The organism is Cupriavidus sp. YR651, from assembly GCF_900101625.1.
GTDB lineage: Bacteria > Pseudomonadota > Gammaproteobacteria > Burkholderiales > Burkholderiaceae > Cupriavidus.
Map to the genome: position 1 here is coordinate 115,343 of NZ_FMYZ01000003.1, position 113,998 is coordinate 229,340.

A 113,998-nucleotide genomic window follows, 5' to 3' on the forward strand; every position below is an offset into this window, starting at 1 on the left:
GTGCTGCTGGCCGCCGGACTGGCCGCGCGCGTCCTGTGCCGTGGCGGCAGCGGCCGGCGCCTGCGTGGTGACGGCAGCGGCGATCTTGTCGGCGGTCGTCGGCGTGGTGTTCTGCAGCGCGGCGCGTTGCTGGGCGATGGTGGCCAGCGTGTCGGCGGGGCTCGGCGTGGTGGCCTTGGCCGCGGTGTCGACCGTCGCGGCGGGAGCCAGCGTCTGCGTCTGCGCGTCGGCTTGCGCGAGCGCGGCGGCCGCGTCGGCGGTGGTGCCGGTCGTCGTTGCAGCGGCTTGCGTGGCCGGCGCCGTCGGCAGCCCATTCAACCCGTTCTGCCCATTCGAACCATTCAGACCGGCCAGCCCGTTCATACCGTTCAAGCTGGCAGCGGCGGCAGCCTCGGCGGCGTTGCCCGATGCCACGGCCGCGGCGTTGGCCGGCTGGGCCAGCATCGCGGCGGCCAGCGCCGCTGCAGCGGCTGCGGCATCGGCCGATACGGTGGTGGTGTCCTCGCCGTCCTTGGCGTCGGAATTAGCGTCCTTGGCGTCCGCACTGCTGCCCGCGTCCTTCTGCGGATTGGCCTGCGCGGCTTGCGTGGTCTGGGCCGGCTGGTTCTTGCCCTGATCCTGGCCCTTCGACGCGTCGGCCTGTTTCGGCTGGGACGTGGTGGCCGGCTTTGCCGCGGGCTTTGGCGACGGCGCGGCCACGCGGGCTTCCTGCTGGCCGTTATCGCGTGCACGCGACAGCGCGTCATGGAAGGCGCTGGCATCCGCGCCGTTGCGCGCGGCGTCCGCCGGCTTGAGGTTCTTCAGGGCATTTCCGACAAGCTGGCTGATATCGATCATGTTGTTCTTCTGGTCCGATTAGTTCTGGCGGCTCGCCGGCTGGCGGGCGATCCGGGCCGCGTATTCATCATTGGCGCGTTGTTCGCGCCGCGCACTGACTTGCTGCTCGCGCACTTCCGCGCGCGTGATCAGGGTGTCGAAGGAGTTCTGGCGGCGCTTCTGCTGCTGCCAGTTGGCGCGACCGGCCAGCAAGTCCGCCTCGGCCTTGTCCAGCGCGCTGGTTTGCTGGCGGATGGCGTGGTCGAGCGAATCGAGAAAGCGCGAGAAATCGTGCCAGCGGCTGGATGTCATGCCCTCCGCCGCGATGGCCTGCATGCGCGTCCGGTACTCCAGCCGGTACTGCGTCAACGCGTTGAGCTGCTGCTCCGCCTGTGTGCGCAGGCCCTGCAGCCGGCCGAGCTCGCGCGCGGCCTTCTCCGTGTTGTCCTGGGCCAGGTCGGCCAGCGTGTTGAGCGGCGAGTGCTTAACCATGTTGCGTCCTCTCGAAGAGATCGTGCAGATGGGCGATGGAGCCCGCGTAATCCGCGCGCTCGTGGATGTCCTGCTGCAGGAAGGCCTCCATGCGCGAATGCAGGCGAATCGCCAGATCCAGTTCCGGATCGTTCCCCGGCACATACGCCCCCACGCTGATGAGATCGCGGTTGCGCTGGTAGCGCGACATCAACTGCTTGAAGCGCCGTACGGAGGCAAACTGCGGCGCATCGATCAGCGCCGTCATGGCGCGGCTGATAGAGGCCTCCACGTCGATGGCCGGATAGTGGCCAGCTTCGGCGAGGCTACGGGACAGCACGATGTGGCCGTCCAGGATCGCGCGCGCGGAGTCGGCGATCGGGTCTTGCTGGTCATCGCCCTCGGTCAGCACCGTGTAGAACGCGGTGATGGAACCGCCGCCTTCCGGGCCGTTGCCGGCGCGTTCCACCAGCGTCGGCAGCTTGGCGAAGACGGAGGGCGGATAGCCCTTGGTGGCGGGCGGCTCGCCGATCGCCAGGGCGATTTCCCGCTGGGCCATGGCGTAGCGCGTGAGCGAATCCATGATCAGCAGCACGTGCTGGCCCTTGTCGCGGAAGTACTCGGCCAGGCGCGTCGCGTAGGCGGCGCCTTGCATGCGCAGCAGCGGCGAGGTATCGGCCGGGGCGGCCACGACGACGGAACGCTTGCGGCCTTCCTCGCCCAGGATGTTCTCGATGAAGTCCTTCACTTCGCGGCCGCGCTCGCCGATCAGGCCGACCACGATCACGTCCGCGCTGGTGTAGCGCGCCATCATGCCGAGCAGCACGCTCTTGCCGACGCCGGAGCCTGCGAACAGGCCCATGCGCTGGCCGCGTCCCACGGTCAGCATGCCGTTGATCGCGCGCACGCCGGTGTCCAGCACGGTTTCGATCGGGGCGCGCATCAGCGGATTGATCTGCGATCCGGCGAGCGGTACTTCGCTGGCGGCGGTAATCGGGCCCAGCCCGTCGAGCGGGCGGCCGGCGGCATCGAGCACGCGGCCCAGCAGGCCGTCGCCCACGGGCAGGCGCTTGGAACCGGGCTCGCGCGGGGCGGTGACGCCTGCGGGCAGCGGCGTCGGTTCCAGCGGATAGACGCGGGCGCCGGGCACCAGGCCCACGACGTCCGACTGTGGCATCAGGTAGAGGCGATCGGCGCCAAAGCCGACCACTTCGGCCTCGGCCGTGCGCGGGCCGCCGTGGCTGTGCTGGCCGGCGGGCAGCTCGATCAGGCAGTCGCTGCCCACGGGCAGGCGCAGGCCCACGGCTTCCAGCACCAGGCCGGCGGCGCGCGTCAGGCGGCCGCAGGTGCGTTTGCTGTCGATCTCGGCAATGCCGGTCGACGCGGCAGTCAGCGCCTCGCGCCAGCGCGCGGTGTGCGCGACCGGTGCGGCAGGCGTGGACACCTGGGCCTGGGCCTCATGCATGCGGGGGCTCCCACGGATCGTTGCGGCCCAGCGCGCGCACCACACGGCTCCAGCGCGTGGCCAGGCTGGCATCGAGTTCGCCGCTGGCGGCACTGGCGATGCAGCCGCCGCGTGCCACGGTGGGGTCGGCACGCACGGTCCAGCCGGCGGCTTCCAGTTCGCCGCGCAGGTGGGTCTCCACCAGCGCCACGTCTTCCGGGTTCAGCAACAGGCAGGGCGATCCGGACAGCGGCGGCTCGGCGGCCAGCAGTTCGCGCGCGGCGGGCAGCAGGGCGGCCGGGTCGATTTCCATGGTCTTGCGTACGAGCTGGCGTGCCACGTCGAGGGCGAGCGAAATCAGCGCGTCGGAGATTTCCGCATCCACATGGCCCAGCGCATCGCGGAAGTTGCCGGCCAGTTCCTGCAGGCGGGCGGCCTCATTGCGCGCAGCTTCCAGGCCGCGCGCATAGCCTTCACGATGGCCGTCGCCGTAGCCTTGTGTCTGGCCCTGGCTGTAGCCCTGTGCGTAGCCTTCCTTCCGGGCGCCGTCGCGCATGGCATCCAGCGCTTCGAAGTCGATCGGCGGCGGCGGGGGCGGCTCCACGGGCAACTGGGCCTCAAGCGCCTTCTTCAGGGCATCGCGCGGATCGAGCGAGACCATCTGCCAGCGCTGCCAGTCGTCGCCACGGCCACGGCCGCGCGCGGGGGGCTGGAAGGCCGCAAAGCCGTCGTCGCTCCCCATGCCGGCGCCACTGCTGGTGCCGTTGCCAGCGCCGGACGGTGCGCTGCTTCCGCCGAAGAAGCCGGGGTCGCCGCGGCCCGGGCCGCGACCAGCGGCAAAGCCGCGTTCAAACGTAGGCATCGTCGCCTCCGCCAATCTGGATCTCGCCCGCTTCCGCCAGGCGTCTCACCACCTGCAGGATGGCCTTCTGCTCGGCTTCCACCTGCGACACGCGCACCGGACCCAGGGCATCCAGGTCTTCGCGCAGCATTTCGCCGGCACGGGTCGACATGTTGCGGATGAACTTGTCGCGCAGTTCCTGCTGCGCGCCCTTGAGCGCAACGATGAGGGACTCGGTGGCGATTTCCTTGAGCACGCGCTGGATGCCGCGTTCGTCCACTTCCAGCAGGTTCTCGAACAGGAACATCTCGTCGATGATCTTCTGGGCCAGGTCGCCGTCGTGCGAGCGCACGCCGTCGATGACCGCTTCCTCGTGGGCCGTGCTCATCAGGTTGATGATCTCGGCCGCCGTGCGTACGCCGCCCATGCGGCTGCGCTTCAGGCTCTGGCCGGCCAGCAGCTTGGTCAGCACGTCCGTCAGCTCCTGCAGCGCGCCCGGCTGTACGCCGCCGAAGGTGGCGATACGCAGGATCACGTCGTTGCGCAGGCGGTCCGTGAAGAAGCCCAGCACTTCCGAGGACTTCTGGCGGTCCAGGTGGATCAGGATCGTGGCGATGATCTGCGGGTGCTCGTCCTTGATGAGTTCGGCCACCGAGGTCGCGTCCATCCAGTTCAGCGAATCGATGCCGCCGCCCGGATCGCGCGACTCGAGGATGTCCTCGATCACGGACAGCGCGCGCTCTTCGCCCAGCGCCTTGTTCAGCACGCTCTTGATGAACGAGCTGGAATCCACGTTCAGCGCCAGGTACTGCTCGGTTTCCGAACGGAACTCGGACAGCACCTCGGCCATTTCCTCGCGCGTCACCGCCGACAGGCTGGCCATCGCCGAACCCAGGCCCTGCACTTCGCGGGGCGACAGGTGCTTGAACACTTCGGCCGCTGCGTCCTCGCCGATCGCCATCATCAGGATGGCGCTCTTCTGCAGGCCCTTCTCGGGCATTCCCTTGTTAGTGTTCGTCATTGGCCATCCAGTTCTTGATTACGCTGGCGACCAGGCGCGGGTCGCGTTGCGCGGCGTCGCGCACCAGGGCGAGATCGCTTTCGTATTTCGCGGCCAGGCGCAGCACTTCCGGATTGACGATCTCTTCCGTCGGCAGCAGCACGGCTTCGGTGGCCAGCGGGGTGTCCGTCGGGGCGGGCAGCGGCGGCGCGGTGTACTTGCGCAGCACCGGACGGGCCACCTTGAACCACAGGAACACGGCCAGCAGGGCCAGCAGCAGGTAGCCGACGCCGGTCTTGGCCAGGTCGATCATCTGCGGTTGCTTCCACAGCGGCAGTTCCGGTTCCTTGTCCACGTCGGCGGTGAACGGGCTGTTGACCACGTTGAGCGAGTCGCCGCGCTCGGTGGAGTAGCCCATCGCTTCCTTGGTCAGGTTCTCGATCTGCGCCAGTTCCTTGGCGGACAGCGCCTCGGTCACGGGCTTGCCCTTGGCATCCACCTTCTGGCGATAGTTCACGACCACGGCGACCGACAGGCGCTTCACGCCGCCGGGAGCCTGCTGCACGTGGCGTACCACGCGGTCCAGCTCGAAGTTGGTGGTGGAGTCGCGGCGGTTGCTGCTCGGGCCGGTCTTCTCGGCCGTCTGCGTGGCCTGGCCGGCCTGGCCGGCCTGGCCGGCCGGGGCCTGCGGGTTGGGCTGGCCGGGCTGGCGCGGCGGCTGCGGCGTGGTGACCGGTGCCACGGCGGCGGCGGGCGGCTGGTTGGACAGCGCGCCGGGCACGCCGCCTACCGGGGACGCGCCTTGCGTGTTCGATTCGCTGGTCTGCTGGCTGCGGATCGCGGCCTTGGTCGGGTCCTGGTTCGGCTTGTAGCTTTCGTCGGTATGTTCGACGGAGGCGAAGTCCACGTCGGCGGTGACCTGCGCGTGGACGTTGTCCTTGCCGAGGATCGGCGCGAGGATGGCTTCCACGCGCTTCACATAGTTCTGCTCGACCTGCTGGACGTACTTGAGCTGGCTGGCATCGAGCGAGCGGTCGCTGGTGCCGGACAACAGGTTGCCGTGCTGGTCGACGATGGAGATCGACTTCGGCGTCAGTTCCGGCACGCTGGACGACACCAGGTGGCTGATCGCGGCGACCTGGCCCTCATCGATGGCGCGGCCGGGGTAGAGCTGCAGCACGATCGAGGCGGTGGGCTTCTGGCGTTCGCGCACGAACAGCGTCGGCTTGGGGATGGCCAGGTGGACGCGGGCGGACTGCACGGCGCCGATCGATTCGATCGAACGCGCCAGCTCGCCTTCCAGGCCGCGCTGGTAGTTGACCTGTTCGGCGAACTGGCTGATGCCGAACTTCTGGGTGTCCATCAGCTCCATGCCCGTGGTGCCGCTCTTGGGCAGCCCCTGGGACGCCAGGCGCAGGCGCGTTTCGTGGACCTTTTCCGAGGGCACCATCACCGCACCGCCGCCTTCGGCGAACTTGTACGGCACGTTCATCTGCTGGAGGGAGGCGATCACGGCGCCGCCATCGCGCTCGGACAGGTTGCTGTACAGCACCTTGTAGTCCGGCGCGCGGGACCACATCACGCCGACGGCGATGGCCGCGACCAGCGCCGCGCCGCCCAGCATCAGGGGCAGGCGCGGGTTGGCCTTGATTTTCTCGACCAGGGCCGCGCCGTTCGGCAGGGTGGCTGCCGCGTTCATGCGCGCGTCTCCGGCTTGGCAGGGGAAACCCTGCTCTTGCCACTCTGGCCTTTGCTGCCGTTATTCATTTCGGCACGGCTCACACTACGCTGCTGAAAAAACACGCGCACTCCCCGCGATGGTTGATATTCACTGCCGGGGGCGGGCTGCAAAAAGCGCGGCGAACCGCCAGATCCGGCACGGTAGCGATGATCGGCCAGATGGGCGATGGACAATTGGCGGAATAGGCGAGGTTTTCCAGCCGAATTCATCCTTTGGCTGTGGAGGCGGGCTGGGTACAGTGCGAGGGCTGAAACTGGACGACGTGTGATCTATGGCGCGCTTCGTCCGTTCTCCTCTGACTTAGGGACCCTGAAGCGACATGACCATTTCTTCCATCGAGGGCATGCTCCAGCAACTGCGCGGCCTGGCGCAGGTAGCGGGAGGCGGTGCCGCCACCCAGGCGCCTTCGGCCGCCACCGAAGGCTTCGCCGGCGAACTCCAGCGCTCCATGCAGCGGCTGAATGCCGTGCAGGAACACGCCTACGGCCAGGCCGAGGCGTTTGAACTCGGCAAGCCGGGCGTGGCGCTGAACGACGTGATGATCGACATGCAGAAGGCCAACGTGTCGTTCCAGACCGCCGTGCAGGTACGTAACCGCCTGGCGGCCGCGTACCAGGAAATGATGAACATGCCGGTGTGACGGCGTGCGGCCGGCCGCGGCCCCGTGCAGGGCCGGCCGCGGCCCCGTGCAGGGCCGGGGCGGCCGCCGCGAGACAAGCTGGCAAATCAGGCTGGTAAATCAGGCTGGTAAATCAGGCTGACAAACGACAGAAAGCCATGTCGCGATCCCGGAATCCGGGGGCGACGTGGCTTTTTTGTGTTCATCGCCGATTTTCGAGGCAGGCCGCTTGAATTCTGAGGAAGGGGCCGGGTGAGGGCGGGGCCAGTATCGGACGAGGCGCCGGCAACCCGCATCCCTGCTATCCGGGGGCGCTCATGGCATCGGCAGCCCCTTGTCCTCTGCCCTGTGGCTGGGCAACGTGCAGCACTGGTGCGGGCAGGCCGGCAGGAAATCAATGGCAACAGCGCGGGCCGGCTGCCCGGGAATCGGCACGTTGTAGGAAGCGCCCGGCTGCTCGGCATAGACGCGATCCGCCCTGAAGCCGCGATCGGTAAGGAATCGGCGAACGGCAGCGGCTCGCTCCTCCGCCAATCGCTTGCCTCCTCGCTCGGATGCGGCGACGTGGCCGAAAACGGAAAAATTCTCGTAGTTCGGAAATGCGGCCTTCAGGTCGGCCACCCAGTCACCCAGGCGCAAAGCCGCTGCGGAATCCAATGCCGCGGACTCATTGGCAAAGGTCAGATCCAGGCCGCGCACCGGACTGCACCCAAACGCGGCCTGCTGAGCCAGGTACCCAAGGAGGAAGACGGCCCAGGTCTTACTCCGAACAAACGACATAGCCCGCGATGTTGTCGGCATTCTCAGTTGCCCTTGCATCCTTGGCTCCTGCACGATCCTTGGCGTTATGGGTGGAATACCAATGGTCACGAGAGCCGAGAACGTCGGCAAAGTGGGAAACCTCATGCACCAGCGTCAGCAACTGCGAGTCGAACCGGGGGTGGCGGGTACGCAGCGTACAGAAGTCGAGGCGAATCGCAATCGTGTGTGTGGCCGTATCCGGCGCGCATACCTCTGCGACGGCCCCCGGACTGTGGTCGCGGGAGACACACCCGACTACGCGCATTGCATCGGCGGAATAGCGGATGAAATTGGCTGGAGTGAGTGCCGCCAGTACGGTTTTCATCCGCGCCAGGCCAGCAGCCATCTCAAGGCGCGCCGTGTGCTCGGTCGTGCCAAACCAGAGCAGGAACCACCTGGCGTCAGCGGGTGACCAGCGATTGAGCTCGGCTAGCCGGTTTGCCACGAGAGATGTCCATTTGTCCCCAGAGAGCAACCGGAATCAATCGGCCCGTTCCGAATGCGGGCGAGAACTTTCGTTATCTGTGCGGTATGTTTCCTAATTCCCGCGGCATTTGATTTGCGACAGTTTGGGGCTGTGCCACTTCGGGAAAAAGCCCTCGATACGGTGCTCGTGTTCAGGTCCTGCCTGAGCGGCCGTCCGCGTCGAATGCGGACGTATCAGATCCGGAAGTATTCCGCCGCCGCGCGTTCGTAGGCGGGCTTGAACACCAGGTCGCCGCCCTCGCCCGCATACGTCAGGCAGTCGCCCGGTGTTTCGCGGTTCAGCACGCTGACCCCCTGGGAGATCACGGAGCCGTTGCGCACATGGCTGCGGCCGATGATCGCCGAATTGGGATACATCACCACGCCTTCGCCGATGACCGGCGCCACGCCGTGGTTCTTGCCGACCGTGGAGTTCTGGTACAGCACCAGGTAGTTGCCGTACGTCGCCTTGGCCAGCACGATGCCGACCGAATGGCCGATGAAAAACACCTCGGGCATGTCGATCTCGTAGAACAGATCGATCGCGTTCAGCGTCTTGTTGAGCAGGAACAGCTTCGTGCAAACCTCGGCGTTGCGCTCGTTGCGCCAGATCGTATTGGCCAGGTAGTACAGGAACTGGCAGTACTGCGACGAGTGGAGGTAGTTGAACTGGCCGGGCCGCCACATCCGCACGGCGTCGATGCAGCGCCCCACGCGTGCGAGCGATTCGTCGAGGTGCCGCAACACCACCGGCAGCAGCGCATCGGCGCGGCCGTCCGGCACGAGGTTGGCCACCTGCGCGCAGGTGTAGGCCGCCAGAGACTCGCGGGTATGGCCGATCAGTTCCATGTCTTGATCCCCTCCAGGTAGGTCGATACCACCTCCAGCACGCCGCGCGGCGCGACGTCCAGCGCCCGCAGCGCCGTGGTGCTGCAGATCGCCGCGCGCTGCTCGGGAGACGCGCGCGTCAGCGAAATATCCCAGCCTTGCCGGTTGAAGGCTTCCGCCAGCGCGGCATTGGAGACGTTCTCGCCGCTGGCGACGTTGAAAATGCCCTCGGCCTTGCGCGTCGAGATGGCGGTCAGGGCATGCACCACATCGTCCAGATGGATGTAGTCGCGCACGAAGCCGCCATCGCTGTCGAGCCGGAAGGCCCGTTCCGTGGCGGCGCGGATCAGCCATTCGGACAGGAAGCCCGGCGATTCGGGCTCCCAGTCGAACACGCACGACAGCCGCGCGACGGCGGCACGGCCCGCGGCCACGGTCAGGCAGAGGTTTTCGCCCAGCCCCTTGGACAGGTCGTACAGCGCACGCGGATTGGCCGGCTGCAGCGTCAGCGCGGCACCCTCGTCGCCCACGGGCAGGTTCGACGAGTCGTAGAGCCGCGTGGATGACAGATACACCAGGTGCGAATAGCGGCCGGCGCGCAGCACGTCCGCCAGCAGCGTGACGTGCGCGGTCACCGTGTCGAACGGCCTTGCCGCGTAATCGGCGGTCAGGCCCGCGCAGTAGTACACATGGCCGAGCTCGCGCGTGAACAACGCACGATCGCCCCGCGCGGGCACCCACACCTCATGGCCGGCGCGCCGCAGCGCTTCCGCCAGGCGGCGGCCGACAAAGCCGGCCCCGCCGATCACCGTACAGCGCATGACTGGCCTCAGTTGACGGGGTGGTGCAGGGCCGGATCACGGTGCCACAGCAGCTTGGGGCTCACGCCCGGCACCACGGCGAAGTCCTTGCCTTGCAGCAGCGACGGATCCTTGACGGCGACCATGTTGAAGCCGTGTGCCGGGCCTTCGAGGAAGACGTCGGTCACCGGCACCAGTTCCACCGGGCGGCCTTGCATGTCGACATTCGAGTTGAAGTCGCGCACGGCGTACACGTGGTAGCCAAAGCCCTTCAGCAGGCGAATGATCTCGGCGTTCTCCAGTCCGGCGCTCCAGTCGACGTAGTGGCGATGCACCTCGAACACCAGGTTCGGGGCCTCGCCGGCCGGCCGGGCCAGCTGCTTCGCGGCGCCCTTGAACACGTTGAGCTCGGCGCCCTCGATGTCCAGCATGATCAGGCTCAGCTTGTCCAGCTTCTGCTGCGCGCAATAGTCGTCGATCGTCACCGTGGCAAAGCTGTCGTCGCCGGCGGGGCCGTCGCTGTGCTCGGCGTGGGCGAACGAGTCGTGGCCGACCAGGCGCAGTTGCGTGGTGCTGTCCGACCACAGGCCCAGGCGCCAGCTGCGGATGTTCTCCACCTTGTTCAGTTCCGCGTTGTTGCGCAGCATGCCGAGCTGGTCGGCATTGGGCTCGAACGCGTGGCAGGTGCCGCCGGCCTGTGCCAGGCGGCGCGCCATCAGGATCACCTGGTCGCCGAAGTAGGCGCCGCCCACCACGGCGTTGCCGCCTTTTTCGCACAGCTTCAGCAGCAGCTTGGTGGTCTGCGGTTCCCAGACGTGGTCCGGCTGTGCCGGGGTGCTCATCAGGAAGTCGCGCGCGATCTTGGTGCGGTACAGGAATTCGAACACCGTACCGTCCGCCAGCGTCTTGCGCAGGCGCGACTGCTCGTTGTACAGGGCATCGATGATCGGACCGGTAATGTCGTCACGCACGCTGCCTTCATAGGCGTCCAGGTCCTGCTCGATGCTCTTGCACAGCGCGATGACCTTGTCGCGGGCGGCAGCACTGCCGCCCACCGTGCGCAATGCGTCGGACAGCTTCTGCAATTGTTCAGTACTCATGGGTGGCTCCGCTTGGTGTCAGGGGGTGGTTATCGGATGGAAATCGATCAACGCTCGCGGAGATCCGCCAGCGTGGGAAGGGCCAGGTCTTTCGCGGAAATCATGCGGTCCGCGCAGGCCGGCCAGGCAATGCCGATGTCGGGGTCATTCCAGCGCACGCCGGCACTGCTGCCGGGCGCGAAGGGCACCGTCATCTGGTAGAAGACTTCGGACAGGTCCGTCAGGGTCTGGAAGCCATGCGCCACGCCACGGGGAATGTAGAGTGCGCGCTGACTTTCGGCGGACAGCTCCACCGCCTGCCATTGCAGGTACGTGGCGGAGTTGGGGCGCAGGTCCAGGATGACGTCATGCACCGCGCCGGTGGTCACGCGGACGAGCTTGTCCTCGGCGTGCGCCCCGGTCTGGAAATGCATCCCGCGCAGGATGCCGGCACGCGTATTGCGCGACACGCTCTGCTGCACGAAGCGCGCGTCCAGCCCGTGTTCGGCAAATGCCTCCACACAGACCGTGCGCGCGAAGAAGCCGCGTTCGTCGGCGAGCGGTTCGGGATCGACCAGCCAGGCGCCGGCGATGCGGGACGGGGTGAAGATCACGGCAGGACCACGGTCTCGGGGATCGCCACCACGAAGCGGCCGCCCCAGGCGCGGATGCCGGCCATCTGCGACATCACTTCATCCTTGATGTTCCAGGGCAGGATCAGCAGGTAGTGGGGGCGGCTGGCATAGATGGCGTCCGGCGACAGCACGGGAATCCGCGTGCCCGGCAGCAGCTTGCCTTGCTTGGCGGGATTGCGGTCCACCACGTACTCCACCAGGTCCGTATCCACGCCGCAGTAGTTCAGCAGCGTGTTGCCCTTGGCGGCGGCACCGTAGGCGGCCACGCGCTTGCCGGCGCGGCGCGCCTCGATCAGGAAGGCCAGCAGGTCGCGCCTGGCCTGGCGCGCGCGCTCGGCAAACAGGGCATAGCGTGCCGGCGATGTGAGTCCGCCCTTCGCTTCTTCGTCAAGGCAGGCTTGCACGGCCGGCGTGCTCGCGTGACCGGACCCGGCGTGGCAGGCAAACAGGCGCAGGCTGCCGCCGTGAGTGGGCAGGTGCTCGATGTCGAAGACGCGCAGGCCGGCGCGCGCCAGGATCGGCACCAGCGCGGTCAGGGACAGGTAGGAGTAGTGCTCGTGATAGAGCGTGTCGAACTGGTTCTGCTCCAGCAGGCGCAGCAGGTGCGGAAATTCCAGCGTCACCACGCCCTGGGGCTTGAGCACGACGGGCATGCCGGCGACGAAGTCATTGATGTCCGGCACGTGCGCCAGCACGTTGTTGCCGAGCAGCAGGTCCACCTGCCAGCCTTCCTCGCACAGGGCGCGGGCGGTCTTCTCGCCGAAGAACAGCTCGCGGCTGTCGATGCCCTTGGCGCGCGCGGCGTCGCCCGTATTGGCGGACGGCTCGATCCCCAGGCACGGCACACCGTTCTGGTGGAAATACTGCAGCAGGTAGCCGTCGTTGCTGGCGATCTCCATCACGCGGCTGGCCGGGGTCAGGCCAAAGCGGTCGGTCATCGCCGAGACATAGCGGCGGGCATGGTCGAGCCACGAGGTCGAGAACGACGAGAAGTAGACATAGTCGTCGTGGAAATGCGTCTCGGCCGGCGTGGCGTCACGGAGCTGCACGAGCCAGCACTGGTGGCACACCATCGCGTGCAGCGGGTAGAACATCTCGCCCTGGTCGATATGCTCCGGCTTGATGAAGGCGTTGGAGACCGGCGACAGGCCGAGATCGACGACGGTCTGCGTCATCGGTGCGCCGCAGGCGCGGCAGGTTGGGGTAGGAGCGGTGGCGGCAGCGTTCATGCGCAGAATTGCTCGATTTGTTGTTCGGTGATGTCCCGCGCGTGGGCCGGGTCCAGCTGGACGGTGCGATACCAGTGCGCGGTGGCGGCCAGCGCCTCGTCCAGCGTCCAGCGCGATTGCCAGCCCAGCACGGTGCGGGCTTGCGCGGAGTCGAGATACAGGTTGCGGGCCTCGTGCGGCGCGGCGCCCGGCGGCGGGCAGTGCGCCCATTGCAGCGCGGGCCAGTGTTGCTGCAGACCGGCCAGCACGCTGGCGACGGGCAGGTTGTCGCGCGCATCGGGGCCGAAATTGAAGGCGGTGGCGAGCGCCGTGTCGCCGGCCAGCAGGCGGGTGCCCAGCAGTAGGTAGCCGTGCAGTGCCTCCAGCACGTGTTGCCACGGACGCGTGGCCTGCGGGCTGCGGATCTCGAGGGTCCGGCCAGCCGCGGCCGCGCGTGCGGCGTCGGGGATCAGGCGGTCCTCGGACCAGTCGCCGCCGCCGATCACATTGCCGGCGCGCGCGGTGGCCAGCAGCACGCCGCGCTCCGCGAGGAACGACTTGCGATAGCTGGCCGCCACGAGCTCCGTGCCGGCCTTGCTGGCGCTGTACGGGTCATGGCCGCCGAGCGGATCGGTTTCCCGATAGCCCCACAGCCATTCCTTGTTGTCATAGCACTTGTCGGTGGTCACCACGATCACCGCGCGCACGGACGGGCATGCGCGCACGGCGTCCAGCAGGTTCACCGTGCCCATCACGTTGGTCGACCACGTGTCGGCCGGATCGCGGTAGCTCGCGCGCACCAGCGGCTGGGCGGCAAGGTGGAACACGATCTCGGGCTGCGCGTCCTGCATCGCGCGGGCAAGGGCCGCCGCGTCGCGGATATCGCCCACCGTATGGCGCACGAGTGCCGGCGCCACGCGGGCGGCCTCGAACAGGCTCGGCGTGGTGTTGGGCGCCAGTGCGTAACCACTTACCCGCGCGTCCAGGCGCGCCAGCAGCATCGCGAGCCACGCGCCCTTGAAGCCGGTATGGCCGGTGACGAAAACCCGGCGGCCCGCATAGGCCGCCAGGGTGGAAGCCACGGGATTCATTACCATGTCTTCCAGGGGGCCTTGCCGGATTGCCAGAGGTCTTCCAGCAGGTTCTTTTCGCGCAGCGTGTCCATCGGCTGCCAGAAGCCGGTGTGTTCGAACGCGCCCATCTGGCCGCTGTTGGCCAGATGGCGCATCGGCGCTTCTTCCCAGCTGGTGAGGTCATCGGGAATCAGGTCGATGACTTCCGGCTGCAGGATAAAGAAGCCGCCATTGATCCAGGCGCCATCGCCGCGCGGCTTTTCCGTGAAGCCGCACACCTTCTCGTTGTCGCGTTCGAGCGCGCCGTAGCGGCCCGGCGGCTGCACGGCGGCCACGGTGGCGCGCCTGCCGTGCGAACGGTGGAAGGCAATCTCGGCGGTGATGTCGATGTCCGACACGCCGTCGCCGTAGGTGAAGCAGAACGCCTCGCCCGGCGTCAGGTAGTCGCGCACGCGGCGCAGGCGGCCGCCGGTCATCGAGTCCTCGCCGGTATCCACCAGCGTGACGCTCCACGGCTCGGCCTTGCGTTGATGCACGGCCATGCGGTTCTCGCGCATGTCGAACGTCACGTCGGACATGTGCAGGAAGTAGTTGGCGAAGTATTCCTTGATGACGTAGCCCTTGTAGCCCAGGCAGATCACGAACTCGTTGACGCCATGCGCCGAGTACATCTTCATGATGTGCCACAGGATCGGCTTGCCGCCAATCTCGATCATCGGCTTGGGCCGCAGGTGCGATTCCTCGGAGATCCGGGTGCCCAGACCGCCGGCCAGGATGACGGCCTTCATGCTGCCACCTCTTCCGCGCTGGTGTTGGCATCCGATCCCGTGGTCTGCAACTCGATGCCGAGGATCTCGAACGCCGTGGGCGGCGGGGAGGATTCCAGCATCTCCAGGCTCAGGCCGAACTGGTCGTCCAGCAGTTGCGCCAGCGCGGACTTGTCCAGGCCTTGCTCGTCGAGCCACAGTGCCAGCTTGCGATACAGCGGCAGCGAGTACGGACGCATGCCGATCGCCTCGACCAGCAGCTCGATCGCTTCTTCCTGCTGGAAGTTGTTGTACTTGATCTCGGCCAGGCCGAACGCGACCATCCAGTGGCGATACCACGTGGAGGTGAGGTTCTCCAGCACGTTCTGCAGCGGCACATATTCGCGCAGATGCATGTGCGCGGCCACGGACATCACCAGGTCCTCCACCGGATACCACTGGCCGCCGAAGAACACGCCTTCCCGGCGTGACTCGCGCGGCTGGGTCAGCGGCTTGTACTCCTTGCACATCTCGATGACCTGATCCTCGAACCAGGCGGTGAAGCGCGGCGCGTCGAACATGTCGCTCTGCTCGGCGCGCTGGCGCTGCGACATGCGGATGGCGTTGAGCTGTTCGGCGTCGCTGGCCAGCGCGCAGGCCATGTCGACATACTGCTCTTCGGTCTCGCAGATCAGCTCGCCCAGGCCGGCGGCTTGCATGAACGGCGCGGATACGCGCTGGTGGAACGTGTTGCCGGAGAACGTGACGATCGGCACGCCCATCCAGATGCCGTCGCAGGTCGTCGTACCGCCGGTGACGGGCGCCGTATCCAGCACGATGTCGATCCGGTTGTACGTCAGGTACTGCATGCTGCTGTCACGCGGGATCATTTCCACGCGGCTGGTGTCGATGCCGTATTGCTCCATGCGCTCGCGCAGCATGTCGCGCACGCTCTCGCGCTCGCAGCCCGCGGCTTCCACCAGCAGGCGGGCGTCCGGGCAGCGCTTGAGCACCGCGCTCCACAGGCGCATGGTCTTCGGGCCGAGCTTGGCGATGTGGTTGCACGAGCCGAACGTGATGTAGCCGTTCTGCAGCGCGGGCGTCTGCTGCACGCGATACTTGCGCTCGTAGATCTGCAGCGGGCTGGTGACGATGGGGTGATAGGCCGCGAAGACCGGGGCGCGCAGCAACTGCTCGTTGTAGTTGCCGTCGTAGCCCGCGGGGTCACCCGTCCAGTCCGTGATGCGGTACTCGATTTCCTTCATGCCGGTGGTGCTGGGGTAGCCGAGCCAGGTCAGCTGCTTGGGGGCCAGGCGATGCACCATGTACTGCAGCGGCGATGCGCCCGTATAGCCGCCAAGGTCGACCATCACGTCGCAGTTCTGCGCGCGTACGGCCTTGACGACATCCGCCTCCGACATCTTCGAGACATCGTGGAAGCCTTCCGCATACATGCGGATCTTCATGGTGACCTGATCATTCACGCCGGAGAGCGAGAACAGATGCACCTCGAAGTGGGTTCGGTCGATGTTCGCGATCAGCGGAATCAGGAAGTATGCGCAGGCGTGGCGGCGCAAGTCGTTCGACAGGATGCCGATACGGATTCGTTCGCCGCTGCTCGGCTGGAGCGGTGCGCCGGCCGCGATCGGCGTGCGGCGCAGCGTTTCCGCCCAGTCGGTGGCCTCGCGGCGCAGTTCGTCGGCGCCGATCTGCTCGTCGTAGAGCAGCGCGAACAGCATGTTCGAGCGGTTGATGCGATGCAGCGGGTCCAGCGCGCAGGCGCGGCGGAACACGGGGATGGCCTCGACGGAACTGCCGGATTCGCGCAGCGACGAGGCGTAGTTGCCAACCGCGATCGGATCGTTCGGCGTCAGGGCGACGGCCTTCTCGCCGGCCAGGCGGGCGCCGTAGTAGTCGCCGGAGAGGTAGTAGGCGGTGCCCAGCATGCCCCACAGGTGCGACGCGTTCGGCTGCAGCTTCAGGCTTTTTTCCACCAGGGCGGCGCCCGTGGCGTAGTTTTCCAGGGAGATCTCCAGCGAGCCCAGCAGCCCCAGCAAGCCCGGGTGGCCGGGATATCGCTTCAGGCTGGTTTCGGTGAGCTGCTTGGCCTCGGCATTGCGGCCGAGCGCCGCCACCGCCAGGGACTCCATGTAGCAGGCATCCGGCATGCTGCCGCCGCTGCGTTTGGCCGTTAGCGCAAGCTTGTGCGCATCCGCGTACCTGCCGGCGTTGTAGGCGTTCCAGGCCTGCTGGAGCGTACGCTGCGCGGGACTCACCGAGACGTTCTTGTTCATGGCGTTTGCTTTGAAAAGGCGCTACGTCAGCCGTGGAAATCCAGGGGCTGACCGATGCGAGCACATTAGCAAAGCGCGGATTAGGCCATCCGCCGGAAAACGGGTCTAAATTGGCGCTATTTCGCTTGGGGTGGCGATTTCGCCGCCTGCCCGGGATGCCGCGCGGGGCAACGGATGCAGGCGCAAGGCACCAGGAGAGGTCAGGTCAGCGCGGGGAGCTGGGGCGCGTCGGACTCGATCTGATGGAGCCACGTCAGCAGCTCGGCCACGGCCACATACAACTGCGGGGGGATCTGGCTGTCGAGGTCCACCTGCATCAGCAGGTTCACCAGTGCAGGGGAGCCATGCACGTAGACACCCGCCTCGCGTGCGCGCGCGATAATGGCTTCGGCGGAGAGCCCATAGCCTTTAGCGACGATGCGGGGCGCCTTGTCGACGGCCTGATAGGACAGCGCGACGGCGACGCCGCGATCGGGATCGTTCGCGCTCATGTCGGCAATTCCATGGCAACGCCGGCGGCCACCGACGCTTCGTCGGCGGTGCTGACATTGAGGTTCAGCAGCGCGATGCCGCGTGCATCGAGCTGGCTGCGGAAGTCGGCCTGGCCCCGGGCGAGCTGCGCGGCGGCGGTGGCGTCGGCGGCTACCAGCCGCGCTTCCAGCCCGTGCGCGCCGAGCGTCAGCACGGCGTCGACATTGCCAAGCCGCGGCAGCGACAGGCGCAACCGGGTGCTCCAGTTGACGGCATCCGCCGCACCGGCCGATCCTTCACGCTGCTGTTCCCGCGTGACTTCCCAGTCCACGGGCAGGCCCGGCCAGGCGTCGACCGTGCAGCGGAACTGCTGCGTGGCGAGCAGTTCCAGCTGCTGACGGACCACGCCTTCGCTGCCCGGATGAACCGGCGGACCGACATCGGCCTGCGGCCGCGCCGAAGGCGCATCGGGCGAATTCCAGCTGGCGATGATGGCTGCGCGTTGGGCCTGTGCGATGTGGTGGCCGTCGTGGGAAACCTCGGCGGTCACCTGATACGCGTGTGCCGCGGCGCTGGCGTGCGCGGCGCGGCGCTGTTCGGCGGCCGGCGTCTGGGCCGCGCCTTGCTGGCCTGCCGCGCTGCCCTGCTGGGCGCTTGGCTGCGCTTCGCGCTGCGGGTGCGCAGGCTGGGCGGGTACGCCGGTGGTCAGCGGGAAGATGGTCGGGCGGGTCAGTTCGGCCAGGATTGTCGCGCTCGGCGGTGGCGTGGCCGATGCAGCCGGTCCGCCATAGGGCAGCAGCGCCACGGGGGCGCCAACGCTCGCGCCCGGCTGCGCAGGCGCGCCGGAGGCGGGCGGCGATGCCTGTGCCGGCACGCGCAGCGTGGCCTGTGGTTCCTGCAGCAGCGTCGACAGCGGACGCTGGCCCGTGGCCCACTGCAGCAGGTGCGATTCGTAGAACATGCCGCTTTGGTCGACCAGCGTGGCCAGTGCGGCGGACAGGGTCGCCGCCGCGCCATTGGCGCCATTTGCGGCGTTCGCGCCGGATGCGGGCGGGGCCGAAAGCAGTGGGGCGCTGGTGCGCAGCGGCTGGGCGTCGCCGCCTTCGAACAGGTCCAGGATGGCGCGCGCCGCGAAGCTCAGCGTCTCGCGCGTGGAGCCGTTCTGCGCTGCCGCGCGCGGATCGCCCGCGCCGGGGGTGACCGTGACAGGCTGGCGCGCCTGGACGGTTTCGCCGGTGGATGACTGTACGTCGCCTTGCGTGACCTCGGGCACCGGCATCAATGCCGCGAGCTTGTCGATGGCCAGCGCGGGGCGGGTCAGCTGTGCGTCCGGCAGTTGGTTCGGAACCAGGCCGGGAGGAATTTGAATGCCGGTCATGGGCGCGCGTCAGCGGATGTCGATAAGCGTGATACGCGTCAATACCGGCCCTTCATCGGGGAAGGGCCGTGATCAGACGGCCGCGCCGTAGGCCGCGGACAGCTCCAGCTTGCGGCGCGAGTTGTTGATCAGTTCACCGAGGTGAGCCAGGCGGGGCATGGTCAGGTCGCGGATCCGGGCATCGTACGCAAGGATGCGCTCCAGCAACTGGAAGCGGCGCAGGCGTTCGTTATCCGAAAACGGCACGCTGTGGTCGAGCTGGCGCAGGCGATCCACCTCGGCCATATAGATCCGCTGCAGGTCCGTCAGCGCATCCCAGTTGGACGCGCGCGCGGCGTCGAGCATCTGCTCCGAGAGCACCAGCAGCTCTTCGTAGCTTCTCACGATGGGGGACGTGGCAAACATTTCAGGTTTCCTGCAGGATGGGCTGCGCGTCGGACGCCAGGGACGTCTGCGCGGTATCGGCGGCCGCTGCCGGATCGATGGCGGACCAGGCCGAGGACAGGTTCTCGAGCAGGGTATCCACTTCGGACAGCAGGGTGGCGTCGCTGCGCAGGTTGGCCAGCATCAGGCGGCGCGTCATGTATTCGTACAGCGATTCGAGGTTGGCGGAGATCTCGCCGCCAGCCTCGTGGTCCAGCACCGCGCGCAGGCCATTGTCGATGATGTTGATGGCCTTGGAGATCGCGTTGCCGCGCGCTTCCACCTCGCCGGCTTCCAGATGGAACTTGGCCCGGGCGATGGCCGACCGCGCGCCGTCGTACAGCATGACGATCAGCTTGTGCGGGCTGGCACTCATGGCCCCGGTCTGGACGCCGACCTGGGCATAGGCATTGATGGCTTGGCGCGCGAACATGGCAAATCTCCGGGCTTACTTGCTGCTACTGCTGCTCAGCGACGCGAACTGCTGCGTGAGGTAGCTCTTGGTCTGGTTCATCTGCGAAACCAGCAGGTCAAGCTGCGTGAACTGGTCACGGTAGCGATCCATCGTCGCCGTGATCCGGTCATTGGTTTCGTTGTACTGGTCGTTCAGCTGCTTGAGCGTGGAGGTAATGCCGTCCGTGGCCACCGTCAGCGCGCCGGACGTGGCGTTCAGCGAATCGACGTAGTCCGACACCTGCTTGCCGATGCCGCTAGCGCCGTTGTCGCCGGAGAACAGCGACGTCAGGCCCTGCAGGTTGTTGGAGATGGCCGACTTGAGCTTGTCCGTGTCCACGGTCATCTTGCCGTAGTTCACGTTGGTGGTGCCGGTGTTCATGTTGAACGAGACACCGATGTCGGACAGGGTGATCGTGCCGCCCTTGCCGTCGCTCAGCGGGGCGGTCAGCATCGAGCGCAGGCGGGACTGGATCGAGCTCAGCGTGTTGTCGCCATTGAGCGCCGCGCCGGACGACGGATCGCCCGGCTTGTTGGATGAGGTGTCGAACGCGGTCAGCTGCGCGGCGGTGGTCAGGACGTTGTTGTACGCGGTGACGAAGGCCTGCACGCTGTTGATGATCGAGTCGCTGTCGCGGTTGACCGTCAGCGAGGTCGTGCCGGTCTTGGTGAGGCTCAGCGTCACGCCCTGGGCGGCGTCGGCCACCGAGTTGCTCTGGCTGACGATATCGATGCCGTTGATGGTCAGCGCGGCGTTCTGCGGAGCAACCTTCTGCTGCACGCCGCTGGCCTGCACGGCGCTGGCCGGGTCGAACGCCACCAGGGCGTTGACGTTGCTATCGCTGGCGCTCACGCGCATGGTGCCCTGCGTGCCGGTGTTGTTCGAGGTCAGCACCAGGCGATAGGGCGTGCCGCTGCCGTCGTTGATGATGCTGGCGGTCACGCCGATGTTGGCCTTGTTGATCGAATCGCGGATACCTTGCATCGAGGTATCGGAGCCGATCGTCACGGTCTTGGTGCTGGTGGCCGCGCCGCCCGTGGCGAGCTGGTCGCCGAAGTCGAAGGTCAGCGTGCCGCCACCGATCGCCGCCGTCTGGCTGGCCTGCTGGGTGGTGACCAGCGTCTGGGCAGCGGCCAGGCTGGTGACGTTGATGGTGTAGCTGCCCGGCACGGCGGTGCTGCTGGCCGTCGCCGACAGGACGGTGCTGTCGCCCACGGCAGGCTTGGTCGCGTTGAAGGTCTTGGCATCCGCCAGGGCCTGGGCGGCCGACTGGTACGCGGCGAGCACGCTCTTCACCTGGCCGTACGCGGATAGCTTGGACTGGAAGCTCGTGGCCTGGTCGTTGATGGGCTGCAGGGCCAGTTCTTCGTTGGTCTGCAGGCTGGTGAGCAGCGTTTGCAGATCCAGGCCGGAGCCAACACCAATATTCGAGATGCTTGCCATGGTTAGATACCTTGTGACTTCTTCAACGGGAGGCCGCGCTCAGACGGCGTGGCTGATGAACAAACCTTGCAGCTTGTCGATCGCCTGGGCGAAGCGCATCACTTCCGCGCTCGGCATCTGGCGGATCAGTTCGCCGGTTTCCTTGTCGATCACCTTGGTGATGACGCGGTGGGTGTTTTCGTCGATTTCGAAGCGCAGGCCGATGGACGTGGTCTTGAGCACGTCGACCAGTTCCTGGACCGCTGCCGCCGTCCTGGCCGGAGAGTCATCGGGCGCGGAGCGGCCATCGGCGTCCGTGGTGGCGTGCGCCGGACGAACGGCGTCCGCCGTGGCGGCCGGCGCGGCGGGTGCCGGGGCGGCGGTCACGGAATCGGCGGAAATGCGGGCCGCCGGAAAGGAAACGAGGGTAGGGGATGCCATGGTCTGCTCCGTCCGGTAAGGCTGTGATTCTTGTCCGGTTGAAACGCTTTGCAGGCAGCGGTCTGCCTGCAAAACATTCCGGCAAAAAAGCCGGGCCTTGCGGCCCGGCCTTTTGCAGCGCGGTGATTAACGCAGCAGCGACAGCACGCCTTGCGTGGTCTGGTTCGCTTGCGACAGCACCGAGGTACCAGCTTGTTGCAGGATCTGCGCGCGGGTCATGTTCGACACTTCCGTTGCGTAGTCAGCGTCTTCGATGCGCGAACGCGAAGCCGACAGGTTGTTCACCGTCGTGCTCAGGTTGTTGATCGTCGACTCGAACCGGTTCTGTACAGCACCCAGCGACGAGCGCAGGTTGTCAACCGAAGCCAGGGCCGTGTCCAGCGTCTTCAGCGGGTTGGCCGTAGCGGCGTTCTGGAAGTCCGAAGCGGTCAGCGAAGCGCCGGTGATCGTGAAGCCAGCGGTGGTACCACCGGTGGAGATCACGGCGTCGGACGGCTTGACGGCGATGTACAGGTTCATCGAGGTGGCCGTGCCGTTGCCAGCGAAGCCCTTCGAGGACAGCGTGGCGTCGTCGGCGGCGGTCATGCCGGTGATGTTCACTTGCACGAACCAGTTGCCGTTGGCGTCAGCCACGACGTTCTGCGAGCCCACGCCAGCGCCGGTGCCCAGGCCCAGTGCGCTTTGCAGGTTGGCGGCGGCGATACCGGTTGCGGTAGCGTTGGTCACGGTCGAAGCCGTACCGAAAGCAGCTTGAGCAGCGGCGGTACCGATGGAAGCCGTGGCGCCTTGCGGGCCGGCAACGCTGAAGCCCGAAACGCCCAGGGTCTTCGAGGTGATTTCCTTCAGGCCGATCGAGATGGTTTCGCTGTCGTTAGCGCCAACCTGGATCGTCATGTTTTGGTTCTTGGCCAGAACCTTCACGCCGTTGAACTGGGTCTGGGCCGACACGCGGTCGATTTCAGCCAGACGTTGCTTGATTTCGTCCTGGATCGACTTCAGGTCCGAACCCGAGTTCGTGCCGTTGGCGGCTTGCACCGACAGTTCACGGACACGTTGCAGGTTGTTGTTGACTTCGGTCAGCGCGCCTTCAGTCGTCTGCGAGATCGAGATACCGTCGTTGGCGTTACGCGAAGCTTGCGTCAGGCCGCGGATGTTGGCGGTGAAGCGGTTGGCGATGGCCTGGCCGGCTGCATCGTCCTTTGCGCTGTTGATACGCAGACCCGACGACAGACGCTGGATCGCGGTGTTCAGCGACGATTGCGACGTGTTCAGGTTGCTCTGAGTCATCAGAGACAGCGTGTTCGTGTTAATGACTTGCGCCATGGTACGACTCCTATTTGCAATGTTGTAGGCATTCCGGCGGGTGCCGTAACGTTGGCTGCCTGCTTTGCAGGGCGTAGAGTGCCTCCGTTGCAAGGGTTATCGACAGGGCGGTAGGAGACTTTAGAGTGATCTTTGCTAGAGTTTCGAGGGGTGCGGCATCGTCCCCCGAGCGGTTGCGGCATGCGGCCGGTTGCCTGGCTGCCATGCCGTGGCGGGTCAGCGGCGCTTGCGGGTGCGCGGTATATATAGACGCACGAAATCCGGTGACGCTTCCGCTTCCAGCAAGGTTGCGGCGGCTTCCGGCGCGTGCGCGGGCGTGACCACCGTGATGGCGCGCTTGTATACCAGTGTGGGGGTGGGGTCCTCGGCATCCCTGCCAAGCAGGAGCATGTAATTGTCCGAGGCGACGACGATCCCGGTCAGCCGCGTGCCATTCGACAGGTGGACGATGACCGAATTGCGACTGGCGCTGTGGGCCGCGAATTGCAGATGCTGCAGTTTTCGGCTGGGTCTGGGGGCCTTGATTTCCTTCTTCACAACTTCTCCGGAAGAGCCCGCAAGGGTTCTGGCGGCTGACAACGGTCCGATGACCAGGCGCACAGATCGGCGTCGCACTAAAAGTGACGTACAACGCGGCCTGATCTTGGCGAGACATGAAACATTCGCTCTCGGAACCGGCGCAGAGGCTGGCCGTCTTGACTGCCGCGGACAGGAATCCCGGGAAATGGGATGGCGCTGCCCCGTTGGCGATCTCGCGCGGCGCTGCCAGGAGAGAAGGGGAATACTTCAGGCGGAAGAGTAACAAAGTTTTACAAGCGTTGACGAAGCCATGGCTTGTCCGGGCGTAGAGGATTTGCTCTATTTAATTTGTTGCTTACTACAAAGTGATTGATGTAGCGCCTGGTCGCAAATGACCATGAAGACGGGTGCCCGAATCACCAGAAGCCGCGCCAGCTAAAGGTTTGCGGGAAGCGGTCGTTATTTGCCGACAAGGCTAAAAGTGATTCCGACCATCATTTTTAGCATTCGTGTGCTGTATCGTTTACACCCGCCATGAGGGCATTCCCTGATAGAAGCGCGATTTACACCTCATGTAAGCGGGTTTATATTCGGTGTTCGGACCGGCCACAACCGGTCTTTTTCAAAGCAGTCCTGAAAGCCTACGAGCACCCCGCGCGTGGGCTTCTTTTTTTTGAGCCCGCGTCATTTCGGTTGCGGTTTGTCACCGCAGAGGCCGTTACCGGCACAGCCGGAGCGCACGGGACAGATTAGAAGCCATCCGTTACTCCAGCAATTCGCCGAACTGCCGGCACTTTTCCCCTCAATTCGTTTTCCGCCTAAAGAAGCGTCTCCATCACGCCGATAGGGGGCCGTGCGACGCCCGGACCCGGGTGATGCCGCCGGCGCTTTACGAATACATAGAACGAGGGAAGGTGCGCAGTGATGGGCTTGCGAAACATGAGTATCGGGACGCGATTGTCCCTGGCATTTTGCCTGGTGGTCTTTCTGCTGGCAGCCGTTGCGGCCGTGGGCGTGTCAGCGTTGCGGGGCATGAACGACGCCATGCATCAGGCCGTGGAGCAGCGGCTGCTGCGCGTCATCGATCTCAATCGCGCCAAGGAACGCGTGCTGACGATCGGCGTCATGGTGCGTGACGCCGCGCTGACCGAAGATCCGGCGCTTGCCGCGCAGAACGCCGAAAATATCGTCAAGATCCGCGAGGAAGTCAGCGGCATCCTCGATCAACTCGCCAAGATCATCCAGGCATCGGGCAGGCCGGAGCTGAAGACGATGTTCGACCAGCTCACGCAGGTGCGCGGCGCGTACAACGGCCAGCTCGACCTGGTTCTCCAGCAACTGCGTAACGGGGAGTTCGATGGCGCCCGCGCCGGCCTGATCGTGACCCTGCCCGCCGCGCAGGCCGCGTACTTCGACAAGCTCGACGAGACCGCCCAGTCTGGCCGCAACCTGGCCGTGGCCGCCGTGCAGGAAGCCTCCGAGCAATACGTCTTCACCCGCAATCTGCTGATCGGCCTGTCGGTGCTGGCCGCGTTCATCGCCGCCGTGCTGGGCATCGGCATGACCCGTTCCGTGACGCGTCCGGCCACGCAGGCGCTGGATGCCGCCGAGGCGCTGGCGCAGGGCCACCTGGCCCACGCCATCCGCGTGCGCAGCCAGGACGAGATGGGCCGCGTGCTGGGCGCGCTGGAACGCGCCTTCGGCCAGCTCGGCACGCTGGTGCGCGGTATCCAGCAGGCAGCGGGTTCGATCGACACGGCCGCGCGCGAGATTGCCAGCGGCAATTCGGACCTGTCGCAGCGCACGGAAGAGCAGGCCGCCTCGCTGGAACAGACCGCGGCCTCGATGGAGCAGCTGACGTCCACGGTGCGCCAGAACGCCGAGAACGCGCGTCAGGCCAACCAATTGGCCGCCAACGCGTCGGACGTGGCGACGGAGGGCGGCCGCGTGGTGCGCAGCGTCGTGGAAACGATGGAAGGCATCTCGAACTCGTCCGCACGCGTGGCCGAGATCATCGGCGTCATCGAAGGCATCGCCTTCCAGACCAATATCCTGGCCCTGAATGCCGCCGTCGAAGCGGCGCGCGCGGGCGAGCAGGGCCGCGGTTTCAGCGTGGTGGCCGCGGAAGTGCGCAGCCTGGCACAGCGCTCGTCGTCAGCGGCCAAGGAAATCGGCGATCTGATTAACGGATCGGTGCGGCAGGTGAAGGACGGCGCGAAGCAGGTGGAAGTGGCGGGCAAGACGATGGACGACATCGTCAGCGCCGTGCGCCGCGTGACGGACATCATGGGCGAGATCACTGCCGCCAGCGAAGAGCAATCAGCCGGCATCGAGCAGGTCAGCCTGGCGATCACGCAGATGGAAGGCGTGACGCAGCAGAACGCGGCGCTGGTGGAAGAGGCCAGCGCGGCGGCGGAAAGCTTGTTGCAGCAGGCGGGGGGGCTGGTGGCGGAAGTGGCCCAGTTCGACCTGGGCGACAGCCGCCCAGCGCAGACGGCCGTGGCCTCGGCCATGGTATCGGCCCGCCCGGCCCGCCCGGTAGCATCGATCCCGGCATCGCCGCCGGTCCGGCGGATCGCGGGCCCCGCGGCGACTGCTGCGACCGTGGCGCCGACGCGCGTACGCGCGATCTCCCGCGCCGTGACCCCGTCCGCGCCGGCATTGCCGGCAGCGGCGCCGGCGCCACGCACTGCGCGTGCGCCAGCCGTGCCGGCCGCCGTGCGTCCGCCGGTGGAGCGCAAGACGCAGCCGACCACGGTGTTGTCGTCGCGCCAGCCGGCCGCGCCCGCCAAGCCCCGGCCGCCCGTGACGCGCCAGCGCAAGGAGCCAGTGCTGGCCACGCCAGCGCGCCGCCGTCCGGCCGCCGCGCCGTCGCCGGCCCGGGCCGATGGTGGCGATTGGGAAACCTTCTGATCTTCTGATCGCCCGGAACGGCATCGCGCGGCAGGGCCATACGGCCCGACGCCGCAATGACGATGGCATGGCGGCATGGCAGGCGGCACCCGGAGGCTGGACGGCCGCCGTGGAGAGTCGCGCATCCACTAAAAGTCGGGTGGGCGTGGGCCCGCTGAAAGACCGAGCGGGTCGAGCGGGGCTCGCCTACAATATCGGCTCTCCTTGACCACAAGAGCAGACAAGGCCCGCCGGGCACCGATGTGTCCCCTGCGGCGCGTCGATTCCGGCACGCATTGCCGCCGTCTGCCACGCAGGCCCTCTCATGTCCGCCCTCCAAGCGTCCGCCGTCGAGTCCACACCCCAGCCTCACCCCACGCCTGCTTCGTCATCCGCCGATCGCAAATCCGATGGATCGCCGCCCGATGTGCCGGTCATGCAGGTCATCTTCGGCCTGATGCTGGCCATCCTGCTCGGGGCGCTGGAGCAGTCGATCGTCGCCGTGGTGCTGCCGGACATCGCACTGCAGCTCAATGGCTTCGAGGACATGGCGTGGGTGATCTCCGCCTATCTGGTGGCGTCCACGGTGGTCACGCCGATCTACGGCAAGCTTTCCGACGTGCTCGGGCGCCGATCCGTGCTGACGTTCGCCATCGTGCTGTTTCTGCTGGCATCCGTCGCTTGCGCGTTGGCGACCACCATGCCGATGCTGATCCTCGCGCGCATCCTGCAGGGGCTGGGTGGCGGCGGGCTGATCTCGGTCTCGCAGGCGACCATCGCCGACGTGGTGCCGCTGCGTGAACGGGGCCGCTACCAGGGCTACGTGAGCGGCGTGTGGGCCGTGGCCAGCATGGCCGGCCCGGTGATCGGCGGCTATCTGGCGCACTTCCTGTCGTGGCGCTGGATTTTCTGGATCAACATTCCGCTCGCGCTGATTGCGCTGGCGGTCGTGCGCCGCGCGCTGCGGCACCTGCCGGTGGGTGGCCGCAAGCATCGGATCGACTATCTGGGGGCGCTGCTGTTCGGGGGCGGCCTGTCTGGCGTGCTGGTGTTCCTGACCCGGCTGGGGCAGGGGCATTCGCCGCTGGAGCCGCAGACCATCGGCCTGCTGATCGCGGGCCTGGCGGGTCTGGCCCTGTTCATCTGGCAGGAGCGCCGCGCGACGGATCCGGTGATCCCGCTGGCGATGCTCGGCGTGCCGACGGTCGCCATCTGCTGCGTGACGCTGTTCCTGTGCTTCTTCCAGCTGATCGCGATGTCGGTGCTGCTGCCGCTGCGCTTTCAGGTGGTGGGCGGCGCCCATGCCGATACGGCGGCGCTGCGGCTGGTGCCGCTGACGCTGGCGATTCCCTTCGGCGCCTATATCTCCGGCCGGTTGATGTCATGGAGCGGCCGCTACAAGCCGATGCAGTTGACCGGATCGATCGTCGCGCCGCTTGCGATCGTGGCGCTGGCGTTTGTGCCGCCGCATGCGGTGATTCCGGCGGCGCTGGTGATGATCATGCTGGGGCTGTCAATCGGCCTGCAACTGCCCAGCGGGCTGGTGGCAACGCAGAACGCCGTGCCCCATCAGCAGGTGGGCATTGCCACGGCGCTGACCGCGTTCTCGCGCCTGTTGGGCGGGGCGGTCGGCGTGGCCGTGCTGACGACGGTGCTGATCGCGCTGCTGCGCCACAGTGGCGTGGCGGTGACCGGGGTGCAAGGCGGCGAGGACGTGCTGATGAGCATGTTCCGTCGCGCCATCGGCGCGGGCGACCAGGGCGACGCGATGGCGGTACGCATGGCCGCCGAGCATGCGTTCCGGATCCTGTTCCTGATGAGCGCGGGGGTGTCGGCGATCGCACCGTTCCTGGTGATGCGGCTCAAGGAGAAAACGCTGCGCGGCAGCCCGGCACCCGCGGCAGCCGCTGCAACCGCCGCTGAGTAATTACGGACGTTCGCGCGGAGGTTCGCACGGTAATTCGCGCGGAATCGGGCAAGCAGGCGCCCGTCTGCCGACGCTCAGGCGGTGCGGGCCACGCGCCGCCGGGCGCGTGCCGCCAGTCCGGGGCCCAGCGCCCAGCGCAAGGTCGGCGCCAGCGCGCGCATGCCGGCAACCGACAACGATCGCCGTACTGACGGGCGATGCAAGCCTAGGGCCTGTTGTGCCCACGCTGGCAGCAGCGCCACGCCGGCATCGGCCATCGTGCGGACCGCGGGAACCAGCAGCGGATTGGCCACCGGCATCGTCATCACCAGCCGCACCACTTCACGTGTGCGATCGCTGTTCACCAGGTGGGGCCGTTGCGCTTCCAGATAGGCGTGGATCGCCGCGCGCGAGCGTGGCACGTCCGGTGCACCCAGCAGCGCCGCCACCCTGGCTTCTTCCTCGAAATACCGGTCCTGATCCGCTGCCGACAGCGGTCCCACATAGCGCAGGTAGCCGGCCAGAAAACTCGATACCTCGGCCACGTGCACCCAGGTCAGCAGCGCGGGATCGTCGGCCGCATAGGGCTGGCCATCCGGCGCCGTGCCCTTGACGCCTGCGTGGATGCGGCGCACGCGTTCGATCAGCCGCATGGCATCGGCGTGGCTGCCGTACGTGGTGCCGGCGACGAATTGCGCGGTGCGGCCCAGCCGGCCCTGCATGTCCGTGCGGAACGAGGAGTGGTCCCACACCCCGGCGAGCGCCAGCGGATGGAGTGCCTGCAGGAGCAGCGCGCCGACGCCGCCGGCCAGCATGGCGGGGAAATCCGCGTGCACGCGCCAGCAGACCGCGTCGGGGCCAAACAGCCCGGGGTCGCCGGGCGGGTTGTCGTAGTCGAGCGTGAGTCCTGAATTGCTGCGCGTCAGCGCGCGTACCTGCGCGCCGGCCCGGTTGCGCAGGCGCTTGAGCAGCGGGCCGGTGGCAGGGTCTGTGGGGCTGGGTGATCCTGGTGCCATGAGCGCTTGGGCGCCGTCAGGGCGCCGGAGACCGTGGGGTGTGGGTGAATCGGAGCGGCTCGGGGTGCATCAGTAGTAATGCAGGTCCGTGGCCTTGCCCCAGAATACACGGTACGCGTAGACCGTGTAGCCGAGGATCGTCGGCAGCACGATCGCCGCGCCGACCAGGATCGCCATCAGCGATTCCGGCGCGCTGGCCGCCTGCCAGATGTCGATCTGGTCGACCACCAGGTACGGAAACAGGCTGTACGCCAGTCCATTGAACGCCATCAGGAAGATCACCGCCGTGCCGACGAACGGCACCCAGCACCAGCGGTCATTGCCGCGTGCGTGCAGGTCGCGCATCCTGCGCAGCACCCGCTCGATCACCACGAACAGGCCCATCGTGATCAGCGGGATCGGCGCCAGCAGGATGATGTTGGGCAGCGCGAACCATTTTTCGAAGATGCGCGCGCTGACCAGCGGCGTGACGATCGAGATGGCCGCCACGCCCAGCGCCGTCAGCCACAGGCTGCGCCGCGCCCAGTAGATCGCGCGCAGTTGCAGGGTGCCCGTGGTCTTCATGATCAGCCAGCTGGCGCCCAGCAGGCAGTAGCCGGCCACCAGGCACAGGCCGACCGCCACCGCGAACAGCAGGTTGGGCAGGTCATAGCGGAAGCCGGTGATATAGAGACCCAGCATCAGGCCCTGGGAGAAGCTGGCGAGCAGCGATCCCGCATAGAACGCGAAATTCCACCACGGCTTGTGCGGGTCCCGTGCCTTGACGCGGAAGTCGAACGCCACGCCGCGGATGATCAGCCCGGCCAGCATCAGCGCCACGGGCAGGTACAGATGCGTCAGGATCACGCCGTGCGCCAGCGGGAAGGCCGTCAGCAGCAGCCCCACGCCGAGTACGAGCCACGTTTCGTTGGCGTCCCAGAACGGGCCGATGGACGCGATCATGGTGTCCTTGTCGGCATCGTCGGCGCGGCGCAGCAGGACGCCCACGCCCAGGTCGTAGCCGTCCAGGATCACGTAGATCAGCATCGACAGCCCCATTAGGGCCAGGAAGACCAGCGGCATCCAGCCGGCCGGCTGGGTGAGGTCGGGAATCGTGGTCGGGTTCATTGCGCGCTCCGGGTGTGGCCGGCGATGACGGGTTGCGGGGTTTCGATCCCGCGCTCGTTGTCCTGTGGGTGGAGCGGATGGTGGTCCGGTCCGCTGTCGGCGGCGCCAGCCTTGCGGGCCAGGTGGTAGACCACGGAGATATAGGCGGCGATCAGCACGGCGTAGAGCGTCAGGTACATGGCCAGCGTGCTGCCGATCATCATGGCGGGCACCTTGGACGCCGCCTGCGCGGTGGTCAGCACACCATAGACCAGGTAGGGCTGGCGACCGATCTCGGTCACATACCAGCCTGCCACCAGCGCGATCCAGCCGGAGAACGTCATCGCCACCAGCACACGGGCCATCCACGGCGCGGGCGCGCCGCGCGTGCGGAACTGCCACGCGGCCAGCCAGGAGACCGCCAGCATCAGCAGACCCACGCCCACCATGATGCGGAAGGCGAAGAACAGCGGGGCCACGGGGGGATGGCGATCGCCAAAGGCGTCGATGCCGTGGATCTCGCCGTCGACGTCATGGGCCAGGTAGAGCGATGCCAGCTTCGGGATGGCGATCTCGTAGTCATTGGTCCGCGTGGTGGCATTGGGCAGGCCGAACAGCACGGCCGGCGCACCCTTCGTGGTCGTCCAGATGCCTTCCATCGCGGCGATCTTGGCGGGCTGATGATGCAGCGTGTTCAGGCCGTGCAGGTCACCGGCGACGATCTGCAGCGGGATCAGCATCGCCGCCAGCACCACGCCGGTGCGCATCGACTGGATGACCTCGCGGGCGCGATCGCCCCGCAGCCAGCGGTAGGCCGAGATGCCGGCCAGCAGGAAGGCCACCGTCAGGCCGGATGCCAGCAGCATGTGGGTGAAGCGATAGGGGAAAGAGGGGTTGAAGACGACTTCGATCCAGCTGGTGACATGCGCGCGGCCATCGATCATCTGGAACCCGGCGGGGGTTTGCATCCACGAGTTCAGCGCCAGAATCCAGAACGCCGACAGCGTGGTGCCGCCCGCCACCAGCAGCGTGGCGATGGTGTGCGTGCGGTTGCTGACGCGGCGCATGCCGAACAGCATGATGCCGAGGAAAGTGGCTTCCAGGAAGAACGCCGTCAGCACCTCATAGGCCAGCAGCGGGCCCGCGATATTGCCGACGGTTTCCATGTAGCCGGGCCAGTTGGTGCCGAACTGGAAGCTCATGGTGATGCCGCTGACCACGCCCAGTGCAAAGGTCAGCGCGAAGATCTTGACCCAGAAGCGGTAGGCGGCCATCCAGCTCTCGTCGCCGGTCTTGCCGTAGCGCAGCTTGAAGAACAGCAGGACCCAGGTGAGGGCGATGCTGATGGTCGGAAACAGAATATGGAACGTGATGTTGGCGGCAAACTGGATGCGCGCCAGCACTACGGGGTCGAGACTGGCAAACACGGATCACTCCTTGCGGGGGCGGGCGGTCTTGGCGGGGGTCTTGGTCGCGGGTTTGGCGGCGGGTTTGGCGGCATGGGCGCCGGCTTTCTCGCCGCCCATGCCGATGGCGCTTGCCAGACGGTCCTTCACGTCCAGCAGCTTGGTGACGCGCGACCCCAGGCGCATGAGCTTTTCCAGCGTGGCGACGTCGAGCTTCTGCATGTCGCCGAACCACGTGGTGACCAGCAGGATCAGGCCGTACATCTCCTTCATGCGTGCCTGCGCGTGGCGGTCCTCGGCGGACGATGGCGCCTCCAGCTGGACTTCGCGCAGCATCGACAAGGTGGGGTCGATCTCGCGCCTGCGCCGTTCCTCGGCCAGGGTACGAAAGATCGCCCAGACGTCATCGGGGGCGGAGAAATACTCGCGGCGGTCGCCGGGCTGGTGCGACAGCTTCACCAGGTTCCAGGATTCGAGTTCCTTGAGGCCGATGCTGACATTCGAGCGCGAAAAGCCGAGAGATTCGGCGATCTCATCGGCATTGAGCGGGCGGGAGGCGGTGAAGAGCAGGGCGTAGATCTGCCCCACCGTCCGGTTGATACCCCAGCGGCTGCCCATCTCACCGAAATGGAGCACAAACCGCTGAACCAGGGGCGATAGCTGCATGCTTGTCCGTTTCGAATTTTCAGAAAGTTCTGAAAGTTTAATACGGATCAATGTGATCTGCTTGAGTTTTTGCGGTGCGTCAAAGTGGTGGGGGCGGTGCTCTCTATGTGTCCCTGTCACGTCTCAAAATTAGTGGGTTTTGTCTCACAGTTAGTGGGTTAAATTCTCAAAGTTAATGGGTACACTGGATGTCCCGTCTCAAAGTTAGTGGGTTGGATTCTCAAAGTTAATGGGCAAAGAGAACGCGCGGAAGGGGGCGCAAAGCGCCGGGAGCTGTGGGCACGTCTATTGGCAAACCGGCGATCGACGGTAGGGGACTATCCGGAACCGAGTGGCTACGCATTCACCACCGAGAAAGGTGGAGCGGTATTGGTCCGGGCGAGGCAGGTAGTGCCGGGGTCTGATCGGACAACCGGAGGGCGGGTCTGGACTGCAGCGCAAGCCGGGCTTTCGCTTCGCGGGGCGCGGCTAGCGGGCGAATGCTTGGAGTATGTCTAATGCCGGCGGCTCTAAGTTGCGTATCGGTGCGCGGTCCATACCTGGGTGTACTGGCGTATGTCGACGCTTGGGGATAGGTAGCTAGAGGGTAGGCCGGAAGGCCGAGGCTACGCGGCCAACTCGATTCGAGTAGTGCGACGGACCTTTGGCATCTCGTCGTAGGTGCGCCCATTCAATTGACGGCCGGTGCGGTCTTTCCGAACCCCCCCATTGTTTGAAGAAAACCGCAACCCTTGCGGCACGACACTGCTTGCGGATGGACTGTGCAGTGTGCCGCTGGGAACCCCATCGTCCTGAGCCGCCGTGCGCGCTTCGGCCATCAGCTTGCCAATGCGCGCCACAAACGGAAGGATCCGCTGGCCGGCGGGTGTGGGACGCACGCCGCGCGCATGGCGCTCGAACAGCTGCGTGCCCAGTTCTTCCTCCAGCCCGCGGATGCGTGCCGTGATGTTCGACTGCACGGTGTGCAGTTCGGTATTGGCCCGGTTCATGATGCCCAGCTGCGCCACCACCTCGAAATTCTTCAAATCCGCCAGTTCCATACGAACCGTGTCCCCGTCTGCCATGGAATGCTCATGCGCAACTGTAGCCCGTTGCGCAAGAACGCGTTGACCTCTCTGAATCAAAGATAGGTCATATCTCGATATTTCAGTTCTCGGCATCCGTTATTGCACATAGCCTTGAGCCATCTGCAATAGCGATGGGCGCATGACGCGCGCGGGTCAGTTATCCCCTGTAGTACAGCCATAACAATCCACTTGGAGAAGACACCATGAAACATTCGACACGATCGCTGGCCGTTGCTGCTGCCGGAGTCGTTCTGCTGGGCGCAGGTACCAACGCGTTGGCCCAGCAACGAACCCCGCTGCAGACCATCGATTATCCGCCCGGTTACGAGACGGTCAGCGTGATTGCCGAACTCGAACCGGGGCAGTGCACGACCAGACATGCCCACCCGGGGATCGAAAGCGCCTACGTGCTTGAAGGCGAGGCGGTCGCCAAGTTCGACAGCAAGCCGGACCAGAGGCTTGTGGCGGGACGACCGCTGCAGTTCGGCCAGGAAGAAATGCATAACGTCTGCAACACCGGCACGGTGCGGTTCAAGGCAATTGCTCACTATATTGTCGAGAAGAACAAGCCACTGGTGCTGCGTGCGCCCTGATATCCCATTTGATTATCCTCACTAGGAGAATAGGTAATGCTGAGGCAAACAAAAGTGGCGCTGACATCTGCGCTGGTGTCTCTGCTGTTCATGCTGGAAGGTGCGCCGGTTGCGCATGCGGCGTCTGCGCTGCCGGACGCCACCCGTGCCGGTTTGGCCGACAGGCTGTACCGCGTGGATTGCGGCCGCTCTCTGGCCAATGACGAATCGGTGTGGACACCGGGCGAAAATGTCGGCAAGAGCGTCGAGTTCTCGTCGACCTGCTGGCTGGTCAAGCACGGAAAGGATTGGCTGCTCTGGGATACCGGCGTGCCCGAATCGTCGTACAAGGATCCCAAGGGGTGGTCCACGCTGCCGAAACTGATCGTCTATCACCTCGACAAGACGCTGACGGGCCAACTGGCGGAACTCGGACTTAAGCCGGATGACGTAGGCCGCGTGGCAATTTCGCATACCCACGGCGATCATATCGGCAATGTGGGCCTGTTCCCGAACTCGACGATTCTCATGCAGAAGGCCGAGTATGACTGGATTCATTCGCCCAATGGATCGAACGAGAACGTCAATCAGTTAATGGCGCTAGCGCGCAAGCTGATGGGAAAACCGAAGGATCTCAAGCTGGTTGAAGGGGATACCGACGTTTTCGGCGATGGCAGCGTGACGCTGGTGGCCACGCCAGGCCACACGCCGGGCAGCCAGTCGCTAATGGTCCACCTGAGGAATTCAGGATTTGTGATCCTGTCTGGCGACGTGGTGCATCTGGAAGGCAACTTCGAGCGAAGCATCGTGCCGTCGCTGAATACCAGTAATGCGGATTCGCTCGCGTCGATGGAAAAGGTCAGGAAACTGATGGCAACCTACAAGGCGAGGCTGTTCATCAATCATGACAAGCACCAGGCCGAACAGCTCAAGCTGCTTCCCGCCTATTACGACTGAGACGACCAAGGCCCGATGATTCGCGGCGCCGACGCTCAACCCGTGTCGGCGCCGTCTTGCTTCAAACTTCCTGAAACTCGCCTTGCGTCTGCAATACCTTCACTAGACGCTCGCCATGCATCTGCGCATAGTCATGGGCCAGTTTCTCGGATTCGGCCGTATCGCCCTGCAGGATCGCCGACGCCATATGCTCGTGCTCGGCATAAATGGCTTCTGAATACTCCATCAGCTTCGTCGTCATGAGGATATAGAGCATCACGGGGTCGCTGATCAAACCATACTGGACGATCAGGCGGCGATGCCCGGATAGCGCAACAACCGTCTTATGGAAAGCCAGGTCTGCCTCGGCGATGCGCCGGCGATCCATGTCGGCGATGGCGAATTTCAGTGCGGCCAGCGCCTCGTGCAGTTTCTTGCGGCCGGCGTCATCGATATTCGCGGCGGCCAGTCTCGAGGCCATACCTTCCAGGTTGCTGCGAAGCGTATAGAGCTCCCAGGCGTCTTCCGCCGATAGCGACACGACTTCCCACCCGGTATAGGCATGCTGGATCAGCAGACCTTCGCTGGCGAGGCGCTGCATGCCGGCGCGGACCGTCGAGCGCGAGAGGCCGATCTGTTTGGCAAGCGCGATTTCGGTAAGCCGGGAACCGGGCGCGAGGTCACCAGAGAAAATGGCGTCGCGAATCCAGTCGGCGGCCTGCCGATCGAGGCTGCGTTTGTCGATTTCAATGCGAGTACTCATAGATGCTTGACCGGAAACGGAAAACGCACCCGAACCACCATGGAGCGGGTGCGAGGCGCAAGCCTGGGCTGCCAGACACGGGCGGATGACTAGCATCTTACCGCCCAACAAAGACGATTGTTAATTGTGGGCAGTTAACCCTAGGCGGCCAAGTGAAGCGAATGTGCCTTCTAGGCACCATGTAGAGCGGAATTAGAGTCTTCCTGCCGCCCGCCGTACTTCATAGGCCTGCAGGTTCAGCAAGCATATCCGGTGCACGGACTCGTCAAGCCCATGCGCCCGAATGCGGGAGAGCATGTATCCGACAATGTGGTCGCCTTCGATGGCCGACTTCTTTTCCAGATCGCGCAGGATTGACGGGACGTACGCCGAATCCTTGTTGGCGAACAACTGCCGGTATTCCGCCAGGAATGCATCGGTCATCGGATATCCCTCTCGCGCGGCGACCTCGGCATGGACGGAAAGCACCTGATAGAAGAGCTCGGTGCCTCCCGGCACGCGTGCGATGTCACCGACACTCGCACGCAGCAGCGTCGTCACCGTGGCCACTGTGGCGAGATGGACAAACTTCTCCCAGAGGTGATGCATGATGTCGGGTACGGCGGTAGCGACGACGCTATCTTTTGGAAACGCCCGTTGCAGGGCCTGTACCCGGTCGCTCATGACACCCGACTGCTCGCCAAACTTGATATAGCACCAGTCGTTCAAATGCTGGATCGTGCCTTCCTTGTCCAGCGTGACGATGATTTTCGCTAGCCCGCCGAGCACGCGCTCTGCACCGAACGCCTTGTTGAGCTTGTCGAGATGCGCCATGCCATTCAACAACGGCAGCACAGCGGAATTCGGACCCACGGCCGGGCGAATGGCCTCGATGGCGGAAGCGAGGTCATAGGCCTTGCTGGTCAGCAGTACGATGTCCCAGTGTCCGTCCAGTTCCTCCTGGGTGACCGTTCTGACCGCAGCATGGTAATCGCCATACTGGCTGCGAATATTCAGGCCATCACGTTCGAGGATAGTGCGCCGCGCGGGGCGCACGAGAAAGGTGACGTCCGCACCTTGCTGGACCAGTCGGCCGCCATAGTAGCCGCCGATCGCGCCGGCACCCAGAGCCAGAATTCGCATGATGTCTCCATGAAGTCAAATAAGGGGATGGCCCGTGCGCCGGGCCTTGCGCCAACCTGTTCAGCGCCGCGCGTCGCCCTTCAGCAACCGCTGCGGCATGGCCGTGAGCAGCAGAATGGCGCCCAGTACCAACGTGACAGCGAACATGTACAGGCCGTAACTCAGAGACCCGGTCGTAATCTTGACCCAGCCAAGCACGGATGGGCTGGCGAAACCACCGATCAAACCAATACTGTTAATGACCGCGATGCCACCCGCCGCACCGGATGCGGACAGGTATGAGGTAGGGATGGTCCAGAACAGCGGCATGGCGGTCAGAATACCGAGCGTGGTGATGGACAACACGACCAGCGCCACAAGCAGGCTGCTATGGACGAAGGTTACGGCGACCAAGCCAATGGCGGCAACGATCATGCCCAGCGCCACGTGCCAACGGCGTTCGCCGGTCTTGTCGGAATGCTTGCCCACAATCACCATGCCTACGCACGTCACCACATAAGGAATCGCCGTCAGGATGCCGATCTGCAGGGGATTGGTCACGTGATAGCTGCGCACCATCTCCGGCAGCCAGAAACTGATGATGTATAGCCCAGCAGCAATCGTGAAGTAAATCATCGACAGCGCATAGAGACGCGGGTCACGCAGGGTCTTCACGAAGGAATGATCATGGCCGTGCGTGCGAGTTTCGCCCACTTCGTGGATCAGGATGTCTTTCTCCCGGGCCGTGAGCCAACGGGCGTCCGCCGGCTTGTCGGACAGCACGAACATGACCAGCACGCCGAGGATAATCGACGGCACCGCCTCGATTATGAACAGCCACTGCCAGCCGCCCAGCCCCGACGCACCGGTCATATTGACCATGATCCAGCCGGACAGCGGGCCGCCGATCACACCCGATACCGCAATGGCCGACATGAAGAGCGTAATGATCTTTCCACGCATGGCGGGCGGATACCAGAACGTCAGATACAGCACGATGCCGGGGAAAAACCCGGCTTCGAACGCGCCGAGCAGGAAGCGCGCGACGTAGAACTGCGTAGGCGTGGCGATAAACGCAAAGCTCGCCGAAATGCATCCCCATACGACCATGATCCGCATCAGCGTCTTGCGTGCGCCGATTTTTTCGAGCAACAGGTTGCTGGGCACCTCGAACAGGAAATAGCCCAGGAAGAAAATGCCGGCTCCCAGCCCGTAGACGGCGTCGGAGAACGCCAGGTCCTGTTTCATCTGCAGCGCGGCAAAGCCAATATTGACGCGGTCCAGATAGGCAAAGACGTAGCAGACAAAAAGGAACGGAATAATGCGCAACGTGACCTTGGCAAAGGTACGTCGCACCTCATCGCTCGTGTGCGACGGCGCCGTGTGCTGCCGCGCGGCGGGGGTGGAAACTGTCATCATGATCCTGCTCCAGCCATTGGAATGGTGGTGATATGGGCGGCTCCCGAGGCGAGGTCGCTCGCGCCAGGGCGCGACGGTCTCCACCTCCTCCCCGGAAGTGATCGGAATAAATGATTAGAGGACTACGCTTCAGCCCCGGCGATTACAGGCCCAGATGGCTGCGACGGACTTGCGGCGGATGGGCGCGCAGCGCTTCCTCGATGGGATCGCAACCCCAGCCCGGCGCGTCCGGCACCAGAATCCCGCCGCGCTCGATTTGAGGCGTGCTGGTAAAGAGCTCGTCGTCCCAGGACAGCCGATCCACATCCACTTCCATCACGCGCAGATTCGGCACCGCCGCCGCAAAATGCACGTTCATCATCGTGGAGAGGTGGCTGTAGAAATTATGCGGTGCGATATTGACGTCGAACGCATCGGCGACATTGGCAATCTTCATCGCCTGCCAGACACCGTTCCACACCGCATCGACAATGGCCACGTCCATCGACTGCGCCTGGAAATAGGGCAGGAACTGGCGCACGCCAAACAGCGTCTCGCACGCCGCGATTGGCGCGTGGCTGCGTTGGCGGATATACGCCATGGCGTCCGGATTGTAGATGTCGAGCTCGACCCAGAACAGATCGAAGTCCTTGATCGCATTTATCAGCGCAAGATAACCCTCGGTGCGCGCGTTGAAATTCAAATCAACCAGAATATCGACGTCCGGGCCAGCCCCATCGCGCAGCGCTTCCAGGTGCGCACGCAAATTCCGGATCAATGCCTTGTCGACGTTGAGCGATGGCGCATAAGGCGAACCGAAACCAGCCATCCACTGGCGCGGCTTGCCATGCTCATCGACAAACAGATTGGTCTTCAGCGCCGAAATGCCGGATTTGCGCGCATCTTCACCCGCCTTCTTGACCCCGTCCAGGTCGACGATGGCCGGTTGGTAGAGCTTGGGATGGCTGATCCGCCAGGTCGCGCAGTGAGACCAGTAAATCGGCACGCTGTCCCGATGCTTGCCGCCCAGCAACTGATAAACCGGCAACCCCAGCGACTTGGCCTTCGCATCGAGCAGCGCATTCTCTATAGCACCGATTGCCTCGGCACTGAGCCCATAGGGAGCAGGACGCAACGATGCCGCCAGCCGCCCATAGGCCTCTTCGTGGTCGTACACCGACTTGCCGATCAAACGAGCGGCCAACTGTTCGATCACAGCGGTCAGCCCTGGCGGGCCAAAGGACTCGTCGTACTCGCTCCAGCCAACCGTGCCGTCAGAGGTCACAACCTTCAAGAAGTAATAATTTCGCCACCCCGCATCGCAGGCAATGGTCTCAAAGTGCTCAATACGCATGTTTCCTCGCTTGTTAGTTGCCAACAATTGATTGTTAACAATTAACTGTGAATTTAGGTCGTCGCGTGAGGCTGGGCAACTAACGTAAACCCGGGGAAGAGGGTTCGCCGGCAAAGGGTTCTGTCATGGGGCGTGAAATGGCATCCGCCAGCCTCTGGCTCAGCCTACGGACAGCCCCTGCCGCGCTGGGGGCAACGCGCTGGCTGGTGGGTGGCGTTCCTCGAGGATCAGGCCCGCCCCGGCGAAGATACGCCGGCCGGCCTGCGGACGTTCGCCATCGCGGCTCTGAGCGGCGCAGTCGCGGCGTTGTTGCCGGTCCCACTACTGTTGCCCGCACTGACCCTGGCCACCGCGGCGCTAACGGTAGCGGCCTATCGTCGCGGGTCGATGGCCGACCCCGGCCTGACCAGCGAATTCGCGCTGATCCTGACCGTGCTACTTGGGGCGCTGACGGTGAGCGCGGCAGAGCTGGCAGCAGGCATAGCCGCTGTCGTCGTGGGGTTACTGCACGCCAAAGCGCATATGCATCGGTTGGTACGCGAGACCCTGAGCCAGGACGACGCCAATGATGCTTTGCTGCTGGGCATCGCCGCGCTGGTCATCTGGCCGCTTTTGCCGGACCGCTATCTCGGTCCTTTCAAAGCCTGGAATCCACACCGACTCTGGCTCGTGGTGCTGCTGGTGATGGCAACCGGAGCCGTCGGGCGCGCGTGTTCGCGCTGGCTGGGTGAGCGCGTGAGCTTGCCACTGGTCGCCTTTTTTGGCGGCTTTGCGTCGAGCTTGGCCACCATTGGTGCCATGGCCGCAATGGCAGGGAATACACCGCAGCGAGCAAGGGCATCGCTGGCCGCCGCACTCTTCTCCAGCGTGGCCACGTTCGTGCAAATGATGCTCGTGCTGGCGGCGACCAGTCTTGTCACATGGCGAGCGCTGATCTTGCCTCTGACGGCCGGGCCTGCTGGTCACGCTGGCATTTGCGAGTTTCTGGCTCTGGCGTTGCTCGAGGGAGCCCGCCCCGGAGACACCGGCATCCCACGCGTCAAAGCTGTTCGACTGGCGCGCAGCGGGCATATTCGCGATGCTCGTCGCTGCGCTGCAGCTCGTCGGCGCGGCGGTCGAGGTATGGCTCGGCGAGGCCGGGCTGATCGCCATTAGCGCGGGCGCCGGACTCGCCGATGCACATGCGGTGGCGACATCGGTCGGCGCACTCGTGGCCACCGGAAAGCTCGACGCCGGCGCGGCGGCCATGCCCGTGCTGGCGGGCTTGTCCACCAATACGGTGGCCAAGATCGCGGCGGCCCGCGCAGGCGGCTCTCAGTGGTTCGCTGGCCAGGTTGGCATGGGCTTGTTGGCGGCGATGGCTGCGGCGTGGCTTACGGCGCTTGGTGTGCCTGGCATTCCCTGATGCGCCCGCGGTCAGGACTGACCGGTCAACTCGCGCTGGAATGCCGGGCCACATTGGTGGGGCTACTTCGCAAGCCGAGGCGCACCTCGCGGACTTGGTTGTGATCGGACCGGAGAACCACCGCAGCAACAGCGGGGAGCATTGGCTAGGTCATTGCGACAGAAGAAACAAGACGCGTCAGTACCGATATCTCTTGGGCGATTTCGGGCAGACTTCGTCGTTGCCGTACATCACAAATCCCCCTGCCTATCCGAAGCGGCCCATTGGTTTCGGATATATGTGGACCGCAGTCTCCAGTCCGCGGCCATCGTCGAAGCCCGCAGTGCCTGGCTCACGTCTCCTGCGGAGCCCTGACAAGCATGACTGGTACCTTGCATTGACGCACAAGCGACTCAGCCACGCTGCCCATTAGCAGTCTGGTCACGCCACGACGTCCGTGGGTGCCAATCACAACAAGTTGAGCGTGACTGCCTTCCGCCGCTTGCGAGATCTGGTTGGCAATGTCGCCAAGCGCCGCGATGTCGTCGACGATGACGACATCGCAGCTCACGTTCCTCGATTTGGCAGACGCCTGTGCCGCCGCGAGCAGTTCTCCGTGCACCCGTCACCTAACCGCGAACCGGCTACGCGTTCGATGTCCTCGCGGTACTTGAGGAGTGCCGACAACAGCTCTTCGCAGCGTGTTTGTCGTCCAACTCCGCAGGAACTGGACGATTCAGGGTATCTCCTGTGACGAAGTCAGGCGGATGCTATGCGCCAGACGCGCGGACCGCTGGCATGAATACTGTCGCCGCCGGAGTCGACGGCAACGACAACGGGCAGGTTCTCCACGTCGAACTCGTAGATCGCCTCCATGCCAAGATCGGCAAAGGCAAGCACGCGTGACGATCGCACGGCCTTGGAGATCAGGTAGGCGGCGCCACCGGTCGCGGCCAGATACACGCAGCCGTTTCCCACGATCGCGTCGATCGCAGTGGGGCCTCGCTCTGCCTTACCGACCATGCCGAGCAGGCCGGTGGCCGGGAGCATGCGCGCGGCAAACTTGTCCATGCGCGTCGACGTCGTGGGTCCGCACGGGCCGACCACTTCGTCGCGCACTGGATCGACCGGACCGACGTAGTAAATCATGCGATTGCGGAAATCCACGGGCAGGGGCTCTCCACGCGCCAGCATATCGTCGATGCGCTTGTGGGCGGCGTCACGTCCAGTCAGCATACGCCCCGAAAGCAGTAGCGTCTCGCCGGCGCGCCAGGTCGAGATGTCCTTCCGCGTCAGCGTATCGAGGTTGACCTTGCGGCTTTCTATCCCATCGGGCATCGGCAGGTCCGGCCAGAGGTCCGGCGACGCAGTGCTCAGCATGGCGGGGCCGTCGCCGTCGAGAGTGAAGCTCGCATGTCGAGTCGCCGCGCAGTTCGGCACCACCGCGACCGGCATGCTCGCCGCGTGCGTGGGATAGGTCGCGATCTTCACGTCAAGTACGGTGGTCAGGCCACCGAGGCCTTGCGCGCCGATACCGAGCGCATTGATGCGGTCATGGATCGCGATGCGCAATGCTTCCAGGTCGTTGCGGGGGCCGCGCGCCTTGAGTTCGAGCATATCCAGCGGCTCGGTCAGGCTCTGCTTGGCCAGCAGCATTGCTTTCTCCGCAGTGCCGCCTATGCCGATACCAAGCATGCCAGGCGGACACCAGCCGGCGCCCATCGCGGGCACCATGTCCACGATCCAGTCCGCCACCGAATCACTCGGCATCAGCACGGCGAACTTGCTCTTGTTCTCGCTGCCACCACCCTTGGCCATGACGTCGACGGTAACGACACTGCCGGGCACCAGTTCGACGTGCACTATCGCAGGCGTGTTGTCCCCGGTATTGCGCCGCGAAAATAGCGGATCCTCGACGATGCTTGCCCGCAATCTGTTATCGGGGTCCAGGTAGGCGCGGCGCACACCGGCATTGGCCGCATCGACCACGCTTGCCGGAAAGCCGGCGAGCCGTACGTCCATGCCGACGCGCACGAAGATGTTGACGATGCCGGTGTCCTGACAGATCGGTCTTCGGCCTTCGGCACACATCCGGGAGTTGATCAGGATCTGAGCGATTGCCTGCTTCGCGGGCGGGCTGGCTTCGCGCGAGTACGCGTGAGACAGGTGCCGGATGTAGTCGGGCGGGTGATGGTGGCTGATGAACTGCAGCGCCGCGGCGATGCTGTCGACGAAATCCACGTACGTGATAGTGGTGGTCATATATCCGCGGGTTCCGGCTCAGAAACGCTGCTCGCGGAACAGGCCGAGTTTCTCCTGTGCGACGCGATCCGAATACGAGAACAGCACCAGGTCATCGCCCGCGTGCAGTGTGTAGCGTGCCCATCCGGGGACGACGACAATATCGTGTGGCTGGATTTCGAGTCGCTGATCGCCGACCATGACGTGTCCGCTGCCTTCCACGCAAATAAAGACCGTGCTGTCAGTGGAGCGGTACGGCGACGTCGAAAAGCCCGCCGGCAGCAGGCGGATCATCGTGGCGATGGTCGGCATTGCCCAGCCCCCATCCACGGGGTTGGTGTAGCGCATCAGGTAGCCGGCATGCCGATCAGGGTCGCCAGCGCGCAGGAGCGCGTACAGCGCATCGCGCGTGCGCGCGTACGGATAGTTGAAGACGGGAGAGTTCAGTGTGGGAGCTTTGTACCCGACGGGCATCAGGCCAGTGCCATAGCGTGCAAGGGCGTCGCCAGCCGGGCGCGTGACTGGCGCTTCATCGGCTGCGAACTCCTCGCGAAAGCCACCGTTGAAGAAGGAGACAATTGGAATGTCGAGGCCATCGACCCATATCATCGGCGCGTCGCCTTCATGGCCGTGATGATGCCAGGTCCACGCGGGCGTGATGACAAAGTCGCCGGGTTCCATGTAGGTCTTTTCACCGTCCACTGCGGTGTAGGCGCCAGAACCCTCGATGATGAACCGCAACGCCGATTGGGTGTGGCGATGCGCCGGTGCCACTTCCCCCGGCTGAATCAACTGCAGGCCCGCATACATGGTATTGGTGACGCGCGATGTGCCAGGCAGGCCCGGGTTTTCCATCAGCAGTACTCGGCGCTCTGCTTCCTCGGCGGAGATCAACGTGGCCGACTCCATCAGGTAGGGTCGCGCCGTAGCGTAGGCCCAGCGGTGCGCAAGACCAGTCGGAGTCGGCTCGGTCGGAATCAGCCTGCGCAGCCGGGTCCAGAGCGCTGCCATCGCGTGCGGCTCCAGTTCGCGGTAGAACGACTCGCGCCGGTTCAGAAGATCGGGGGAAGGGTTGGTCGTCATGGTCAGGCTTTCGGTTCGTGATCAGTGGGCGGCTACATAGTCGGGCTGAGCGCTCGGCGCGGACACGCGGAAGGCCTCATGGCGCATGCAGTGCTCATAGGTGCGGCGCACGCGCGGGAACGGCTCGAGGCTGAACGAAGCACGCAGCGCATTGGCGACCTGCGGTACCAGGCAGCAGTCCGCAAGCGTTGGGTTGTCTCCGACACACCAGCTGCCGTCCTCGGGAAGCCATCGCTCCAACGCGCTGAATCCCGCCGTCAGCCAGTGCGCAACCCATTCGGATTTGCGCGCATCGTCCACGCCAAGTGGGCCGGCGAGGTACTTCTGGATGCGCATGTTGTTCAGCGGGTGGATGTCGCATGCAATAGTCAGCGCGATCTCGAGCACGCGCGTACGCAGTGGCCCCTCGGCGGGCACCATGCGCGGCTCGGGCCATTCTCGATCAAGGTGGTCGATGATCGCGAGCGACTGCGTAATCATGTGCGGGCCGTCATGCAGTGTCGGTACGAGGCGGTTTGGATTGAGCCCACAGTACTGAGGGCCGTGCTGCTCGCCCGCACGCAGGTTCACCCCAATATGGTTCCAGGGGATTCCCTTCAGCGCCATGGCGATACGTACACGATAGGCCGCCGAGCTATTGAAGAAGTTGTACAGATCCATCGTTGGGGCTCGCACTCAGGCTACGCGGACTTCAATTTCAGTCAGACCCGCGACACCGCCACGCATGAGCTCGCCGCTTCGTACCGGGCCCACGCCTTCAGGGGTGCCCGTGAACACGAGATCGCCCGGTTGCAGTTCGAAGTACGTCGACAGGTTTGCAATGATCTCTGGCACGGACCAGATCAGCTTGTCCAGGTCGCTGCGCTGGCGATCCTCGCCATTGACCTGTAGCCAGATCTCGCCGTCGGTGGGATGTCCGACATCGTTGGCCGGATGCAGCAACGACACCGGGGCGGATTGGTCGAAGCTCTTGCCGAGTTCCCAGGGACGGCCACGGTCGCGCGCGGAGATCTGCAGGTCACGCCGGGTCATGTCGATACCAACCGCGTATCCCAGGATGTGCGCATTGGCGCGTTCGATTGGGATATTGCGGCCTCCCATGCCGATGGCAGCGACAAGTTCAATCTCGAAGTGGAACTGTTCGGTGCCCGGCGGATAGGCGATCCGCGCGCCACCGCCGATTGGCGCGACAACGATCGCATCGGTCGGCTTGCAGAAGAAGAACGGGGCTTCCCGGCTCGGGTCCATGCCCATCTCACGTACATGGGCCGCGTAGTTGCGACCGACGCAGTAGATGCGACGGACGGGAAACTCGCCGCCACCGGCTACGGGAATCGTGGTTGCGGAGGCGGGCGGGATGACGAAGGTCATGGGGAACTCCTGGTGCTTGGGAAGATTGTCGGAATAGGGGGTTACGCGGCGAGGCAGGTCTCTGCCTTCCAGCCGTAGAGCCATTCGAGCGCGTCATAGAAGCGTTCGGGCGTGCGGTTCTTCCACAACGCATTGCGCACGAGCCGCTCCATGCCGGAGGCGTGGCACAGTCGGCCAAACTCGCGCGTCGACAGGACGACGCGCGCAGTGCGCGTAGCACGGGCATCCTGGTAGACCGAGAACGCGCGTGGGAGGTCGCCATCGCATGCGCGTACGGCGGCGCCTAACGTGACGGCATCTTCCATCGCCATGCATGCGCCCTGCGCAAGGTATTGCAGCAATGGATGGGCGGCATCGCCGAGCAGCGTGATTCGGCCGTACGTCCACTGCGCGATGGGCTCGCGGTCGGCCGTCGCCCAACGCCGCCATGTCGTGGGTAGTGAGAGCAGACGTTGGGGGCGGGTATCGATGTTCTCGAAGTATGAGAGCACCTCGGCCTGGCTGCCGTCGCTGACGCCCCAGGTTTCCTGCTGGCGGCTGTGGAACGTGACCACGAGGTTGTACTGTTCGCCCGCGCGGACCGGGTAGTGCACGACGTGGCAATTCGATCCGACCCAAAGCACTGGCGCGTTCCATTGCATGTCCCGCGGGAAGTGCTCGGCATCGATCACGGCACGATAGACCACGTGCCCCGACACGCGCGGCGGATCCCCCACTAGTTGCTGGCGAATCGCGGACTTCACGCCGTCGGCGCCAATTAGCGCACAGCCATGAAAACGGTTCCCCTGCTCGTCCATCGCGATGACACCGTCGGCCGTCTGCGTGACTTCGGCAATGCGCGTCGCCGTGACGAACTCGATGCGATCGGTTTCGCGCACGCCCTCAAGCAGGGAGTTGTGGACGTCGGCGCGATGCGTGACCGCATAAGGATTGCCAAAGCGCCTGCGGAATGCGTCACCAACGGGAATATCGGCTACGGTCTTGCCGTCGATCGCATCGATCATCATCATGTGATCGGTGTAGACCGCATGCGCGCGGGCGCGCTCACCAACGCCGAGCGCATCGAGCGCGGCGAATGCGTTGGGGCCAAACTGCACGCCGGCACCAATCTCGCCGATGACGCTTGCTTGCTCGAGCACTTTCACATGGCATCCTTCCCGCGCCAAGGCGAGCGCCGCCGCAAGGCCTCCGATGCCGCCGCCAACGACAAGGACCGGCGCTGATTGAGTGGTAATACGCATGAGATTCCTTATTGAACGAAACGAGGGGCTATTGGCCGTCCAACGCCGCAGGTAGCGCAGTGTCCTGCGAACGCGTCTCGCGATGGGTGGATGGCTCCACATGCACCAGACGCAGGAAGAGGATCGCCGCAGCAGCAATCGCGGCCGGAACGGCACTGCACAGGAAAATGGTCTTGATGCTGAAACCGCTGGCAAGCAGGGCGCCTACGATCAGCGGTCCCGTGACCTGGCCCATGCGGCCGAGCGCCATGGCCCAACCCACGCCCGTAGCGCGCATCCCGCTCGGGTAGCTCTGCACAGCGAGGCTCAGCAACCCCGAGCTGCCAGCGCCAAAGAGGAATCCGGACAGGGTGGCCGCGATGGCCAGTGAGCTCAGCGATTGGGTGATATAGCCGAGCGGTGACACGCTGAGCGCGCCGAGCACGAACAGTAGCGGCAGCGTGCGGTATGGACCGAAACGGTCGACGAGACGGCCGCCTGTAGCCGTGCCGGCGACGCTCCCGAGATTGATCAACGCGACCACGAGCGCGGCATCCTGTTCGCCAACGCCTTCGCCGCGCAGCAGCGCGGGCGTCCACAGCACCAGGACGATCAACAGCACGAAGCACATGAAAAAGCCGGCCCAGAGCAGCAACGTGGGTGCTAGTCGGTCCCGTGACAACAACTGCCGGAATGGCAGGCCGCGTACGCGCTCTTCGGTATCGACATAGATGACGTCGCCAGCGGCAGGACGACCGGTCATTCGCGCAACGATTGCGCGCACTGCATGCTGACTGTCTCCGCGCCGGAGCAGGAAGGGCAAGGACTCGGGCAGTGCGGCAATGACCAGCAGCGCCAGCGCGAAGGGCAGCACGCCGCCCAGATAGAACAATGCGGGCCAGCCGTAGTGAGGCACGATGTACGAACTGGCGAGCGCGCCTAAGGCGCCGCCGAGCGGAAATCCTGCATAGAGCACACCGGTCATCATGCCGCGCATGGGCCGTGGGGTGTACTCGGCCGATAGCGCAAGCAAGTTTGGAATAGCGCCACCGAGACCCAGACCGGCGAGAAATCGCACGAGCAGCAGGTCCGGCAGCGTGGGCGCATGCGGTGTCAACAGCGAGAACAGCGCAAAGATCACAATAGCGCCCGCAAGCAGCCAACGCCGGCCAATGCGATCGGCCAACGGACCGAGGAGGAACGCGCCGAGCATGGCGCCGAGCAGCCCCGCGGAGAAAACCTGGCCGAACAGCGCGATGGGAATGTCGAGCGAGGAGGACATCGCCTTGGCCGCAAAGCCGATCGCCTGCGTATCAAAGCCGTCCATCAGCACGATCAGGAAGCAAACGAAAAAGATGCGAAGCCGGTAGCCGCCAAGTGGCCGTGCATCGATGACCGACGCAATGCTGGCAGGGGGTGAGTGCATGGGTCTCCTTGGATGCGCGGTCTGGTTATGTGCACAGCATCGGATTGGGTTGTTGCCGCGCTTCGGGCCAATCCGGATGCCCGAAGTCTGGTTCCTTACCTATCATTCGGCAATCAAATGACGGTAATGACGCTCATGAACGAAATGGATAACTTCGATATGAACCTGCTCCGCGTGTTCGATGCGCTATGGCGGCACGGACATCTCGGCAGGGCGGCCGAGGAGGTCGGCGTTAGCCAGCCAGCGATGTCACATGCACTGCAACGCATGCGCGAGCAGCTTGGGGACCCGCTATTCCTGAAGGTGCGCACGGGGATGCAGCCGTCTCCACGCGCTGTCGTGCTGGCGCCTGTCGTACAGGGCGTGCTGTCGCAGGTGCGTGAGCATCTGCTGACAGCGCCGCGATTCGATCCGTCGCAGGCGCGCCGAACGTTCACGCTGGCCCTGTCGGACGTAGGTGAGGCGGCGTTCTTGCCGCGGCTGCTTGCGCGGCTCATGAAAGATGCGCCGCATGTGGATGTGCATACCGTTTCGCCGCGGCACACGGATATCATGGATCAGCTCGAACGCGGCAGGATTGACCTGGCTATCGGCTTCTATCCAGATCTTGGCGGAACGGACGTGTTTCAGCAGCGGCTATTCCGGCATGGCTTCGTCTGCCTGGCGCGCAAGAATCATCCGGTTGCCAAGGGGCGCATAACCGGAGAACAGTTCCGCACGCTGTCTCACGCGGTCATCCAGAGCGAAAGCCGCAGTCAGGAGCTCGTCGAGGAATATTTGCGCCAGCACGGCGTCGTCCGCCGGGAGCTTTTGCGATCCCCCCATTTTCTGAGCATTCCGCTCGTGGTCGCGTCGACCGATCTCGTCGTGACCGTGCCCTTGCCGGTCGGCGAACTGTTCGCGCGTATTGCGGATGTGCAGGTACTCAAGCCGCCGTTCCCCATTCCGTCGTTCGACCTCAGGCAACATTGGCATCGTTGTCAGCATGACGATCCGGGTAATCGCTGGCTGCGCGCCATCACGCAGGAATTGTTCGGAGAGTCGCGTTGACATTCGTCGAGTCGATCATCTTCGGTCGTCTCATGCCGTCCCTGACTAAGACGGCCGCGTCGAGACGCTGGCACGGCGATCGTAACGGCGGGAATGCGAGGAACAACGTAGGTCATATGGAATTCCAGATTGGAGGTCTCGCGGTACCGATACCCTATGCGAGACCTCGGAGCAGCCCCCGGCCGCGATCAAAAGACATGCTTGACGCCGACCATCGCCCCCAGTTGCGACGCGCCCGGCACAGGATTGGACCCGGCCGACCCGCTGCTGACGGAAAGCGCCAGTTGGCCATGGTTGTTGATGTAGCCTGCCGTGCCGTAGATGGAAGTGCGCTTGGAGAAGCTGTAGACGCCGCGCAACGCATACAGCATCGCGCTGTTGCCATTGCCGTGATAGTGCAGGTAATAGATCTGGCCGGCCACATTGAAGGTCGGCGTCAGATCATGGGACGCGCCCGCGTACCAAAGATCGCTCAACCCCGTGGGACTTCCTTCATTGTCGCGGCGCAACCAGCCCACACCTACCTTCGTGCGCTCCAATAGCGCATACGCGCTGAGCGACAAGCGCTCGTCGGACTTCCCACTTGCGTTTAACCCGGCAAACGCGCCTGGCCCGCCGCGGATCGCATCATAGGCCGCTGCCAGGCCGAATTGCCCGGTCTCGTACTGCACCATTGCCGACCACTCGCGGCAGGCAGAGTGATCTGCCGGGTTCTCGCCCGCACAGTTTGTACCGGCCGGACTCGGTCCCGCATTCACTGCGTCGCGGCCAAGGCTATAGGTCGCCCCAAGTGTTAGCCCTCCGAACTTGCCCTTGTAGGCAATGGTATTGTCAGCACGCGCGTTGGGAATGTAGCTATCCAGCGAGCCGGAACCAAACGAATTCGGTCCGAGAATGTCCGGGTCGAGCATTGCCCAGAACAGCATCGTGTATTGACGCCCCAGCGATACCTGCCCCCAGTTGCCAGACAGTCCGACCCAGGCCTGGCGTCCGAACAGGCGACCGCCCTGGTTACCGACGCCCGAGTCTGGCGAGAAGCCAGATTCCAGCGCGAAGTTTGCCTTTGTTCCGCCGCCAATATCTTCGCTCCCACGCAGACCCCAACGGGATGGCACGGTGCCAGATAGCGAGTTCATGCGGACGACGCTGTTGTTGGCGGAGCCAACGTGATTGACGTATTCGACACTGCTGTCTACCACGCCATAGAGCGTGACAGATTGGGCGCAGGCGAGCGCCGGCATGGCGGCGGCACATGCCAGCGCCAGTTCATTGAATTTCATGTATCTCCTCCTCGAGATTCTGTTTTTCTTATGACACCATCGGACCGCGTTGATCCCGCGGTACGGGAAGCCGTATGGGTGAAGTCACCACCGCAATAGCGGCACCTGCCATGGGCAGAAGAAAGAGGAAATACAGGTTGGGAACGGTCCACCCGGTGTCGAGCAACACCCCAACCGCGATTGGAGAAAGCATCCCGCCTACACGGCCGATACCGGCCGCGAATCCGATTCCCGTCGTTCGGATCTGAGACGGATAGACCGTCAAAGACAAGGCATAAAGACCCGCGACGGACGCGGTAAGCGTTGCGCCAAGCAACACGGCGATCGCCATGCCGATCTTGAGAGACGCGATGCTGGCGCCGAAGCCAACCATGAGCACGGCAGCACCCAGCAGCGTCACAACGAGCAGTGGACGCAGACCGAGCCTGGTCGCTAGCAGGCCAAACAGCGCAGAGCCGGCAATACCTCCAAGATTCAGCAGCACACCCCCCGTAATGCCTTGCGCGGCCGACAGGCCTGCCTCCACCAGAAGCTTGGGTGTCCAGCTAGCAACGAAGTAATAGCTGCCGATGACGAAGAAGAATGCCGACCACAGTGCCAGCGTCCGCGGTAGGAGCGGTCTCTTCAGTAGCGCGGGCCAACCCTCCAGGGCGTTGGCGGCAATGGTATTGGTGGTCGCCGCGGGCAACGCGGAAATCGGCGCGCGCTTCATCCTGGCAAGCGTTTGATTGACCCTGGCGAGCGCATCGGCAGGACGCGTGGTCAGCAGGAAGTCGATCGACTCTGGCAGCGCTGCATACGCCATCGGAATGGCCAGAAGCGTGGCAATGCCGCCAAAGGCAAAGACGCTACGCCACCCCAGTACCGATAGCAGATAAGCCGAAATCACCCCACCAATGGCAGCCCCGACTGCATATCCGGTGTGCTGCATGACAATCGAAGTACTACGCCATTTCTTCGACGCATACTCGCCGGCGATCACTGTGATGCTTGCGACCATCCCGCCAATACCAAGGCCGGTATAGAGGCGCGCAATTGCTAGCTGCGTCGCGTCTTGCGTGACGGCGCTTAGCAGCATGCCGCTGCCGATAATGCAGAGACAGAGCAATATCAGCTTGCGGCGGCCAAATCGATCTCCAAGCGGAGCGATCAGAATTGATCCGGCACCCATGCCGATCAGCCCCGCGCTGAGCAACAAGCCAAGCTCCTTGCCATTCAGTTGCCACTCTTGCGCCAGACGTGCGGCCGTGAATGCCATGGCCAACACATCGAACCCGTCAAGCATGTTCAGCACGATGCAGGCAATCACGGCAATCGTCTGAAGAGTGCTCATCGGCGACTCATCGATCGTACTTCGAATATCTGTACTCACTTAGCCATCCTCCGGAAGGTTCACGAACCCGATTGAAATCCGACGTTCTGTGCCCTGCGTCGCGTCGTGGACCGCACGATCAACGAAGTGCGGCCATGCGGCAATAGCATGGAGGAAAAGACCGTTATTCAAAAGTCGAATGATCTCCTGCGAGTCAGGCGTGACGCCGGAATCGAGCTTGAGGACGCGCCGCGGGATCGGCGCACGCGTGGTTTTCACGGGCTCTCGAATTGACCAGGCGATAAACGTCGACGTACGCTGCGGCCACCTCAACCGAACACGGAGACTCGCATGCTGACGCTGTATCACGATTGGCGCTCATTCTGCTCGATCAAGGTTCGTCTGTGCCTTGCCGAGAAGGGGCTACCCTGGGAAAGCAAGTTTGTGGACCTGATGAAGCTTGAGCACACCAGGCCGGAGTATCTCGCCCTCAACCCAAACGGCGTGGTGCCTACGCTTGTTCATGATGGCGTCCCCATCCATGAGAGCACACTCATCAACGAATATCTGGAAGAGATCTTTCCGGAAGTTCGCCTGATGCCCGTCAATCCGGTTGAACGTGCTCGCGCACGCTTCTGGGTGAAGTATGAAGACGACGTGCTCCACCCGGCTATCCGCCCGGCCACCTTCGCGATGATGATGAGTCCTGATCTGGCACGGCGTTCGGACGCGGAGCTCGCTGCCATGGTCGAAGCCCACCCCAACAAGGCACGCGCGGAAGAACTCGTCAAGGCGGCGCGCGCTCCGATCGACGAAACCAAGGTCGAAGCCGCGCGCCAGACTATGGGTCGCGCCCTGGAACGCATGGAGGCTCGGCTCAGCGAGGCCAGATGGCTCGGTGGCCGCGAATACTCATTGGCTGACATTGCGGCAGCGCCGTTCATCGACCGGCTCGAGGAGTTGAACCTCTCAGGGCTCTGGTCTACCAAGCCAGCGTTGAAGGACTGGATTGCACGAACGAAGGAGCGACCGGCCTACCGCGAGGCCATCCCGGACAACTCCCAGCGGTTCGCGGCCGCCTACCATCCCTTGTAAGCCTGAGTCATACACCCCGCGGGACGGCTCGGGGATGGCGTCCCGCAGGGTGGTCCCGGACAGGTAGATTGTTTTGAGGTGGAGGAGGTTCTAATGAACAAATCGAGCAGGAATGATTTGCCGATCATCGTCTCAGGCGGTGGCATCGGCGGACTTGCATGCGCATTGGCGCTGGCGCAGAAGCAGTTTCGGGTACTCGTATGCGAACAGGCGCCCCGCTTCGGCCAGGTAGGGGCGGGGCTCCAGGTCGCACCAAATGCTCTCTCGGTGCTCGACGCGCTGGGTGTCGGCGGCGAGATCAAACGACAGGCGCTACTGATCGAGCAGATGCTGATGATGGACGGCATCAGCGGCGAGCCTGTCGGCGCCATTCCGTGTGGCGGTGAGTTCCAGCAGCGTTTTGGCAATCCCTATGCCGTTGCACATCGCGCGGATGTGCACAATGCCTTGCTGGAGGCTTGCGGCGGACACCCCCTTGTCGAGCTGAAGACGGACACCCGGATCGTCGGATACGAGCAGCAGCGCGAGAATGTCGTAACGGCTACCACGGATTCCGGTGCAACGCTTCGCGGCACCGCTCTTGTCGGCGCCGACGGCGTCCACTCCCGGATCCGCCAGCAACTCATCGGTGATGGCGGTCCGGTTCCGATCGGTGCAGTGATCTATCGTGCGCTGATACCGGCATCCCGCATGCCGCGTGAACTGCAGCAGCCCTACCCCACGTTGTGGACAGGGCCCGATGCCCATTTGATCTATTACCCGGTGAGCGACTGGACCCAGTTCAATATCGGCGCGACGGTCAGATGCGGCGCGCGGGAAATGACTGAGGGTGAGGCGTCGGCCGAGGAAGCTGCCGCCGCTTTCGCGGATTGGGCCGAAGTGCCTAGGCGGGTGTTGTCGCTGGCTCCGATGTTCCAGCGCTACGTGCTCCGTCAACGAACACCCGCCGCAAACTGGACCGCCGGGCGGGTCACTCTGCTGGGGGACGCGGCACACCCTATGGTGCAGTACATTGCGCAGGGCGCTGCCATGGCGCTCGAAGACGCGCTCTCGCTCGCCACGGAGTTGGACGCTGCCGACGGTGACTTCGAGGAGGCATTTCCGAGGTATCAGGATGTGCGTATCGTTCGGTCGGCACGCGTCCAGATTTCGTCGCTGATGCTGGACAGGATCTACCATGCCGGGGGGGTCGAGCGCCTGGTGCGCAATTCCGTCTTCGCCGGCCGCACGCCATCCGAGTACTACGATCGACTCGCATGGCTGTTCACCGCGCCGGCGTATGTGCGCCAATGGAACGCGTCGCCCGGTTGCGTCGGTACCGCGGATGGCGTGCACATCGCCGCCAACGCCGAGATACAACACGTCGCCACTCAGCCGCCGAGCGTATGCTAAGCTCCGCGCGCATTCCCGATGGCATCGCTACACGTGGCTTTCACGGTGGCGAGCCTGTCGGAAACTACATTTCCGCGCGCTCCGGCGCGCTTCGACTCAGCGCCAGATCGCTGCACTCTGCGGATGGATCAGTTCGACCTCAATCTGATGCGCATCTTCGACGCCTTATGGCGTCACCGCCATCTGGGAAAGGCTGCGGAGGAACTCCGACTCAGCCAGCCCGCGTTGTCACACGCGCTCAAGCGCTTGCGCGAGCAGGTAGGAGACGCACTCTTCGTCAAGGCACACGCCGGCATGCAGCCGTCGGCCAGGGCCGTCGACATTGCACCCGTCATACAAGGCATGCTCGCCGAAGTACGGGAGCGTATTCTCGTCACCCCCCAGTTCGACCCGCCCTCGAGCAAGCGGACCTTCACCGTAGCCATGTCGGATATTGGTGAGCTAACGTTCCTGCCTCGGCTGCTACGCCATCTTGCTGGCGTGGCCCCCCGTGTCAGCGTCGTGACCGTATCGTTGAGCCCGCGCGAACTCGGTGAGAGTCTACAGCGCGGAGAGGTAGACCTTGCCATGGGACACTTGCCCGATCTCGCCGGCACAGACATGTACCAGCAGCGGCTGTTCACTCACGGGTTCGTCTGCCTGACCGGAAGGCATAACCCTCTCGCTGCCAGGCGACTGACTCGCGAACGGTATTGTCGAGCCGCCCACGCTGTCGTGCAATCCGAGAGCCGCACACATGATCTTGTAGAGCGATATCTGCGGGAGAACGGCATCCAGAGGAATGCGCAGCTACGCTGCCCCCATTTCCTCAGTATTCCCCAGGTCGTCGGCGCGACGGACCTGATTGCCACCGTAAGCCAATCGATCGGCGAGGCTTATGCCGACCACAGCGAATTGCGCCTGCTCGCCCCTCCCTTCGACTTCCCTCGCTACGACGTGAAACAGCATTGGCATCGCAGCCAGCATGGTGATCCAGGCAACCAGTGGCTGCGCGGCGTCAACATGGCGTTGTTCGGCAAATAGCCACGGTGCGGCGGCCGTCATTCAAAACACTAATCAGCGTCTTTTCCTGCACGGCATTGCCGGATGGTTCCGCGATCACCGATAGTCGGTATCCCGCGTACTCATTCGCTGCGATTGCCGGTTTGGCCGGCTCACGGAGTTTCCTATGCTGACCCGAGTCAAGCAAGACTTGCAGGCCTTCGACTTTGACATGCTGGTGATTGGTGGTGGCAGTGGCGGCGTGCGTGCCGCGCGTCTGGCCACGGGGCACGGAGCACGCGTTGCCCTGGTGGAGCAAAGCGCCATGGGGGGCACATGTGTCAATGTGGGTTGTATTCCAAAAAAGCTTTACAGCTATGCGGCGAGCTACGCGCATGCCTTCGAAGAGGCGGCTGGCTTTGGCTGGACAATGTCATCGGATCAGCATCTCGATTGGGCGACACTCAAGCATAGACGCGCGGCAGAGATTGCTCGCCTCAATGGGGTCTATGAACATATGCTTGCATCCGGTGGAGTCCATATCCTGCGCGGTCGGGCCCGGCTGGCTGACGCGCATACGGTCGTCATCGGGGACCGGCGGGTAACGGCTGCGCACGTGCTGGTGGCGACTGGCGCAAGCGCGAGCCTTCCCGATATCCCCGGGCGGGAACTGGTCCTGACGTCAGATGCCATGTTCGATCTTCCGCAAGTGCCAGGACGTTTGCTCATAGTTGGCGGAGGCTATATAGCCTGTGAATTTGCCTCGATCTTTCGGGCGCTTGGTGCCGAGGTAGTCTTGGTTCACCGTGGTACAGGACTGCTCAGCGGCTTCGACGAGGATGTCCGGAAATTCCTGCACGCAGAATTGGCATCTGAAGGTGTCGGGTTTCGGTTCAACGCTACCGTGCGGCAGGTACGGAGCGAAGCTGGACACCGCGTAGTCAGACTGTCTGACGGGCACGAGATCGTGGCAGATGCCGTCCTTTGCGCAACTGGCCGCAGGCCAAACATCAGTGGACTTGGACTCGAAGAGATCGGCGTCGATCTGACACCCGACGGTGCCATTGCGGTCAACGCCTGGTTTCAGACGAGCGTGCCGTCGGTCTATGCCGTGGGCGACGTGATCGACCGCGTACAGCTCACGCCAGTCGCGCTGCGGGAAGCGACCGTTCTCATGGACAAATTATTCGGTAGCGGCACGCTTCACATGGACTACGCCAGCATTCCGACAGCGGTGTTCACCCATCCGAATATCGCGACCGCGGGCCTGAGCGAGATACAGGCACGCACGCGCTTCAGTCGGGTGGCAATCTACCGTAGTACATTTCGTGCCTTGAAACATACCTTGAGTGGAAGAGCGACTCGTACGTTGATGAAACTGGTCGTCGACGCCGAGACCGATCGCGTGGTGGGAATACATATGGTTGGCGAGGACGCAGGTGAGGTGGTGCAGGGCTTCGCCGTGGCAATGCGGGCGGGCGCCACGAAGGCTCAGTTTGATAGTACCGTGGGCATCCACCCCACAGCAGCCGAAGAGTTCGTCACAATGAGATCGGCCATCACCGAGCCGCATTACGCCGATCCCGTCGTTGCCGAATGAGGCCTGACGAACGACCGGGATCCCTATGGCCGATCTCGCTGCGTAGCAGCTCGACCACTTCGTGCGCGGCTTCCACCAGGTCCCCCGAGATGTCTCGATGCATCAAACGATGGTCCAAAAATGTCAAATGGCCAGCCGCATTTTCACCAATACTAGTGCAGGTACCCAGGAGAATTCCGTTGTTACCGGAACTGCACTCTGGGACGATGCGATTGCGAACTACAAAGCGATCTCACTCTGCCGATGCGCCGTCACAAATCAATAGTCGAGGAGAAAAATGGTCCAACTGAAATTCGTTGTCACTGCCTTGGCCTTGTCGATTGGCCTCGCCAACAGTGCTGCTATCGCGCAGCCTTCACAGCAAATGACACCATCGACTTCGTCGGCTACCACGGATGTCAACGAAGTACCGCAGCCGCCAAAGGGAATGACGCCGGCCGAAAGAAAGAAGTGGTTCACCGAACGCTTCAAGGAGGCCGATGCCGATCATGACGGCAAACTGACCCGTGAAGAAGCGCGCGCTGGCATGCCTGAAGTCTATAAGCGGTTCGACCAGCTTGATACCAGGAAACGCGGTTACGTGACCGAGCGGCAAGTGGGCGCAGCCTGGTCAAAAATGATCCAGGACGATATGCAGAAGAAGAATCCGATCATTAACTAGGAAGCTGCATCGATTGGTTGAGTCCGCAGCCATGAGTGGCCGGTCGCGGCATCATCATTCGATCAGCCCACGGGCGGCGCGCCTGACGTCGGGCGAGGAAAACCGGAAGACAGCGCGATCCAGCAAGTAGTGGATGAAGCCAGTCGCGAAGCCCAGTGCCAGCAGCATCGGCACGTAGGGCGAGGAGCGCAGCCAGCGCGCCGCATCGCCGAAGATGCGATCGGCGTAAGCGTATTCGTCGGTCACGGCCTCCACCTCCAGCACCGGTAGCAGCAAGGTGGAGACGACGGCGAGGACGAGCAGCACTGCCCAGCCGCGTCGATTGATGGGCGCCAGCAGTTGCTGCCAGTGTCTGCCAGGCGCCTGATCCCCACCGGAAGCCGCCAGCGAGGCGAGTCCCATTGCCGCGCTCCAATGCTGCACGCTCCACAGCACGATGAACAGGAAGGGGTCGCGCGCGAGGAAGGCCAGGAGCACCATGGACGAGACGCTAAGCACGTAGGCCACGCGCGGCAGCGATGCACGCTGCGAGCGCAGTTCGACGTATAGCATCAGGCCGGTCAGGATCACGACGAAGGCAATGCCGCCATCGTGCAGCGTGCGCGCGAACACGTCCGACCAGCCCACCCCCAGCAGCGGGTCGATCCAGCGATCCTGGAAGGCAATCGATCCAGCCAGGGCGTCTGCCAGTACGACGAAGCCGCCGCCCACGACGAGCGCGAACCACCGGTCAAGCCGTCGCGTGACCGCGTCGGATGCTCGTCCCGCACGCGAGCGGTAGAGGCTAAGTAGCCCAAAATGCTGCGCGGCGAAATGGTGACTCACCAGCAGGTAGTCCAGGACGGCCAGCCAGACCACGCGCTCAGTCACCGGCATCGGCAGCACGCTCTCGGGCGCCAGAATCAGGGCGAAGCAGGCCACGGCGATGGTCAACGGGGCCACTACGAAGCGTAGCCGCTGCGTCGCGAGCAGCGGACGGTAGGCCGGGGTAGCGTAGGCCAACCAGGCCGACGAGACGCGGTGGCCGAACCATAGAGGTACCGCAAAGGCAAAGAACAGCCCGTCCACCGGGCTGGCGCGCACGTCGTCATGACCCCAGGCCAGCAGAAGGACCAGAGGGGCTAACCACAGGGCATTCAACACCCAAACGAGGTCCCAGGCCGGGTTCTTGATCCAGCACATGGTGGGTTTTCTGGCTTCGCGGTTGCCGCGCAACTGACCATTGGCCATGGTGGAACTCCTGGAAGTTGCTTGCCGGGTGGTGCTTTCAGCATACGTGCATAGGGATCGCGGGGGGAAGTCCTTTCCTGTCTTCGGGCGACGCTCGCGGGCCGACTCCGAAATGGCGGTTCTGCCCATGGGGCTTCTAAGTACGCGTTCCAGGCTAGTTACGCAGGTTCTACTGGAAACTTGATCGCGCCTAGAGCGCGCGCGCTGCCGACGCCAACGTGAGAGTGACTGGCGGATCCCTGTCAGAAAAGGGAAAGCGCAAGACGCCAACGGGAAAGCGGAAAGCCGAGCCAGGCCTGATGATCGCCACACAGGTTGTCCCTCCGGCGAACTCAACTGGCAGGCCGCAGGTGCACTTTCATATTCGATAGAAAACAGGAGACGACATGGCGAAAATCGTTAGGATCCACGAAACGGGCGGGCCCGAGGTCCTTCGTTTTGAGAACGCCGCTGTCGGCGAGCCGGGGCCGGGAGAGGTCCGCGTCCGTCACGTGGCCGCGGGACTGAATTTTGCGGACACCTACTTCCGCAGCGGTACTTATCAGATTCCGCTGCCCAGCGGCATCGGCAATGAAGCCGCCGGCGTGATCGAGGCCGTCGGGGCCGGCGTCACCCATCTGGCGGTCGGTGACAGAGTGACCTATACGGGCTTCACCAACACGCTGGGCGCGTACAGCACGGAGCGGTTGATCTCTGCCGCACCGCTGATCAAGCTGCCGGAGGCAATCAGTTGCGAAATCGCCGCGGCGATGACCATGCGGGGCTTGTCGGCCTCCTATCTGATGCGCCGGATTTACCCGTTCAAGGCGGGCGACACCATTCTGCTGCATGCCGCGGCGGGTGGTGTCGGTCTGATCATTTCGCAATGGGCCAAGCTGCTGGGGCTGACCGTGATCGGAACGGTTTCCACCGATGCCAAGGCCGAAGTGGCGCGCGCCCATGGCTGTGATCACACGATCAACTACAGCCATGAGGACGTGGCCAAACGCGTGCGGGAACTGACGGATGGCGTGGGCGTGTCGGTGGTTTTCGACAGCGTGGGCAAGGACACCTTCATGGCCTCGCTGGACTCCCTCAAGCGTCGCGGCCTGCTGGTATGCGTGGGGTTCGCCTCCGGCCCAGTCGCCGGGTTCGATCCGGCAATTCTGGCCCGCAAAGGTTCGGCTTACCTGACGCGCCCGGGCCTTGCCGACTATATCGCCGATCCAGCCGAAAAAGCGGAACTGGTCGATGAGCTGTTCGGCCATGTCGCGGCAGGCCGCATCCGTATCGAGATCAATCAGCGCTATGGCCTGGAAGATGCCGTCCAGGCACACCGGGACCTCGAGGCTCGAAAGACCACGGGCTCGTCCATCTTTGTGATCTGACAGTGCCCCGCCCGGGAAACTCTCTCATCTGATTCGACCTTCTCAATATTCACAATTCATCCTGGACATCCATCACCATGAACTTCCTTGACGGCCACCTGTATCCCGAGAACCAGCAACCGCTGATCATTACAGCCGCTCCGTATGCGCCGGGCTGGATTCCCGCGGACTTCCCCGAGGATATCCCTGTCACCATGGAAGAGCAGATCCAGAAGGCGGTGGATTGCTACGAAGCCGGTGCCAGGGTGCTGCATCTGCATGTCCGCGAAGCCGATGGCAAGGGCAGCAAGCGTTTGTCCATGTTCAACGAGCTGATCGCCGGGGTGCGCGCCGCCGTGCCCGACATGGTGATCCAGGTTGGGGGCTCCATCAGCTTCGCGCCCGAAGAGGGCCAGGCCGCCAAATGGCTGAGCGACGACACGCGGCATATGCTGGCCGACCTCGATCCGAAGCCCGATCAGGTGACGGTGACAGTCAACACGACGCAGATGAACGTGACGGAGCATGCCGGACTGGATGACTTCAAGGGCGTGTCACGCGGATTTTCGCATCTCTACGACACGTACAAGGACATGATCGTGCCCTCGAATCCAAGCTGGGCCGAGGAACACATCCGACGCCTGTCGGCCGCCGGCATCCAGAGCGAGTTTCAGGTCTACAACATCAACAGCTTTGAAACGATCGAGCGGATGATCCGCCGCGGCGTCTACAAGGGCCCACTGGTGATGAACTGGGTGGCTATCAGCGGCGGCATGGATCAGGCGAATATCTTCAACCTGGCAAACATGCTGCGTGCCGTGCCGGACGGCGCCGTGGTAACGGTGGAGAGCTCGGTGCTGAACGTGCTGCCCATCAACATGATCGGCCTTGCCTTGGGCCTGCACGTCCGGTGCGGCATCGAGGATGTCCTCTGGAACCAGACCCGGACGGGCAAGATGAGCTCTGTCGAGCAGATCAAGCAACTGGTGCGCATCTCCGGCGAGTTCGGTCGCCCCATCGCGACTGCGCAGCAGACGCGAGAGATCCTGAAGCTTGGCGTGTTCTACGACACCGTGGAAGAGACGCTTCAGGCCAATGGCTTCTCGCCCAATCGAAACGGTGGCCACCAGGGATTCCTTCGCAAGCAGGAAAATCTGCCGGCCTGAGGTCAGGCGACGAATCCCGGCGCTTGCAGCAGCCGTAGGCCGGGTCTCGTCATCGAGTCACGCAGGCAGAGCGATCGCTGACAGAAAAATTATATGGAGGGTGACAATGGCATTTCAAATGCAAAAGCTGTTTGCGGTCACGCTGGGCACGGCAGCGCTTGTGGCGTTGAGCGCTTCGGCGCCGGTGCGGGCGGAGGATACCTGGCCCGCACGCCCGATTCAGATGATCGTAGCGTCATCGGCAGGATCAGGAACCGATTCCCTGGCACGCCTGATGGCGCAACGCCTGTCGGTAGCCCTGAAGCAACCGGTCATCATTGACAACCGGCCAGGCGGCAGCGGAATCGTTGGGACAAACGCCGTTGTCAAGGCACCGTCCGACGGGTACACGCTGCTTTACACCACGGCGTCGAACATGGTCATTTCCCCGGCCGTACTGAAGACCATCCCCTACGATCCGAAGAAGAGCCTCGTGCCGATCGCCGAGACAGCCGAGGGTGGGGTGGTGCTGCTGGTGAGCAACGATCTGCCGGTTCACAACCTGCCGGAGCTGATCCAGTTCGTGAAGGCGAATCCGGACAAGTACGGCTACGCCACCTGGTCCACGGGATCGTCCGCGCAGCTGATGATGGAGTGGCTCAAGAAGCAAACCGGCATGAAGACCGATCACGTGCCATATCGGACTTCGAATCAGTTGTTGACGGACCTCGCTTCAGGGGTCGTGAAAATCGGCTGGACCGATCCGGGCGCGCCAGTTCCCTTCCTGCGCTCGGGCAAGGTCCGCGCCATTGCCATTGCAGGCAATGCGCGCGCACCGCAACTGCCCGATGTCAAGACCATGGGTGAACAGGGCTACAAGTTCGATGCAGTGGGGTGGTTCGGCGTTTTCGCGCCGGCGGGAACCAACCCGGCGATCTTGAAGAGGCTGGCCGATGAAATCAACAAGGTCCAGAAATCTCCAGATGTTGCAGCCACAATGAAAACCATGAACTTTGGGCCGCCACCTGCAAAGACTCCGGAGCAATTCCGCGAGATGGTCAGCCACGATCTGCAGCTCTGGTCGAAGATCGCTGCCGATGCAGGGATCCAGATCGACTAGTGAACTGTGCTGTTTGACGGGGTGCTGACAGCGCGCCCTCAACTAGCGGGGAGCGAGGCGTAAGAGACCAGACGTGATCTGACAGCGTTGAGCTCCGTACCTGGAGCAATCGCCCCTGTCAGGGACTCTCTGCAATCAGACTGCGATTCGGATGCTCTTGACGCGCGCTGTGTGATGTGAACGCGAAAGCGAGTCGAGACTGGCGCCGTAGTTGAATCCGCGACTCGAAGCGGTGCAAACATTGGCCTTACTTCCCCCGTAGACCTTCAGAAAATTCAAGCTTTAAGACAGGACGAAGCGCAATCGCTCGCCCGAAGGGCCGCGCTCGCCCATGAATACGCGCGGCTGCTTTGCGCAAAGGGCATGAATCGAATCTCAATTCGTCTCGTGGCAACGCTTTGACCTCGTGGCAACCGCGCGTCACAAGGTTGGAGACTACAAAAATTAACGTGGAGGAGCTCTGGTGAAAAGAAAGATTCTTGCACTGACCGCTGTCAGTGCATGTGGGGCAGCGAGTGCGCAATCCGGCGTGACCCTGTACGGTGTCACAGACGTCAACGTGGAATACGTCAACCGCGTCGGCACCGCCGTGCCATCGGCCACCAACGGCTTCAAGTCCGGCGCCGGCCATGGCGTTGTCCGCGAGAACTCCGGTGGGTATTCCGGATCGCGCTGGGGTCTTCGCGGCACGGAAGATCTGGGCGGCGGGATGAAATCCATCTTCGTTCTGGAAAGCGGCTTCAATCTCGATACTGGCACGTCGCAACAAGGCAGCCGCCTGTTTGGTCGCCAGGCCTTTGTTGGTCTTGGCTCGGAATATGGGCAGATCACCTTCGGTCGGCAATATCAGTCGCTGTTCTCTACGCTGGCCAACTTCATCCCGGCCCGGTATGCCACCCAGTATGAACCGATCGGTGTGGTCGCCGGCGCCAACTTCCGCGAGGACAATGCGGTGAAGTATGTTGGTGTGTTCGGTGGCCTCACGGCGCAGGCCAATATGTCGTTCGGCGTAGGGACGACGCTTCCGCAGGTTGCCGCCAACGTTCCGGTTGCCGGTGGCAATGGTGAAGTTCCCGGGCAGTTCCGCCGCGACTCCGCCTATGGCGCAGGATTGAGCTATATCTCCGGGCCTTTCGGAGTAGGCGTTGGCTATGACCAGTGGAATCCGACGATCGGTACTGGCAGCGGTACCTTCAGGAAGGCCGCAGTCATGGGCAGCTACGCTTTCAATGGCACGGCGAAGGTAATGGGCGGCTATCGCTGGGGCAAGAACAAGGACCAGAACGGTGCCGTGACCCTGCGTGACGATTTCTATTGGATAGGCGGTCAGTACCGCCTGTCTTCAGCACTCGACTTCACGCTCGAGTATGACTATCAGAACGTGAAAAGCCTTGGCGGTAACACGCAAGTTGCCAATCCCTGGCAAATTGCCCTGATTGCCGACTACTCGTTCTCGAAGCGTACGGATATCTATCTGACCATGGCCTACGCAAAGAACGCCGGGCTGGCCATGGAATCGGCGGCGAGCCATTTCGCTACCAGTCTTACGGTCAACAACTACACGCTGTCCAATGGACAGAGCTCGATGTTTGGCGCCGCCGTGGGTATCCGCCACGTGTTCTGAGGGCGACTCTGGGCTGGGCCAACGTCCGTGAGCGGGAGCTCGTGATTCCAGTCGAGCATTTCGGACGACTGCTCCAGGCCTCGGCTCGGCGCAGTTGCGGGATCGAGGTAAATGGCTTTTGCTGGAGTCACGGCATTCCCCTTGCCCCACCGGAGCGATTCCGCCCCGGTGGGGCTTCCGTGGCGGATCAGACTAGACAACAACGGAACTGTTCACGTCAGCGAGAGTGTTCGCCCCAAGCATGGCCATGTTTCGATCGACCTCGTCGCGCAAGAGAGTGATGGCGTGGCGAACGCCCTCGGCTCCTCCAACGGACGCAGCGTAGATAAAGGGCCGCCCCAGGAAGACAAAGCGGGCTCCCAGTGCCAGCGCTTTCAGAACATCACCACCTCGCCGGATACCACTGTCCATCATGACGGTCGTCTTGTGCGCAACGCTTTCACAAATTTCCGGCAATACGGCAAGCGGTTCCACGGCACCGTCCAATTGCCGGCCGCCGTGATTCGAGACGATGATGCCGTCGGCCCCCAGGGCGACAGCACGTTCTGCATCGGACCTGTGCAAGATGCCTTTGATGACGAGGTTGCCGCGCCACCTTTGCCGGATGCGTTCGATGTCCGTCCAGTTCAGGTGATCGCGTCCTGTCGTGTCGCGAATCGCCGAGGCCGACAGGATCGGAGCGCCCCGATTGGCAAAGGAATTCTCAAAGTGCGGCATTCCGCTCGAGAGGAGCGTTCTGGCGAACGTCCCCGCCAGCCAGCGCGGCCGGGACAAGCCGTCGAATGTCAGGCGGACAGATGGCCGCAAGGGCAGTGAGAAGCCAGTGCGGACGTTATTCTCCCGGTTGGCCCAGACGGGAATGTCCACCGTCAGGACCAGCGTAGCGAACCCGGCCGCGCAAATCCGCTCGATCAGGGCGTCCCGTCGCCTGGCATCGCCCGGCAGATAGGCCTGAAACCACGTACCTGGCGCGGCGGCGTGAACGACCTCCATCGGAATCAGGGACGTGCCGCTCATGATTGCAGGTATCTGCTCTTCGCGCGCTGTCTGCGCCAGGACAACATCGCCACGGTATGCGGCAATCGCACTGATTCCGACAGGCGCTATCCCAAAGGGAGACGCATAACGTTGCCCGAAAATCTCGGTCCCTTGCGATCGTCCTGAGACGTCGACCAGGACTTTGGGGCGAAACCTGACCTCGTCGAATGCCGTCCGGTTGGCGGCGAGCGATTTTTCATCCTCAGCGGCTCCGGCAATATAGCCAAAGATGGGACGCGGAAGCACCCGCTTTGCGGCGACTTCAAAATCGGCGAGCGAAAGGATGCGGCGTAGTCGTCGATGAACCTGACGGTTGGCGCCATAGGCGGCATCGGCAGCCCTGGCAGGCAATCCAGCGCTCGGAGCGAGTTGGTTTGCTACAACTTCTGTTCGAGTTGTCATCTTGTTTGAAGCCTTTATCAGGCCCGGCTGCCGTCACGGCCAGCCGGGCCGAATCTCATTGCACACTCATGCGAGTGTCCCGCGCTGGCGCATCAGTTCCCGGAACAGCGAAGCGTTCTTTTCGAACGGCGCGCGCCCGTGGACGTAGAAGTAGTTGTTCAGGACAACCAGATCGCCAACGGGCAGCGACACTTCCCTGGTTCCCGGCGAGGCCTCCATGGAAGTCGACAGGTCGTTCAGGAACGCTGCTTCCTCACGATTGCGAGGCTGTACAAACTGGTCGATGAAGGAAATGGACAACCCGAACTCGCTCTGAAAGAAGAGCGGGCGTTCGACGCTATCGCTGACATTCTTGGACCCTGGAGCCTTGTAGAGGAAAGGCTTTGTCCCGAGGCGGTGGCAGACAAAGCGGTGGATGTCCTCCCAGTCGTCCAGATGCAGGAATCGGGACTCGCCGCCAACGGCATTCCGTTCCGCAAACTTCATCATCAACAGCCAGTCGGTCGCTTCGCTAACGAAGGTGCCGTCGGTGTGCATGGTGAAGAGCCGATAGGCCTGGCGCAGGTAGGAGTCGCTATTGTCCGTATGCTTGACCACGAAGCGGGCATAGTAGGTGCCCGACATCGCGTCGTGGTTGCCGGGACCCAGCAGGTGCCCGATGGCCGTGCCGAAGCGCACGAAATCGTCGGCGTCCGCCGTCAGTTCCTGGAGTCCTACCGTAAAGCCGCCGTGCTGCCGGTCTTTCACGATGCCGTTGACGGTTGCCGCGAAGTCATCGCCGACATGCCTGGCGAGTGTGCTGGCGAGTTCGTAGCGCATGAACGGAACGTACTCGAGATTCTGTACATCGACTTTGCGCACCTCATGCAGAAACGCAAGCAGGGCATCGCGATCAATGGTCACATGCACGATGCGATCGTGGTCCGGGTGCGCGGATAGCTGGAAGCGGGGCTCGTCATTGCCGGCAAGCCATGCCGCGGGAAGGGGGGCGTTCATCGATGGGTCTCCGAGATGTGGGATGGCGCTATTTCATCCGGATTCTTTGATATGTTCCAGACGGAAAACTATAATATTTGTTCCACAATCAAGATTAAAACGATGATCGACGTACGCCAGTTGCAGTGCTTCCTCGCCGTGGCGGAAGAGCTTCACTTTGCGAAGGCAGCAGATCGATTGGGCGTGGCGCAATCGGGGCTCAGCACCCAGATCCAGCGTCTGGAACAAGGCCTTGGGGTTACGCTCCTGAATCGGAACAAAAGGAAGCCGGTGTCGCTGACCGATGCGGGGCACTTGTTCCATGCCGAGGCTGTCGCTGCGTTGCGGCACATCGAGCGTGCCGACGAGGTCGGACGCCTGGCTGCCAGAGGGCTGGCTGGCGTGATCCGTGTTGGTTATGTGGCGTCTGGCGTGAGCAGCGGCCTGTTGTCGGTGTTGCTGAGCGAGTTCCGGAAATCACGCGAGATGGTCCGGATCGAGATCGTGCCAATGGAAACGCCAAGGCAGCTCGAAGCGCTTAGCGATGGGCAGATTGACGTAGGAATCGTCAGGCCGAGACGGCTCTATCCGGCTGGTGTAATAAGTAAAGTCTTGCAGACTGAACGTCTGCTGGCCGCCATGGCAGAAAGCCATCCCCTCGCAAGACGAGCGACTGTTTCCGCGCGCGCACTGGCCGATCAATCATTCATCGTCCCGCAGTTTGCGGAGGAGGAAGGATTCGGGGCCGCGTTATCCGCCCTGGGCGAGGCCGGAGGGTTTACGCCTCACCTGGAATATCGCGTCCAGGATTTCATCTCTGCAATTTGCCTGGCCTCTGCGGGATACGGCATGGCCATCGTGCCGGAATCCATGCAGAACTTCTCCCAGCCGGGTGTCACCTACAAGCAGATCAGCGACTTCCGGCTCTCGGTGAACCTGGCGCTGGCTTACAGACGCCGGGAAGTATCGCCAGCGGTACGCGCATTTGTGAAACTCGGTACCGAGACGTTCAAGGGCAGCGCATCCTAGGCCTGCCAGCGGATCGCCACGGCAGCGCCCGTGAAGGATATCCGTCAGACCAAAGTCGTCGCCGGAAAATCCGGCCTGCAATATCTCTGCAGGGTTTTCCCTCTGTTTGCGCGAATCGGCAAAAACTTGTCGCGCTCGGTCAAGCCGGTTGAGCAGTGCGATCCGAGAATAGCTCGTCATCGACAAGGCTTTCCAGACGCGCAAGCGCATTAATCAAGAGGTACGGACATGAAGCAGCATAACAATGACTTCTGGCGGAGCGGATACGCCCTGGCGATCGGTGTTGGTGTCGCCGGCTGGATGGCCACGGCTCAGGCCCAGGAAGATTGGCCAACGAAGCCGATCCGCCTTGTGGTGGGCGGGCCGGCCGGCGGCAGCGCTGACGCACTGGCGCGGCTGCTGGCGGAAGGCCTGCAGAAGACATGGGGCAAGCCGGTCATCGTGGAAAACAAGGCTGGTGCCGCCGGTGCGTTGGCGATCAGCGATCTGCAGTCCACGGGCAAGGATGGTCATACCCTTCTGGTCATCCAGGGCGGTATCGTGAGCGAAGCGCCGTTGGCCAACAAGGTCCATTACAAGCCATTTAGCGACCTGAAGCCCCTGGCCCAGGTCAGCAGAACGGGGTTGGTGCTGGTTGCCAACAAGGATGTACCGGTCTCCAACCTGAAGCAGTTGGTGGACTACGGAAAATCGCAAAAGGACGGCCTCGTTTTTGCGTCTTACGCTCCGGGGTTGAAGGGCCACACCTCGGGCATGCTGCTCGGGCAACTCACCCACATGCAAATGCGGCATGTGGGCTACAAGGGCTCTCCTCCGGCATTGAATGACCTCATGGGCGGCCATGTACCGCTGATGTTCGATGGGGTGACGACCTCATTGCCGCTGATCAGGGCGGGAAAGATCAAGGCGATTGCGGTGGCCTATCCGACCCGGATTTCCGGATTGGCGGATGTGCCTACGTTCCAGGAGCTCGGCTACCCGCAGCTGTCGCAAGCAGGCTGGTTCGCCGTGTGGTCGCGCCCGGATGTCGCACCGGCAGTCCAGCAGAAAGTTCGCGAGGCAACGCTGGCGTACTTCAAGCAATCCGTGGTGCAGAACCGCATCAAGGAAATGGGCATGGAGCAGGGCGATGCCGCCACCTCGGACGAGATGATGGCGGACCTGAAGCAGGCATACCAGCAACAGGCCGCGCTGCTGAGGTCCATTAACTACCAGCCGGAATAGTACGAAGAGACTTCGACTGAACTCGCCACCGTGCCTTGGAAGCGGTTTGCGCAACCATGAGCCGGCGCCGATCGGGCGTGTTCATCTTGCGGAGGGAGGGCGGGTTTTCGTCCCGCCTGGTTTCTGGTGGAACCTGGCTTCTGGTGGAAATCAGGCGCGACGGCTTTCGTTGCGCCTGATCCGGGTCTGCACAGCCACGTGCCGTAATCAGATGTCCGAGGGCCGTGGGCCAATCACGAGAGCTCGCGAATGAACGCTTCCGCCTGCGGCCACTCGCCATAGCCCGAAACCGGATTCAGATGCCCGACCTCGCCGAGTTCGACAAAGCGGCTTCCCCACGCCTGCGCCAGTTCACGCGCGCGATCGAGGCGCGTCAGAGGATCGTTGCTGCTCGCCGCGACGATGCTCGGAAACGGCAATTTGCCCCGAGGGATGGGCAACCAGCCGTGGTCGCGCAGTATGTCGGTCGTCGGATAGCCTGCCGGCATGGGCGTTTCGAGATCCGCGGGTGCAGCAAGCAGTGCGCCGCGGATGTTGTGTGCGGCGCCTCGGGCCGCCCAATGGGCGATCATCATCGCGCCTGCGCTGTGCGCCACGATGATGACCTGCCCGTCGATGGTGGCCAGCGCGCGATCGATCGCGTCGACACGGGCAGCGCAACTCAGCTTGTCTTGCTCAAGCGGAGCGACGGAGGCGACGCGAGGCAGCTTCGTCGCAAGCAGGGTCTGCCAGTGTTCCGGAACATGGTCGCGCAAGCCGGGAACGATGAGAACGGTGGGGATCGTAGAAACCATGTCTGACTTTCAGTGCCAATTTTTAATAAGGCGTATCACCGATGATGGCGGTGCGCTCCATCTTCCGGTGACTTGGCGGGTAATCCATCACCGCGTAATGCTGCGTTGAACGGTTGTCCCAGAACGCGACACTGTTCTTCTTCCAGCGAAAACGCACTTGGTATTCGGGGATCATGGCCTGGCTGACCAGGTAGTTCAGTAGATTGCTGGCGCCCGGTGCCTTGTCCAGCCCAAAACGCACGTTGGCTGGCACGTTGTAGTTGGTGAAGTGCGTCGTAAAACTTCCGTTGACGAACAACACTTTCTCTCCGGTTTCGGGATGAATCCGCACCACCGGGTGCTCGGCGTCGGGATACTGAGCCTTCAGTGCAAGACGCTTCTCGATCGGCATCGCGGCACCGAAGCTGGCCTCGATGCTATGGCGCGCGCGCAATGAAGCGATCTTCGTCTTGATCTCCTCGGGCAACTGGTTATAAGCCTCGACCATGTTGACCCACATCGTGTCGCCGCCCACAGGCGGGCATTCGATACAGCGCAGCACGCAGCCCAGCGGCGGTTGTTCGCGCCAGGTGGCATCGGTATGCCAGGAATTCTCGTTACGCTCGGGAGGACTGTCCGGAGTCTTGTAGATCTGAACCAGTCCCGGGTAGTCGGGGTGACTCCCCACCACGGGATGGTCTTCCAGCTGGCCGAAGCGGCTCGCAAACGCCACGTGCTGCGCGCGCGTGATGTCCTGGTCGCGGAAGAAAAGCACACGATGCTTGAGGAGCAATGCCCGGATCTCCGCCATCTGCTGGTCATCCTCGGCGGCCGCGCCCAGATTGACGTTGCTGAGTTCCGCACCGATCGTGCAAGTGACGGGTTCGACCCGGATCGAGCTGCTCAGGGATGTTGCGCGGACCACGGCGGGTGCCGCCTCCAGGGGCTGATTCATGACGTTGTCTCCTGTGATCGATTGTGCCGATCGATTCAGAGCAGTGTGGATGCTGCCGGCGCTTCTTGCTTGACACAACGCGACTGGCTTTTATCATTAAGTGACAAAACCCACCCTACACGCCCCAATGTCGTCACTAGTCCGCGCCGCAGCCCTCACGAACTTTAACGAGGTCGCTCGCGCCGCCGGCCTGGATCCGGTACGAATGCTCCTCGATGCGGGATTAAGTCCGAGCGTGCTGCGCGAGCCGGACGTCATGATTCCTGTGGAGCGTCTCGGACGCCTGCTTCAGGCGTCCGCAACCTTGTCAGGCAACGAGAGTTTCGGCCTATGCATGGCCGAGTCGCGCCTGTTGTCCAATCTTGGGCCGGTAGGGCTGCTGATCCGCGATCAGCCGACGTTGCGTGACTCGCTTCGGATGCTGATGCGCTATCAGGCGTTGCTCAACGGTTCGTTGTCACTGGCGATCGAGGAGTGCGGCGATCTGGTCATCATCCGCGAAGTGGTTATGGCCGGCAATGCGCACGAGCCCACGCGTCAGCGGGTCGAGCTGGCGCTGGGGGTGATGGTGCGGTTGATACGCCAGCTCCACAAGCCCGACTGGGAGCCGGCACGCGTATGCTTCGAGCACCCGGCGCCGCGCGACCTCAGCGTGCATCAGCATTTCTTTGGCCCGAACGTCGAGTTCAACTACGACTTCAACTGCGTTATCTGCTCGAAGGCCGATCTAGACGCCCGTAACCCGTATGCCGATCCGGCCATGGCGCGCTACGTGCAGCAGTTGATAGACGCCTCTGCCGTGTCACAGCAGGCAACAATGCTTGAGGACGTTCGGCGCATTGTCCTGCTGCTGCTGCCCAGCGGGCGCTGCAGCATCGAGCAGGTGGCCGAGCACTTGGGTACCGGGTGCCGCACGGTCCAACGCCGCCTGGCGGAAGAGGGACAGCCCTTTTCGTCGATCGTCAACGACATCCGCATGGAACTCGCGGCGCGCCATGTCATGGAGACCGACCGTCCGCTGACCGAGGTGGCGACCCTGCTCGGATTCTCCGCGCCGAGCGGATTCTCGCGCTGGTATCACGCGCAATTTGGTTGCAGCCCCAAGGAAAGCCGCACCGCACGCGGCGCTGTGCGCCGCCAGACGGTTCCTTCGCGGGTGAACAGGCCGTAACCCTGGCCGAAGCCATTGCAAACGCTCCAACCGGGTTTTCACGCTCGGCTGTCTGCTGAATAGCGCTGAAATCTGACCCGGGGCAGGTGCGGACGGCAAAGGCTAATACCGCAGCTCGCGGCAGAAAGGCTGACATGGGCCGGGCGCCATCCTGAAGACGCCGTTGGGGACGTCGGTGGCTTGTGGCCTGTCCGAGCCGTGGGACGATTAGTCAAGTCACTGACCCGATTCGTCAAACGGGACTTTGTGCCAGTTGCTAACATCGCGAGCCCTATGCAGGCTGTTCCCCGGCTGGTGCGTTACCGCTCCGTTCAATCGTTGTCCCACTGAACGAGCAAAGGTATTTCTCGCGTCAAGGCCGGACCATCCGTTGCAGGCTGTAGAAGCAGATAGCATCCCGGAGCCGATTCGGGGTGTGGAGAATTAACGCGCATGTCCCGACGTACCATTTCCGCCGTGATCGCCGACGATCACCCGGTGATTCAGCTCGCCGTCAAGACCACCCTGAGCGAGATCCCGAATGTCCAGGTTGCCGCAATGTGCTCTTCCGGTAGGGAGCTTTGCGCTGCGCTGAAGGTGCACCGGCCTGATCTCATTGTCACGGATTTCGCAATGGGCCATTCCGAACAGAGCGATGACGGGCTTCGCCTGATCCAGCGACTCAAGCACTACAGCCCCGATACGCCGATTGTCGTCTTCACGATGCTCACCAACGGCGGCTTGCTTACGCGCCTCCAGGAGTCGGGTATCGCCGGCATCGTGGGGAAGAACGAGGCCCCAGCCATTCTGCGGCAGATTTGCCTGGATGCGATCTCTGGTCGGGGCCTGCGCCTTTCGCCGGGAATAGCGGCCAGGATGTCGAGGGCTGGCGCGCTGGCGGGCGGAAGCGCCAGCCGGCTGTCTCCGAAGGAGATCGAAGTCGTGCGGATGTTCGCCGTGGGAAGCACCGTCACCGAAATCGCCGCATACCTCAAACGCACCCTGGGAACCGTGGCGACGCAGAAGCGCTCGGCCATGCGCAAGTTGAACATCACCAGCAACGCAGACCTCGTCGCATACGCGCGCGACAACGGTCTGTCCTGATGCAGGGCACGTTCGAGCCGTCGCCCGACCTCCGCGCAGTGGAACGCAATCTGCAGCGCGAACGCCGGGTCTTCTCGATGGTGATTGTGTTGCTGGGATTGCTTGCCGTCGCCATCGCTTCCACGAGCGTGCTCGTTCGGCTCAATGGCACGCTGCGCGCCCAGGAGCAGGTGGCCCGTCTCTATGAGCAGGGCGTCGTCGATGCCGTCCTTGAGCGCCGGAGCACACTGGCCGCGAGCAATCTGATCCTGGAGCTGCGAGCCAATCGCACGCTTCCGCTCTCACCTCGCGGACAGGACGGCCTTTGCGTGCAGGTTTTGCCGTCCGCGCCGGCCGACGACGTCCTGCAGCGGAGCTGCGACCAGTCAGTCCGAACGCTGATTGCCGCCAGCCAGAGGCCGTCGATCGAAATGATCTCGATCGCCAGCGGTGCAACGTATCGTTATGAATCGCCCGACGCATCGGGCGCGGCGGCGCGGCGGGTGCTGCCGCCCATGCCGCCGGCACGCATCGTCAAGACAATCCTCGATCGCTTCCGGAGTCGCGATATCGACGTCCTGCAGGCCGCGCGGGAAAAGCGCGTCGAATGGCTGGGCGTCCCGGGCAGTGCGGCAGGCATCGATCCGGAGATGGTTGGTGCCTCGCTGGTCGCAAAGGGCGATGTGCTTTACGCCGTCGTGCTGACGCGCATCCCGCTGCACGAACTGTTGCGGCCCGCCGGGCCAAGCTTGTCGATCCCTGAACCGATCGTATTCGACAGCGTTGGCACGCCGCTGGTCGTGCCCGGCGCACGTGCCAACGCGCAACGCGTGGATGCCAGGCTGGAAGCCCGGCAGGACGGCATGTTTCACTGGGTCCCGGACTATGGCTGGGCGTTGCGCCGTCCGCCACTCGTGGCCGATTTCGGGCATCTGATCTTTGCGCTCCCGATCGGCCATCAGATTCGGGTGATGACGGAGGAACTGACTGTCATCGGTGCGATTGTCATCGTGCTGCTTGCATTGCTGTTCGCGCTGCACCGCTACTGGAACCATCGCTTCCTGACCGGGACCTATGCGGAAGCGGCGCGTGCGCAGCAGCTCCTGCACGACGCCCGACTCGCGACGGAAGCGGCTGCCAGCGCCAGGGTGGCCTTCTTCGCGTCGATGAGCCACGAGATTCGCACGCCGCTTGCGTCGCTGCTGGGGAACATGGAACTCGTCACGATGGGGCCGCTGGAGCCGGAGCAGCGATTGAGGGTCGGTGCGATGCAGGTGTCGGCCGAGGGGCTGCAGCAGATCGTCAACGACGTACTCGATTTCTCGAAGATCGACGTGGGTGCTTTGCGCATCGAGGCGCAACCCGTCTCCGTCACCGAGCTTCTCGGCCGTATCGCGATCGCCCATGCCCCGCTTGCCGCGCAGCGCGGACTGAGCTTCCTGGCGGTGTACAGCAGCGGCATTCCGTCGCGGCTCGATCTCGATCCGGTGCGCCTGAGCCAGATCGTCAACAACCTGCTTGGCAACGCGTTCAAGTTCACGCAGTCGGGCAAGGTCGTTCTGCGTGCGCGATGGCAGGAAGGGAATCTGGAGATCGTCGTTGCCGATACGGGCATTGGCATACCGGAAGACTTCAAGGACCAGCTTTTCCGGCCGTTTTCCCAGGTCGCCGACAACCGGATCGCCCAGGCGCGCGGCACCGGGCTGGGCCTGTCGATCTGCATGCGACTCGCGGAACGGATGGGTGGCCACATCATGCTGGATAGCACGCTGGGCGAGGGAACACGCGTCACGGTTCGTCTGCCGCTTGGTGTGTCCGATACGGCGCCGCCCCGTGTGCGCCCGGGCTTGCCGCCGAACCGGACACTGGTGCTGTCGCGCGAAGCCGAGTGCATTGAGGGATTGCTGAACCATTTCGATTGGGGCGCGTGCCAGCCGTCGGAGCGCTCAAACCTGGATGATCTCGTGGATGCAGACAGATATGACTGTCTGCTGGTGACAGAAGCCTTTGATCCCGGACACGTCCTGGCCTGGTGGCCGAAACCGGCCTCGATTGTCTGGCTAAAGCAGTTGGGGCCGCTGGTTGCAACGACACGGCCGGATGGCGGTCGCGAGGTGTCCAGCTACAGCCTCGCGGGCATCCACGCAGCAACGCTGGCGGTCATCACCGGCGCACACCCGCTGCAGCGGAGCGACGAAGGCCTTATCGCGCGACCCACCTCGCCGCTTGCGGGCCACTGCGTGTTGATCGCGGAAGACAATTTGCTGAACCGGAATCTGCTGCGCGACCAGCTTCGTGCCCTGGGCGCGCGAGTCATCGTCGCGGGCAATGGCAGCGAGGCGATGGCGGCACTGGCGGGGCAGCACATGGACATGGTCCTGACCGATATCGACATGCCCGTCATGAACGGCTTCGACCTGCTTCGGGAAATGCAGCACGCCGCCATCGACATCCCCCTCTATGCGGTGAGCGCAAACGCACGACCGGAGGACATCGCGGAAGCGCGGGCGAGGGGTTTCACGGGCTATCTGACCAAACCGGTGTCTCTCGCCGGACTGGCGTCGGTGCTTGCACGCGGTGAGGATGGCGTGGGCCATACGGACGTGGCGCAGACAGCGGCATCGTCTGCTGACGATGATCTCCCCGAACTGCCGCAGATACCTGCCAGATATGCCGACGCATTCCTCGCGCAGACCGGGGCGGACCTCGATGAGTACGATGCGATTCGGACGGAGCAGAACGTGATCGGGCTGGCGCGACTTCTGCACCGCATCGCGGGCAGCCTTGCGGTCGTCGGGCCATCGGCACTGGCGGAGTTGTGCGAAGACCTGCGCGACTACGCTGCGGAAGCCGATGGTTGGGACGATGAGATCGAGATCCAGTCCGCGCATATTGCGGGGAGTCTGCGGCAGTTGTGCGAGCACCTGTCTGCGTATCGCCAGCGCAATGCCGGTACGGCCGGTACGCGATCTATCGCTTTCTAATTCCTGTGATTGCGAGCGCTCCGCTGCACGGTCAGCATTGAGGCGACGGGTGACCGACCCTTTTGCGGATGTGCCTCGGGTATCTCCACAAAGGCAAGGCCGCTCAGATTGCCCGTCTCCCCGGCGGGCATTTTTCTTTGGCCAGGGATGGTCGGCGCGGAGTTGGCGACGATCGGATGGTCGTCACGCCTGTGCGTGAACCGACTACCACGTGGGCATGGCAGTCCGATGCCCCGTGGGCGCCCCAAACCTGGCACCTCATCAGGAGAGTTCATGAGCAATCGTCCAGACTTAACGCTTGTCGCGTGTACGGCATTCGTTCTGATGTCGGGCGCGGTACCCGGAACGGCCGGAACGGCGCGGGCTCAGACCATGCTGCAGAAGCCCATCGCCTATCCGGCGCGAGGGCAATCGGTGTATCAGCAGAACAATGACGATGGCGCCTGCTACGGCTGGGCCCGACAGCAGACCGGCATCGATCCGTACCGCGTGGCAAGCACGCCGGCTCCGGTCATTCTGCCCGGTGGCGAGCGTGTTCGCGGCGCTGCGGGCGGCGCTGCTGCGGGCGCTGTTGTGGGCGCGATCGGTGGCGACGCGGGCAAGGGCGCCGCGGCGGGTGCGGCAGTCGGAACTATCGCGGGTGGCGTGGCGCATCGTCAGCAACGGCGCCAGGCCGTTGCCGCCAGTGCACAGATGCAAGCCAGCAATGACTGGGCCATGACGTCGTACTGGCAAGCCTGGCGGGCCTGCATGGCGGGCCGGGGCTACTCGGTGCAGTAAGCGCAGTTGTCAGGTGGACCGTGCTGAAATAGCCGGTCCACAGTGGCTCGACGCGCCAACCTGAGGCGCCCTGCAACCCCGCGATCGCGATCCTCTACAGAACCGCGCAGGCTTCCGCGGTGGCGGTGATGGTCAGGCTCGCTCGCGCATCGTTGCGCAACAGCACGCACAGGTAGCCGCCCGGCAAGTCCTCGGGGCGGGGATCTTCCGGCCACAGGGGCGGAAGCGGCACCGTGGCGGTGTGTTGCGCACCGGCGCCGGCATCGTTCCAGGTGATTGCCATGGGTCGCTCGGGCTTCTTGCCGAGGAAACAATAGGAAGGGACGGATTGCGACTGCCGCGACACGGGCCCGGTTTCGCAAAGGCCGGCGTGCACCGCCAGCACATCATGATCGGTACGATTGACGGCGACGATCTTCGTCCATGGCCACGGTTCCTGGAACGGGTTCAAGGTTTCGGGAGTTGGTATTGCGCACCCGGACAGGGTGCTTGCGCTTGCGACGACAACGATGCTCGCGGCGATCGAGGAAACACTATTCATTGAACTATGCAGGTCGGGCAAGCTTGGACTACGCCCGAGGGATGTGCGACTGCGCACAGGATAGGTCGGCCATGCCGCGAGTTCTATCTAAGAACTTAGAAAGTGCCGGCATTCGGCATTGGTCCGTCCCGGAGTACGAGGCGCATTTTTCTAATTCCTTTGATAGGCACGACTGACGCGTTGCCATAACGTGTGGGCTCTATCGGGATGTCGCGACAGTGCCAACGCATATCGACGACATCCGATGTCAATCGAAGGAACCTGCAGACATGATCAAGAACTGCCCCTCGGCCGTCCGGGCCTTTGGCGTTGCGCTGCTGATCGCGGGCATTGGGCAAGCGTATGCGCAGCACTCACGCGGACTGGAGTCACAAGCGCTGCGAATCCAGTCCGATGCGTGCACAGGAGTCGGACTACCCACCACACCTGCGGTCTGTCGCGCTGCCGGCGAGCCGGCCAGCAGCAAGTACAACCTTCTGTACGCCGACGATGCCCCCGCGGATGAAGGCACGGATGAAGGCGCGGATGAACCACCATTGCGCCGGCAAGCGCGAAGCGCGTGCAATGACGCCTACCGTGGCGACCCGCGCGACGAAGCAACCGGGTCCTGATCGGCCGGTGCATTGTGCAATCGCGCGCCAACACTCCATCTCAAGACAACTCGATGAAACTGCGCCCCTATCTGCTGGCAGGCATCGGCCTGCTGGCATCGAGCGAACCTGCTTTCGCATCCGCACTCAGTGGCAAGGCCCTGGAGACCGCGGCCAATGCCATCTCCTGGGTGGTCCTGGTCTTCGTCCCGGTGGCAGGGCTCTACCTGTTCTGGATGCTGCATATCTGGCCCGAGAAGATCGCGCATCGCAAGCGCCATCCGCAAAAGGAAGCCATCCATTCGCTGTGCCTGCTGTCGCTCTTCTTTGGAGGATTGCTGTGGCCGCTGGCCTGGCTCTGGGCGCACACGAAGCCCGTGTTCTACCGGGCCGCGTATGGCACCGACAAGGCGCCGGAAGACGATGACGAGCATGGCCACGGCACGGTACCGTCGACGCACGTGCCGGCACAAGAGGGGGCTTACGGGCCGAGGCAGATGGTCAGCCTGCAGGCATCCACGACGATGGGCATCACCAGCGGCATGCACGCCGGAAAGGTGCGGATCTGAATGGATGCGCTGCTGCTTGGCGTCTACGCCCTGGCCGTATGGCTGATCTTCTTCAAGTTCAAATGGCTGCCCTGGAACACGACGTCCATGGTCATCGTGGTCACGATTCCCGTGGTGGCGATGACGATGCTGGTTCTTACGCTCAACGTGGTGGCCCCGTCATCCCATGACGTGCGGGTGGTGGGCAAGGTACTGCAGGTCGTGCCGCAGGTCCGCGGCCGCATCGTCGAACTGCCGGCCGAAGGCAACCGGCGCTACAGGAGGGGCGATGTCCTGCTGCGGATCGATCCGACCCCCTACCAGGCCTCGATCAGACAACTCGAAGGCAGGCTGATGGCCGATGATGCCGCGCTGGCTGAAGCCGAGGCATCGGCGCGCCAGCTTGGCGAATCGGTGCGCGGCGCGGCCGGACGGGTCAGCACCGTGCAGGCCAGGCTGACGCTTGCCCGTCAGCGGGTCAAGGAGCATGACGCGCTGCTTGCGGCGGGGGCCGGGTCGAAGTTCGACCGGGAAGATGCACTGACCCGCCAGCGTGAACTGGAAGGCGAGGTGGTCAGCGCGCAGGCCGCGGAGGATGAGGCCCGTCAGAAGCTGTCGGCCAGAAGCCAGGGGGAGTTTGCCGCCATTGCGACGGCGCGCGCGAAGCGGGCGGAAACCGAGGTCATGCTCGAGAACGCCCGATGGGAGCTCGAGCAGACCGTCTACCGGGCGCCCTCCGATGGCAAGGTCGTGAACCTGCAGGTACGCGTGGGCACCATGCTCGTGCCGTTCCCGTTCTCGCCCGCGTTCAGTTTTGTGGAGGACCAGCAGGAGGTCGTTGCCTTCTACAAGCAGAACGAGCTTTACAACGTCAAGGAGGGCGATCTTGCCGAGATCTATCTGCCGACGAGTCCTGGCGAGATCATCAAGGCGAAAGTCGATTCGATTGTCTGGGCGCAATCGCAAGGCCAGTTTGCTCAGGGCGGCATGATCCCGAACACCGGCGCCACCGACGCGGTGCCGAACCGATTCGCGGTCAAGCTCGACCTGCGTGACGAATCCAGCGGGCTGATGCTTCCGGTTGGGGCAATCGGAGCGGGTGCGATCTATACGGAGCATATGGAGATGTTCCACATCATTCGCATGGTCTTCCTGCGCGTCAGTTCCAAGCTGAACTACCTGGTGTTCAAGCTTCACTAGGTCCACTCGATTTGAGATTTGCCAGAGATTTGGAAGAGGGAAGTCCGTGTTGTCGTTTCTACTGAAAAAGACCTTGCTGCTGACGTTTCCGGTCGCCATGCTTTGCGGCTGCGCCTTGCAGACACCGCCAGAGGGCGCGGACCTTCGACGCCAGGCCGTGCCGGCGCTCGAAGGACAGGCCACGTGGGCGAACGCGGCCACGGCCGGCACCTCCGCCAATGGCTGGCTCGCCACCTTCGACGATGGCGAGCTGCAGCGACTGGTGCGGGAAGCCATTGCGCACAACGGCGATCTCCGGCTGGCCGCGGTGCGCGTTCAGCAGGCGCAGGCGTTGGTCGCCATCCAGCGCAGCGGCCTGCTCCCGAGCGCAGGCGTGAAGGGCAGGGCGGGCAATTCGGAAACGCAGATCCTGTCGATCGGCGCGAGCTGGGAAATCGACCTCTGGGGACGCATCCGCGCCCAGTCGCGCGCTGCGGAGTCACAGTATGCGGCTACAAGGGATGATTATCTCTGGGCCCAGCGCGTGGTCGCGGCAACTACCGCCAGGGCATGGTTCACGCTGATCCAGGGCGCGAAGCTGGAGGATCGACTGCGGCAGACCGCCGCGATGCAGGAAGACCTGGTGCGGATCACCGGCCAGCGCGTCGAGATCGGGATAGCGCCGGAGACCGAGCTGCTGGAAGCGCGGAATGCGCTTCGCGCGCAACGCGATGCAATCGGGAAAGCCGAGCTGGTCAGAAGCCAGGCCGCGCAAGCGCTGGAATTGCTGCTGGGCCGCTATCCCGCGGGGGAAATCGCGACCGGGCCAGAACTGCCGGCCATGCCCCCGGCCCCTGCCGCGGGCTTGCCGGCAAACCTGGTCGAGCGTCGGCCGGATCTGACTGCGTCGGCGCACCGTGTTGCGGCGGCCTTCGACATGCGGCAGTCGGCGGAGGCGGCGCGCCTGCCTCAGATCTCCATCAGCGCGGCCATCACCGGTATCCGGAGCGATGTGTTCCTGCTCAACCAGGCCGGTAGCCCAATCAAGGGACTCAATGGTTCGTTCTTCGCGCCGATCTTCACCGGCGGAGAGCTCAAGGCCAGGGCGGACTACTACAGCGCCGAAGAGAAAGCCGCCTTGATTGCCTATGGCAACACCGCGCTGCAGGCACTGGGCGAGGTGGAAGCGGGACTGCAGGCCGAATCCGTCTATGCCGAGCGCGCCAAGCAACTGCGCGAGCGGGTGGATGACAGCCGTGTACTGGTGCAGCGAGAGGTGGCGCGCGCGGGCATCGGCGCTTCGGATACGCGGGGCCTGCTGAAGCAGCGGCAGGCCCTCGTGGCCGCCGAGATGGATCTCATCAACGTCCAGGCCGATCATCTCAACCAGCGCATCGCACTATTGCTGGCGTTGGGTGGTGATTGGAAGGGCGAGGCAGGCGATGGTGCGTGAAAGGCTGGTGCTCGCCTTCGTTCCTTCGTATCGTCAAGTCTGATGCCCACGGGGCGTCGTGCGTACAACGTCGAGCGGGCGCCATCGTTCAGGCTTCGGACCTTGCGGGCTCGATGACAGATCCTCTGCATTACCTGTCTGGTGTCTTTTGCGGCCTGACGCTGATGCCGTGCCCCATGCCAAGGACGATCTGCAGAACCGTTTCGTCGGCGAGCATCGGCCGCGCTAGTACTTGATGTCCCGTTTTTGCTGGCGGCCCTCCTGCTTCGTGTCGCGCTTGTCTTGCCGGCACTGGGAGTTGCTCTTCTGGTTTGCAGCCCGGCAGTCGACCTTACCTGCGCGCGCTTCCTGTTTGGCAGCCTGGTTTACGTCCCTGCCTTGTTGGCGCTGTTGCGACTGGTTGGTGGCCAGGGCAGCCCCCGATATCGCCAGGAGTCCGGCTGCGGCCAGCAATGTGACCTTCCGCCTCCAAAGTCCGTTTCTTGATTCGACCATTTTCACCTCCTCCGTGCTGGGTAGAAACGGCGTTCAGGCGCGACTTACCTTTTGAGCCCAATGCCAACTGAATCCGTGGCTTTGTCTGCTGTTCACCACGTTGATCCAATTGTAGTGTTTGCCTATCCGACTGCAATGGCCCTTAGGCCAAAGGCGAAACTGAGTTGCGCGCACCTAAGGCAGGCCTTCCATCAGTTGAAGGTTCAGATAAGACGTAGCCTTTTCGACACCTGGAGACTCGCACATTTGTTCGCGGGACGCAGTGCATGGGCCAAATTCGCAAGTGTCGCCGGCATCTACTAACAGCGCCGGTAAGCCAGGGTTTTATCGCGATGCATCGAAAAAGCTAACTATTGGATTGCCGAGGTGTTTGGGCGCAAGGACATGAAGCAGGTCATCGCTATGTCGAAACGGCAGGAATGTCCCTGCCGAGAACAATACGCGTGGCAGGGACCGACCCCGAATCCTTCTGGACTCGCAGTGGCCTGATTCCTATCATGACTTGCGTGCCCGCAGCGGCGCCAAGATGGCATGTTGCTCCGCACAACCCCGGCGTGACATGCAGCCGTCGTCGAAAAGGAGCTCCTATGTCAGCCATGATGAAAGCCGCGGTCGTGCATGCGTTTGGCGCACCACTGTCCATCGAGGAAGTCCCTGTGCCGCAGCCCGGCCCAGGCCAGATTCAGGTCAAGATCGAAGCATCCGGCGTCTGCCATACCGATCTGCACGCTGCCCAGGGTGACTGGCCGGTCAAGCCCTCGTTGCCGTTCATCCCCGGCCATGAAGGCGTAGGGTTCGTGTCCGGGGTAGGGGCGGGCGTGACACGCGTGAAGGAAGGCGACCGCGTCGGCGTTCCCTGGCTCTACAGCGCCTGCGGCTACTGCGAGCACTGCCTGCAAGGCTGGGAAACCCTTTGCGAGCAACAGAAGAATACCGGCTACTCCGTCAACGGCGGCTACGGCGAATTCGTGGTGGCCGATCCGAACTACGTCGGCCTGCTACCGGATAGCGTCGGCTTTGTTGAGATTGCGCCGATTCTGTGTGCGGGGGTGACGGTCTACAAGGGGCTCAAGGTCACCGACACGCGCCCCGGCCAGTGGGTGGTGATCTCCGGCATCGGCGGGCTCGGCCACGTGGCCGTGCAGTACGCGCGCGCCATGGGCCTGCGCGTGGCGGCCGTTGACATTGACGACGAAAAGCTCGCGCTTGCCCGCAAGCTCGGCGCCGAAGTCGGCGTCAACGCCAGCACCACCGATCCTGCTGCCTTCCTGCAAAAGGAAATCGGCGGTGCCCATGCTGTGCTGGTCACGGCGGTCTCGCCGCAGGCATTCTCCCAGGCCATCGGCATGGTACGTCGGGGCGGCACGATTTCGCTCAACGGACTGCCGCCGGGCAACTTCCCCACGCCGATCTTCGACGTGGTGCTGAAGGCCATCACGATCCGCGGCTCGATCGTTGGCACTCGCAGCGATTTGCAGGAAGCGCTCGAGTTCGCCGCCAACGGCGCGGTGAAGGCGACGGTCTCCACCGAGAAGCTGGAGAACATCAACGGCATCCTCGATCGCATGAAGGCCGGCCAGATCGAGGGCCGCATCGTGATGGACTTCAGTCAGTAGCAGCAGCGCTTCGGGACGCTGCCGGCCGAACGCGCCGGCAGCAAATCAGGAGGCTGAGCCCCAGAGTTTTCTCCGAATAGCATTGCCAGCTTCTTGCACGAAGAAGCCGGACCGGCATGTTGGCAATTGATCTGGTTGATGGCGGGGATGCCGAATCTAGCTATGGCCGGACACACTCGCCTCGCTTTCGATTTGCTTGCGCAGCATCGCGAAACGTTCCTGGAAGCTCTCCCCAAAGAGCGGGTCGTCGCTCGCCGGAACGGCAGTGTCAACTGCCGCCCAATCCTCGCGCGTCAGTAGCTGAGCAGCGCGCGGCATGACGTGTCGCTCCTCTGTCGAAAGATGATTTCGATAGTACACAAGGTACATTGCTCCGGCGGCCTCCAAAGCCGCGCGCGAACTTATCACATCTCCTTCAGCCTCAGCGAGGCGGTCTGATAACGCCTCGCCAACCGTGGCAATCACACGATGTTCCTGCTGCAATCGGCTAACCACAATTTGCATGCCGGGATCTCGCTCAACGAGCCGCGCGTATGCAACATCTTCACGGGGATGGTGAACGCGATCGCCGAAACTGCGCATGTAATAGATGATGGAACTCATCAAGTTGTAGTTCGGCTGCTCTCCGCGATCGAAAAGAATTACCTGCTCTTCCAGAAGGTCTAGCAGTCGAGCGAAATGAATGTGATCTTCGTGCCAAATCGAAAGTGGGGTAGTCACCGCGCGCTCCTTGGAAACGGATGATGTTCACGTCGCCTTCGACGCCAGATCAAATCGAAGCAACTTACTTACTACAGTATTTCTCGATCCAGAGACTGCCATGACATGGATCAATGGATCGAGGCGTGACTCGCGAGTGCCGCCCCAGGGCGAGCTCGGAAGCAGTCGGCGGTTACCGTCCTTCTGGGTCAACGGTCTGATGAGTACCGCTGGCGCTGCCTTCTTGGCGAGGCTTGCGATCGCCCCCATTTTCTCGACCAATGACATAGCTGAACCGCCCCGGCCAGTCGGGGCGCTTTCTTTTGTTTGATTTTCATCAAATCGCTCCGGTCCGGCGACCCTTCCTGTCGCCAAACGCTATGCGTCTGGCGCGAGATGCAAAGTCCGGTCCCCGTGCGAGGCCTAACTTGGTGTCAACGCAACACGCGTTGAACTACGGCATCGAGACCACAGGAGACAGAAATTGGCCACACCCCGCTTTTTCCATTGCACGACCTGCTGCGCATGCATGGCCCGTGAGGAGGCTCAATGATGCGCATAGAACAACTGACCGCCAGCATCGGCGCCGAACTCGTCGGCGTGAAGCTTTCCGATGCCATTCATGACGATGGACTCTTCGACGAGATCCGTGCCGCGTTGCTGAGGCACAAGGTCCTGTTCCTGCGAGACCAGGACATTTCCCGCGCCGAACATGTCGCGTTCGCCGAACGCTTCGGCAGGCTGGAAGACCACCCGGTTGCCGGCAGCCATCCGGAGCACCCGGGGCTCGTGCAGATCTATAAGCGGCCCGACCAGCCGATGGACCGCTATGAAAACGCCTGGCATACCGATGCGACCTGGCGCGAGGCGCCGCCCATGGGCTGCGTGCTGCGCTGTGTGGATACGCCTCCGGTCGGTGGGGACACGATGTGGGCGAACATGGCTCTTGCCTACGAGAAGCTGCCCGCCCACGTCAAGGTGGAAATTGCCAGCCTGCGGGCACGGCACAGCATCGAGGCGAGCTTCGGCGCGGCCATGCCGGTCGAGAAGCGCCTGGCGTTGAAGGCGCAGTACCCGGATGCCGAGCATCCGGTTGTACGGCTTCATCCGGAAACTGGCGAAGAGATTCTCTTCGTCAACGCGTTCACCACCCACTTCACCAATTTTCATACGCCCGCATACGTGCGTTACGGACAGGACTTCAACCCGGGAGCGGCCGATTTGCTGCGTTATCTGGTCACCCAGGCCTTCATTCCGGAATACCAGGTGCGCTGGCGCTGGAAGCCCAACAGCATGGCGATCTGGGACAACCGCAGCACCCAGCACTATGCAGTGATGGACTACGCACCCTGCCATCGCAAGATGGAGCGCGCCGGCATCATCGGCGACAAGCCCTTCGGCATTGGCGAAGGAGAAATCAAGGCGCATATGGCCAAGCCGGTCATGGCCTGAACGATCTATCCCTAGGAGAGAGACATGGATTTCATTGACGGTTCGCTGTTCCCTGAAAATCAGCAGAAGCTTGTCATCACTGCTGCGCCTTATGGCCCGGAATGGATGCCATCCGATTTTCCGGAAGACATCCCGGTGACGATGGAGGAGCAGATCCAGAAGGCTGTGGACTGCTACAACGCCGGCGCTACCGTGCTGCACGTTCACGTGCGCGAAGCCGACGGAAAGGGCTCCAAGCGCCTGTCCAAGTTCAATGAACTGCTTGCCGGCATCCGGGCCCGGTGCCCGGACATGGTCCTGCAGGTTGGCGGGTCGATCTCGTTCGCGCCGGAGAGCGAAGGCGATGCGGCCAAGTGGCTGTCGGACGACACCCGCCACATGCTGGCGGAACTGAAGCCGACGCCGGACCAGGTGACAATCGCCATAAACACCAACCAGATGAACGTGGTCGAGCAGATGTGCGCAGCCGATGTCGCTGGCACATCCCTGGCCGAGCCCGCGAGTTACCGCGCCTACCGCGAGATGACTATCCCCGCCGGGCCGGAATGGGTGGAGGAGCATATCCGCCGGCTCAGCAGCAATGGCGTCCAGACACACTTCCAGCTTGCCAACATCGCGCAACTGGAAACCGTGGAGCGGATGATGCGACGGGGCACTTGCAACGTGCCGCTGATCCTGACTTGGGTAGCGATCGGCGGCGGCTTCGAGGCGCCCAACATCTACAACCTCGCAAACTTCGTGCGAGCGTGCCCGAACGGCTCGGTGCTGACGCTGGAGACCTCGATGCTCAACGTGCTGCCGCTCAACATGATGGCCATTGCCATGGGTCTGCATGTGCGTTGCGGGATCGAAGACAACATCTGGACGCAGCGGCGGGACCGCAAGATGGGCACGGTCGAACAGATCGAGCAACTCGTACGAATCTCGCGCGAATTCGGTCGGGACGTCGCCAGCGCGAAGGAAGCAAGGGAAATCTACAAGATCGGTACGTTCTACGACAGCATCGACGAGACTCTGGCGGAGAATGGCTTCGCGCCAAACCGCAAGCCTGGCCAAGTCGGATTTACTCGGCACGCGCGTCGTTGATTTGCAGGGCTGGGCTTGCGCGGTTGTGGATCGCCTCGACATCGGGTCTCTCATCCGGTCCGGGGCGCTCCCAAAGAGAAGTCGGAACTGTCACCTCCGCAATGGCCGATTCGAAGGTGAAGGTCCGTTGTTTAAGTGAGGCCGCCGCCGGAATGGCTAGGTGATGCCGTGCCTTATCTCGGATTGCCCGCCTGCTGTCAGGCCATTTCACTGGCAGGTTCGCCAGCCACCTCGCCTTCCGTCTCGTCGGTCGGCGTGCTTTCCGCTATCGCGTTGTCGACTTCGGAAACCATGTCGCCCAGGCCGATGGCGACCGTGATATTCGGCGTCCAGTTCTTGCGGTCGGTGCTGACCTCGGCAAACGTGGTCACCGTTGCGGTGTAGCCCTGCGCTCTGAGGTCGTCGGCTAGCCGTTGCGCGCGCGATTCCAGCGCTGCTTGCGGATTGTCTTCGTTGATGTCGAGTACCAGGCTGGTCTCGAATTCTTCCTTGCCCCTCTGGATTGCCGTTTGCATTGCCTTGAGTTGCTTGTTCGCGAGCGCGACGAGCCTGCTGTACCTGGATTCTTCCTGGCTGGCGCGCAGTGCCTTGGCGGCGTTGATGATTTCGGTGCGGTCCACGAACATGATTGCCTTTCGAGGTGAGGGAGAGAAAGCGCAGGCGACGCACGGGCTTGACGACTGGAGCCAGCTTTTTCGGGATGCGGCGACTACTGTATAAATATACAGTAGTCGCCAGCTAACCGGCAAGGGGTAAAGGGTGAAAGTCCCTGACAGAGGATAGACCCACCTGACATGCCCTGTGCTCCCTCACGAGAGAGGAGCCTTTAGAAAGCGGCGCTTGCCTCGATTTCGGATGTGCCGCGCTCGCGCTCTGAACGCTCCTCATCTAGCGTCTTTCGATATCGCCCCGGTGCTGTCCCAGTCACGCGCTTGAATGCGTGACTGAACGCACTTTCAGACGTATATCCGATCGATTCTGCGACTTCCGCAACAGGTGCGCCTGCGCGCAGTTCTCGCTTCGCGAGATGCATCCGCCAGTTCGTCAGGTAGGTGAGCGGAGGCACGCCCATCACTTCGCGAAAGTGCACGACGAAGGAAGTGCGCGACATGCCGGCTTCCTGCGCGAGATCTTCCAGGTTCCAGGCGCGCCTGGGGTCCGCGTGCATCGCCGCGAGGGTGGGAGCCAGACGTCTGTCACCCAGGGCCCTGAGCCAGCCACCGCCGCTTTTCGATGACTGCATGACAAAAGCCCTGAGCGTCTGCACAAAAAGAAGCTGAGCCAGTTCTGCAAGCACAATGGGCCATCCGGGACGCGTCGGGGGCTTCATTTCACGGACGATTTGTTCGAGCAGCCAACCAAGGCTTTCTGCTTCGCGATGAGCGCCGCTGACGTGAATGAGTGGCGGGAGGCCACCAAGGAGCAGAGGCTGATGCCGGTCGTCGATCTCAACCATGCCGCCCAGCATCACGAAATCTTCACCGTGCCCCAGGCGGTAATCGCCATTGTCGTCCTGAGCAAGCGGTGTCGTGATGGCGTCTGCAATGAGATGTGGTGCGCTGGCCAGAACCAGGGGACGGGAGCCGTTCGTGATCAGAATGTCTCCGCGCTCGAACTGCGCAGGGCTCGTCATCCCCTCCATGAAATACCAGCAAGTCCCCTCGACACCTGCGCAGAATTTCACCGCATCGAGATTGGCAAAGCGGCGCCCCCAGCTTCCGCCGGCGACAAGCCGCCCGGAGAGACGGCATCGGGCACGTACGAGGTTGAGCAGATCCGAGAGAAGGTCGGTGGTCATTTTCGAACTATCACGCATAAAGCGCGGCCTTTCAAGCATTCTAAGTACGGGAAGGGCAGGCTAAAGTGCCTCCATCCTTCAAATGGAGAGATTCCATGCCCACTTTGCAAGCACCCATCGGTTCGGGATTCGGCCCAGCATCCACGGCTGCGGAAGTCATCACAGGTATCGACCTCACCGGCAAGAATGTCGTCGTGACAGGCGGGTATTCCGGAATCGGCGTTGAAACCGTCCGGGCTTTCCGCTCGGCCGGCGCAACGGTTGTCGTGCCCGTTCGCGACATGGCCAAGGCTCAGGAAGCGCTTCGCGACATTCCCGGCGTGGTTCTGGAGGATATGGACCTGCTCGATCCGGCGTCGATCGACAGGCTTGCAGAACGTGTTCTCGCAGCGACGGATTCGCTCGACATCCTGGTCAACAATGCGGGCGTCATGGCGCCGCCGCTCTCGCGCGACGCGCGTGGTTACGAATCGCAATTCGCCGCCAACCATCTTGGCCATTTTCAGCTCACCTGCCGGCTTTGGCCTGCCTTGCGGCGCGCCAGCGGGGCCCGCGTCATTGCACTGAGCTCCTACGGGCACCGGCGCGCGGGGATCGACTTCCATGATCCCAATTTCGAGACCCGCGAGTACGACCCGTGGATTGCCTACGGCCAATCAAAGACCGCGAATGCGCTGTTCGCGGTCGCGCTGGATTCGATCGGGCAGCACCACGGCGTGCGAGCGTTCTCCGTGCATCCGGGAGGCATCGTGACGGGACTCGTCCGGCACATGTCGCAAGCGCAGATCGATGCGAGCGAGATCCTCGACAAGGAGGGCAGGCCGATCATTGATCCGCAGAACAACAAGAAGACGCCGCAACAAGGTGCTGCCACGACCGTATGGTGTGCGACGAGCCCGAAGCTTGACGGCATGGGTGGCGTTTACTGCGCCGACTGCGAGATTGCGCGCGCACTGCCTTCTGACGATTCAACGGAGATGCACGGCGTACGTCCGCGAGCGACGGACCCGGTGGCCGCCGGGCGCCTTTGGCAACTCAGCGAGCAACTGACCGGCGCTCGCATCGATTGAGGAGGTCGGATATGCGATACGGCCGGCTCGGGAGCGCCTACTTGCTGGACTGGCGGTCCGCGGATCGTTTGGAGAGCCGCGCGGCGCGTGCAGCGGTGGTGGGCACCGGATTGAGGGGCCAACGCGTGCCGCCTGCCGACAGCGGCACGCAGCATGCAGCACGCTGATAGCGCGATCAGTCGAGCGAGATCTTTGCTGACTTGATCACGTCGGCCCACATCTTCCGGTCCTGCGCCAGGAAGCTGCTGAAGTGCTCGGGCGTGTCGCCCACTGGTTCGGAGCCGAACTCGGCCATCTTCTTCCGTACTTCCGGATTGGCCATCGCCTTGACCAGCGCCTGGTTGTAGCGGGTCACGATGGCTTTGGGCAGGTCCTTCGGTCCGAAGATGCCTTGCCAGGTCGGCATGTTGAAATCCTTCAGGCCGCTCTCGGCAAGCGTCGGCACGTCAGGCAACAGCGGCGATCGCCTGGTGCTGGTGACCGCCAGCGCCTTGACCTTGCCCGTCTTGGCCAGTGCGGCTGCCGTGGTGATGTTGTCCACGGTCATGGCGATATGGCCACCCATCAGGTCCGTGATGACCGGCGTGGCACCCTTGTACGGGGCGTGAACCATATCGATGCCGAGCCGGTGCAGCATGGTTTCGGCAATCAGGTGGTTGGAGGTGCCGACGCCGGCGGTGCCATAGGTGACCTGAGGCGTCTTTTTCACATAGGCGACGAAGTCGGCCATGGTCTTCACCGGCAGGGAGGGGGTCACGATGATCACATTGGGCTGCGTGGCCAGCATGGCGATGGGCGTGAAGTCATCGGCCTTGTACGGCGTGCCCTTGGGATTGAGCAGATGGGTCACCGCCATCGCGCCGGCAGCGCCCATGCCGATCGTGTAGCCGTCGGCCGGGGCCTTGGCCAGCTTGTCGGCGGAGATGTTGCCACCCGCGCCGGGCACGTTTTCCACCACCACCGGCACCCCCAGACTTTCCGAAAGCGGCGCTTGCACCAATCGCGCCAGCAGATCAGCCGAGCCACCGGGAGCAAAGCCCACCAGCAGCCGTACCGGCTTTGTCGGCTTCCACTCCTCGGCCTGTGCGGCCGCCGTGGTTGCCATGCTGACGCCTGCCCCCACGCCAATGACCATTGCACCGCGCGCCAGCGGTACCATCCGCTTCGCCACCCATTTCGCTACGCCTATTGTCGTTACCATCTTCACTTCCACTCCAGCGTTGTCGCGGGCAATCTGTCAGCGGGCTTGCCCTTACCCGATAAAAGGATTCGTTCTCGCCTTGATTCAGGCTTCAGGCGGCCGTGCCGGCCAGGACCTGCCCCAGCAACTTCGCCACCATGCGGTTGGAGAGCAGCACCGGCGCGCCCGCATGGGCAGCCACTTCAGCGCGCATGGCTTCGGTAAAGCCCATGCAGTGCATCACGATCAGGTCACAACCGCGCAGCGCCTCGCCGGCCTGCGCGAACCGGCCGCTGGTGGCATCGGTGTAGGGTGAGGCATGCGTGACGCGCAACGCGCATGGCACGGATTGGATCAGGTGGAAGTCCTTCACCTGGGCCTCGAGTGGCAGCACGATCCCCATTTGCTTGCAACCCTGCGCAAGCGCCACGGTCAGGTGGTCGACCACCTGTTGCGGCTCGATCACCAGCGTGCGCAGGGGGGGAAGGGCGGTACCGGTGCACAGCGGCACCAGGACGTCGAAGCGGCCGTCATCGAGCGAGGTCATCAGCCGCGCCAGCATCGCTTCGGCCGCCGGCTTGCCCATCACCACCTGGCCGCCGTCGCGCAGGCGGCTGGCAAAGCGGTACTCGCCCGGCGCTGGCGCAAGGTCCGCGATCTCTTCCGCGGTCAGCGTATCCAGAATGCCGAATTCCTCCACGGCCACGGGCAGGTCAAGGTCGGCGGTCATCTGAGGCACCACGTCCACCCGCGGCGCCTGGCCGATGGTCACAAACGCCACGCGCGGCTGGCGAGCCGTTGCCGTGCTCATGCCTCGTGCCCCACGGTCTGCAGATGAGCCAGCGAGCCGTAGCGCTGCTGCAGCGCCGCCCACTCGGCCTCGTCATGGAACGCACATTCGCCGGCGCCAAACTGCTTGGCCACCTCGATGCAGAATCGCGTGGCCACGTCCAGGTCGAATGCATTGGTCGCGCCGGTGGCGCAGCCCGGCACCGTGGTTTGCGCGGTCAGTGCCACGCCGACGACGGGGGCAGTGGTCACGATCGTTGGCTGCATGATCGAGTTGACGTGCCACAGCCCGTTCTCGTACGGCGTGATGTCCTGCGTAGTCAGCGGCAGCACGACCGGAAGTTCTCCGCTGACCCAGCCCATCAGGTCCAGCATTCGCTCCGGCAGGCGTAACAGCCAGCCTTCCTTGGCCACCGGTGTCAGCGCCACGCCGCGCCGGTTGACGAAGCGGTTGCCGCGCGATGTGTCCACCGACAGGATGGCCGCCATCTTCGGATGTACCTCGTGCGTCATCATCTTGCGCATCGCGAACGGCGACTTCATCATCGGCACCGGCTGATGCGGCCGCGTGGCGGCATGTGGACAGATATGCGTGTGGATGCGCACCGGGCCAGCCAGCACATCGCCCGAGGCGGCCATATCGGCCAGTTTCAGCGCCGTGGCTACCGCGACGATCGCGCCGTCGGCGTCGGAAACCAGGCCGGTCACCGCCGGACGCGCCCCGACCCCGCCCAGCCGGCCCACCACGCCCAGGGCGGGGGCCTCGGGGTTTCGGCCGGGCAGCGTGCAGGCGAGGAAATCGGTGTGAAGACCGTTTTCCTCCACGCGGGTGACCGTCACATCGGCGACGCCGCGCGAACGCAACAGCGTGGCAACCGTCTCGCCATCGACATGGGCCGCAGACAGCAACTCGATCGATTCAATGACCTGCTTGATGGACATCTTGCTTCAATTCCTGTGAGGCGTTTAGCGAGGCAGCGGCGATTCTGGCGGCAGATCCAGCGTCTGCGTGCCCTTGAACCAGCGTGCGGCATGCGGGCCGCCCAATTTCATGTGGTCGCCGGATACACGCAGCCAGGTGCCTTCCGGCAGTCCCAGGACGGGTACGTCGGGCTTCAGCGTCGTGAACTCGGCCAGCCGCTGGTCACGCGTCTCGCCACGGAAGCCCGGCACCATGAGATTGAGGTAATGCGGATTGATCTGGAAGGGCAGCAGCGCCAGGGCGTCCAGCCCGCCTGGATCTACCACCGGCATATCGTTGGTGGTGCAGATCGTCGGGCAGGCCAGATTGGTGCCGGCACTCCAACCCACGAAGCGCGCGCCGCCCGACCGCACGCGCCGCGCGATGGGCGCCAGCAGCTTGCGGTCACGCAGGCACTGCAGCAACCTGAAGGTATTGCCACCCCCGACGACGATCAGTTCCGCGGCTTCTACCGCCGCGACCGGATCGGTTGCGCGATGCAGCGATTGCACGGCGAGGCCAGCGGGCTGCAATGCATCGCTGACCATGGCCTCGTACGCGTCCCAGTCGCGCGTCACGCCCGCGAACGGTACGAAGCAGGCCGTCTTGCAGCCCGCGGCGAGTTCCGCAATGGCGCCCCGGGCGTGGGCCAGGTAGCCCGCCTCGCTGGTGGAATTGCTCAGTAACAGAAGTTCCATGAAGAGTTCGCTGAGGAATCGATGAAAGTTGCTAGTGGCTGGCCGCCGCGTCGGCAGGCCGGATCCACAATGGATCGCCGATGCGCTGTCCCACCGGCGCCACGGCCCGCACCAGCGTGTCGCGCAGTGCGTGCGCCTGCGCCTGGCCCACCTGCATCGCGGTAAACGAGAGGCACAGGCCCCGCACGTCACCGGAAACCGGGTCAGCCAGCGTGGTCGCCACGGCGCCAATGCCGGGCATGCCCTCGTTGATGGCCATGGCGCTGCGCTCGCGATGCGCCGTCGCCACGCGCTCCCGCAGCTCACCGACGGTGGCGGGGCAGTTGGCCGGGGGCTCCGGCAGCTTGCGGGCATCCGAGCTGCCATACCGTGCGCCGAGTTCCGCCTCTGGAAGACGCGAAAGCAACACCCGGCCCATCGCGGTGGTAAATGCCGGGCGACGTGTACCCGGCGGCGACAGTACCTGCACCGGGTTGCTGCCGTTCAAGCGCTGCAGCACCACGGTGTCGGTACCGTCGAGCATCGACAAATAAGCGGTAAAACCGGTGGAATCCGACAGCGCAACCAGGATCTCCCGGCACTGCTCGTCAAACGGATGCGCCTGCGTTGCCGCCTGTGCCGCGCGAATCAGCAGCGCGCCGGGCCGGTAACGCCGCGTGGCCGGCTGCAACTCCAGCAGCCGGTAGCGCACCATCTGCGCGAGCAGGCGCGATGCCGAGCTCTTGGCCAGGCCAAGCTCGCCGATGACGTCGTTGAAGGTGATCTCGTGCCGGCCGTGATCGAACAGGTTCAGCACGCTTTCCACGCCTTCCAGAATGCTCAAGCCAACTCCTTTGCTTTCTTGCTGCAGCCTCACAAGGTTCCGTTTTTCGGAACCATGGTTCTGAAAAATGATTTGCAAATGGTAGCGCCAGGGAAGGAAGATTTCAAGGAGGGGATCGTTCGGCGTGCCCGGAGTGAATGAACGACCACGCCTGGATAAGCCGGATAACAAGTGGAGCTTGTCGCGACTTTGCGGCCATCCCGAAGGACTACGACCTGGTACTGGATACGCAGGGCGGACATGCTCTCGAGAAGTCGCCGCGAGAGCTCAAGCCGGGCGGGCAGACTCATCGAGATTGCTGGTCCGCCTGATCCCGATTTTGCGAAGGAGATGGGTGCCTCCTGGTTCCTGAAAACGGCGATGCGCCTTCTGAGCTATCGCATCAGAAGAGCGGCGCAACGTCGTTCGAATCAACCAGCGAGGCCCTGGCTTACGTCGGAACTGGACGTGCAAAGGGTAGGGTTGTCATCAAGACCCGATGGAAGGAGACAGGTCGATGCGGCGATGGAGGCGCTCGCCGCGCACCGTACTCAGGCGTCGATCACGCGCCGCGCGAAGCGTTCCAGATAATCCATCAGCAAATCCGCCCCGTTGGCGGCTTCGCTTTCATTGCCGCTGGCAATGGCCTGCGCCATGGCGAGATGGGCCTGGGCGCCTTCGGCGATCTCGCCTTCGTGCTGGTATGCGTACCAGAAGCGCCGGCACTGCACGATCAGCGGGATCACGGCCTTGACGGCAGAGCGGTTGCGGCAGGCGGCGTGGTTGACGTGGTCGAGCGCCTGGTCGGCGGCCATGTAGTCGTCGAGGTTGCCGCGCTGGGCGGCCTTGACCATCTTCTGCGCGCTGACGATCAGCGCCTTGCGCTGGGCGTCGGTCGCGCGGCGCGCGGCGTTGGCGGCGATGAGCCGTTCCAGCACGCGGCGCGTGGCAATGACGTCCAGATGGTCCATCACATCGATCGTCGACACGATCAGGCCGCGCCGGGGCTGCTGGATCACGAGTCCCATCGACACCATGCGCACCAGCGCCTCGCGCACGGGCGTGCGGCCAAGCTCCGTCATCTCGGCGAGATCGGCTTCCACCACGGGGCTGCCGGGCGCGATCTCAAGCTTGGAGATCAGCGTCTCGATCTTGTCGTAGGCGATATCGGTGGCGCGCCGCTTCTCGCGTTTGTCGTCTTCGGGGCGACGCGCCGCAGCGCTCTGGTTCTTGGGAAGCGTAGGCATCTCGGTCGGATTGGCAACGTGGCGTGCGCGTGCGGGCAGGGGCGGGCACGCGCCGCCAGCGAAGGCGGCGGACGACATTATGCCGTGACCGCCGTCGGCTGGCACCTTCGCGCGCTCAGAGCGTGGCGCCGATTTTTCGCAGTTCGGGGATTGCCGGGGCCTTGGCCAGCCACATGGCGTCGAACTTCTGGATAGCCGGTTGCGGATCGTAGCTGGAGGCGCTCTTGAAGCTCACCGACGACTGCTTGAGCTTCTCGATCAGCCCCGCTTCCGTGGTGACGATGTCGTTGATCTGCGCGGTCAGCGATTGCGTGACCAGCGCGCGAACGAGGTCCTTGTCCTTCGGGTCCAGGCCTTGCCAGATGCGGCCCGAGACCAGCGGGGCGAACGGCATGAACAGCGCGTTCATCGGCAGCAGCGACTTCGAGATCTTGTCGTAACGCTGATTCCAGGACAGCTCGATGTCGGCCTCCAGTCCATCCACCTGACCGTTGGTCATCGCATCGAAAACGGCAGGAGTGGGGATCGGCGTCGGCGCGGCACCCAGCATCGAGTAGAAGTCGCGATACACCGGCGTGGGGTTGATGCGCAGCTTCATGCCCTTGAGGTCGTCGGGCGAGTTGATGTCGCGCGTGGCGAAGACCACGCGCATACCCGTGATGCCCCAGCCCAGCCCGATGGTGCCGGTCTCGCGCGGCAGGGCATCGAGCAGCTTCAGCGCCGCCGGCGTGCGCACGAGCCTGGCCACGCTGCTCGTGGAACGCACCAGGTAGGGGGCATTGATGGCCGCAACGCTCGACACGCGGGAGCCGAGTTCGGCGGCCTGAATCCACCCCATGTCCAGCGCACCGGACTGGAGCTGCTGCATCATCGCGGATTCGTTGCCGAGCTGGCCAGAGTGGAACACGGTGACGGTCAGGCGACCGTCGGTTTCCTTCTTGAGCGACTCGCCGAACGCCACGGCCGCACGGTTCCACGAATGGCCGGCCGGCGTGATCAGGCCCAGCCGGAATTCCTTGGTGGTGGCGGCGCGCGTCGTGGACGTGATCACCATTGGCGCGGCGACGGTGGCCAGCGCGGTGGTCTTGAGAAAGCGGCGGCGGGAAATGAGGGACATGGCGGCTCCTGTGCGTTCGGGTGGATGACGGTGAAGCGAGTGGGGTGGAATGGTTCCGGGCTAGTCCAGCAATCCGATGGACAGGCTTGGGTACAGCGAAAGCAGCACCAGGCCGACGCAGCTGACCAGGAAGAACGGCAAGGTGATCATGAACATCTTGCCCGGCTTGGCGCCCGTGACGGCCGATGCCACGAAGAAGCTCAGCCCCACCGGCGGCGACATCAGGCCGAGCACGAGGTTGATGACGATGACCACGCCGAAGTGACGCGGATCGATGTGATAGACCTCGGTGGCCACCGGCAGCAGAATTGGCACGGTCATGATCAGCCCCGGAATGCCATCGATCACGGTGCCGATGATCAGCAGGATCACGTTGGCCAGCAGCAGGAACGCGATGGGGCTGTGCGCGACGGTCTGGATCCATGTCGCCACCATCTGCGGGATCTTCCCGTAGATCAGCAGCCACGAGAACACGGCGGCCGCGGCCACGAGGAACAGCACGATGCCCGAATAGATGGCGGAGCGCAGCAGGATCGCCGGCAGCGTGCGCAGGTCGAACTCCTTCGTGACGTAGCGCCCGACGAGCGCCGCAGCCAGCGCGCCGACGGCGGCCGCCTCGGTGGGGTTGGCCACGCCGCCGAGGATCGAGCCGACGATGACCATCGGGATCAGCAGCGTCGGACTCGCCTGAATCACGGTCAGCACGCGCTCGCGCAACGACTTGCGCTCGCTGCGGGGGTAGTTGTAGAACAGCCCCATGATCGCGATGATGATGAAGAACAGCACCGTCAGCAGCAGGCCCGGCAGGATGCCCGCGATCAGCATGTCGCCCACGGCGACCTGCGCGAGCACGCTGTACACCACGAACATCACGGAAGGCGGGATGATCGGCCCCAACATCCCGCCGTAGACGGTCAGCCCGGCCGCAAAGGTCTTGTCGTAGCCCTGCTTCTCCATTTCGGGGACCATGACTTGCGCCATGATGGCCACCTGGGCGGTGGCCGAGCCGATGATCGATGACACCAGCATGTTGGCAAGAATGTTGACGTAGGCAAGGCCACCCTTGATCGATCCGACGAACGCCATCGACAGGTCCACGAGCCGGCGCGTGATGCCGCCGCTGTTCATGATCTCGCCGATCAGGATAAACAGGGGAATGGCGATCAGGCCGTAGCTGTCCACGCCCGCGAACATCTGCGTGGGGAACGACTGCAACAGCACCGTGTTGCCGGTGCTGAAGATGAACGCCAGGCCCGAGAGGCACAGGCAGATGCCGATCGGCACGCCGACCAGCATGACGCCGCAGAAGAAGAACGTTGTCGCCATGTCAGTTCACCGTCTCGGAGTTGCCCACATGGAATTCGGGGAACGTGCGGCGCGGCACGAATTCAAGATCCTCAAGCAGGTTGGCCAGCGCGTGAAGGCTCAGGGTGAACGAGAACAGCGGCATGATGAGCTGGAGCACCCAGACCGGCCATTCCAGCGTCTGCGTGTGTTCGGTGTAGAGGAAGTTGAACGTTTCGGCCGCGTATTCCCGGGCGTCGAAGTGGTGGCGCGCGATGCCGACCGGATCCATCCAGCTCCAGCACATGGCCAGCATCGACAGGCCGAACACGAGCACGCCCGCGGTGGAGAGGACCTTGGCTATCCTGGCGGCCTTCGGCGACAGGTGCTCGGTGAGCAGGCCGACCGCGAAGTCCAGCCGCAGCCGCGTCATGATCGAGGCGCCGACGAACGTCAGCCAGACCACGGCGTAGACGGATGCTTCGTCCACCCAGTAGAGCGGCAGGCCCGCGTAGCGCGTCACGACGTTGAGCAGGATCAGCAATACGAGCAGCGTCATGAATCCGCCGAGCACATGGCGCTCGGCGGCGAGCACGGCGTCCGAGGATCGAAGCACCCAGCGTACCGGCCGGGCAACCGTGGCCGAGGCGGGCGCATCGGCCGCTGTGAGGGAAGGAAGGTCAGGCATTGCTGAAAGGCTCCAGGACGAAGGTGCGATCGGGGCGCGGATGTCCCGCGCGTTGTCGCGACGGCGCGAGCAATTTGGATGCCAGTCGGGAGGATGGTGGCCTGCGGCGGCGCCGGACTGCACGAGCGAGGCCGCCGCAGGCGCGCGTCATGCCACCGACTGGTATTGCACGGGCCGGGTGGCCAGCGCCTGGCGTACCACACGCTCGACGAACGCGCGCTCCTCGCCTACCAGCGGCAGACGCGGGCGGCGCATGAACTCGGTGCCCACGCCAACGATGGTGTCGATCAGCTTCAGGTTCTGCACCAGCTTGTTCGACACATCGAGATGCAGCATCGGCGTCATCCATTGATAGAGCTTGAGCGCCTCGGCGAAGTTGCCGGCCTTCATCAGCTCGAACAGGGCGACGGTTTCACGCGGGAATGCGCAGCCCACGCCGGCGAGCAAGCCGTCGCAACCAAGCGCCAGCCCTTCGTAGGCGAGGTCGTCAACGCCCATGAAGATCTGATAGCGGTCCCCCAGTGTGTTGCGCAAGTCCGTCACGCGACGGATGTCGCCGGTGCTTTCCTTGATCGCCGCCACCCATTTGCAGTCGGCGAGTTCGACCATGTGCTCGGGCTTGAGGTCCACGCGGTACGCGACCGGGTTGTTGTAGACCATGAGGGGCTTCTGCGCGGCCTCCGCCATGGCGCGGACGTTCTGCATCGCCTCGCGGGCGTCGGCAACGTAGATGACCGACGGCATCACCATGAAGCCGGCCACGCCGAGCTTGTTCGCGCCGTCGATATAGCGCAGCGCTTCGCGCGTGCTGGTCTCCGAAACGTTGGCCAGCACCGGGATGCGGCCGTCAGCCGCTTCCAGCGCGATGCGCGCGACATCGAGCTTCTCCTCGAGCGTCAGCGTGCTGGCTTCGCCCAGCGAGCCGCACGTTACCAGGCCGCTGATGCCGTTGCGGATCTGGAAGTCGATATGCCGGATCGTGCCTTCCGCGTCGATCCGCTCGTCAGCGTGGAATTTGGTCGTGACGGCCGGGAAAATGCCGGTCCAGCGGGGATTGCTCATGAGAACTCCTCGGTTTGGAAAGGAGCGCCCGATGGTCCTCGCAGCGAGGCACCGGGCGCATAGATATCTGCTTAATATATTTAGGATATCTTCCAGCATTGGTCTAGCAAGAGCAATGCCAGTGGAAACCCCGATTGGCGAAAAGCCCGGAATCCGGCTTGCGGGGCGGATTGGGAGGCCGGCTGGAGGAGGTTGCGCGGAACCTGCGCGGACGGCGGGGAGGGGTCTTGGCCCCGTGGCGGGGCATGGCGTGCACCGGAGGCGCGTCTGGTGCACCGGTGCTGCGAACCTATGCAACGACCATCTGCACAAGAACGTGGATGAAGTTCTGCACTACTTCCGCACTACGTTTGGGACGCTATTTGAGTTGTGTAAAGTCCTCCGACGCGCGACGAGCACCAAGCGTATCCGCCCAAGGTGTATGTCATGGCAGGGCGGGCGAGCGCATCGTCTGTCGTGGCATACCTGGGCGTCGCTGCGATTGGGGGCCTGGAAGCAAGTCCACGATCCAACCGCGTTGCGGAGTTGCTCGTCGACTGGAGAAGCAGAGATTCACCAGTATCCCGAAAAGAAGGGCAAACAAACGGCCGAGGCCTATTTGCCTGCGGTACAGAATCTCATCGGAAAAGTCGTAAAGTCACCAGAGTTCAAGTCACTCGTCGTGGCAGAGTAGGAGTCCACGCCGGTCGCGTAGACCGGCCCCCTCATTTGTCTCAACTGACCGCTGACGCCGGCAGCCAGTTCGTGGACGACTGCTTCTGGCCGAACACGAAAGTTCGCTGGTCGCCAGGCTCGGCGCGATCACGGAGTTCCGTTTACGACCCAAACCAGCCGACGGGCTGGTGGCTACTGAGCGACCGGTCTTTGGTCGCACCAACGTTGATGTCCGTATAAACACTGTTAGACTGCGGACGCCTTCCCCGCACATGTACTCATCCATTCATTCAGAATAGTGACATGACCGAATGCGCTCTAACATTTATCAGTCAGACCGAATGGGAAAGCTGGTTAGGGCAAAACGGCAGCACTTCGACCGGTGCATGGCTCCGGCTAGCGAAAAAAGGCACCGAGCAGCGAACCGTAACCTACGAACAGGCGTTGGAAAGCGCCCTCTGCTATGGCTGGATTGATGGGCAGAAGCAGGCTGATAGCGAGGAATACTGGTTACAACGCTTCACCCCACGCTCCGCAAAAAGCATCTGGTCCAAACTCAACAAAGACAGGGCTGAAGCGCTGATCGCCGCAGGCAGAATGCGCCCACCCGGTATGTGCGAAATCGAGAAGGCTAGGAAGGACGGCCGCTGGAAGGCTGCTTATACGTCGGCCAGTAACTCGGTAGTGCCGGATGACCTACAGGCGGCTTTGGACGCAAATCCGACAGCCAAGAAGTTTTTTGCGACACTGAACAGCCGTAACCGCTACGCCATCCTGTTTCGCGTACAGAATGCCAAAAAGCCAGAAACAAGGGCGCGTAAAATCGAAGAATTCGTCAACATGCTGAATCGTGGCGAAACCTTCTATCCATAGATCTTGCGCTTCTGACGGAGTTTTTGCCAAACGGGGGCAATATCCCCTTATGGCCGCTTCGGCTCAGCAGCCGTCATGCGTGGTACACGCCCGAAGGGCTGTTACTGGCCGGCCCCGGCCGATTACCCGCGGCTAGGCCACGGTCGTGTTTGACCTGCCCTGAGCCGGCCTTCGATCCGTACGGCAGCAACGTTCCGGCCAACGTTTGCGCTCGTCTGCAATGGCCACATCAATCACAGTTGCTTGCAGTAAAAGGTCGTTCCACAGAACTCGCCGTTGGGCATTAGTGCGTATTTCGGGACCACCCCAACGCGTTGCCATCCGGCACGCTCATATAGTCGTTCGGCGTCGCCGCCGGTCACTGTGTCCAGTACGAGCACCTTCTTCCCTTCCGCCCGCGCTGCCTCCTCCACAGCCACCATAAGACGTTGCGCGATTCCCCGTCGCCGAGCCTTGCGGTGTACCAACATCTTCGCGACATCCGCGCGATGGGGCTGATTTTCAGGCTGCGCGGTGATGATCTGAACAGTACCGACAATCTGTCCGTCCCCATCCTCGGCGACGAGAAGCACACGCTCGCCGCGCGCGACTCCATCTGCGACCTTGTGCCAAAACTCTACAGCTTTCTCTCGCGATATCGGCAACATGAAGCTCACCGAGGCTCCGCCTTCGACACAATCGATAAGTACGTCCGCCAATGCATCGACATGGGCAGCAGCTTCGTTGGCGCCGACGCGGCGCACACTCACATTGGCAATCATCCGTGTCCCCTACGATCAGTGATAGCAACAGTTGTCAGAGCAACGAGGTAACGCGCGGGTTTCCGTGTGGCATTGAAGTACGAGATAGGACAGTCCAGCCGCATCGCGAGGCAGTCGCCGGTTTCAAGCCGCCAGGTCTTTTCCCCAACAGTCATCTGCATCGCGCCTTCGATTACCCAGACCTGCTGATGAATCTCGGCGTCGCGCACACCCGTGTCGTAGGTGACTCGCTGGCCTGCCGGGAAGTTGACCTCGACTAACTGAATTGGCGAGGGAGCAACAGGTGACAGGTTGCGGCGGACATAACCGGACGCCGGATCTGTCCATATCGATTGCTCCCCGGCACGCGACATGGGCGAAGCCTCAATGAGGGGGGCACTTGATTGCTCGAACAGCGATGCGAGTGTGACATTGAGCGCCGTAGCGAGCTTATCGAGGACTACGGCGGTGGGACTGCTTTGTCCCCGCTCGATGAGCGATATGTTGGAGCGGCTCACCTTGCTGCGCTCAGCCAAGGCGTCAAGAGACCACCCCTGCGAGTCGCGGAGTTCTCGGACGCGGCGAGCAATGATCGTGTTGATGTCCATGCCATCTAGTATTCTGGAATTTACATCCAGAATACTAGATGGGCGATGTTGAGCTTGTCAACGAGGCCAAATATTCTCAATGAGACGCGCACTCAATGTCCGATTTCACGGGCGAGCCACGAGGTTTCTTCATGGCCGGAGGCAGCCGTCGGGCAGGCAGGTTACTTCCGTCCGTCGGAACCTTCGGTGCCGAGCGCTTCAAGCAGCGGCCGCAGGGCATCGAGTTCCGTGCCAAAGCCGCTCCAGTCTCCCGCCTTCAATCGCTCGATGGCACGGTTGTAATGGGCCAGTGCGTCGCGTGCGCGCTGGCCGCCGGCGCCACCGGGCGGGATCCCCGCCGGAGACGCCTCCCTGAAGAGCGCCGCCAGGGCCGCGCCCAGCGTTTCCTCCATGACGACGCGGTCTCCATAGGCGACGATCACTCGCTTCAATTCAGGCAGTTGTCCGGATTCCGCGCGTAGGTAGAGCGGCGAGACGTAAAGAATCGAGCCTTCGATGGGCACGACCTGGAGGTGGCCGCGGATGACGCGCGAACCCATCTGGTTCCACAGCGAGATCTGCTGGGAAATGTCCGTGTTTTGCTGGATGCGTGCCTCGATCTGGAATGGGCCGTAGACCAGCTTGTCCTTGGGGAACGTGTAGACAACAAGCTTGCCGTACTCGGGCCCATCGCAACGCGCCGCCAGCCAGGCAATCATGTTCTCGCGCCGGCTGGGGACCATCGGCAGCATGAGAACAAACTCGGTACGCGGCTCCGCGGGAAGCCGCACGATCATGTAGTAGGGCATCATCGGCGTGGCGGGAGCCTTCGCCGCGTCGATGTCGGCCAGCTTGCGCGGGAATTGCCAGAGATCCTCGCGGTTGTAGAAGACTTCTGGCGCTTCCATGTGGTACGCGCGATAGACCTGCGCCTGGATCAGGAACAGATCTTCAGGGTAGCGGATATGCTGCCGCAGCGTCTCTGGCATCTTGCCCAGAGGCTTGAACAGGCCCGGAAAGATGCGCTGGTAAGTCTGCACGAGCGGATCGGCAGGATCGCTGACGTAGAAGTCGACCGTGCCATGGTAGGCATCGATCACCACCTTGACCGCGTTGCGGATGTAGTTGTCGCCATCCGCGGAACCCGGCGGCGAGTACGGGAACCACCGGCTGGTGGTGTAGGCATCCTGGATCCAGAAGAGGCGCCCGTCGCTGACGACGATATAGGGATCATGGTCGAGGGTGAGGAATGGCGCGATCGTGCGCACCCGATCCTGAATATTGCGATGGAGCAGGATCCGGCTCGCCGACGCGACATACTCGCTTACGAGGATATTGGGATCGACGAATTGCCAGGCGAAGAGCGCCTGTAGCGCCAGGTTGCCAATGGCAATGCCGTCGCGCCCGTGATACGTCGTGTAGACATTTTCCTCGGCCTTGGGATAGTCGAATTCTGGCGTGCTGCCATTGACGATGACGTAGTCCTTGCCCCCTTCGCCGAAATACAGTCGCGGCTCCTGGATGATCGGCCCGCCGGTGGAAACAGGCGGAATATTCTGCAGGTAGAGGGTCGGCAGGCCTTCCGCGGATTTCTCCTTGACCGGTGACATGACGACGCCATTGCCGTGGGTGAACAGGAGATGCAGGTTCACCCAGGTCTGGGCGTTGGCCGGAAGCAGCGATGGCTCCAGTTCCCGCGCCGACAGCATTACCTGCTGGTAGCCGGCACTGAGCCAGTATCGGTCGATGTCCGTCGCAAGGAAGCGGTAATAGGTTCTGATCTCCTGCAACTGCGCGTAGGTGTCCCGCAGCGGCTGCAGGTCCCACAAACGGATGTTGTCGACGGTTGCCCGATTGGCGTCGAGCGCGGCGAGATTCAGGTTTTGTTCGGCCGGAAACGGCTTTACCGCGATCCGCGCCAGCCCATAGGCCTCCCGTGTCAGCGCAATACTGTTCCTGATATACGGCGTCTCAAGCTGCAGTTCGTTCGGCTTGACGTAGAACCGTTGGAACAGCGCCGGGTAGATCAGGGTGAGTACGATTGCGCTGCCGAATATCGTCAGTATCGACACAGCGGGAACCCGATAATCCCGCCAACGCAAACTGGCCCATGTCGCGACCGCGGCTGCGGTGGCGAGGCCCGCAAGTAACCACAGCACGGGCAGTTGGACGTGGGCATCGGTATAGCTGGCGCCCACCACGACACCATTGTCGCCGTAAAGCAGCAGAAAGCGATCGAGCCAGTAAGACCACGCCTGCAGCAGGAAGAACAAGCCCAGCAGTATCGAACCGTGCGTGGCGGCGGCTGGAGACAACCTGCGCGGTGGCAGCATGATCGCAATGTCGCCGCGCAACCCATACACCACGGCGGCGATGCCCGCGCAGCCGCCGAGCAGCAGTTGCAGCCAGTTCCTGAGCGCGACATAGGCAGGCAGCGAGAACAGGTAGAAGCCAATATCCTTGCCGAAGATTGGATCGACCTTCCCGAACGGCACCTGCTTGACGAAACGAAGCGCGATGTCCCAGCTAGTGATATCGCCCGTGGCGACGAGCAGGCCGAGCACGACGGCCACGCTGGCGATGGCGGTGCGCCAGCGAAGATGCTGCGCGACTTCGCCGATCAGTTCACTCAGGACTTCCGGCGCCCCCGGCGGAAGTACCGTGTCCGCGCCCCGCGTGCCCAGGCGCCTCGCATGGCGGTGCGCCAACCATCCGGACGTCCATAGTGCGTACGCCGAAACAGCGAAGACGGCGCCGAACAGAAGCGCCCGGGTGACAAAGATCGTCCAGAAAACGTCGCCGTAGCCGACGGAGGAAAACCACAGCCAGTCAATCAGCAAGCCGATGACGCGCCCGACCAAGATCAGGCCAGCAATGACGACCCCAGCCGCGATGGCAATGCCTGGCAGTCGCGTGCCAGGCCTCCCGGGCGAGCGCATCGATCATGCTCCTTTCTGGACCGCCATCCATGGCCTGCCGCGGTCGGATGTCGGCGCATTGCTGATCTGCCAGCGGCATGGGGCAATGCCTGTGGGGTAGCCGCGATGACGCGATCCGGCATCAGTCAAACGTCCGCGTGAAGTCGCCCACGTGAACCATTGTAGGTTTGGAGGCGAAGGGTATTGCGTTCGTCACCGGACAATCGCCGCCAGCCAGCACATGTTTGCAGATGGCAATGTGCGCCATACATCGCTAGTGCGCTGGCCATGACGCGGCAGGGTGGCCTGGCCAGCGGTTGATTCCTAAATGAGGGGGGTGTCTCGGTACGACCGTGGATTCAACTGGCCGATGCAACAGCCTATCCCTCCGCCGTCTCAGCCAAGAGTGCGTACGGAACTGCTGATGGCCCGTGCGCATTGCAGTAACGGTGGCCCGAGCCGCCGCTCCATGTCTTCGATGGTCCAGCGGGCCGTGGGCGCTACGACATGGATGGCACCCAGCGGCCTGCCTTTGCCACCCATCACTGGCGAAGCAATCGTCATGTCGCCCAGGAAGAGCTCTTCAGAGTTCATCGCATAGCCGCGCAGCCGCGCTTTCTGAAGCTCGGCCATGACATCGTCTACCGATGTCAGCGTGAACGGCGTGTGCGCGATTCTCGATGATTGCTCAATGAGCGTTCGTGCCTCGCCTTCCGGCAGGGCACTCAAGTAGGCCCGGCCAGACGCGGTGCAGTACACGGGGATACGACTGCCGATCGGCATGTGTACGGGGACGAAGTGCGCGCTGACAAAGCGCGCCAGGTAGACCATCTCGTCGCCGTCGGGCTCCGTAAGGCACGTGGTTTCGGAGGTGACCTTGGTCAACTCGGAAAGGAAAGGGTTGGCCACGTCGATCAGCGGATCGGCTGCCAGATAGTTGTAGCCCACCTTCATCACTTGCAGCGTGAGCTGATACCGGCGCGTCTGCGGATGCTTGCGCAGATACCCGAGTTGTTCGAGCGTGAAAACCATTCGCTGGGCCGAACTCTTGTTGATGCCCGCCACCTCCGCGATTTCCGCAATCGTCATCGTGCGCCGCGATGCACTGAACGCGGCCAGTACCGCCAGCCCTTTTTCCAGCGACTGATTGAAGAGCTGGTTCGTCTGCGCTTCCGTCTCGGTCGCTGCCTCGTTTTGAGTTTTAGGCATCACTTTCCCTGCGATTCAAGCCTCACTGAATGGCTTTAAGAATCGCATATCGATTCGTGTGGTGCAACTACTGGTTTCTATGGATTAAAAAATGATGGATATTCATCGAATATTGGCATGCAGGTTGCGTAGGTACGAAGCCGCGCAACAAGGCGCGCCTCTCAAGACCCCTTGCCAAGGAGTGTTCGTATGTCCGTCGTCAATCGTTTCCGCCGCACGGCACTGGTTCTGTGCCTGGCTGGCACAGTTTCGTTCGCATGGGCCCAAGGCAGTGCACCGACTACCTACAACGTCGGCGCGACCGCAACGGGAGTCCCGTTCACCTTTCTCGACGTCAAGACGAACAGCATCCAGGGGATGATGGTCGATACGGTCACCGCGGTGGGCAAGGCGGGAGGCTTCCAGGTCAACGTGCAGCAGACCGCGTTCGCGGCCCTGATTCCGTCGCTGACATCGAGCAAGATCGACATCATCTCGGCGGCCATGCTCAAGACGCCGGCACGCCAGCAGGTGGTTGCGTTCAGCGAACCGGTCTATTCGTATGGCGAGGGGCTGATGGTCAAGTCCGATGATGCCAAGTCGTACACGACGCTCGACGAACTCAAGGGTGAGGTCGTCGGCGCGCAAGTCGGGACGGTGTTCCTGGACATGCTCAACAAGAAGGGCATCTTCAAGGAAGTCCGCAGCTATGACTCGATTGCCGATATGTCGCGGGACCTGTCGCTGGGCCGCATCAAGGCGGGGCTGGGCGATCAGCCGCTCATCGCCTATCAGATTCGCCAGAACGCGTTCCCCGGCGTGAAGCTTGTGGACAGCTACAAGCCTGTCAACGTCGGCGATGTCTGCCTCGTGGTGCGCAAGGGCGATACCGAGACCCTGGCCCGCGTGAACAAGGCCATCGCGACCATCAAGGCCGACGGCACGCTGGCGAAGATCGTCCAGAAGTGGGGCATGTAAGGGCGATGGAAGCTGCGACTTTCCTCGAGAACGCCCGCGAATTCCTGCCCATTCTGCTCAAGGGAGCGGTGGTCACGGTGGAAGTTACCGTGCTGTCGTTCCTGTTGAGCAGTGTGCTGGGGCTGGGGCTGGCGTTGATGAAGCTCTCCCCGGTACGCGTGCTATCGACTGCCGGTTCGACCATCGTCAACGTGATTCGCGGCCTGCCGATCATCGTGCAGCTTTTCTACATCTACTTTGTGTTGCCCGATGTTGGCATTCATCTGACGGCGTTCCAGGCCGGCGTCATCGGGCTCGGCATCGCCTATTCGGCGTACCAGGCCGAGAACTTCCGCGCCGGCATTGAAGCCGTCGACCCCGGCCAGCGTGAAGCCGCACAGGCCATGGGCATGCGCGGTTCGCTGATTCTGCGTCGGGTCATTCTTCCGCAGGCATTCCGCATCGCGCTGCCGCCGTATGGCAATACGCTCGTCATGATGTTGAAGGACTCGTCGCTGGTGTCGACGATTACCGTGGCCGAGATGACCCGCGCCGGCCAACTGATTGCATCGTCGACGTTCCAGAACATGACCGTCTACACGCTGGTGGCGCTGCTGTACCTGCTGATGAGCCTGCCGCTCGTGTACATGTTGCGTCGCGTGGAATTCCGCTTTGGAGCCGGAAGGAGGCGACCATGATCGATATCGAGAACCTTCAGAAGCGGTTTGGCGACCATCAGGTTTTGCACGGTGTGGACCTGCACGTTGACGCCGGCGAAGTGGTTTGCCTGATTGGTCCGTCGGGGTCGGGAAAATCCACGGTCCTTCGCTGCATCAATGGGTTGGAATCCTACGACGGCGGAGAGATCCGCGCGTTTGGTGAGCGTGTGGATTGCAACAGCCGCGATATCCACCGCCTGCGCAGCCGCATGGGCATGGTCTTCCAGCGCTTCAATCTGTTTCCCCATCGCACGGCGCTGGAGAACGTCATGGAGGGGCCCATCTACGTGCGCGGCGAAGACCGGGGCGCAGCGCGCGAACGGGCGATGGCATTGCTCGACAAGGTGGGCCTGGCAGCCAAGGCGTCGGCCCACCCGGCACAGTTGTCGGGCGGCCAGCAGCAGCGCGTTGCGATTGCGCGCGCGCTCGCGATGCAGCCCGAAGCGATGTTGTTCGATGAACCGACGTCGGCATTGGACCCCGAGTTGGTCGGCGATGTACTCGAAGTCATGCGCAGCCTGGCGCGTGAAGGAATGACCATGATCGTCGTTACGCACGAGATGGGCTTCGCGCGCGAAGTGGCGGACCGGGTTTGCTTCCTGCACGGCGGAAAGATCGTCGAGGAGGGCGCCGCCGCGCAGGTACTTGGCTCCCCCCGGCACGCACGGACGCAGGACTTCCTGCGCCGCGTTCTGCACAAGCCCGCGGAAGCGGCGGGAGGGTTTGCGTGATGACGACGAACTCCGCGTCAGGCACGTTTCCCCCATCGCTCTGGGCGGCGACCGCGATCGAGGCGTCGCCCACCCCGGCGCTGATGGAATCCACCAGCGTCGATGTGCTTGTGATCGGTGCCGGTTTCACCGGGCTTTCCACGGCGCTGCACCTCGCCGAACGTGGCACATCCGTCTGCGTCGTCGACAGTCACGAGCCTGGTTGGGGCGCATCAGGCCGCAATGGCGGCCAGGTCAACCCCACCCTCAAGCACGATCCTGACGACCTGGTTCGATTGCTCGGCGAGCAACGTGCCGAGCCGCTGATCGATGCGATCTCGCGCTCGGCGGACCTCGTCTTCGACCTGATTTCCCAGCACCGCATCGATTGCCAGCCTGTACGCAGCGGCTGGCTGCAACTTGCCTATGCGCAGAAAGCGGTCGCGGGCATGCATGCACGCGCCCGGCAGTGGGAGCGGAGGGGGGTGACGGTCGAAGTGCTCGACCGCGACGCCGTGGCCCGTCGCGTGGGCACCGAGGCGTTCGTTGGAGGCTGGCTTGACGGGCGCGCGGGCGCCATCCAGCCCTTGTCATACACGCGCGGACTGGTGATGGCAGCCCAGCGCGCCGGCGCCACCATCCACGGCGGCACTGCGGTGATAGCGCTGACGCCCCAGGGATCGCAGGGCAACGGGAAATGGATCGCAAGGCTCTCCACCGGCGCGACGGTTACGGCCGAGCGCGTGGTGATCGCCACCAACGGATACACGGGGCCACTCTGGCCTGGGCTACAAAGCACGCTGCTGACGGCCAACAGTTTTATCGTGGCGACGCAACCCTTGAAGTCGTCGGCAGCCGATGCCATCCTGGCGCGCGGGGAAACCGCATCGACTTCGCAGCGTCTGCTGCTGTATTTCCGCAAGGACAGCGAAGGGCGACTGCTGATGGGCGGACGTGGCTTTTTCTCGGACCCGCGTGGCCCGCAAGACTTCGCCCACCTCGAACGCTCGCTGGAGCTGCTGTTCCCGCAACTTGGCCCACTGGACTATGCATATCGCTGGGGCGGACGGATTGCCGTTACCCGCGATTTCATGCCACATATCCATGAACCGGCGCCGGGTGTGACCGTGGCTGTCGGATGCAACGGGCGGGGCATCGCGTTGTGTACGAGCTTTGGAAAGCATCTTGCCTTGCGACTGACGAACCGGAGCGATGAGTTTCCGTATCCGATCTCGCCTATCACCCCGATTCCGATGCACCAGCTTCAGCGGTTCTATATCGCGGCGGGCGTGGCGTGGTACAGCCTGCTGGACCGCTTTGGCTGACGTCGGGATGCATTACTTTCGATGTTCAGGAGCTCGCAGGGGCGCAAAACGCATCAACAAATCGAGAGTGAATAGCGGCGCTTGAAGGGCGGAGGGCCGTACCCGACCCAGAGGGGTCATTTGTCATCCCCGCAATCGTGCTCGTAGCTGTGTGTGCCAGGCCACAGATCATCGGTTGGAGAGCATCCCGTTCACCTAAGCTCCTTCATCGGCATTCTGAGAAATCGACCCCTGGTGGGCGGGAGGAGTTGCTATGGAGCGGCGAACCATGCTGGCGGGTGCTGCGGCGCTAACCGTGGGGCTGACTCTGGCCGAAGGTGTGTCGCACGCACAGCAGGCAAGCAGGGTCTTCCGGGTTGGCGTCCTTGTGAACGGGGGCGCGAGTGTCGAAGGGAAGCCCAACCCGCAAGTCGAAGGGCTTCGCTCCGGTCTGGCGCAGCTCGGATATCTCGAAGGCAAGAGCGTCGTCTATGAAGCCAGGTTTCCCGACGGGCAGCTCGATCGTCTGCCTGGCCTTGCTGTCGAACTGGTCGGCATCGGCGTCGATGTCATTGCCACCTTCGGCGGCCCGTCAACCAACGCCGCCCGAAGGGCGACCACAACAGTCCCGATCGTGGCCGCTCTCGTCGCTGATCCGGTAGCGATTGGCGTCGCGGCAACGCTGGAGCGGCCTGGCAGCAACGTCACCGGGGCGACAAACAACGACCCCGAGCTCGCGAGCCGGCAGTTGGCGATACTCAAGGCGATTCTCCCGAAACTCGCACGTGTTGCGATTCTGAGCGATTCGGATATTCCCGGCGCTGACGCCAGCGGACTGGCCCCTATCGAGCGATCCAACGTGGCCGCCGCTCGCGCAGCGGGCCTCACGCCTCAGGTGCTGAAAATCCGTGGCCCAAAGCCCGATCTCGAGACTGCCTTCAGGGCAATGACCGCCGAAGGCGCCGAGGTCTTAGTGGTGCTTGAAGTTCCCGCCACGATTCGGGATCGCAAGCGCATTGCCGAACTCGCTACGAAGCAGCGCTTGCCGACGATGTTCTGGGGAGGCGCCTCGGATTCGGGCTGCCTGCTGAGCTATGGCACAAGCTTTACCGCGAGCTTCCCGCCGCTGCCGGGCATTATCGACAAGATACTCAAGGGCGCGAGGCCTGCGGAGACGCCATTTGCCGTCATCTCCCAACGTGAACTGTCCATCAACCTCAAGACTGCTGGCGAACTGGGACTGACCCTTCCTGGCGAGCTGATATCACGCGCCGACCTCGTCATCAAATGAAGCCGGAACCGCCGACTCCCAAACTGTCGGCGGGTACCCACAAGCCTGCAAGCCCGGCATGCGCGAGAGCCGCCGTCATCTAATGGGACGGCGCAAACAGGATCTCGATCGCTTCCTGCCACCAGGCATCGTCGACGTGGCTAATCCAGTCGTTGTGCTCTGCCGCCTTCACGACCATCAGCTGCTTCGGACCGGGCAGCGCGTTGTAGAGCGTCTTGCCGAACTGGGCGGGCACGATGCTGTCTCGTTCCGCCACCACGACAAGAACCGGGCGGTCGATCGATGCCAGGTGAGAGATGCTGTCGTATCTGTCCCGCATCAGCCACTTCACCGGCAACCACGGGTAGTGGTATGCGGCAACGTGGTCGAGCTGATCCCATGGCGCGATGAGCAGCAAGCCGGCGATCTTGTCGCGTTCGCGGGAGCCCGCCGAAGCCGCCACGCCGGCCCCGAGCGATTCACCGATGAGAAGCAGCGGCGTGCCATAGAGGCGATGCGCAAGCGCGATCGTCTGTTGTGCGTCGGTCACCAGACTCTCTTCCCCCGGCGCGCCGTCGCGTGGTCCATAGCCCGGATATTCGGCGAGGATCACACGTAGACCCAGCCGGGTAAGTACCGTGGCATAGGGCGAGCGATGTCCGGCGTGTCCCGCATTGCCGTGAAAGATGATGGCCGTGCCGCGCGCCCCTCCGGCGGGCTCGGCTACGAGGCCCCGGAACGTCTCGGCTGTCGGCCACGCGCGAAGCCCGCCACCGGTCAGGCTATCGATTGCGGCCTTTTCCGGGAAATAGATGAAGCGATCCTGAAAAATGGCGAATCCTGCGATGACTGCCATCACGATCAGACAGACGGTGAAGAGAGCTGGTAGCAAGCCGGTGAACTTCATCGTCTCGAGCCTGATTCATCGATCTCCGTTAGACGGTCGAAGCGGATTCGCGGGCCGAGTGTGCGACGATGTCAGCGCCCATGCTTCTGGTAGGTCCCGATCAGTTCGGCATGCGCCAGTATGTGCCCCCGCATCGCCTGTTCCAGCGCCGCCTTGTCCGGCTTGCCAAGATCCGGCAGCACGACGTCCAGGGCATACAGCTTGTGGAAATACCGGTGCCGGCCAATCGGCGGACACGGCCCTCCGTAGTTGGCGCGGTGCCAGTCGTTGAGACCTTCCCGAGCGCTGGGCGGCAAGCCATGCCGGCTCGCACCCTGCGCAAGCGAGCCGACCTGCGGCGGCAGGTTGTACACGACCCAATGGACCCATGTCATTTGCGGCGACGCCGGGTCCGGCGCGTCCGGATCATCGACAATCAAGGCCAGGCTGGCAGTGGCGGGGGGCATTCCTGACCACGCCAGTGGAGGTGACACATCCGTGCCTTCGCATGTGTGCACAGTGGGAATCTCCCCGCCCTGGGAAAACGCGGGGGATGTCAGTATGAGCGGCATTGATGGAATCTGCTGGGCAAGTAGCGCTGGTCCGAACAGCATGGCCGCAATGGCCGGCAACCTCGGTAGAAGTGCCAATCGCACCATATTTGCCTCCGCCGGCGCATGACGGCTGTTTCAACTTAGCGCGGATTCCTCCCCTGCGCAAGGGACCGTGCAGACTGACTGCCCAGCGGCCGCTCCGCGTTAGCGGTTGAGACGTAAATCCTCGGCTCGCTACTGAACACTGCTGTCCTTCGGGTCTGTTCTAACGGGTGCCACGATGGCTGTCGCTGTCGCGACATCCCCCGTATCGAACACCACCCTTCTTATGCGCAGCAGTTCGTGGATGTGCCGCCACGGTACATGCCCTGCGATTTCCTGCGATCCCGGCCGAACCACGTCGACTTGCACAGGCTTGGCATCGACGGCCGACCGGGTGATCGTCAGTTGATAACCGGCATCCAGAAGGGAGGCAAGCCGGATTTGGGTATGAGTCAGGGTCATGGCATTAGTGGAATCGCAAATCAAAGCACCACGAACGAGAACCACAGCACCACTGGCGCCAAAAGCGTTACCAGCCCGCCATATACCATCAGTTTCCTGAAGAAGGCGTGACGGTCTACACCCTGCGCATTGGCGAGGACCAGCGCGCCGTTGGTCGAGAATGGGCTCACATCGACAATGGTGGATGACACGGCCATGGCCGCGATGAACCCGATGGCGCTGACGTCCGAGCCTTGCTGGAGGAATGGCACAGCCAGGGGAATCAGCGACCCAAGCACTGCGGTCGACGAAGCAAATGCTGAAATCACGGCTCCCACGAAGCAGAGCAGAAGTGCCGCCATCATTGGTGAGGTCATGCCTGCAACGCTATGGCCGACAAAAGAGATGGTGCCCATCTTCTCCATCACGCCCACATAAGTGCTGACGCCGACGATCAGCATGATCTCCGGCCACGACACCTGGGTCAGTGCAGCCTTCTGCAGGTTCGGTGATACCAATGTCAGCAACACGGCAATCGACAGCGAGACAAAGCCGATATCGAGTTTCAGGTACAGCGTCAGCACGGACAGTGCAACCAGGCCAAGTACGGTCAGGTATTGATAGGGCGTGCCGGATGGCTCCGCTTCCACGAGGGCACCGTCTGCGGCTGATATTGCAGCTCCCCCTGCGCCTCCGGTCGTCGTACGCGCCTGGAACGGAAGATCGATCGCGGCCACGCCATTGCCGACCACCGCCGGCTGTCGGTGCGCCGATTCGCGCATCAGGCGCAATCCGCCAAATGCGATGAAGACCCAAGCGCTACCAGCAGGTTGACGCCCAGGCTCGCGAATGCTGTTGCCATTTCGTTCAGCGGCAAGCCGGCCTTCTCGACGATCTTGTTCGTAATGCCGCCGTAGATACTGATCGGCGAGAAACCACCGCCCTGGGCACCGTGTATGACCATCAGCCCCATCATCAATGGGTTGATCTTGTATCGCGCGGCAAAGCCAAGCGCGATGGGCGCGATGATTGCCACCGCGGCGGGACTGACTGCACCGACCGAGGTCAACAAGGCGGCGATGCCGAACATGATCCACGGTATCGCGGCGATGCGTCCGCCTACCGCGCGAACGGCTAGCCTGACGAGCCAGTCGATGGTCCCGTTGTTCTGCGCCACGGCAAACAGGTAGGTAATGCCCACCAGCGTCAGGAACAGGTCCGCCGGGAATCCCATCAGGATCGTCTTGGCCGGCATTGCACCCAGGAAGGTGCCGACCAGGAACGCGCCCACGAACGCCAGCGCGCCCATATTCACGGGTAGGACGGTGGCGATCACAAACATCAGTCCGAGGACTGAAATCGAAGCAATGTGCTGCAACATGACCTGCTCC

At 63.4% G+C, this 113,998-nt stretch carries 106 protein-coding genes and 2 pseudogenes (1 of these 108 only partly in view); 37 read left to right on the top strand and 71 right to left on the bottom strand.

The features are described from left to right. The 6 genes in view from BLR29_RS10145 to fliF are tightly spaced (at most 18 nt apart) and all read right to left on the bottom strand, a layout consistent with a single transcriptional unit that may run on beyond the window. Positions 1 to 837: the 5' portion of a flagellar hook-length control protein FliK gene (locus tag BLR29_RS10145; protein WP_092136845.1), read on the bottom strand. Its footprint begins 690 nt before the window's first position; the window shows 837 of its 1,527 coding nt (coding positions 1-837); it begins with the start codon at positions 835 to 837; the stop codon falls past the left edge of the window. Between the two features lie 18 nt (positions 838 to 855). Beyond that, positions 856 to 1,308, bottom strand: a complete 453-nt coding sequence (gene fliJ / locus BLR29_RS10150) for a flagellar export protein FliJ (protein WP_092136846.1) — start codon at positions 1,306 to 1,308, stop codon at positions 856 to 858. Next, on the bottom strand, positions 1,301 to 2,752 hold the full coding sequence (gene fliI / locus BLR29_RS10155; protein ID WP_092136847.1) for a flagellar protein export ATPase FliI: 1,452 nt from the start codon (positions 2,750 to 2,752) through the stop codon (positions 1,301 to 1,303). The genes fliJ and fliI overlap by 8 nt, the downstream gene beginning before the upstream one ends. Then, on the bottom strand, positions 2,745 to 3,593 hold the full coding sequence (gene fliH, locus BLR29_RS10160; protein WP_092136848.1) for a flagellar assembly protein FliH: 849 nt from the start codon (positions 3,591 to 3,593) through the stop codon (positions 2,745 to 2,747). The genes fliI and fliH overlap by 8 nt, the downstream gene beginning before the upstream one ends. Further along, positions 3,580 to 4,572 carry a flagellar motor switch protein FliG gene (fliG, locus tag BLR29_RS10165; RefSeq protein ID WP_092136849.1) on the bottom strand — a complete coding sequence of 331 codons (993 nt, stop codon included), beginning with the start codon at positions 4,570 to 4,572 and terminating at the stop codon, positions 3,580 to 3,582. Before fliG ends, fliH begins: the two co-directional genes overlap by 14 nt. 7 nt (positions 4,573 to 4,579) lie before the next feature. After that, positions 4,580 to 6,271, bottom strand: coding sequence for a flagellar basal-body MS-ring/collar protein FliF (fliF, locus tag BLR29_RS10170; RefSeq protein WP_092136850.1), 1,692 nt, complete (start codon positions 6,269 to 6,271; stop codon positions 4,580 to 4,582). Between the two features lie 361 nt (positions 6,272 to 6,632). Here fliF and fliE point away from each other — a divergent pair, with 361 nt between their 5' ends. Continuing rightward, positions 6,633 to 6,953 carry a flagellar hook-basal body complex protein FliE gene (gene fliE / locus BLR29_RS10175; protein WP_092136851.1) on the top strand — a complete coding sequence of 107 codons (321 nt, stop codon included), beginning with the start codon at positions 6,633 to 6,635 and terminating at the stop codon, positions 6,951 to 6,953. Positions 6,954 to 7,247: 294 nt separating this feature from the next. Here the strand turns inward: fliE and BLR29_RS10180 are convergent, their stop codons facing one another. The 18 genes from BLR29_RS10180 to BLR29_RS10265 form a co-directional block, all read right to left on the bottom strand. Next, entirely contained in the window at positions 7,248 to 7,751 is a 504-nt protein-coding gene (locus tag BLR29_RS10180; protein WP_092136852.1) for an OmpA family protein, read from the bottom strand. Continuing rightward, positions 7,693 to 8,178 carry a M35 family metalloendopeptidase gene (locus BLR29_RS10185; protein WP_176860918.1) on the bottom strand — a complete coding sequence of 162 codons (486 nt, stop codon included), beginning with the start codon at positions 8,176 to 8,178 and terminating at the stop codon, positions 7,693 to 7,695. Before BLR29_RS10185 ends, BLR29_RS10180 begins: the two co-directional genes overlap by 59 nt. Before the next feature lie 215 nt (positions 8,179 to 8,393). Next, positions 8,394 to 9,047, bottom strand: coding sequence for an LbetaH domain-containing protein (locus tag BLR29_RS10190; RefSeq protein ID WP_176860919.1), 654 nt, complete (start codon positions 9,045 to 9,047; stop codon positions 8,394 to 8,396). Continuing rightward, the gene (locus BLR29_RS10195; RefSeq protein WP_092136854.1) at positions 9,038 to 9,847 is read right to left on the bottom strand and encodes an NAD-dependent epimerase/dehydratase family protein; all 810 of its coding nucleotides are present in this window, start codon (positions 9,845 to 9,847) and stop codon (positions 9,038 to 9,040) included. The genes BLR29_RS10190 and BLR29_RS10195 overlap by 10 nt, the downstream gene beginning before the upstream one ends. Before the next feature lie 8 nt (positions 9,848 to 9,855). Beyond that, on the bottom strand, positions 9,856 to 10,926 hold the full coding sequence (locus BLR29_RS10200) for an FkbM family methyltransferase (protein WP_092136855.1): 1,071 nt from the start codon (positions 10,924 to 10,926) through the stop codon (positions 9,856 to 9,858). 47 nt (positions 10,927 to 10,973) lie between these two features. After that, entirely contained in the window at positions 10,974 to 11,519 is a 546-nt protein-coding gene (rfbC, locus tag BLR29_RS10205) for a dTDP-4-dehydrorhamnose 3,5-epimerase (RefSeq protein ID WP_092136856.1), read from the bottom strand. Continuing rightward, positions 11,516 to 12,769: a class I SAM-dependent methyltransferase gene (locus BLR29_RS10210; RefSeq protein WP_092136857.1), complete on the bottom strand. Its 1,254-nt coding sequence runs from the start codon at positions 12,767 to 12,769 to the stop codon at positions 11,516 to 11,518. Before BLR29_RS10210 ends, rfbC begins: the two co-directional genes overlap by 4 nt. Continuing rightward, the gene (gene rfbG, locus BLR29_RS10215) at positions 12,766 to 13,845 is read right to left on the bottom strand and encodes a CDP-glucose 4,6-dehydratase (RefSeq protein WP_255371173.1); all 1,080 of its coding nucleotides are present in this window, start codon (positions 13,843 to 13,845) and stop codon (positions 12,766 to 12,768) included. The genes BLR29_RS10210 and rfbG overlap by 4 nt, the downstream gene beginning before the upstream one ends. Then, positions 13,839 to 14,609 carry a glucose-1-phosphate cytidylyltransferase gene (gene rfbF, locus BLR29_RS10220; RefSeq protein WP_092136859.1) on the bottom strand — a complete coding sequence of 257 codons (771 nt, stop codon included), beginning with the start codon at positions 14,607 to 14,609 and terminating at the stop codon, positions 13,839 to 13,841. The genes rfbG and rfbF overlap by 7 nt, the downstream gene beginning before the upstream one ends. Beyond that, positions 14,606 to 16,861: an O-linked N-acetylglucosamine transferase, SPINDLY family protein gene (locus BLR29_RS10225; RefSeq protein WP_092136860.1), complete on the bottom strand. Its 2,256-nt coding sequence runs from the start codon at positions 16,859 to 16,861 to the stop codon at positions 14,606 to 14,608. The genes rfbF and BLR29_RS10225 overlap by 4 nt, the downstream gene beginning before the upstream one ends. Before the next feature lie 200 nt (positions 16,862 to 17,061). Continuing rightward, positions 17,062 to 17,352, bottom strand: a complete 291-nt coding sequence (locus BLR29_RS10230; RefSeq protein ID WP_092136861.1) for an EscU/YscU/HrcU family type III secretion system export apparatus switch protein — start codon at positions 17,350 to 17,352, stop codon at positions 17,062 to 17,064. After that, positions 17,349 to 18,710, bottom strand: coding sequence for a flagellar hook-length control protein FliK (locus BLR29_RS10235; RefSeq protein ID WP_092136862.1), 1,362 nt, complete (start codon positions 18,708 to 18,710; stop codon positions 17,349 to 17,351). Before BLR29_RS10235 ends, BLR29_RS10230 begins: the two co-directional genes overlap by 4 nt. Positions 18,711 to 18,782: 72 nt before the next feature. Further along, positions 18,783 to 19,115 (bottom strand): flagellar protein FliT, encoded by a 333-nt coding sequence (locus tag BLR29_RS10240; protein ID WP_092136863.1) that lies wholly within the window; start codon positions 19,113 to 19,115, stop codon positions 18,783 to 18,785. Between the two features lies 1 nt (position 19,116). Next, positions 19,117 to 19,566: a flagellar export chaperone FliS gene (fliS, locus tag BLR29_RS10245; protein WP_092136864.1), complete on the bottom strand. Its 450-nt coding sequence runs from the start codon at positions 19,564 to 19,566 to the stop codon at positions 19,117 to 19,119. A gap of 15 nt (positions 19,567 to 19,581) precedes the next feature. Then, a complete protein-coding gene (gene fliD, locus BLR29_RS10250; protein ID WP_092136865.1) occupies positions 19,582 to 21,030 on the bottom strand; it encodes a flagellar filament capping protein FliD in 1,449 nt (482 codons plus the stop codon). Positions 21,031 to 21,069: 39 nt separating this feature from the next. Continuing rightward, positions 21,070 to 21,450 carry a flagellar protein FlaG gene (locus BLR29_RS10255; protein WP_092136866.1) on the bottom strand — a complete coding sequence of 127 codons (381 nt, stop codon included), beginning with the start codon at positions 21,448 to 21,450 and terminating at the stop codon, positions 21,070 to 21,072. A gap of 126 nt (positions 21,451 to 21,576) precedes the next feature. Continuing rightward, a complete protein-coding gene (locus BLR29_RS10260; protein ID WP_092136867.1) occupies positions 21,577 to 22,773 on the bottom strand; it encodes a FliC/FljB family flagellin in 1,197 nt (398 codons plus the stop codon). Between the two features lie 216 nt (positions 22,774 to 22,989). Continuing rightward, a complete protein-coding gene (locus BLR29_RS10265) occupies positions 22,990 to 23,310 on the bottom strand; it encodes an RNA chaperone Hfq (protein ID WP_092136868.1) in 321 nt (106 codons plus the stop codon). 906 nt (positions 23,311 to 24,216) lie between these two features. Here BLR29_RS10265 and BLR29_RS10270 point away from each other — a divergent pair. Next, positions 24,217 to 26,205, top strand: a complete 1,989-nt coding sequence (locus BLR29_RS10270; RefSeq protein WP_092136869.1) for a methyl-accepting chemotaxis protein — start codon at positions 24,217 to 24,219, stop codon at positions 26,203 to 26,205. Positions 26,206 to 26,620: 415 nt separating this feature from the next. Further along, a complete protein-coding gene (locus BLR29_RS10275; protein ID WP_092136870.1) occupies positions 26,621 to 28,111 on the top strand; it encodes an MDR family MFS transporter in 1,491 nt (496 codons plus the stop codon). A 74-nt stretch (positions 28,112 to 28,185) separates the two neighbouring features. Here BLR29_RS10275 and BLR29_RS10280 read toward each other — a convergent pair whose 3' ends face one another. The 5 genes from BLR29_RS10280 to BLR29_RS32685 all read right to left on the bottom strand — a co-directional run bounded on the left by BLR29_RS10280 (position 28,186) and on the right by BLR29_RS32685 (position 33,304). After that, on the bottom strand, positions 28,186 to 29,106 hold the full coding sequence (locus tag BLR29_RS10280) for an oxygenase MpaB family protein (protein ID WP_092136871.1): 921 nt from the start codon (positions 29,104 to 29,106) through the stop codon (positions 28,186 to 28,188). Between the two features lie 69 nt (positions 29,107 to 29,175). Continuing rightward, positions 29,176 to 30,213, bottom strand: a complete 1,038-nt coding sequence (locus tag BLR29_RS10285) for a cytochrome d ubiquinol oxidase subunit II (RefSeq protein WP_092136872.1) — start codon at positions 30,211 to 30,213, stop codon at positions 29,176 to 29,178. Next, positions 30,210 to 31,619, bottom strand: coding sequence for a cytochrome ubiquinol oxidase subunit I (locus BLR29_RS10290; RefSeq protein WP_092136873.1), 1,410 nt, complete (start codon positions 31,617 to 31,619; stop codon positions 30,210 to 30,212). The genes BLR29_RS10285 and BLR29_RS10290 overlap by 4 nt, the downstream gene beginning before the upstream one ends. 3 nt (positions 31,620 to 31,622) lie before the next feature. Further along, positions 31,623 to 32,264: a GbsR/MarR family transcriptional regulator gene (locus BLR29_RS10295; RefSeq protein WP_092136874.1), complete on the bottom strand. Its 642-nt coding sequence runs from the start codon at positions 32,262 to 32,264 to the stop codon at positions 31,623 to 31,625. 605 nt (positions 32,265 to 32,869) lie between these two features. Beyond that, a complete protein-coding gene (locus BLR29_RS32685; RefSeq protein WP_092136875.1) occupies positions 32,870 to 33,304 on the bottom strand; it encodes a LysR family transcriptional regulator in 435 nt (144 codons plus the stop codon). A 230-nt stretch (positions 33,305 to 33,534) separates the two neighbouring features. Here BLR29_RS32685 and BLR29_RS10305 point away from each other — a divergent pair, with 230 nt between their 5' ends. Both BLR29_RS10305 and BLR29_RS10310 read left to right on the top strand, forming a co-directional pair. Continuing rightward, entirely contained in the window at positions 33,535 to 33,924 is a 390-nt protein-coding gene (locus tag BLR29_RS10305) for a cupin domain-containing protein (protein ID WP_092136876.1), read from the top strand. Between the two features lie 90 nt (positions 33,925 to 34,014). Next, a complete protein-coding gene (locus BLR29_RS10310; RefSeq protein ID WP_255371174.1) occupies positions 34,015 to 34,860 on the top strand; it encodes an N-acyl homoserine lactonase family protein in 846 nt (281 codons plus the stop codon). Positions 34,861 to 34,921: 61 nt separating this feature from the next. On the opposite strand, the gene BLR29_RS10315 is transcribed toward BLR29_RS10310, so the two are convergent. The 4 genes from BLR29_RS10315 to BLR29_RS10330 form a co-directional block, all read right to left on the bottom strand. Continuing rightward, the gene (locus tag BLR29_RS10315) at positions 34,922 to 35,698 is read right to left on the bottom strand and encodes a GntR family transcriptional regulator (RefSeq protein WP_092136878.1); all 777 of its coding nucleotides are present in this window, start codon (positions 35,696 to 35,698) and stop codon (positions 34,922 to 34,924) included. A gap of 96 nt (positions 35,699 to 35,794) precedes the next feature. Next, positions 35,795 to 36,724, bottom strand: a complete 930-nt coding sequence (locus BLR29_RS10320; protein WP_092136879.1) for a 2-dehydropantoate 2-reductase — start codon at positions 36,722 to 36,724, stop codon at positions 35,795 to 35,797. Positions 36,725 to 36,784: 60 nt separating this feature from the next. Further along, positions 36,785 to 38,122, bottom strand: a complete 1,338-nt coding sequence (locus tag BLR29_RS10325) for an MFS transporter (protein WP_092136880.1) — start codon at positions 38,120 to 38,122, stop codon at positions 36,785 to 36,787. Positions 38,123 to 38,264: 142 nt separating this feature from the next. Then, on the bottom strand, positions 38,265 to 39,455 hold the full coding sequence (locus BLR29_RS10330) for a mandelate racemase/muconate lactonizing enzyme family protein (RefSeq protein WP_092136881.1): 1,191 nt from the start codon (positions 39,453 to 39,455) through the stop codon (positions 38,265 to 38,267). A gap of 210 nt (positions 39,456 to 39,665) precedes the next feature. Here BLR29_RS10330 and BLR29_RS10335 point away from each other — a divergent pair. After that, positions 39,666 to 40,349 (top strand): annotated as a pseudogene (locus BLR29_RS10335) (DUF4010 domain-containing protein); the annotation flags it as partial. A 73-nt stretch (positions 40,350 to 40,422) separates the two neighbouring features. Further along, a complete protein-coding gene (locus BLR29_RS10340; RefSeq protein ID WP_255371210.1) occupies positions 40,423 to 40,860 on the top strand; it encodes a DUF4010 domain-containing protein in 438 nt (145 codons plus the stop codon). Positions 40,861 to 41,191: 331 nt separating this feature from the next. Here BLR29_RS10340 and BLR29_RS10345 read toward each other — a convergent pair whose 3' ends face one another. The 7 genes from BLR29_RS10345 to BLR29_RS10375 all read right to left on the bottom strand — a co-directional run bounded on the left by BLR29_RS10345 (position 41,192) and on the right by BLR29_RS10375 (position 48,087). Next, the gene (locus tag BLR29_RS10345; protein ID WP_092136884.1) at positions 41,192 to 41,461 is read right to left on the bottom strand and encodes a universal stress protein; all 270 of its coding nucleotides are present in this window, start codon (positions 41,459 to 41,461) and stop codon (positions 41,192 to 41,194) included. 137 nt (positions 41,462 to 41,598) lie between these two features. Next, positions 41,599 to 43,101, bottom strand: a complete 1,503-nt coding sequence (locus BLR29_RS10350) for a fumarate hydratase (RefSeq protein ID WP_092136885.1) — start codon at positions 43,099 to 43,101, stop codon at positions 41,599 to 41,601. 18 nt (positions 43,102 to 43,119) lie between these two features. Further along, positions 43,120 to 44,163, bottom strand: coding sequence for a gentisate 1,2-dioxygenase (gtdA, locus tag BLR29_RS10355; RefSeq protein ID WP_092136886.1), 1,044 nt, complete (start codon positions 44,161 to 44,163; stop codon positions 43,120 to 43,122). A gap of 21 nt (positions 44,164 to 44,184) precedes the next feature. Next, the gene (gene maiA, locus BLR29_RS10360) at positions 44,185 to 44,823 is read right to left on the bottom strand and encodes a maleylacetoacetate isomerase (RefSeq protein ID WP_092136887.1); all 639 of its coding nucleotides are present in this window, start codon (positions 44,821 to 44,823) and stop codon (positions 44,185 to 44,187) included. A gap of 15 nt (positions 44,824 to 44,838) precedes the next feature. Then, complete coding sequence (locus BLR29_RS10365) at positions 44,839 to 45,534, bottom strand: fumarylacetoacetate hydrolase family protein (RefSeq protein ID WP_092136888.1); 696 nt, start codon at positions 45,532 to 45,534, stop codon at positions 44,839 to 44,841. A 41-nt stretch (positions 45,535 to 45,575) separates the two neighbouring features. Beyond that, positions 45,576 to 46,775, bottom strand: coding sequence for a 3-hydroxybenzoate 6-monooxygenase (locus BLR29_RS10370; protein WP_092136889.1), 1,200 nt, complete (start codon positions 46,773 to 46,775; stop codon positions 45,576 to 45,578). A gap of 28 nt (positions 46,776 to 46,803) precedes the next feature. Next, the gene (locus BLR29_RS10375) at positions 46,804 to 48,087 is read right to left on the bottom strand and encodes an MFS transporter (protein WP_176860920.1); all 1,284 of its coding nucleotides are present in this window, start codon (positions 48,085 to 48,087) and stop codon (positions 46,804 to 46,806) included. A gap of 210 nt (positions 48,088 to 48,297) precedes the next feature. Here BLR29_RS10375 and BLR29_RS10380 point away from each other — a divergent pair, with 210 nt between their 5' ends. Further along, positions 48,298 to 49,230: a LysR family transcriptional regulator gene (locus tag BLR29_RS10380; protein WP_255371175.1), complete on the top strand. Its 933-nt coding sequence runs from the start codon at positions 48,298 to 48,300 to the stop codon at positions 49,228 to 49,230. A 188-nt stretch (positions 49,231 to 49,418) separates the two neighbouring features. On the opposite strand, the gene BLR29_RS10385 is transcribed toward BLR29_RS10380, so the two are convergent. The 3 genes from BLR29_RS10385 to BLR29_RS10395 are packed head-to-tail and all read right to left on the bottom strand — an operon-like array spanning position 49,419 to position 52,101. Then, positions 49,419 to 50,510 (bottom strand): porin, encoded by a 1,092-nt coding sequence (locus BLR29_RS10385; RefSeq protein ID WP_092136891.1) that lies wholly within the window; start codon positions 50,508 to 50,510, stop codon positions 49,419 to 49,421. 28 nt (positions 50,511 to 50,538) lie between these two features. Beyond that, a complete protein-coding gene (locus BLR29_RS10390) occupies positions 50,539 to 51,882 on the bottom strand; it encodes an MFS transporter (protein ID WP_092136892.1) in 1,344 nt (447 codons plus the stop codon). Then, positions 51,883 to 52,101 (bottom strand): hypothetical protein, encoded by a 219-nt coding sequence (locus BLR29_RS10395; protein ID WP_092136893.1) that lies wholly within the window; start codon positions 52,099 to 52,101, stop codon positions 51,883 to 51,885. It lies immediately after the preceding gene. Between the two features lie 72 nt (positions 52,102 to 52,173). Between BLR29_RS10395 and BLR29_RS10400 the strand changes: the two genes are divergently transcribed. The 5 genes from BLR29_RS10400 to BLR29_RS10420 all read left to right on the top strand — a co-directional run bounded on the left by BLR29_RS10400 (position 52,174) and on the right by BLR29_RS10420 (position 57,551). After that, positions 52,174 to 52,917 (top strand): glutathione S-transferase family protein, encoded by a 744-nt coding sequence (locus tag BLR29_RS10400; protein WP_092136894.1) that lies wholly within the window; start codon positions 52,174 to 52,176, stop codon positions 52,915 to 52,917. A 93-nt stretch (positions 52,918 to 53,010) separates the two neighbouring features. Beyond that, positions 53,011 to 54,309 (top strand): FAD-dependent monooxygenase, encoded by a 1,299-nt coding sequence (locus BLR29_RS10405; protein WP_092136895.1) that lies wholly within the window; start codon positions 53,011 to 53,013, stop codon positions 54,307 to 54,309. Positions 54,310 to 54,432: 123 nt separating this feature from the next. Next, positions 54,433 to 55,332: a LysR family transcriptional regulator gene (locus BLR29_RS10410; protein ID WP_092136896.1), complete on the top strand. Its 900-nt coding sequence runs from the start codon at positions 54,433 to 54,435 to the stop codon at positions 55,330 to 55,332. 169 nt (positions 55,333 to 55,501) lie between these two features. Further along, entirely contained in the window at positions 55,502 to 56,890 is a 1,389-nt protein-coding gene (gene gorA / locus BLR29_RS10415; protein WP_092137295.1) for a glutathione-disulfide reductase, read from the top strand. Positions 56,891 to 57,167: 277 nt separating this feature from the next. Continuing rightward, positions 57,168 to 57,551, top strand: coding sequence for an EF-hand domain-containing protein (locus BLR29_RS10420; protein ID WP_092136897.1), 384 nt, complete (start codon positions 57,168 to 57,170; stop codon positions 57,549 to 57,551). Positions 57,552 to 57,605: 54 nt separating this feature from the next. Here the strand turns inward: BLR29_RS10420 and BLR29_RS10425 are convergent, their stop codons facing one another. Further along, positions 57,606 to 58,781, bottom strand: a complete 1,176-nt coding sequence (locus BLR29_RS10425; protein ID WP_092136898.1) for a hypothetical protein — start codon at positions 58,779 to 58,781, stop codon at positions 57,606 to 57,608. Positions 58,782 to 59,167: 386 nt separating this feature from the next. Between BLR29_RS10425 and BLR29_RS10430 the strand changes: the two genes are divergently transcribed. The 4 genes from BLR29_RS10430 (at position 59,168) to BLR29_RS10445 (ending at position 64,016) form a co-directional block, all read left to right on the top strand. Next, a complete protein-coding gene (locus BLR29_RS10430) occupies positions 59,168 to 60,148 on the top strand; it encodes a quinone oxidoreductase family protein (RefSeq protein ID WP_092136899.1) in 981 nt (326 codons plus the stop codon). A gap of 77 nt (positions 60,149 to 60,225) precedes the next feature. After that, positions 60,226 to 61,293: a beta-keto acid cleavage family enzyme gene (locus BLR29_RS10435; protein WP_092136900.1), complete on the top strand. Its 1,068-nt coding sequence runs from the start codon at positions 60,226 to 60,228 to the stop codon at positions 61,291 to 61,293. A 106-nt stretch (positions 61,294 to 61,399) separates the two neighbouring features. Then, positions 61,400 to 62,392: a Bug family tripartite tricarboxylate transporter substrate binding protein gene (locus BLR29_RS10440; RefSeq protein WP_092136901.1), complete on the top strand. Its 993-nt coding sequence runs from the start codon at positions 61,400 to 61,402 to the stop codon at positions 62,390 to 62,392. Positions 62,393 to 62,855: 463 nt separating this feature from the next. Beyond that, complete coding sequence (locus BLR29_RS10445) at positions 62,856 to 64,016, top strand: porin (RefSeq protein ID WP_092136902.1); 1,161 nt, start codon at positions 62,856 to 62,858, stop codon at positions 64,014 to 64,016. Positions 64,017 to 64,208: 192 nt separating this feature from the next. On the opposite strand, the gene BLR29_RS10450 is transcribed toward BLR29_RS10445, so the two are convergent. Continuing rightward, positions 64,209 to 65,456, bottom strand: coding sequence for an alpha-hydroxy acid oxidase (locus tag BLR29_RS10450; protein ID WP_092136903.1), 1,248 nt, complete (start codon positions 65,454 to 65,456; stop codon positions 64,209 to 64,211). A 66-nt stretch (positions 65,457 to 65,522) separates the two neighbouring features. Next, positions 65,523 to 66,452: a glutarate dioxygenase GlaH gene (gene glaH, locus BLR29_RS10455; protein WP_092136904.1), complete on the bottom strand. Its 930-nt coding sequence runs from the start codon at positions 66,450 to 66,452 to the stop codon at positions 65,523 to 65,525. A gap of 51 nt (positions 66,453 to 66,503) precedes the next feature. Here glaH and BLR29_RS10460 point away from each other — a divergent pair, with 51 nt between their 5' ends. Continuing rightward, positions 66,504 to 67,460, top strand: coding sequence for a LysR family transcriptional regulator (locus BLR29_RS10460; protein ID WP_255371176.1), 957 nt, complete (start codon positions 66,504 to 66,506; stop codon positions 67,458 to 67,460). Between the two features lie 228 nt (positions 67,461 to 67,688). Further along, complete coding sequence (locus BLR29_RS10465; protein ID WP_092136905.1) at positions 67,689 to 68,684, top strand: Bug family tripartite tricarboxylate transporter substrate binding protein; 996 nt, start codon at positions 67,689 to 67,691, stop codon at positions 68,682 to 68,684. A 233-nt stretch (positions 68,685 to 68,917) separates the two neighbouring features. Here BLR29_RS10465 and BLR29_RS10470 read toward each other — a convergent pair whose 3' ends face one another. Then, a complete protein-coding gene (locus tag BLR29_RS10470) occupies positions 68,918 to 69,478 on the bottom strand; it encodes an RBBP9/YdeN family alpha/beta hydrolase (protein ID WP_092136906.1) in 561 nt (186 codons plus the stop codon). A gap of 22 nt (positions 69,479 to 69,500) precedes the next feature. Continuing rightward, positions 69,501 to 70,412 (bottom strand): TauD/TfdA dioxygenase family protein, encoded by a 912-nt coding sequence (locus BLR29_RS10475; RefSeq protein ID WP_092136907.1) that lies wholly within the window; start codon positions 70,410 to 70,412, stop codon positions 69,501 to 69,503. A gap of 127 nt (positions 70,413 to 70,539) precedes the next feature. Between BLR29_RS10475 and BLR29_RS10480 the strand changes: the two genes are divergently transcribed. The 4 genes from BLR29_RS10480 to BLR29_RS10495 all read left to right on the top strand — a co-directional run bounded on the left by BLR29_RS10480 (position 70,540) and on the right by BLR29_RS10495 (position 76,409). Beyond that, positions 70,540 to 71,583: an AraC family transcriptional regulator gene (locus BLR29_RS10480; protein WP_092136908.1), complete on the top strand. Its 1,044-nt coding sequence runs from the start codon at positions 70,540 to 70,542 to the stop codon at positions 71,581 to 71,583. A 432-nt stretch (positions 71,584 to 72,015) separates the two neighbouring features. Next, positions 72,016 to 72,666 carry a response regulator gene (locus BLR29_RS10485; protein WP_092137297.1) on the top strand — a complete coding sequence of 217 codons (651 nt, stop codon included), beginning with the start codon at positions 72,016 to 72,018 and terminating at the stop codon, positions 72,664 to 72,666. Then, positions 72,666 to 75,629: an ATP-binding protein gene (locus BLR29_RS10490; protein ID WP_176860921.1), complete on the top strand. Its 2,964-nt coding sequence runs from the start codon at positions 72,666 to 72,668 to the stop codon at positions 75,627 to 75,629. The genes BLR29_RS10485 and BLR29_RS10490 overlap by 1 nt, the downstream gene beginning before the upstream one ends. 273 nt (positions 75,630 to 75,902) lie before the next feature. Then, a complete protein-coding gene (locus tag BLR29_RS10495) occupies positions 75,903 to 76,409 on the top strand; it encodes a YMGG-like glycine zipper-containing protein (RefSeq protein ID WP_092136909.1) in 507 nt (168 codons plus the stop codon). Between the two features lie 94 nt (positions 76,410 to 76,503). On the opposite strand, the gene BLR29_RS32800 is transcribed toward BLR29_RS10495, so the two are convergent. Continuing rightward, positions 76,504 to 76,692: a hypothetical protein gene (locus tag BLR29_RS32800; protein WP_255371177.1), complete on the bottom strand. Its 189-nt coding sequence runs from the start codon at positions 76,690 to 76,692 to the stop codon at positions 76,504 to 76,506. A 527-nt stretch (positions 76,693 to 77,219) separates the two neighbouring features. Here BLR29_RS32800 and BLR29_RS10505 point away from each other — a divergent pair. From BLR29_RS10505 to BLR29_RS10520, 4 genes are read left to right on the top strand one after another with little or no spacing between them, the layout of a single operon-like run. Beyond that, positions 77,220 to 77,561 carry a hypothetical protein gene (locus tag BLR29_RS10505; protein WP_092136911.1) on the top strand — a complete coding sequence of 114 codons (342 nt, stop codon included), beginning with the start codon at positions 77,220 to 77,222 and terminating at the stop codon, positions 77,559 to 77,561. 53 nt (positions 77,562 to 77,614) lie between these two features. Further along, positions 77,615 to 78,109: a DUF3302 domain-containing protein gene (locus BLR29_RS10510; RefSeq protein ID WP_092136912.1), complete on the top strand. Its 495-nt coding sequence runs from the start codon at positions 77,615 to 77,617 to the stop codon at positions 78,107 to 78,109. After that, positions 78,110 to 79,288, top strand: coding sequence for an HlyD family secretion protein (locus BLR29_RS10515; protein ID WP_092136913.1), 1,179 nt, complete (start codon positions 78,110 to 78,112; stop codon positions 79,286 to 79,288). It begins immediately after the preceding gene. 49 nt (positions 79,289 to 79,337) lie between these two features. Next, complete coding sequence (locus BLR29_RS10520) at positions 79,338 to 80,720, top strand: efflux transporter outer membrane subunit (RefSeq protein ID WP_369804593.1); 1,383 nt, start codon at positions 79,338 to 79,340, stop codon at positions 80,718 to 80,720. Positions 80,721 to 80,945: 225 nt separating this feature from the next. Here BLR29_RS10520 and BLR29_RS10525 read toward each other — a convergent pair whose 3' ends face one another. After that, positions 80,946 to 81,215 (bottom strand): hypothetical protein, encoded by a 270-nt coding sequence (locus BLR29_RS10525; protein WP_092136915.1) that lies wholly within the window; start codon positions 81,213 to 81,215, stop codon positions 80,946 to 80,948. 587 nt (positions 81,216 to 81,802) lie between these two features. On the opposite strand from BLR29_RS10525, the gene adhP reads away from it, so the two are divergent. Then, complete coding sequence (adhP, locus tag BLR29_RS10530) at positions 81,803 to 82,831, top strand: alcohol dehydrogenase AdhP (protein WP_092136916.1); 1,029 nt, start codon at positions 81,803 to 81,805, stop codon at positions 82,829 to 82,831. Between the two features lie 156 nt (positions 82,832 to 82,987). On the opposite strand, the gene BLR29_RS10535 is transcribed toward adhP, so the two are convergent. Beyond that, positions 82,988 to 83,551: a hemerythrin domain-containing protein gene (locus tag BLR29_RS10535; protein ID WP_092136917.1), complete on the bottom strand. Its 564-nt coding sequence runs from the start codon at positions 83,549 to 83,551 to the stop codon at positions 82,988 to 82,990. A gap of 531 nt (positions 83,552 to 84,082) precedes the next feature. Between BLR29_RS10535 and BLR29_RS10540 the strand changes: the two genes are divergently transcribed. Together BLR29_RS10540 and BLR29_RS10545 are read left to right on the top strand one after the other, a co-directional pair. Continuing rightward, on the top strand, positions 84,083 to 84,982 hold the full coding sequence (locus tag BLR29_RS10540) for a TauD/TfdA dioxygenase family protein (protein WP_092137299.1): 900 nt from the start codon (positions 84,083 to 84,085) through the stop codon (positions 84,980 to 84,982). 24 nt (positions 84,983 to 85,006) lie between these two features. Further along, complete coding sequence (locus BLR29_RS10545; RefSeq protein ID WP_092136918.1) at positions 85,007 to 86,068, top strand: beta-keto acid cleavage family enzyme; 1,062 nt, start codon at positions 85,007 to 85,009, stop codon at positions 86,066 to 86,068. Positions 86,069 to 86,265: 197 nt separating this feature from the next. On the opposite strand, the gene BLR29_RS10550 is transcribed toward BLR29_RS10545, so the two are convergent. Continuing rightward, the gene (locus tag BLR29_RS10550; protein WP_092136919.1) at positions 86,266 to 86,694 is read right to left on the bottom strand and encodes a hypothetical protein; all 429 of its coding nucleotides are present in this window, start codon (positions 86,692 to 86,694) and stop codon (positions 86,266 to 86,268) included. A gap of 200 nt (positions 86,695 to 86,894) precedes the next feature. Beyond that, positions 86,895 to 87,866, bottom strand: coding sequence for an AraC family transcriptional regulator (locus BLR29_RS10555; RefSeq protein ID WP_092136920.1), 972 nt, complete (start codon positions 87,864 to 87,866; stop codon positions 86,895 to 86,897). 95 nt (positions 87,867 to 87,961) lie between these two features. Between BLR29_RS10555 and BLR29_RS10560 the strand changes: the two genes are divergently transcribed. After that, entirely contained in the window at positions 87,962 to 88,936 is a 975-nt protein-coding gene (locus BLR29_RS10560; RefSeq protein ID WP_092136921.1) for an oxidoreductase, read from the top strand. 175 nt (positions 88,937 to 89,111) lie between these two features. Here BLR29_RS10560 and BLR29_RS10565 read toward each other — a convergent pair whose 3' ends face one another. From BLR29_RS10565 to BLR29_RS10615, 10 genes are all read right to left on the bottom strand, one after another. After that, positions 89,112 to 90,071 (bottom strand): Bug family tripartite tricarboxylate transporter substrate binding protein, encoded by a 960-nt coding sequence (locus tag BLR29_RS10565; protein ID WP_176860932.1) that lies wholly within the window; start codon positions 90,069 to 90,071, stop codon positions 89,112 to 89,114. Positions 90,072 to 90,228: 157 nt separating this feature from the next. After that, positions 90,229 to 90,927 carry an AroM family protein gene (locus BLR29_RS10570; RefSeq protein WP_092136923.1) on the bottom strand — a complete coding sequence of 233 codons (699 nt, stop codon included), beginning with the start codon at positions 90,925 to 90,927 and terminating at the stop codon, positions 90,229 to 90,231. Next, positions 90,924 to 91,847, bottom strand: coding sequence for a DUF1177 domain-containing protein (locus BLR29_RS10575; RefSeq protein ID WP_092136924.1), 924 nt, complete (start codon positions 91,845 to 91,847; stop codon positions 90,924 to 90,926). The genes BLR29_RS10570 and BLR29_RS10575 overlap by 4 nt, the downstream gene beginning before the upstream one ends. Before the next feature lie 24 nt (positions 91,848 to 91,871). Continuing rightward, the gene (gene pepE, locus BLR29_RS10580; protein ID WP_092136925.1) at positions 91,872 to 92,564 is read right to left on the bottom strand and encodes a dipeptidase PepE; all 693 of its coding nucleotides are present in this window, start codon (positions 92,562 to 92,564) and stop codon (positions 91,872 to 91,874) included. A gap of 31 nt (positions 92,565 to 92,595) precedes the next feature. Then, the gene (locus BLR29_RS10585; protein ID WP_092136926.1) at positions 92,596 to 93,387 is read right to left on the bottom strand and encodes an IclR family transcriptional regulator; all 792 of its coding nucleotides are present in this window, start codon (positions 93,385 to 93,387) and stop codon (positions 92,596 to 92,598) included. Between the two features lie 530 nt (positions 93,388 to 93,917). Then, positions 93,918 to 94,613 (bottom strand): GntR family transcriptional regulator, encoded by a 696-nt coding sequence (locus BLR29_RS10595; protein ID WP_092137300.1) that lies wholly within the window; start codon positions 94,611 to 94,613, stop codon positions 93,918 to 93,920. Positions 94,614 to 94,728: 115 nt separating this feature from the next. Beyond that, positions 94,729 to 95,730: a TRAP transporter substrate-binding protein gene (locus tag BLR29_RS10600; RefSeq protein ID WP_092136927.1), complete on the bottom strand. Its 1,002-nt coding sequence runs from the start codon at positions 95,728 to 95,730 to the stop codon at positions 94,729 to 94,731. A gap of 60 nt (positions 95,731 to 95,790) precedes the next feature. Then, positions 95,791 to 97,056 (bottom strand): TRAP transporter large permease, encoded by a 1,266-nt coding sequence (locus tag BLR29_RS10605; RefSeq protein ID WP_092136928.1) that lies wholly within the window; start codon positions 97,054 to 97,056, stop codon positions 95,791 to 95,793. A gap of 1 nt (position 97,057) precedes the next feature. Continuing rightward, positions 97,058 to 97,702, bottom strand: coding sequence for a TRAP transporter small permease (locus BLR29_RS10610; RefSeq protein ID WP_092136929.1), 645 nt, complete (start codon positions 97,700 to 97,702; stop codon positions 97,058 to 97,060). Positions 97,703 to 97,849: 147 nt separating this feature from the next. Then, entirely contained in the window at positions 97,850 to 98,764 is a 915-nt protein-coding gene (locus BLR29_RS10615; RefSeq protein ID WP_092136930.1) for a dihydrodipicolinate synthase family protein, read from the bottom strand. A 957-nt stretch (positions 98,765 to 99,721) separates the two neighbouring features. Here BLR29_RS10615 and BLR29_RS10620 point away from each other — a divergent pair. Beyond that, positions 99,722 to 100,291: a YdeI/OmpD-associated family protein gene (locus tag BLR29_RS10620; protein WP_092136931.1), complete on the top strand. Its 570-nt coding sequence runs from the start codon at positions 99,722 to 99,724 to the stop codon at positions 100,289 to 100,291. A 233-nt stretch (positions 100,292 to 100,524) separates the two neighbouring features. On the opposite strand, the gene BLR29_RS10625 is transcribed toward BLR29_RS10620, so the two are convergent. The 4 genes from BLR29_RS10625 to BLR29_RS10640 form a co-directional block, all read right to left on the bottom strand. Further along, positions 100,525 to 101,052 (bottom strand): GNAT family N-acetyltransferase, encoded by a 528-nt coding sequence (locus BLR29_RS10625; RefSeq protein WP_092136932.1) that lies wholly within the window; start codon positions 101,050 to 101,052, stop codon positions 100,525 to 100,527. Further along, a complete protein-coding gene (locus tag BLR29_RS10630) occupies positions 101,049 to 101,639 on the bottom strand; it encodes a helix-turn-helix domain-containing protein (protein ID WP_092136933.1) in 591 nt (196 codons plus the stop codon). Before BLR29_RS10630 ends, BLR29_RS10625 begins: the two co-directional genes overlap by 4 nt. Before the next feature lie 161 nt (positions 101,640 to 101,800). Then, positions 101,801 to 104,557 carry a UPF0182 family membrane protein gene (locus BLR29_RS10635; protein WP_092136934.1) on the bottom strand — a complete coding sequence of 919 codons (2,757 nt, stop codon included), beginning with the start codon at positions 104,555 to 104,557 and terminating at the stop codon, positions 101,801 to 101,803. A gap of 375 nt (positions 104,558 to 104,932) precedes the next feature. Further along, the gene (locus BLR29_RS10640; protein ID WP_092136935.1) at positions 104,933 to 105,745 is read right to left on the bottom strand and encodes an IclR family transcriptional regulator; all 813 of its coding nucleotides are present in this window, start codon (positions 105,743 to 105,745) and stop codon (positions 104,933 to 104,935) included. A 189-nt stretch (positions 105,746 to 105,934) separates the two neighbouring features. Here BLR29_RS10640 and BLR29_RS10645 point away from each other — a divergent pair, with 189 nt between their 5' ends. The 5 genes from BLR29_RS10645 (at position 105,935) to BLR29_RS10665 (ending at position 110,705) form a co-directional block, all read left to right on the top strand. Further along, on the top strand, positions 105,935 to 106,702 hold the full coding sequence (locus BLR29_RS10645) for an ABC transporter substrate-binding protein (protein ID WP_092136936.1): 768 nt from the start codon (positions 105,935 to 105,937) through the stop codon (positions 106,700 to 106,702). A gap of 5 nt (positions 106,703 to 106,707) precedes the next feature. Beyond that, complete coding sequence (locus BLR29_RS10650; protein ID WP_092136937.1) at positions 106,708 to 107,379, top strand: amino acid ABC transporter permease; 672 nt, start codon at positions 106,708 to 106,710, stop codon at positions 107,377 to 107,379. Next, on the top strand, positions 107,376 to 108,131 hold the full coding sequence (locus tag BLR29_RS10655) for an amino acid ABC transporter ATP-binding protein (protein ID WP_092136938.1): 756 nt from the start codon (positions 107,376 to 107,378) through the stop codon (positions 108,129 to 108,131). Before BLR29_RS10650 ends, BLR29_RS10655 begins: the two co-directional genes overlap by 4 nt. After that, positions 108,131 to 109,435, top strand: coding sequence for an NAD(P)/FAD-dependent oxidoreductase (locus BLR29_RS10660; RefSeq protein ID WP_092136939.1), 1,305 nt, complete (start codon positions 108,131 to 108,133; stop codon positions 109,433 to 109,435). Before BLR29_RS10655 ends, BLR29_RS10660 begins: the two co-directional genes overlap by 1 nt. Positions 109,436 to 109,688: 253 nt before the next feature. Beyond that, positions 109,689 to 110,705, top strand: coding sequence for an ABC transporter substrate-binding protein (locus BLR29_RS10665; protein ID WP_092136940.1), 1,017 nt, complete (start codon positions 109,689 to 109,691; stop codon positions 110,703 to 110,705). Between the two features lie 79 nt (positions 110,706 to 110,784). Here BLR29_RS10665 and BLR29_RS10670 read toward each other — a convergent pair whose 3' ends face one another. The 4 genes and pseudogenes from BLR29_RS10670 to BLR29_RS10685 form a co-directional block, all read right to left on the bottom strand. After that, complete coding sequence (locus tag BLR29_RS10670; protein WP_092136941.1) at positions 110,785 to 111,591, bottom strand: alpha/beta hydrolase; 807 nt, start codon at positions 111,589 to 111,591, stop codon at positions 110,785 to 110,787. A 71-nt stretch (positions 111,592 to 111,662) separates the two neighbouring features. Beyond that, the gene (locus BLR29_RS10675; protein WP_092136942.1) at positions 111,663 to 112,142 is read right to left on the bottom strand and encodes a YbhB/YbcL family Raf kinase inhibitor-like protein; all 480 of its coding nucleotides are present in this window, start codon (positions 112,140 to 112,142) and stop codon (positions 111,663 to 111,665) included. A gap of 216 nt (positions 112,143 to 112,358) precedes the next feature. Next, positions 112,359 to 112,628 carry a hypothetical protein gene (locus tag BLR29_RS10680; protein WP_092136943.1) on the bottom strand — a complete coding sequence of 90 codons (270 nt, stop codon included), beginning with the start codon at positions 112,626 to 112,628 and terminating at the stop codon, positions 112,359 to 112,361. Positions 112,629 to 112,648: 20 nt separating this feature from the next. Beyond that, positions 112,649 to 113,988 (bottom strand): annotated as a pseudogene (locus BLR29_RS10685) (SLC13 family permease). Positions 113,989 to 113,998: the final 10 nt, after the last annotated feature.

Coding starts and splice junctions, on each gene's coding strand:
- fliJ (WP_092136846.1), bottom strand. CDS start 1,308: ATGGTTAAGCACTCGCCGCTCAACACGCTGGCCGACCTGGCCCAGGAC.
- fliI (WP_092136847.1), bottom strand. CDS start 2,752: ATGCATGAGGCCCAGGCCCAGGTGTCCACGCCTGCCGCACCGGTCGCG.
- fliH (WP_092136848.1), bottom strand. CDS start 3,593: ATGCCTACGTTTGAACGCGGCTTTGCCGCTGGTCGCGGCCCGGGCCGC.
- fliG (WP_092136849.1), bottom strand. CDS start 4,572: ATGCCCGAGAAGGGCCTGCAGAAGAGCGCCATCCTGATGATGGCGATC.
- fliF (WP_092136850.1), bottom strand. CDS start 6,271: ATGAACGCGGCAGCCACCCTGCCGAACGGCGCGGCCCTGGTCGAGAAA.
- fliE (WP_092136851.1), top strand. CDS start 6,633: ATGACCATTTCTTCCATCGAGGGCATGCTCCAGCAACTGCGCGGCCTG.
- BLR29_RS10180 (WP_092136852.1), bottom strand. CDS start 7,751: ATGCAAGGGCAACTGAGAATGCCGACAACATCGCGGGCTATGTCGTTT.
- BLR29_RS10190 (WP_176860919.1), bottom strand. CDS start 9,047: ATGGAACTGATCGGCCATACCCGCGAGTCTCTGGCGGCCTACACCTGC.
- BLR29_RS10195 (WP_092136854.1), bottom strand. CDS start 9,847: ATGCGCTGTACGGTGATCGGCGGGGCCGGCTTTGTCGGCCGCCGCCTG.
- BLR29_RS10200 (WP_092136855.1), bottom strand. CDS start 10,926: ATGAGTACTGAACAATTGCAGAAGCTGTCCGACGCATTGCGCACGGTG.
- BLR29_RS10210 (WP_092136857.1), bottom strand. CDS start 12,769: ATGAACGCTGCCGCCACCGCTCCTACCCCAACCTGCCGCGCCTGCGGC.
- rfbG (WP_255371173.1), bottom strand. CDS start 13,845: ATGGTAATGAATCCCGTGGCTTCCACCCTGGCGGCCTATGCGGGCCGC.
- rfbF (WP_092136859.1), bottom strand. CDS start 14,609: ATGAAGGCCGTCATCCTGGCCGGCGGTCTGGGCACCCGGATCTCCGAG.
- BLR29_RS10225 (WP_092136860.1), bottom strand. CDS start 16,861: ATGAACAAGAACGTCTCGGTGAGTCCCGCGCAGCGTACGCTCCAGCAG.
- BLR29_RS10230 (WP_092136861.1), bottom strand. CDS start 17,352: ATGAGCGCGAACGATCCCGATCGCGGCGTCGCCGTCGCGCTGTCCTAT.
- BLR29_RS10235 (WP_092136862.1), bottom strand. CDS start 18,710: ATGACCGGCATTCAAATTCCTCCCGGCCTGGTTCCGAACCAACTGCCG.
- BLR29_RS10240 (WP_092136863.1), bottom strand. CDS start 19,115: ATGTTTGCCACGTCCCCCATCGTGAGAAGCTACGAAGAGCTGCTGGTG.
- fliS (WP_092136864.1), bottom strand. CDS start 19,566: ATGTTCGCGCGCCAAGCCATCAATGCCTATGCCCAGGTCGGCGTCCAG.
- fliD (WP_092136865.1), bottom strand. CDS start 21,030: ATGGCAAGCATCTCGAATATTGGTGTTGGCTCCGGCCTGGATCTGCAA.
- BLR29_RS10255 (WP_092136866.1), bottom strand. CDS start 21,450: ATGGCATCCCCTACCCTCGTTTCCTTTCCGGCGGCCCGCATTTCCGCC.
- BLR29_RS10260 (WP_092136867.1), bottom strand. CDS start 22,773: ATGGCGCAAGTCATTAACACGAACACGCTGTCTCTGATGACTCAGAGC.
- BLR29_RS10270 (WP_092136869.1), top strand. CDS start 24,217: ATGGGCTTGCGAAACATGAGTATCGGGACGCGATTGTCCCTGGCATTT.
- BLR29_RS10275 (WP_092136870.1), top strand. CDS start 26,621: ATGCAGGTCATCTTCGGCCTGATGCTGGCCATCCTGCTCGGGGCGCTG.
- BLR29_RS10280 (WP_092136871.1), bottom strand. CDS start 29,106: ATGGCACCAGGATCACCCAGCCCCACAGACCCTGCCACCGGCCCGCTG.
- BLR29_RS10285 (WP_092136872.1), bottom strand. CDS start 30,213: ATGAACCCGACCACGATTCCCGACCTCACCCAGCCGGCCGGCTGGATG.
- BLR29_RS10295 (WP_092136874.1), bottom strand. CDS start 32,264: ATGCAGCTATCGCCCCTGGTTCAGCGGTTTGTGCTCCATTTCGGTGAG.
- BLR29_RS32685 (WP_092136875.1), bottom strand. CDS start 33,304: ATGGAACTGGCGGATTTGAAGAATTTCGAGGTGGTGGCGCAGCTGGGC.
- BLR29_RS10305 (WP_092136876.1), top strand. CDS start 33,535: ATGAAACATTCGACACGATCGCTGGCCGTTGCTGCTGCCGGAGTCGTT.
- BLR29_RS10310 (WP_255371174.1), top strand. CDS start 34,015: ATGCTGGAAGGTGCGCCGGTTGCGCATGCGGCGTCTGCGCTGCCGGAC.
- BLR29_RS10315 (WP_092136878.1), bottom strand. CDS start 35,698: ATGCTAGTCATCCGCCCGTGTCTGGCAGCCCAGGCTTGCGCCTCGCAC.
- BLR29_RS10320 (WP_092136879.1), bottom strand. CDS start 36,724: ATGCGAATTCTGGCTCTGGGTGCCGGCGCGATCGGCGGCTACTATGGC.
- BLR29_RS10325 (WP_092136880.1), bottom strand. CDS start 38,122: ATGATGACAGTTTCCACCCCCGCCGCGCGGCAGCACACGGCGCCGTCG.
- BLR29_RS10330 (WP_092136881.1), bottom strand. CDS start 39,455: ATGCGTATTGAGCACTTTGAGACCATTGCCTGCGATGCGGGGTGGCGA.
- BLR29_RS10350 (WP_092136885.1), bottom strand. CDS start 43,101: ATGACCACCACTATCACGTACGTGGATTTCGTCGACAGCATCGCCGCG.
- gtdA (WP_092136886.1), bottom strand. CDS start 44,163: ATGACGACCAACCCTTCCCCCGATCTTCTGAACCGGCGCGAGTCGTTC.
- maiA (WP_092136887.1), bottom strand. CDS start 44,823: ATGGATCTGTACAACTTCTTCAATAGCTCGGCGGCCTATCGTGTACGT.
- BLR29_RS10365 (WP_092136888.1), bottom strand. CDS start 45,534: ATGACCTTCGTCATCCCGCCCGCCTCCGCAACCACGATTCCCGTAGCC.
- BLR29_RS10370 (WP_092136889.1), bottom strand. CDS start 46,775: ATGCGTATTACCACTCAATCAGCGCCGGTCCTTGTCGTTGGCGGCGGC.
- BLR29_RS10380 (WP_255371175.1), top strand. CDS start 48,298: ATGACGGTAATGACGCTCATGAACGAAATGGATAACTTCGATATGAAC.
- BLR29_RS10385 (WP_092136891.1), bottom strand. CDS start 50,510: ATGAAATTCAATGAACTGGCGCTGGCATGTGCCGCCGCCATGCCGGCG.
- BLR29_RS10400 (WP_092136894.1), top strand. CDS start 52,174: ATGCTGACGCTGTATCACGATTGGCGCTCATTCTGCTCGATCAAGGTT.
- BLR29_RS10405 (WP_092136895.1), top strand. CDS start 53,011: ATGAACAAATCGAGCAGGAATGATTTGCCGATCATCGTCTCAGGCGGT.
- BLR29_RS10410 (WP_092136896.1), top strand. CDS start 54,433: ATGGATCAGTTCGACCTCAATCTGATGCGCATCTTCGACGCCTTATGG.
- BLR29_RS10420 (WP_092136897.1), top strand. CDS start 57,168: ATGGTCCAACTGAAATTCGTTGTCACTGCCTTGGCCTTGTCGATTGGC.
- BLR29_RS10425 (WP_092136898.1), bottom strand. CDS start 58,781: ATGGCCAATGGTCAGTTGCGCGGCAACCGCGAAGCCAGAAAACCCACC.
- BLR29_RS10430 (WP_092136899.1), top strand. CDS start 59,168: ATGGCGAAAATCGTTAGGATCCACGAAACGGGCGGGCCCGAGGTCCTT.
- BLR29_RS10435 (WP_092136900.1), top strand. CDS start 60,226: ATGAACTTCCTTGACGGCCACCTGTATCCCGAGAACCAGCAACCGCTG.
- BLR29_RS10440 (WP_092136901.1), top strand. CDS start 61,400: ATGGCATTTCAAATGCAAAAGCTGTTTGCGGTCACGCTGGGCACGGCA.
- BLR29_RS10450 (WP_092136903.1), bottom strand. CDS start 65,456: ATGACAACTCGAACAGAAGTTGTAGCAAACCAACTCGCTCCGAGCGCT.
- glaH (WP_092136904.1), bottom strand. CDS start 66,452: ATGAACGCCCCCCTTCCCGCGGCATGGCTTGCCGGCAATGACGAGCCC.
- BLR29_RS10460 (WP_255371176.1), top strand. CDS start 66,504: ATGTTCCAGACGGAAAACTATAATATTTGTTCCACAATCAAGATTAAA.
- BLR29_RS10465 (WP_092136905.1), top strand. CDS start 67,689: ATGAAGCAGCATAACAATGACTTCTGGCGGAGCGGATACGCCCTGGCG.
- BLR29_RS10470 (WP_092136906.1), bottom strand. CDS start 69,478: ATGGTTTCTACGATCCCCACCGTTCTCATCGTTCCCGGCTTGCGCGAC.
- BLR29_RS10475 (WP_092136907.1), bottom strand. CDS start 70,412: ATGAATCAGCCCCTGGAGGCGGCACCCGCCGTGGTCCGCGCAACATCC.
- BLR29_RS10480 (WP_092136908.1), top strand. CDS start 70,540: ATGTCGTCACTAGTCCGCGCCGCAGCCCTCACGAACTTTAACGAGGTC.
- BLR29_RS10485 (WP_092137297.1), top strand. CDS start 72,016: ATGTCCCGACGTACCATTTCCGCCGTGATCGCCGACGATCACCCGGTG.
- BLR29_RS10490 (WP_176860921.1), top strand. CDS start 72,666: ATGCAGGGCACGTTCGAGCCGTCGCCCGACCTCCGCGCAGTGGAACGC.
- BLR29_RS10495 (WP_092136909.1), top strand. CDS start 75,903: ATGAGCAATCGTCCAGACTTAACGCTTGTCGCGTGTACGGCATTCGTT.
- BLR29_RS32800 (WP_255371177.1), bottom strand. CDS start 76,692: ATGGCAATCACCTGGAACGATGCCGGCGCCGGTGCGCAACACACCGCC.
- BLR29_RS10505 (WP_092136911.1), top strand. CDS start 77,220: ATGATCAAGAACTGCCCCTCGGCCGTCCGGGCCTTTGGCGTTGCGCTG.
- BLR29_RS10510 (WP_092136912.1), top strand. CDS start 77,615: ATGAAACTGCGCCCCTATCTGCTGGCAGGCATCGGCCTGCTGGCATCG.
- BLR29_RS10515 (WP_092136913.1), top strand. CDS start 78,110: ATGGATGCGCTGCTGCTTGGCGTCTACGCCCTGGCCGTATGGCTGATC.
- BLR29_RS10525 (WP_092136915.1), bottom strand. CDS start 81,215: ATGGTCGAATCAAGAAACGGACTTTGGAGGCGGAAGGTCACATTGCTG.
- adhP (WP_092136916.1), top strand. CDS start 81,803: ATGTCAGCCATGATGAAAGCCGCGGTCGTGCATGCGTTTGGCGCACCA.
- BLR29_RS10540 (WP_092137299.1), top strand. CDS start 84,083: ATGCGCATAGAACAACTGACCGCCAGCATCGGCGCCGAACTCGTCGGC.
- BLR29_RS10545 (WP_092136918.1), top strand. CDS start 85,007: ATGGATTTCATTGACGGTTCGCTGTTCCCTGAAAATCAGCAGAAGCTT.
- BLR29_RS10550 (WP_092136919.1), bottom strand. CDS start 86,694: ATGTTCGTGGACCGCACCGAAATCATCAACGCCGCCAAGGCACTGCGC.
- BLR29_RS10555 (WP_092136920.1), bottom strand. CDS start 87,866: ATGACCACCGACCTTCTCTCGGATCTGCTCAACCTCGTACGTGCCCGA.
- BLR29_RS10560 (WP_092136921.1), top strand. CDS start 87,962: ATGCCCACTTTGCAAGCACCCATCGGTTCGGGATTCGGCCCAGCATCC.
- BLR29_RS10565 (WP_176860932.1), bottom strand. CDS start 90,071: ATGGTCATTGGCGTGGGGGCAGGCGTCAGCATGGCAACCACGGCGGCC.
- BLR29_RS10570 (WP_092136923.1), bottom strand. CDS start 90,927: ATGAGCACGGCAACGGCTCGCCAGCCGCGCGTGGCGTTTGTGACCATC.
- BLR29_RS10575 (WP_092136924.1), bottom strand. CDS start 91,847: ATGTCCATCAAGCAGGTCATTGAATCGATCGAGTTGCTGTCTGCGGCC.
- pepE (WP_092136925.1), bottom strand. CDS start 92,564: ATGGAACTTCTGTTACTGAGCAATTCCACCAGCGAGGCGGGCTACCTG.
- BLR29_RS10595 (WP_092137300.1), bottom strand. CDS start 94,613: ATGCCTACGCTTCCCAAGAACCAGAGCGCTGCGGCGCGTCGCCCCGAA.
- BLR29_RS10600 (WP_092136927.1), bottom strand. CDS start 95,730: ATGTCCCTCATTTCCCGCCGCCGCTTTCTCAAGACCACCGCGCTGGCC.
- BLR29_RS10605 (WP_092136928.1), bottom strand. CDS start 97,056: ATGGCGACAACGTTCTTCTTCTGCGGCGTCATGCTGGTCGGCGTGCCG.
- BLR29_RS10610 (WP_092136929.1), bottom strand. CDS start 97,702: ATGCCTGACCTTCCTTCCCTCACAGCGGCCGATGCGCCCGCCTCGGCC.
- BLR29_RS10615 (WP_092136930.1), bottom strand. CDS start 98,764: ATGAGCAATCCCCGCTGGACCGGCATTTTCCCGGCCGTCACGACCAAA.
- BLR29_RS10620 (WP_092136931.1), top strand. CDS start 99,722: ATGACCGAATGCGCTCTAACATTTATCAGTCAGACCGAATGGGAAAGC.
- BLR29_RS10625 (WP_092136932.1), bottom strand. CDS start 101,052: ATGATTGCCAATGTGAGTGTGCGCCGCGTCGGCGCCAACGAAGCTGCT.
- BLR29_RS10630 (WP_092136933.1), bottom strand. CDS start 101,639: ATGGACATCAACACGATCATTGCTCGCCGCGTCCGAGAACTCCGCGAC.
- BLR29_RS10635 (WP_092136934.1), bottom strand. CDS start 104,557: ATGCGCTCGCCCGGGAGGCCTGGCACGCGACTGCCAGGCATTGCCATC.
- BLR29_RS10640 (WP_092136935.1), bottom strand. CDS start 105,745: ATGCCTAAAACTCAAAACGAGGCAGCGACCGAGACGGAAGCGCAGACG.
- BLR29_RS10645 (WP_092136936.1), top strand. CDS start 105,935: ATGTCCGTCGTCAATCGTTTCCGCCGCACGGCACTGGTTCTGTGCCTG.
- BLR29_RS10650 (WP_092136937.1), top strand. CDS start 106,708: ATGGAAGCTGCGACTTTCCTCGAGAACGCCCGCGAATTCCTGCCCATT.
- BLR29_RS10655 (WP_092136938.1), top strand. CDS start 107,376: ATGATCGATATCGAGAACCTTCAGAAGCGGTTTGGCGACCATCAGGTT.
- BLR29_RS10660 (WP_092136939.1), top strand. CDS start 108,131: ATGACGACGAACTCCGCGTCAGGCACGTTTCCCCCATCGCTCTGGGCG.
- BLR29_RS10665 (WP_092136940.1), top strand. CDS start 109,689: ATGGAGCGGCGAACCATGCTGGCGGGTGCTGCGGCGCTAACCGTGGGG.
- BLR29_RS10670 (WP_092136941.1), bottom strand. CDS start 111,591: ATGAAGTTCACCGGCTTGCTACCAGCTCTCTTCACCGTCTGTCTGATC.
- BLR29_RS10675 (WP_092136942.1), bottom strand. CDS start 112,142: ATGCCGCTCATACTGACATCCCCCGCGTTTTCCCAGGGCGGGGAGATT.
- BLR29_RS10680 (WP_092136943.1), bottom strand. CDS start 112,628: ATGACCCTGACTCATACCCAAATCCGGCTTGCCTCCCTTCTGGATGCC.